The sequence below is a fragment of the Loktanella sp. S4079 genome, assembly GCF_000967725.1.
Lineage (GTDB): Bacteria > Pseudomonadota > Alphaproteobacteria > Rhodobacterales > Rhodobacteraceae > Yoonia.
Genome location: NZ_JXYE01000002.1, coordinates 1,416,992 through 1,529,782, shown reverse-complemented (window position 1 = coordinate 1,529,782; position 112,791 = coordinate 1,416,992). Strand labels below are relative to the sequence as shown.

Genomic DNA, 112,791 nt, shown 5'->3' with positions numbered 1-112,791 from the left:
TGGTTGTCAAAATCCTGAAACGATGCGCCAGCTTTCTCCGCGTGAGATTGAGGCGTTAACCTATCTTGGGATGGGCCATGTACGTGCGCAGGTCGCGGAGCTTTTGAATATCTCAGAGCACACGCTTCGTGCGTATATCGAAAGCGCCCGGTTCAAGCTTGGTGCGTCCAATACGACCCACGCAGTTGCGCGCGCGGTCGCCGAAGGGCTGATCGTCTTGGGGGGAACTGCACGGCCGACGCGTTCGCGGCTCCCGCTCGCGCCACTACGCAGCGTTTAGTGAGGACGTGGTTAGCCCGTCGACCCGATGATTAACCCATAGGCGTGTCGTTTAATTACCTCTAACGCAAACACCAGTGCGCAAGTCTCAACAATAGCAAGTGGGATTTCTGCAATCGATTTCCATAGGACGCGTCAAATAGCGCAGGGGTGATCCATTCAACAGTGACGAAAGGTGATCTGATATACTGGCGCAGCCGCGATGGTAGGGGTACTGTCGCGGCATGAATGCTCCTGTAATTACTTTCTCTGACGATCAGGCCGAAGCATGGGATAGCGTCGCATCCGCGTTGCTGCAGGCTGGCGTTGATATTGATGATGGCCTTTTGATGGGGCCGCCGTCTGACGTGTCGTCGGTGATGGCCGTGATCGGCAAGGCCGGTTCTGGCAAAACGATGCTGCTTGCCAAGCTGTACAAAGCGCTGGAAGAGGCCGAAGTCGACGTCATTTCTGGCGATTGGGAGGGGCGCAAACGCAAAGATCGCCGGACCTTGGCGATTTTGGCACCGACGAATAAGGCCGCGAGCGTCTTGCGGAGCCGAGGTGTTCCTGCGACGACGATCCACCGCATTCTATATACGCCAGTCTACGACCCTGAATATGAAAAAGTGGCCGAGTGGCTGGCCGGGCAGGGGGACCGCCCTGAAATCGAGGGGCTGACAGATTTGGCACTGGATCGCGCGCATGCGTCTTTCCAAGTGAACAAATCAATTCCGGCCGCGCTCGCTGCGGCGGGGTTGCGCGGCAGTGATTTCATCACGGGTTGGAAGCGCCGAGAAGAACCTTTGGACATTGGGTTTGTCGACGAAAGCTCCATGCTTGATAGTAAGCAGTTCGAGGACCTCAAAGAAATTTTCCCGACGCTCATCTTATTTGGTGATCCCGCTCAGCTACCGCCCGTGCAATCATCGGGTGGCATGGTTTTTGAAACGCTCCCTGAAAAACGTGTGCATTCGCTTAATCGCATCCACAGGCAGGATGCGGGCAACCCGATTTTGGATTTGGCGCATGCGCTTGCTGATCCTCAGCTAGATTTCTATGCCTTTGAACGCATGGTCCAAGAGGCCGCAAAAGCAGACGAACGTGTTGTTTTTGCCCAAAGGGTCGAAGCCGACTTGATGGCTCGTTCTCCTTGTCTTGTGTGGCGTAATGCGACCCGGATCAGGTTGATCCATGCATTTCGAGCAGCGTTTTCAGCGCCGGGCGACGAATTGCTCTCGGGTGAGCCATTGATTTGCGATGGTATCGAATTGCCGATGAAGCACCGCAAGAAACGGTTGGACCTAGAGGCGCGCGGCCTGATTAAGGGGGCGCAGGTGATTTATCTTGGGCCAGGACGCAAGCCGGGGTTTTCGCGGCTTCATGTTATGGGGGCCGAAGACCCTCAGGTCAGTGCCGCGAGCATCGTAAAGATCGAGCAAGAAGGCGACGAAGAGCCGTTTATTCCGTTTGCCGCGCGGATGGGGGCGACGTTTTTGCATGGCGCTGCAGTCACGATTCACAAGGCGCAAGGGTCCCAATGGGACACGGCGCAAGTCTTTGCCCCTGATATCGAAGTGGCAAGCCGCATGGGCCGTGTTGAGGCGGGCCAACCGCTCTGGAAACGGCTCGCCTATGTGGCCATCACGCGGGCAGAAACGCAGTTGCGCTGGGTGGTGCGAAACCGTTTAGCCCGCCCAAGCGGCGTGCTGCGGATTGACGACCTCGAGGTGCCAGCCGCGCCCCTGACATTGACGAGCGAGGAACAATGAAAAGCATTATGATCACAGGTGCCAGCAGTGGCATTGGCCGCGTAACGGCCAAGCATTTTGTCGCTCAGGGGTGGCGTGTTGGCTTGATCGCGCGTCGGGGCGAAGTGCTGAACGAATTGGCTGGGCCAAATGTGGAAATCTACCCGTGTGACGTGACCGATGAGGTTGCTGTTGCTGCCGCCTTTACCACGTTTGGGCATCTGGATGTGCTGTTCAATAACGCGGGCATGTTCGGGCCACAGACAACGATTGATCAGATCGAACTTGCCGATTGGAAACAAGTCATAGACCTAAACCTGACGGGAATGTTCCTATGCGCGCGGGCTGCGTTTCGGCAAATGCGTCAGCAGTCACCGCAAGGTGGACGGATCATCAACAATGGCTCTATTTCGGCATTCACCCCGCGCGAGGGGTCGGTCTGTTACACCACAACGAAACATGGTGTGTCTGGGCTGACCAAGACGCTTAGTCTTGATGGTCGTGCGTTCAACATTGCTTGCGGGCAAATCGATATCGGAAATGCGCGCACCGATATGGTGAAAAATCTGGAAAAGGCGCGTGCAGAGCAAGGTCTAGAACCTTTGCCAACCATGGCGGTCGAGGATGTCGCGCGCTCGGTCTTTCATATGGCGTCATTGCCAGCAGAGGCGAACGTGCAGTCGATGATGGTGATGGCGACCAAGATGCCACATATCGGGCGTGGTTAGCGTCGCAGCATGCCAAAGATTGCCGACGCGCCCCAGCCAGCGCTAATCGCGAGGATCAGCGACATAATCCCGTAGAGCAATGCATGTTCGTGGGCGAGGTTGTATAGCCAGCGTTCCAGACCAACTTTGCGCACCGGGATTTCGGTTGTGTATTCGTCGATAACCCGACCATTCCGCGTCAGGAAAATACGCGCTTCATAGGTGCCTTCGGTCAGGTTCGCAGGCAGCGTGATCGCCGTACGAAAAAGCGTATCTTCCTCAAGGTCAATTGCCCCTTCGAGCCGTTGATAAAGCCCGGCATCGGTGCGGATGCGGATCAGCGCATTCATGAACGCAAGGCTATCGCTGACCTGCCCGCCGATCGCCTTGATCGTGCGTGGGGTCGTGATCCGATAGTTTAGATCTTCGACATGGTTCAGGACATCCCGCATGGGGGCAGATGTCGCCACGGCATAAAAGGAAGGCGCGGCATCAACCTCGACGTCTTGGGTGTTGACCCAAATGCCAGCAACGCGATCCTTGCGCCAAATATCAACGGGGCGATCTGGCCCGGCAATGGTGACGATGACGCCCAGATGGCTTTGATCGGGGATGGGGACCTCGCGTTTGATTGCCCCGAAAACCAGAATGTCAGAGCCTTCAAACGTCGCCGTAATCGCAACTTGGTCATGGGAAAGACCGAGAACGATTTCTTCTTCGGCGAGGGCTGGAAGCGCAAGAAAGATCAGGGAGAGGATGAGGCGGATCATTGCAGCCCCATCGTCAAAGAATAGAGCTCGGTCGGTTTGATCAGCAGGTCAATGGCTAGTTTTGTGCAGACACCCAAGACGAGACTGGCAAGGAGGATGCGTAGCTGCTCTGCCTTCATCCTAACGCCAAGCCGGGTGCCGAATTGCGCGCCAACAACACCGCCAATCAGCAATAGCAGTGCCAAAACCACATCAACTGTGTGATTGGTTGTGGCGTGTAGGACAGTTGTGAACCCTGCGACAAAGATGATCTGAAACAACGATGTGCCAATCACCACCTTTGTGGGCATACCCAAGAGATAAATCATCGCGGGCACCATGATAAAACCGCCGCCAACGCCCATAATCGCAGCGAGGATTCCAACAAAGGTTCCGACCATCAATGGTGGGATCACCGAAATATACAGCCCAGAGACCCGGAACTTCATCTTTATCGGCAGGTTATGGACCCAATTGTGTTTGCGGCGAACAACCCGTGCGGCCGGGTTTTTGGCTCGCCGGATCGCGTTCAGGCTTTCGATGAACATCAGCGCACCAATCACGCCAAGGAATAGCACATAGCATAGTTGAACAAGCAGATCGACCTGACCTAGCGATCTAAGGTAGTTGAATAACAATACCCCTAAGGCGGAGCCAATAAGCCCGCCGATCAACAGCACCGTCCCCATCACCATATCAACAGTGCGACGTTTGAGATGCGCTAATAGGGCCGAAAAGGAAGAGGCGACAACTTGGTTCGTGCTGGTGGCAACCGCCACGGCGGGCGGGATGCCGATAAAGAACAGCATGGGCGTAATGAGAAATCCGCCACCGACGCCAAACATGCCGGATAACACGCCCACTAATCCGCCGATCCCCAAAAGAAGAAAAGCGTTCACCGATACTTCGGCGATGGGAAGATAAACTTGCATGAACCGTTCCGGGCGCTAGTGCCTGTTTCTTCACCAAAACCGTTTCGCGCCAGAGTGTCAAACACTCGCATCAAATTTATGCGGGCGCGGTGCAGTATTGCCGGTGATTAGGTCGCCAAGGCTTTCAGGTAGCCGCGCAGCACCGTTTCCAATTTCGCAGCTCCGATGGGTGCCATGGCTTTGGTGTGCTCGTGGCTGATTGCCTCGTCGCTCATCCCGGCGGCCATGTTGGTGATCGTCGAAATCGCTGCCGCCTTGAGCCCCAAGAAACGGGCAAGGATGACTTCGGGAACTGTGGACATGCCAACAGCGTCTGCGCCTAGCATCTTGATTGCGCGAATTTCAGCGGGTGTTTCGAATGATGGGCCAGAGTACCAAGCATAGATGCCATCCGCCATTTCGACATCTGCCGTATCCGCCGTCTTGCGTAGCGCCGCACGGATTTCAGGGTCGTAGGCGTCTTTCATCGGGACAAAACGCGCATCCGTTGGTTCGCCAATCAGCGGGTTCAGACCCGAGAAATTGATATGATCGCTCAAGCACATGATTGACCCGGTTGGCATATCGGCTTGCATTGATCCGGCGGCATTGGTCGCAATCACGCGGTCAGCACCCAGTTCGCGCAGAACCTCAAGCGGGACCCGCATCGCGGCAGGATTGCCGTTTTCATAGTAATGCGCTCGACCGCCAAAGACGGCGACGCGCACGCCCTCAAGATCACCGATTACGAGGTTTGGGTTGTGGCCTGAAACGCCCGCGTGCGGAAAGCCGGGCAGATCACCATAAGGGATCGCGACCCCATCGACGGTATCGGCGATATGCCCCAGCCCAGAACCAAGGATCAGGCCAATTTGCACAGGCGCGTCGCCCGCTGCAGCCTGAATTTGCGTGGCGAGCTCTCTAGCGTTCTTTGACATAGGCTTCGCCTCCTGCTTTTGGACCTGCGGCTTTGCCGACAAAACCGGTCAGCACAACAACTAGGATAAAGGGCAGAACATCCAAAAGCTGGTTGTTCAGCGCAAAGCCAATCACGTTTTCAACAACGTCAGACCGCAGCGCCATCGCCTGCAAAAAGCCAAACAGCAGGCACGAATAGAGCGCATACCAAGGGCGCCATTTCGCGAAAATCAGCGCAGCCAAGGCGATGTAGCCGCGACCGGCGCTCATGTCTTTGGTAAATCCAGCCTGAAGCGCTGTCGCCAAATAGGCACCTGCAATCCCGCATAGCACGCCGCAGATTGCAACCGCCGCAAAGCGCAGGCCAATGACTGATACGCCCGCAGTATCAACGGCGGCAGGGTTTTCACCCACAGCACGCAGTCGCAGACCAAAACGTGTCCGGTACAGCACCCACCATGTGATTGGCACCATCAGCAGCGCCACATAAACAAGGATCGTGTGCCCAGAGATGAGTTCGTAGTAGATCGTCCCGATGATCGGAACCTCGCGTAGCTGTTCGGCAAACGGCAGGTCGATTGGATTAAACCGAGCATCACCAGCGAGTTGCGGCGTGCGACCGCCCTGTCTGAACCAGCTTTGGGCGACCACAACCGTCAGACCTGCTGCTAAAAAGTTAATCGCAACCCCAGAGATCAACTGGTTCCCACGGAATGTGATTGATGCCAATCCGTGAATTGCCGCCAGAATCATAGACGCGCCGATACCGGCGCATAGTCCTAGCCATACATTCCCCGAAACCGATGCGACCGCCGCCGACAAAAACGCCGCGGCGAGCATCTTGCCCTCTAGCCCGATGTCAAAAATTCCGGCCCGCTCGGAATATAGGCCAGCCAAACAGGCCAGCAAAAGCGGTGTCGCTAGACGCAGGGTTGCGTCCAGCATTTGCAAGAGGGTCGCGAAGTCCATTTAGGCAACTTTCTCCATCAAGAAGGGGAACAGAGAGAAGAAGCGGTCAGCTACTTCTGGGTGGCGGCGCAGGGCGTCTTCTGCCTCGGCCTGTGTGATATCGACAGCTTGTGTGCGGTCGCGGCGCAAAAAGAATTGCAGGCCCAGCATCGCGTCAAACCGGTCGTCAGTGATGAATGGATCGTGGGGAATGCGGCGCATGACGGCCTCATTCGGGCGGAAGACGCTTGCAGGTTTTTGTAGTGCAAGCAGTGCCACCAGATGCGGCGGCACGTCACCACCAGGTGTCTGTGCGATCACATGATGGATCCACATGTGAAGTTCTTTCATGGTAATCATACCAAGCGCAAGACAGCTGAGCACAAAGCCCAGATCTGCGCCGGTGTCATCATCGACACCGATTTTAAAGGGTCCTGCCATCATTTTATGCTCTCCTCATTGCCAGGAATAGCCGCTCGAGCGGCATGCGCACCATGTGGTCCAGTGCGCCCGTGAACAGGATCACCAATGCCTGTATTACGATGATCAGTTCACGTGGGATCGACGTCCATAGGGCGAGTTCTGCGCCGCCTTGATATAGAAAGCCGAAAAGAAGGGCCGCCAATAGAACCCCAAAGGGGTGGTTGCGACCCATGAGTGCGACGGCGATGCCAATAAAGCCAGCGCCCTCGGCTGCGTTCAGGACCAGCCGTTCGGCCTCGCCCTGTACGTTGTTGATGGCCATCATACCGGCAAGTGCGCCGGAAATAAGCATGGTGACCATGATGATCTTTGTCGGGCTGATTCCGGCGTATTTCGCAGCGGATTCAGATTCACCGAATGACCGAATTTCAAACCCCAGACGTGTCCGCCAGACCAATGCCCACACCAGCACACAAGCGGCCAGTGCAACAAAGAAGGTGACATTGGCAGGAGCCCCACGGAAAAACGTGGTGTCGCCAAAGTTAAACATGTCTTGGAAAGACGGCAGGTGGGTGGCCTCGGGGAATTTTGATGTGGCTGGTTCCATGCCGGGCGCCTTGAGCGCGCCAATCAGTAGGAAGTTCAGCAGGGCAGCGGCGATAAAGTTGAACATGATCGTCGTGATCACGATGTGGCTGCCGCGTTTGGCCTGCAAAAATGCAGGCAATGCAGCCCAAGCCGCGCCAAACAAGGCCGCCCCCACAGCCGCGCCAATCAGCGCGAGCGTCCAATGTGGCCAAGGAATAAACAGACAAATGACAGCAACACCCAAACCACCCAAGAGCGCCTGACCTTCACCGCCGATGTTAAACAGCTTCGCCTGCGATGCGATCGCGACAGCCAAGCCGGTAAAGATAAAGTTGGTGGCGTAGTAGATCGTATAGCCCCAGCCATAGGTCGACCCTAACGCGCCGCTCACCATGAGTTTTAGGGCTTCCCACGGGTTTTCACCGATGGCGAGAATAACAAACGCAGACAGAATCGCAGCCAGCACAATCGAGATGACCGGAATCAGAATTACATCGGCCCATTTTGGCATCGCATCCATCAGGAATCGCCTCCGCTCATCCCGGCCATAAGTAGCCCGAGTTCTTTTTCGTCTGTATTTTGAGGCATCCGCTCGCCCATTATTTTTCCGTCAAACATAACAGCGATCCGGTCTGAGAGCGACAAAATCTCTTCCAACTCAACGGAAACCAGCAAGATTGCCTTGCCCTGATCCCTTAGTGCAACAATTTGTTGGTGGATGAATTCAATCGCGCCGATGTCGACACCGCGTGTTGGCTGGCCGATTAGCAGCAAATCGGGGTTGCGTTCAATCTCGCGGGCGAGAACAATTTTCTGCTGGTTCCCCCCAGAGAAATTCTTGGCTGCAAGGTGCGGGTCCGGCGGGCGAACGTCGAAACGCGCCATTTTTTCTTCGGTATCGCGCTTGAGCGCCGCGTTATCCATGAATAACGCGTTCTTTTGGTAGCGTGCGTCGTGGTGATAGCCGAACCCTGTATTTTCCCAGGCGTGGAATTCCATGATCAGACCTTCGCGCTGCCGATCCTCTGGAACATGGGCGATGCCGCGTGCGCGGCGGCTTTGGCCATCGGACTTTGCTCCGGTTAGGTCGATTTCTTCGCCGTTCATCTTGATGCTGCCGGTGGCCTTTTCGTAGCCACCGAGCACCTCAAGCAGTTCGGATTGGCCGTTGCCGGCGACACCTGCAATCCCCAGAATTTCACCTGCGTGGACGTCAAGGTTGATACCTTTCAAACGGTGCACGCCTTTGGCGTCAGTGACGTTTAGGTCTTTTACCTCGAGGATCTTGCGGCCGATCTGAGCAGGGGCTTTGTCAACGCGCAGCAAGACCTTACGCCCGACCATCAACTCTGCCAGTTCTGCTGGGTTTGTCTCAGACGTCTTGACCGTTGCGGTCATTTCGCCACGGCGCATGACGCTGACCGTGTCGGTGATATCCATGATTTCGCGCAATTTGTGCGTGATCAGGATGATTGTTTTGCCCTCGCGGCGCAGGTTCTCCAAAATACGGAACAGGTGGTCAGCCTCGGCCGGGGTCAACACGCCTGTTGGCTCATCAAGGATCAGGATGTCTGCCTTGCGGTAGAGCGCCTTTAGGATTTCAACACGCTGCTGCATGCCGACGCCGACATCTTGGATCACTGCGTCTGGATCGACGTTTAGTTCATACTCTTCCGCGAGGCTTTTTAGCTCGCGGCGGGCACGGGCCAGCGACGGTTTTAGCAGGCCAGAATCTTCAGCCCCGAGCACCACATTTTCCAGAACAGTAAAGTTTTCAACTAGCTTGAAGTGTTGAAATACCATGCCAATACCTGCGGCAATGGCGGTTTGGCTGTCGGTGATATTCTTCTTTTCGCCACCAATGAAAATCTCGCCCGCATCGGCCTTGTAAAACCCGTAGAGGATCGACATCAGGGTTGATTTCCCTGCACCGTTTTCGCCGATGATCCCGTGGATGGTTCCGGGCATGACGCGAATGGAGATGTCTTTGTTGGCCTGTACTGGTCCAAAGGCTTTGGAGATGCCTTTGAGTTCGATAGCGGGGGCTTGAGTCATTGGTGGGCCTTTATTGATGCGATTGGCCGCGATCGGGCCAATCAAAGGTCGTTCTTAGTGTTGTTCAGCGGGGGTTTCGCCGACAAAGCCAGCGATTGCAATAATCCGACCCGCGTCGTCAAGGTCAGTAAAATAAGTTCCGAATTGCGCCATCTCTTGTCCATCCGGGCCTTTGCCGCTGAATTTCACGATAGCGCGAGTGTAGTTGTTGATGCTGTCGCTTTTGGTGACAGTTGCCGTCCAGCCTGGGGCGTTGGTGCTAAAGATCCTGATATATCTTGCAATTTCTTGCGCGCCAGACAGGCGCCCGCCCGACCGTGGGTCTGAATATATCCCGTTCTCGGCCATGCAATCAGTGATGGCTTTTGATTGTTCCGTGGGGTCTTGCAATGCCCACGCCGCAAAGAAATTCTCTATCGCTTGTGTCAATTGTTTCGCCTCCGGTTAAATGGGAAGGCCGCGCAAATTTCTTCGCGCGGCTTTTTTCGCTCTCGTTATGAGAACAGCTTAGAAGTCAAGCGCAGGGCATGTTTCGTCGCTGGTGTAATCGTGAACGACAAGTTCACCTGCTTCGATCTGTGCAGCAGCCGCGTAAGCAGCGGACAGTGCTTCAAAGCTAACGATGCTTTCGTTGTTTGCGTCCATCGCAAAACCGACGCCGTGGTTTGCAACGCTCATCACGTTAAAGCCAGTTTCCATGTCTGGACCATCGGACATCGCGTCATAGACTGCGGAATCAACGCGCTTGAGCATCGAAGTCAGAACGGAACCTGGGTGCAGGTGGTTTTGGTTCGCATCAACACCAATCGAGAAGATGCCTTCGTCAGCTGCGGTTTGCAGAACGCCAACGCCTGTGCCGCCAGCAGCAGCGAAGACGACGTCAGAACCTTGGCTGATTTGCGCTAGTGTCAGCTCAGAGCCTTTTACCGGGTCGTTCCAAGCAGCCGGTGTTGTACCTGTCATGTTTGAAACAACTGTTGCATCTGCATTTGCTGCTTTGACACCTTGGGCATAGCCGCAAGCAAATTTACGGATCAGTGGGATGTCCATGCCGCCAACAAATGAAACTGTGTTTGTTTCAGTGGTCATGCCTGCGAGAACACCAACGAGGTAAGAACCTTCGTGCTCGTTAAATACAACAGAGCGTACGTTTGGCGCATCTACAACCATATCAATGATTGTGAATTTTGTGTCTGGATAGTCGGCTGCAACCTCTGCCAGTGGTGTTCCCCAAGAGAAACCAGCCATGACGATTGGGTTTGCGCCGGATTCAGCAAAGCGGCGGATCGCCTGCTCGCGCTGAGCATCGGATTGAATTTCAACTTCTGCGTAAGAGCCACCAGTTTCAGCTGCCCAACGCTCTGCGCCGTTATATGCGCTTTCGTTAAAGGATTTGTCGAATTTGCCACCCAAGTCAAACAGGATTGCTGGGTCAGCGGATGCAGCGCCCGCTGTCAGGGCCAGCGCAGCAGATGCGCCGAGAAATTTCTGCATAAGGGTCATGTGTGTCTCCCACGTCATTAAACGAGGCTAGTATAGCGCGCCGCGCCGCCTCTCTCAAAAGCCGAGCCGATCTTAGCGTCGGTTCATCACAAGATAAGGCCCTGACTGGCTGGGAAGATCAACTGCTTTTTAATGAGGCAACTGCCCAGAACCTAAGTTTTGACCTTTAGATCAAAAACTGACGTAAGGTTACGCGCGTACAAGTTGTTTTTGCAAAACCAATGCAGCGACAGCTGCCCCTTCTTTGAGCAGATAATAATTTGGACGTCGGCCTACTTGGGTGTAACCTGCTCGTGCATATAGCGCTTTTGCTGGCTCGTTATCCTCAGCAACCTCGAGGAAAACCTGTGTTGCGCCCGATTTTTGGGCAGTTTCTTCTGCTTTTTCGAGCGCGGCGGCGGCGAGCCCGTTTCTGCGAAAGCTGGGCGCAGTTGCGACGGTCAAAACCTCGGCTTCGTCCAATGTGACACGTAGCAACACAAAGCTGCGGTCATCACCAGAAAGAATCGCCCCCTGTTGCGCAAGCAGTTTCGAGAATTCTTGTGCAGACCATGACCGTGTGTCTGGAAACGCCGCGGCATGAATTTCAGCGAGCGTTTCAGGCGTCATGTCAAAATTGTTGGTGCTTGGTCACGTGGTGGCGCAGCATCTGCTGGTCGCACATACATGGGCGTTGGGGGCGAGGGAGTATCAGAAATGCGTGATGCCGCGATTTGCACCGATGCGGCAATCAATTGCGTGGCAGTTTTTTCCTCGGCCTGACGCCACGAGGCGTCATTTCGCAAAGTATCAGCATCGCGGATCAATTCCGGTACTGATGCGTCGCCAGTTTCAGAAAAATGCTGGATATAGGCTTGTCCGCGCGGGGCAGGGATTAGCGCGCTAGTGGGTAGATCGCTTCTAAATGCACGTGCTTCAAACCCCGTGACGCCAATGGCGGGTTTGGCTAACCCAAGCGCGAGCCCACGTGCTGCAGCGACCGCAATTCGTATGCCTGTGAAGTTTCCGGGGCCAGTACCAACGCCGATCGCATCCAAGTCTGACCAAGTAAGTCCCTGTTCGCGCAGCATTTCCTCGAGCATTGGTACGAGATGTTCTGCTTGGCCCTTGGACATTTCGTCAACGCGGGTGAAGACAGTACCTTTCAACAGCAAAGCGGCGGCGCAATGCGCCGCCGATGTATCAAATGCGATGACCGTTGGGTTAGGCTGCAACGGGCCGTACCTCAACCACTTCGGGAATGTAGTGGCGTAGCAGGTTTTCGATACCCATTTTCAAGGTCAGCGTGGATGATGGGCAACCTGCACAGGCGCCTTGCATGTGCAGATATACGATCCCACGTTCAAAGCCGTGAAAGGTGATGTCGCCGCCGTCTTGGGCGACGGCCGGGCGCACGCGCGTGTCCAGTAGCTCTTTGATTTGGTTTACGATTTCCGCATCTTCACCCGTATGCTCTGCGTGACCGCTTGCTGGGGCTTGATTGTCAGCCATAACAGGCTGGCCCGATTGATAATGCTCCATGATCGCGCCCAGGATGCCGGGTTTGATATGGTCCCATTCCACGTCGTCAGATTTGGTCACCGTGACGAAATCGTTGCCGAAGAACACACCAGTAACAGAACCTGCCGCAAAAATGCGCTGCGCCAGAGGTGAATTTTGTGCAGCCTCAAGGCTTGGGAAATCGGCAGTGCCAATTTCGAGCACGGTCTGGCCGGGCAGGAATTTCAGGGTCGCCGGGTTCGGCGTGGATTCCGTCTGAATAAACATGGTGCAAACCTTTTTTGTCAGGGTTCTGATATGCGCTGCAGGAAGCCATATGTCAAGGTTTGGAATGATTCTAAACTAGGTAATCGCCTCAAGCCGCTCTTTGGATAGATCACCGGGGACAATGGTAATCGGGATCGGCAGGCTGCCTGACTGGCGCGAAAGCTGCGTGACAAGCGGGCCGGGGCCTTTGCTATCGGTACCTGCGCCCAAGACTAACACGCCGATATCGCTGTCTTCGTTTACGTGGTTGATGATCTCTGTGATCGGCTCGCCTTCGCGGATAACCAGTTCGGGGTGCACATTTTGCCGGTCGCGCATCCATTTTGCGAAAACCTCGAAATGTACTTCAATCCTTTCACGGGCCTCGGCGCGCATGATTTCACCAACACCGATCCAGTGATTAAATTCATCGGGCGGGATTACAGACAAAATCGCAACGCCCCCGCCCGTGTGCGCAGCCCGCATCGCCGCGAACCGCATCGCATTCAAGCATTCGCGGCTATCATCCAGTACGACCAAGAACTTACGCATTGTCGGATATCTCCTGTTCGGATCGATATTGGAGCATTGTTTTGCTGCTGGCAATGAATTTGAAGGTTACCCAAAGAGTTGGCGTTCGGTGCCGGGGGACACCGAACGCCTCTTATACCGGGGCGTCCTGCTAGGCGGGACGGCGACGCCCGGGTGGGGCGTGCAGAGCGAATCGATACGACGCAAGGCTATTGTTCATTGCGTCGCGTTTCAGTTTTGTGACGTCCTTTATCCGCGCAAAAGTCCTACGATGTCGTAGGTTTGCTTAAGGATCGGTTCCGCGATTGCGCGGGCTTTCTCTGAACCTTCGGCCAGAATTCGGTCGATTTCAGCAGGATCATCCATCAAGCGCGCCATTTCGGTCGAGATCGGCGAGAGTTTCGCAACCGCCAAATCAGCGAGGGCGGGTTTGAATTTGCCCCATCCGGCGCCAGCGTATTCGATGATTACGGCCTCGGGCGTTTTATCATCAAGGGCTGCATAGATTTCGACAAGGTTTCGTGCCTCTGGGCGGTCGCTCAGGCCGTCGATGGTTTCTGGCAAAGGCTCTGGGTCGGTTTTTGCCTTTTTGAATTTCTTGGCGATTTTGTCGGCATCGTCGGTCATATTGATGCGTTCCATGTCGCTTTCGCCGGATTTTGACATCTTTTTCGTCCCGTCGCGCAAGTTCATAATGCGCATGGCTGGGCCTTCGATGACTGGGGTTGTCATCGGGAAAAACTCTGTCTTGTAGTCGTGATTGAACTTTGCAGCGATGTCGCGGGTCAATTCGACGTGTTGCTTTTGGTCATCGCCCACAGGCACATGTGTCGCGTGATAGAGCAAAATATCCGCCGCCATCAGCGAAGGATAGGCGTACAGCCCCAAGGATACCTTTTCAGCGTTACTGCCCGCCTTGTCTTTGAACTGGGTCATGCGGTTCATCCAGCCGACGCGGGCGACACAGTTAAAGATCCAGCCCAATTCAGCATGGGCCGCGACTTGGCTTTGGTTGAAAAGGATCGATTGCGCAGGATCAAGCCCCGCCGCCAGATAGCCAGCGGCCACTTCGCGGGTCATGTTTGCGAGTTCTTTGGGGTCCTGCCAGACAGTGATCGCATGCATGTCGACCACGCAGTAGATGGTTTCCATCTGTCCTTGCATGCCGACAAATCGTTTGATTGCACCAAGGTAGTTACCAAGCGTCAATCCGCCAGAGGGTTTAATCCCAGAGAAAACGCGGGGCGTGAATGTCGTATCTGTCATTATAAAATGTCCGGGCTGGATTTCGTAGCAGGGGTCGCATACCCATGCCAGACAGACCCGTCAATTTCAACAGTCCAAGGCACCGCCATGAAACCCGAAAGCCCGATCAACGCAATTCCGCCCGTGATCATCGCCCTGACCTTGGTCATCGTTGGGGTGGAGTGCGTATTGCAGCTTGCTGGGGTTGGCTTGATTGGGGGCGATCGTGGGATCGGTTGGCGTGTCGGCAGCATTCAGCAATACGGGTTCTCGGGCGCTGTGTTGGATCGTATCTGGGTGAATGGGGACTATTCGTTTGATATGCTCAAACGGTTCCTGACCTATCCATTTATAAACGGGAACCTAACGCAGGCTGCCTTTTGCGCGGCGCTGACGCTTGCATTGGGGAAATTCACTGCCGAGTTTTATGGCGGGGTAAAGATATTCGCTCTTTATGTAGCGACTGCGATTGCAGGGGCGCTGGTCTTTGGCATGCTTGCGCCCAATAACTACCCGCTGATTGGTGGCTTTCCTTCGGTTTACGGGCTTATTGGGGCGTATACCTACGCGCTTTGGCTGAATTTGGGGGCAATGGGGCAAAACCAGTTAAAGGCGTTTCAGTTGATTGCGGTGCTATTGGGGATTCAGCTGGTCTTTGGGCTATTGTTCGAAACAGGATATAGCTGGATCGCCGAATTGACCGGCTTTGTGGTTGGTTTTGCTTTCTCACTGCTGCTTGCGCCCGGCGGCTGGGCCGCATTTTTGGGGCGGATGCGGGAACGATCCTAGCGACGCAAGTTGCGTTTGAACTCGCTGAGTTTGAACGCGCCGATGATCTGACCGATCCCAAAATAGCTGGTGATCCCAATGATCACCAATGCCAAAAGAGCAAGATAGCGCAACTGACCCATCTCAAGAGCAGGGGCTAGGATGTCGGCACTGATCCAAAGCACGACACCCATGGCTAGCGAAGCAAGAACGATCCGGGGCAGGCGGCGTTGAAACCGGCTGTCGAATTTTGCCGCGTCCCCCATGTTTCGTGCGCCCCACCAGAGCAACAGCACGGTCGCCCAACCTGTGAGTGACGTCCCCACCGCCGCCGCGATATAGCCGATAAGGGGCGATAGCCCAATGGCGAGCGCCGCGTTCAGCGCCAGTGCAACAAGAGCAAAATAGAACGGGCGTTTGGTGTCTTCGCGGGCGAAATAGAGCGGCTGCAGGGTCTTTTGCATCACAAAGGCGGGCAACCCTAGCCCATAGACAGCGACCGCTAGCGCGGTTGCGTTCGTATCGTCCTGATCAAACGCACCCCGTTCATACAAAACGCTGACCAAAGGAAAGGCGATGACCACCAATGCCACCGCTGCCGGAATCGTAAGGGCCAGACTAATTTCGCTGGCGCGGTTAAACGCGTTTTGGCCGCCTTCGGTGTCGCCTGCACGTAATCGGCGTGACAGGTCGGGCAAGAGCACAACACCAATTGCGATACCAACCACGCCAAGGGGCAATTGATACAGCCGGTCCGCATAATTGAGCCAGGCAACCGCTCCGTCAAAGAAGCTGGCGACCTGTCGCCCGACCAAAAGGTTGATCTGTACGACACCACCAGCCAGTGCGGCAGGGGCTGCGATGATGGCCAGCCGTTTTAGCTCTGGGGTCATCTTTGGGCGTCCCAATCGCATCGGATAGCCCGCGCGCTTGGCGGCCGTCCAAACAAGTGCGACCTGCGCAATGCCCGCGATTGGCACCGCATAGGCAAGCGCCGAACCCATCAGCGTCTGATTTTCTGATCCGCCGCAGCCACATGCCAGTCCGGTCAAGACCAGCGCCCCAATGAAGATGATATTAAGCAGAACCGGTGCCGCGGCCGCTGCGGTGAAACGCCCGGTCGCATTGAGCACGCCTGACAAGAGTGCCGACAGCGAAATAAACAGGATGTAAGGAAAGGCGATCCGCCCATAATAGACGGCGAGGTCAAATCGCTCTGTCCCGATAAAGCCGCTCGCCATCATAGCGACCAGCGCGGGCATCAGGACAATTGCGATCGTGGAAAAGACAATCAAGATCGCCGCAAGTCCAATAAATGCGTCTTGGGCAAAGCGTTTCGCGTCCTCACCACCTTCCAGTTTTTTCGAAAACATGGGCACAAATGCCATGTTAAATGCGCCTTCGGCAAAGAAGCGGCGAAAGAGGTTTGGAAGCGAGAAAGCAATCAAGAATGCCTCTGCCACGGGACCAGTACCCAAGTAGGCCGCGATCATGACATCGCGCACAAACCCCAACAGGCGACTAGCAAGTGTCCATATGCCGACGGTGAAAAAACCGGCCATTAGGCGAATTGGTTTCATGGAATGGTGACCTCGATCATGCAGCCGTTTCGGGCCACACTATGTAAGCGTCAGGCGCGCAGCAATGACCCATTTGTGCAAGGTTTATGCAGTGCAACCGAAGGGGCACGTTAGTTACGTGCCCGCTCTGACCCTTGTTCGATTGCGTCGCGTAGCTTGCGTTCCAGGGCGGCGCGTTTGGAATCTGAATAGTATTTCAGCCCAACCATGTCTTTGACGTAAAAGGTATCGACCACTTGCTCACCATAAGTCGCAATCACGGCCGAGGCGATATTCACGTAGTTATCCGCCAAAGTGCGCGTGAGATCGTACAACAGACCGGGGCGGTCGCGTGATTCAATCTCGATAATCGTATAGATCGCGGAGCCATCATTATCGAATGTGATATTGGTAGGCACACGGAACGCACGCTCACGCTTTTTGATCTTGTCTTTGCTGACCAAGGCATCGCGGGCGACTACCTCGCCCTTCAGCGTTTTGCTGATCATTGTGCGCAGACGTGGCAGACGGCTTTCCTCGTAGGGGCTGCCATCATTGTCTTGGATCCAGAAAACTGCGGTAACGTAGCCGTCCTTTGAGGTGTAGGTCCGTGCATCCACGATATTCGCACCGACCAAGGCGAGCGCTCCGGTCATGCGGCTAAACAGACCGGGGTGATCCACCATAGCAAAACATGCGCGCGTCGCGTCGCGGTCTTCGTCTAGCATCAGGTCGATCCGAAGTTCGTCATTCGCGATGTCACGCAGAAGGTTCGCAAAGACGACATGGGCGGCCGACGGAAGCCCCTGCCAATACGGACCATAATGGCGCGCGGCCTCGACCTTGAGATCCTTGGGGGGCCAATCCGACAGTTCGGCACGCAGGACGCGCTTGGCTTCGGTCTCGCGGGTTTCGCGGTTAAGATCCTCGAGCCCGTTTTCTAGCGCGTCTTTGGTAGCGGCATAGAGATTCCGCAAAAGAACGGCCTTCCAGTTATTCCAGGTGTCGGGGCCGACGCCGCGAATATCACAGACGGTTAGAACGGTGAGCAGGTCAAGCCGTTCAACGGATTTCACCGCCTTTGCAAAGCCTTGCACGGTGCGTGGCTCTGAAATATCGCGCTTTTGCGCCACGTCTGACATCAGCAGGTGATACCGGATAAGCCACTCAACGGTTTCGCAATCCTTTTTGCTGAGCCCAAGGCGCGGGGCGACCTTGCGCGCAATCTGAGCACCCAAAATAGAATGGTCTTCGTCGCGGCCTTTGCCGATGTCGTGCAAAAGAAGCGCAATGTATAGAACTTTGCGATTAACGCCGCGCTTCAGAATTCCGGACGCGACAGGCAGCTCTTCGATCAGTTCCTTGCGTTCGATCTGGGCAAGGTTACTGATGCACTGGATCGTGTGTTCGTCCACTGTGTAGTGATGATACATATTGAATTGCATCATCGCGACGATTGGTGCGAACTCTGGGATAAAGGCGTCTAATACACCCAGTTCGTTCATCCTTCGCAGGCCGCGTTCCGGATTGCCGTGTTTCAATAGCAGATCAATAAAGATACGTCGCGCTTCTTTGTTCTGGCGCATGTCCTCGTCGATGAGATCTAGGTTCGATGCAATCAACCGCATTGCGTCAGGGTGCAGCAATGTACCGGTGCGCAAGGCCTCTTCGAAGATACGCAGCATGTTTACGCTATCGGCGAGGAACGCATTTTCATCCGCGACCGTTAAGCGGTTTTGTTTGATCGCATAGGGGGCTTTTGCCTTTTTGCGGCGCGTCAATAGACGCACGAGCATTGGTTCTGCTTTTGTGTGGGTTGCCTCAAGTGCCGTCAAAAAGATGCGGGTCAGTTCCCCAACTTTGTTCGCCTGCCGAAAATAGGCTTGCATAAAGTGCTCGACCGCACGACGCCCGCCGTGATCGGTATAGCCCATTGCCGCCGCGACCTCGACCTGAAGGTCGAAAGTGAGCTGATCAGTTGCGCGCGCCGTAATCAGGTGCAGGTGACAGCGTACAGCCCACAAAAAATCCTCTGCGGTGACAAAGGTTTCAAATTCCTCTGGGGTAAAGACGCCCAAACCAACCAAGTCAGCCGCGTCTTTAACATCGTTGATGTATTTACTGATCCAAAACAGCGATTGTAGATCGCGTAGGCCGCCTTTGCCTTCTTTGACATTGGGTTCGACAACATAACGCTGCCCACCTTGTTTACGATGGCGCTCTGCGCGCTCGTCAAGCTTGGCTTCAATGAATTCAGCGGCGGTGCCTTTGAATAGATCGGACCACAACCGTGCGCCCAGACGTTGGGCTAATTCCGCGTCACCAGCAAGGTAGCGACATTCAACAAGCGAGGTGCGGATCGTATAGTCTTCGCGGGCGAGGCGGACGCATTCTTTGACGGTTCTGCTGGCGTGCCCGACCTTCAGCTTGAGATCCCAGAGCATGTAAAGCATGGATTCAATCACGCTTTCAGCCCAAGGGGTCATTTTATAGGGCGTCAGGAACAGTAGATCGACATCAGATTCTGGTGCCATTTCGCCGCGGCCATAACCACCCACCGCGATCAGCGACAGCTTTTCGCCCTCGGTTGGGTTGGCAAGCGGATGCAGACGACGCATCGCGACATCGAGCACAATTCCGACGATCTGATCGGTTAGCCAGCAATAAGATTGGGTTGTCGGACGCGCGGCAAAGGGTTGCTCTTGGAACGCGGCGGCGATGGTGTTTCGCCCAGCGGTACGTGCCTTGGACAGGATGGCGACCGTTGCTGCGCGAATGTCCTTTTCTGCGCTCAAATCAGCGAGCGCTGCATCCATTTCTTTTGCGATCGCGTCGCGGTCAAAAATCTCATACGCCGGACAAATCAGACTGTCCGGCGCGTTTGGGTCTAGTTCTGCGGCTAGGTCAGAGACCTGCACCGCCGAAGCTGCGAGGGGCTTGTTCAAGGATAACCACCTGATTTTCACGTATTGTAGCAACAGCCAGCGCACGCTGGTTCAACCCGTTCGGCAATAAACGGAATGCGCCCGAAGTACCACGGAAACCTTGCGGAGTCGTCAACGCTGATTTTGTCAGTGCATCCGATTTACCCGCGGCAACCAGTGCGCCAATTGCTGCGATACCGTCATAGGCAAGCCCAGCAAGCGGGTGAGGATTCTCGCCATATGTCGCAGCATAGCGGTTTGCAAATAGCGATGCAGTTGATTGATCAGGCATTGCGAACAGGCCACCTTGGACACCGGGCAACGCGAATAGCTGTGGTACGGTATCCCAACGGGTCAGTCCGATAAACTTTGTCGCGCCTGTATTCATCCCCGCATCTGGCAATGCGGTCGCAAGCAATGGCAGGTCAGCAGCCGCGCTCGCGGTCGTGAACACGGCCTGGGCGCCAGAGCTGCGCGCGCTCGATACAATGCGGCGGGTAGAGGTAAAGATGCCCTGCTGCGACAGCGGATAGGTTTCAACACCGACAAGCTGTCCGCCATTCGCTTGAATCGCAGATGCGATAGCTTGACCGCCCACTTGGCCCGGCGTGTCGTCTCCATGCGCAACGAGGTAGCGGCTAATACCATTTCGTGTCCCATATTGGACAAGGCGGTTGGCGGTGTTGTCAAATGTCGCGCCTAGAATAAAGACGTTACCGCCAGCGATACTTGCCGTGTTGGAAAAGGACAGGACGTTGACGTTACGACCCGCAACCGCGACGCCAACCGCGTTTGCGGCCTCGCTGTAGAGAGGCCCCAGAATAATCTTGGCTCCGTCGTTAACTGCGGTGACAGCCGCGTTTGCCGCCGTTGTTGGGTCGCCTGCGGTGCTGTAAACGCGCAGCTCAACTTTTGCCCCTTCGAGGTCTGCAATGGCAAGCCGCGCTGCGTTTTCGAGGTTTTTGGCAAGGAATTCGTCACTGCCAACGCCAGAGCCGCTTGGGACAAGCAGGGCAACCGGAACAGGATCACTGACGTCAATCTGTTGGCCAACATCCGCGTCAGGTGACAATGTGACATCACAAGCAGCGAGCCAAAGAAATGCAGTTAAAGTAAAAAATTTTGCGAGTACGCTGCGCGCACTGCTGTATCGGGCAAACATATAAGCTATCCTCCAGGATCGGGCGACGTGCCACAAGAGCGGCGGCGTCAGTTACGTCTATCATAAAGCAGGGGGCAAGCGGGTCCAGATATGAATTTTGTAAACAGGCCACTCTCTGCCGGGTTGTACTTTGTGGCGACACCCATTGGGTCTGCGCGCGATATTACTTTGCGTGCGCTCGATATTCTTGCCTCTGCGGATGTGATCGCAGCCGAAGATACGCGAACTGCGCGTAAACTAATGGAAATCCACGGTGTGCCGCTTGAGGGGCGTAAACTGGTTGCATTTCACGACCATAGCGGGGAGGGCGCAATCAACCGATTGTTGCGCGACATTCAAGACGGTAAATCAGTCGCTTACGTCTCCGAGGCAGGCACCCCGCTAGTTGCTGATCCCGGTTATGAACTGGGCAAAGCTGCAATCGCCGAGGGGATTTTTGTGACCTCTGCACCGGGTCCATCGGCGGTTCTATCGGCGCTGACGGTTTCTGGGTTGCCGACGGATCGCTTTGCATTTGTTGGGTTCTTGCCAGCAGCAAAACAGCAGCGCGAAACTGAAATTGCGGCACTGCGCGACATTCCATTCACGTTGGTTTTTTATGAAAGCCCGAAACGTGTTGGGGAAATGTTAGGGAATCTGCGCGATGTTCTGGGAGAAGACCGGCAGGCGGTTGTCTGTCGCGAGTTGACCAAGAAATTTGAGGAAGTGACCCGTGGCACATTAAATGACCTCGCAACGCAGTTTGATGGTCGCGCCGTTAAGGGTGAGGTTGTCGTGCTCGTTGGTCGTGCAGGCGCAACCGAAGTGGCCGAAGATGATGTTGAGGCGGCCTTACATGAGGCGATGAAAACCATGCGTGTCAAAGATGCGGCCACCGTTGTTGCTGGTGCATTAGGGTTGCCGCGCAGACAGGTCTATCAGACCGCGCTGAATATGAAGGATGATGAATGACAGGGACAACTGGCTATCACGCGGGCTACGCCGCCGAAGACATCGTCGCCCGAGATTATGAACGCCGAAACCATGCTGTGGCTGCGCGCCGCTGGCGCGGCACAAGCGGCGAAGTAGATTTGGTCATGCGTGACGGGCCAACAGTTGTTTTTGTCGAGGTCAAGAAAAGCCGGAGCTTTGGGCGCGCGGCAACGCGACTTGGTCGCAAACAGATGGATCGGATCTGCGGGGCTGCAACAGAGTTCATTGCCAATGAACCCAAAGGGCAATTGACTGATGTGCGCTTTGATCTTGCTGTGGTAAATGAGCAAGGGGCCGTTCAAGTGATCGAGAACGCTTTTATGGAATTCTGAACCGGCCATTGCACAACGCGGGATGCTACGCCATGTATCAGGGCAACACAGCATGCAAAGAGGTTGCCACATGTCGCTGAAAATTGCTTTCCAGATGGACCCGATTGGCCCAATTGATATCAACGCGGATAGCACATTTCGCATCGCCGAAGAGGCGCAGGCGCGTGGTCATTCCCTGTTTTATTACACCCCGGATCGGCTTGCATTTGATCAAGGGCGCGTCACGGCACGTGGCTGGCCACTGACAGTTCAGCGGGTCAAGGGTGATCACTTTACTCTGGGAGAAGAGCAGACTGTTGATCTTTCGGACTTTGACGTTGTGTGGCTGCGTCAGGATCCACCATTCGACATGGGATATATTACCACCACCCATATTCTGGATATGGTTCACCCGGAAACGCTGGTTGTGAATGACCCGTTTTGGGTGCGTAACTATCCCGAGAAACTGTTGGTTCTGAATTTCCCTGAACTCACACCGCCGACCATGATCGCGCGTGATTTGGATACGCTCCGCGCGTTCCGTGAAGAGCATGGTGATGTCATTCTTAAACCTCTCTACGGCAATGGCGGCGCAGGCGTCTTTAAGCTAGCCCACGCAGACAGTAACCTCGCCTCATTGCACGAGCTGTTTAGCGGCATTAACCGTGAGCCGCTGATTATGCAGAAATACCTGCCAGCGGTATCCAAGGGCGATAAGCGTGTGATCCTCGTGAATGGGGAACCAGTTGGCGCGATCAACCGTGTTCCTGCTGCGGGTGAAACACGATCAAATATGCATGTGGGTGGCCGTCCGGAAAAGGTCGCATTGACAGATCGGGATCGCGAGATTTGTGCCAAGATTGGGCCACTGCTGCGCGAAAAGGGGCAGATTTTTGTGGGTATCGATGTGATTGGCGATTGGCTGACCGAAATTAACGTGACCTCGCCAACGGGCATTCAAGAGCTTGAGCGTTTTGACGGCACCAATGTCGCTGAAAAGATTTGGCAAGCGATTGAGGCAAAGCGCGCGGTTTAGCCATCTGTCGCGAGGGTCAGTCGATAGCTGACTGCTTCGGCGACATGGGGTTTGCGCACGTCTGGCGAATCGTCGAGATCAGCAATCGTGCGCGCAACGCGCAGCACGCGGTGATAGCCGCGTGCGGATAGGCCAAAACGTTCTGCGACTTTGACCAGTAGATCGCGCCCTTCTGCATCCGGGGTCGCGATTTCATCAAGTATCCGCCCCTCGGCATCAGCGTTCACCCGCATCTTATCCTGTCCAGCGAACCGTTCGGTCTGTAGCTGGCGAGCTTGGGCCACACGCGCGGCCACCGTCGCAGAGCTTTCGCCATCGGCCGGAAGATCAAGATCGGTAAAGGCAACCGGGGGCACCTCGATCCTAAGATCAAATCGATCCATCAAAGGACCAGAAATACGTCCCATATAGTCGGTTCCGCATTGCGGGGCGCGCGTGCAGGCCCGGCTGGCGTCCGATAGGTAACCGCATTTGCAGGGGTTCGCCGCCGCAACCAGCATAAATCGACAGGGATAGCGGACATGTGCGTTTGCACGGGCGACGACGACTTCACCAGTTTCGATAGGCTGGCGTAATGTCTCCAGTACGGTGCGGGCAAATTCTGGAAACTCATCCATGAAAAGAACGCCATTATGCGCGAGACTAATTTCGCCCGGTTTTGCCCCGCGACCGCCGCCCACGATGGCAGGCATAGAGGCCGTGTGGTGTGGTTCCCTGAATGGTCGTTCGCGATTGATGCCGCCCTCATCCAACAGGCCCGACAAAGAATGGATCATCGACGTTTCTAATGCTTCCGCAGGTGTGAGTGGCGGTAGTATTCCGGGAATGCGTGCCGCTAGCATGGATTTGCCGGATCCTGGGCTGCCGACCATCATCACATGATGTCGCCCCGCGGCGGCGATTTCGAGCGCACGTTTCGCACGCTCTTGGCCCTTTACCTCTGATAAGTCGCGGTTGCCGGTGGTATTGTGGACCTCGCCGGGTTCTGACGGAGACAGGACAGATTGCCCAGTAAAATGCCGAACAACGTCGGATAGATTGCGCGGTGCAATGACGTTCGCAGCGCCGACCCAAGCCGCCTCTGCTCCGCAAGCCTTGGGACATAAAAGCGTGCGATCATCGTTTGCGGCGGCCATTGCGGCGGGTAGGGCACCGACAACGGGAACCAACGTGCCCTCTAGTGACAGCTCTCCCAAAGCAACTGTTTGTGCGGCATCATCGGATGGCACGATTTCAAGCGCCGCAAGCAGGGCAAGCGCAATTGGAAGGTCGAAATGCGAACCTTCTTTGGGCAGGTCGGCGGGGGACAGGTTGACGGTAATCCGTTTCGAGGGCAGCGCGATTGCCATCGCGGTGAGCGCCGCACGCACACGTTCGCGCGCTTCAGAAACTGCCTTGTCCGGTAGACCGACGATGGAAAACGCAGGTATGCCCGGCGTCACGGCGCATTGCACCTCGACAAGCCGGGCTTCGATTCCTTCAAATGCCACTGTGTAGGCTACCGCGACCATCTGCACGCTCCGCTTTTGGTTAACGGTTACGTGGTCGTGGTTTACGAATGGTTAAGATACATCTCCGGGCCAAGGTTTCCGCCCTAGGTCCATGGGATATGGCCATGGATCATAAGTCTCTGATTTGGATTCTTTGCGCCACGTCAGGAACGCAGGATCTGCGAGGTGGGCATCAACATATCTTTGGGCTTCATCGCTAACGGGCAAGTCGAACGCAGTGATCCGCAAGGCGACCGGGGCATAGAAAACATCCGCGAGGGAATACTCTCCGAACAGCCATGGTCCATTTTGACCATGCCGTGCGCGTGCCAGCGCCCACAACTCTTGGATACGAGCCAAATCTGCGCGCACCGCATCGGATGGTTCAAACCCTTCCCAGACATGTGTGATCATATTGGGACAAGCTTCGCGCAGGGGCATAAAACTTGCGTGCATTTCATGTGTGATCGTCCGGGCAAGCGCGCGCGCCGCACCATCACGCGGATAGAGGTTGAGATCGGGGTGCCGCTCGACCAGTGTTTCTGCCATGGCAAGGCTATCGCTTAATACATAGCCTTCTGGCGTTTGCATGGCGGGCACGGTGCGCGCGGGCGCAAGATGCGCCAGCTCTTGTCGATAGGTGCCAGAATACAGCCCGACCATGTGGGTTTCATAATCCAGCCCGAATTTTTCGAGCATGAGCCAGCCACGCAAGGACCAGCTGCTAAAGGTGCGATCACCGATATAAAGTTTGTATGTCATGGGCAAACCTTAGCGGCGGCCAAGGTTTCGGGCTAACGATAAAATGTGAGCACGCCCATCACGGAAGGTGATTGACCTTACCTAATTGCCAGCCGTCGCCATCAAAGGTCATGTCAGTGACTGATAGGTTGTCAATCTGGTGGCCCATGGCTTCGTAGGCGGTGCTGCGCGTTGCCCGTTGGATTTGCGTCATAATGACACCGAAATGGGCGGCGACGATGATATTTTGCCCGGCAAAATCGGTGCAAAGCGTATCGACCACCGCGCCAACCCTGTGTGCGACGGCGTTCCAGCTTTCGCCATTGGGTGCGGCCAAATCCCCGGGGCGTTCCCAAAAATCGCGGCTCAGCTTTGGATCGCGTGCAGAGACTTCTTTGAAATGCAGTCCATCCCAATCGCCAAAGTTAAATTCGCGCAGGTCTTGATGATCCGCCAGTCTGTGCCTGTCACCGCCAATCGCATCCGCAGTTGTCGAGGCGCGGATCAAATCAGACGAAATGACCACAGCATTGGCGGGTAGATAGTCGGCCACGCGTCTAATGAGCGCGGTATCGGATAGATCGGCAGGCACGTCACGCCAGCCGACAAAGTTGTTTTCATGGGTTGGCCCATGTCTGACCCACCAGAACCGAGTCATGGCACTTGTCCTTTGAGCGCCATAGGCAGCCCCGCCATAATCGCCACGACAAATTCCGCTCGCGAAGCGATTTGCTGGTTCAACGTACCCTGCGCATTGCGAAATTTCCTTGCGAGCGCATTTTCAGGAACAATCCCCTGTCCGGTTTCGTTTGACACGACGACGACCGGGGCTTTGCAGCGGCCAAGAGCTGCAAGCAGATCGTTGGTCTCTTGTGCAAGGTCGCGGTCATCCAGAATGATGTTCGTTAACCAAAGCGTCGCACAGTCAATCAGAACCGCTGATTCAGCGTCAAATTGATCCAATGTGTCGGCGACATTGTAGGGTACTTCGTAGGTTTGCCACAGGTTCCCGCGCTGCAGTTGATGGCGTGTGACTTTCTGGGCCATCTCATCGTCAAACACTTGGGCTGTCGCGATGTAGACCGGTTTGCGCCCGGACTGCAGCACCAGATTTTCCGCGTAGGCGGACTTGCCTGAGGCCGCACCGCCCAGAACAAGAGAGAGTTGAGGCAGCATCTGGGTGAAACCTTTTATTGATCCAAAGCGTTGGTTGCGTGCGTACACCAATTACACAGCAAAGTTAATGCTGCCCAACCACCGGAGGAGCGGTATAATGAGCAACACCGAAGGGACGGACTTTAAATTCTCGCGCAATGCCATGAAGGCCGAGATGTTGGACGCCGAAACCGAATTGGCACTGGCCTATGCATGGCGAGACAATCGGGATGAGCAAGCGCTGCATCGTTTGACGACCGCATACATGCGGCTCGCGATATCAATGGCGGCCAAGTTCAAACGTTATGGTGCCCCCATGAACGACCTGATCCAAGAGGCGTCGGTAGGACTGATGAAAGCCGCCGATAAATTTGACCCCGACCGCGGTGTACGCTTTTCGACCTACGCTGTCTGGTGGATTAAGGCGTCAGTCCAAGAATACGTCATGCGAAACTGGTCGCTGGTACGGACCGGTTCGACATCGTCGCAAAAATCGCTGTTTTTTAATATGCGACGCGTACAGGCCGGGATCGAGCGCGAGGCCGCAGCCCAAGGACGGCGCATTCCAACGCATGAATTGCATGCTTTAGTCGCGTCCGAGTTAGGCGTACCTGTGCATGATGTTGAGATGATGGATGGGCGTTTGTCGGGCGCCGATTATTCGCTGAACGCCACGCAATCGACCGAGGACGAAGGTCGAGAATGGATCGACGCACTCGAAGATGACAGCCCGCAAGCGGCCGAGACGGTCGCGAACAACCACGATGTTGAGACGCTTAAACAATGGCTAACAACTGCGCTAAGCGGGCTGAACGATCGCGAACAGTTCATCGTGCAAGAACGTAAAATGCGTGACGACCCACGCACATTAGAAAGCTTAGGGGCTGAAATGGGCCTTTCAAAAGAAAGGGTCCGTCAGCTTGAGGCAGCAGCATTTGGCAAAATGCGCAAAAGCCTGGAAAGCCAGAATGCGGATGTGCAGTCTTTCTTTGCTTGATGGGTGTTGTTGTCTTTCCGGTGTGAACTGACCTAAGTTCACGACAACGAAATACCGGAGACAGCAAATGCTGGCGAACAAACATATTCTGCTCATCGTGGGCGGCGGGGTGGCCGCGTTTAAATCGTTGGACCTGCTGCGGCGATTGCGTGAACAAGGTGTACAGGTGACCCCCGTGCTGACCAAAGCAGGGGCAGAGTTCGTGACGCCACTAAGCCTTTCGGCGCTTGCTGCTAGCAAAGTGTATCAGGATCTCTTTGACCTCACAGACGAGGCCGAAATGGGCCATATCGAATTGTCGCGCGCGGCTGATCTGATTGTTGTCGCGCCCGCGACGGCAGATTTGATGGCGAAAATGGCGCAGGGCTTGGCGAATGATCTGGCGTCTACTTTGTTGCTCGCGACAGACAAGCCCGTGCTTGTTGCGCCATCGATGAATGTCCGGATGTGGGAACATCCGGCCACCCAGCGCAACCTAGCGACCCTAAAGAAAGACGGCATTTTCGTAGTCGGTCCTGATGACGGTGCCATGGCCTGCGGAGAGTTTGGTCCGGGCCGCTTGGCGGAAACGCCTGATATTATTGCTGCGATTGATCGGGTGTTGGGCGATGGGCCGCTGAAGGGAAAGCATATCTTGGTGACCTCTGGCCCAACCCACGAACCGATTGACCCGGTGCGTTATATTGCGAACCGATCATCTGGTGCACAGGGCACTGCAATTGCGCAGGCGCTTGCTGCGTTGGGTGCTGATGTGACCTTTGTCACTGGTCCGGCTGATGTGCCGCCGCCTGCGGGCGTGCGTGTCCTGCCCGTGACCACGGCCAAGCAAATGCTTGACGCCGTTCTCGACGCGCCGCCTGCTGACGCGGCTGTGTTTGCTGCGGCTGTTGCGGATTGGCACGTGGCCAACGCAGGTGATAGCAAAATCAAAAAGGATAAAGCGGGCCTGCCCAGGCTCGAATTTGCAGAGAACCCCGACATATTGGCGACGATTTCGCAGCTTGGCGCTGGGCGTCCGGCGCTGGTAGTGGGATTTGCTGCTGAAACGGACGACGTGATCGCAAACGCCACGGCGAAACGGTTGCGCAAAGGTTGCGATTGGATCGTCGCGAACGATGTTTCCCCATCCACTGGGATCATGGGGGGCACTGAAAACGACGTGACCTTGATTACCGATAGCGGGGCCGAGGACTGGCCGCGCATGTCAAAATACGAAACCGCAAAAGAACTTGCGCAGCGCATTGCAAAGGCGATCACGTGACACCAGAAATTGCGATCCAATGGGATGAAGGGGCCGATGTGGGCCTTGGTTTGCCGCGCTATGAAACCTCTGGCGCTGCGGGCGCTGATTTGCGTGCAAATCTACCGGATAAACGCGCGATTGAATTGCCGCCCGGGCGACGCGTCTTGGTGCCTACGGGGCTACGAATGGCAATTCCGCAAGGTTTCGAAGTGCAAATCCGCCCGCGTTCGGGGCTCGCGCTTAAGCAGGGGATCGGGCTTGTGAATAGTCCGGGCACCATCGATAGCGACTATCGCGGGCCGATAGGGATTATCATGATCAATTGGGGGCAGGATTATTTCACGATTGAGCATGGCATGCGAATTGCGCAGATGGTGATTGCGCCAGTTGTCCAAGCACAGTTTCGACCAGTTGGGTCGCTGGATAGCACAACGCGTGGTGCGGGTGGATTTGGGTCGACCGGCCTATGATTATGGTTGGCGCGATGGCGGCCGCCCTTTGGGGGATTGGGTTGATCATGGGCGCACCGTCGCGGGCGCGGTGGACAATGCTGGCGCTGCTAATCGGGGCAGTCATTTTAGGGCATCTTGTTCTGCCCGATGGGCACGCATTACGCATGGCAACTGGTGGTGATGCCCGCTTTTGGGTCATGCTTGTAGTTTTTGGCGGGTTAGTCGCGGGCTATCGCAATGTTCTTGGGCGTATGCGCCAGCGTGCCCATGCCGTTGATGCGGCGCGACAGCCCTCAACCAATTTTTCCGAGACCGAGATAAACCGCTATGCACGTCATATCATTTTGCGTGAAATCGGCGGGCCGGGACAAAAAGCGCTACGCGACGCCTCTGTCTTGGTGATTGGAGCAGGGGGATTGGGTGCGCCCGCGCTGCAATATCTTGCTGCTGCGGGTGTCGGCACGATTGGGGTCATTGATGATGATGTGGTTGAAAACACAAACCTACAGCGTCAGGTGATTCATCGCGATCAGAGCATCGGTGATGCCAAAGTCCATTCCGCAGCCGAGGCGATGCGTGCCCAGAACCCATTTATCACAGTGAAACCTTATCAACGTCGCCTCACGGCCGACATCGCGACGGATCTATTCGCTGAATATGATCTGGTCTTGGACGGCACTGACAATTTTGAAACCCGGTACCTTGTGAATGAGACAGCCATCGCGACGCAAAAACCACTTATCGCAGCGGCTTTGACACAGTGGGAAGGGCAGATTTCGATCTATGACCCGGCGCATGGGGGACCTTGTTATGCTTGTGTTTTCCCAACAGCGCCGGACGCTGAACTGGTGCCAAGTTGTGCCGAAGCTGGCGTTGTCGGCCCGCTGCCCGGCGTGATCGGTTCAATGATGGCCGTTGAGGCGGTTAAGCTGATCACCGGCGCGGGCGAAGGGCTGCGCGGGCGGATGCTAATTTATGATGCGCTTTATGCGCAGACGCGGACGATAACCCTAAAGCCAAGGCAAGATTGTACGGTTTGTGGCGGCCGGGGCTTGCAGTCTTAGCGATGCGAGACTTAGGCTCTGGGGATAGTTCAATTTGAGGGGATTATCATGAAAGCCTTTGTCTTTATTGCCGCCGCGTTTTGCGCCACCGCTGCGACCGCCCAAAGCACCCTGCCTGACCTAGAAGGTCGCGAAATCGTTGTCGTGACCGAGAACGCCTATCCGCCGCTCCAGTTCATTGATGCGCAAGGGCAGGCCGTTGGTTGGGAATATGATGCGATGGCCGAAATTGCGACCCGTCTGAATGCCACTGTCACCTATGAGAACATCAGTTGGGACGCGATGATACCTGCGGTGTCAGAGGCGCAGTTCGATATGGGCATGACAGGAATTACCATCCGCGAAGATCGCGCTGAAATCGTTGATTTTTCAGACAGCTACATGACCTCTGAGATGGTGATGCTGGTACGCGGTGACGAAGATCGCTTTGCGACCGCGCAAGAATTTGCCGCAAACGAAGATTTGCTGATGGCCGCCCAGCCCGGCACAACCCCGTTCTATGTGGGGGTGTATGATGTGCTAGATGGAAACGAGGCAAACCCACGTATCCAACTAATGGAGACTTTTGGCGCGACTGTGCAGGCCTTGCGCGTTGGTGATGTCGATCTGGTTTTGACCGATGGCACCGCCGGTAACGGCTATGTCGAAGCTTCTGATGGTGCGCTCAAGGTTGTGGGAGAAAAGCTCGGGACCGAGGATTTCGGCTTCATCTTTCCCAAAGGCTCTGATCTGGTGGCACCAATCAATGCGGCGATTGCTGAGATGCGTTCCGACGGTACAATAGATGCACTGAACACACGGTGGTTTCTTGAATATAAACTGGGTGAATAGAACCAAGGCGGAACGGCTTGCATCCTAACCAATCTTCAAAACCTGATTTTCCATATTGGCTGGTCGCGGTTGTCGCGATTGGCCTCTATCTTTTTGGGTTGGTGATCACCAACGGCACCTACGCTAAGGTTCTGACGACGCTGAGTAAGGGGATCTGGGTCACGCTTTACGTTACTGTGATCGCGTATAGTATGGCGTGCCTATTGGGGCTTGGGCTTGCTTTGGCAGGGTTGTCGCGTTCTATCATTTTGCGGCAATGCGCGCGGTTTTACATCGAAGTGATGCGCGGGATACCGATCATCGTTTTGTTGCTGTATGTCGCATTTGTATTGGCCCCGGCGTTGGTCTCGTTGTGGAATTGGTTTGCTGCGCTTGTCGGGTTTGACGGCATACGGACACGCGACTTTTCTTTGTTGTGGCGCGCAATTATCGCGCTCACCTTTGCCTATGCAGCATTCTTGGCCGAGGTTTTTCGTGCAGGTCTACAGTCTGTCGATCCCGGACAGATCGAGGCAGCGCAGGCCCTTGGACTTAGTCGTTGGCAGGTGTTTCGCCTGATCGTATTTCCACAGGCATTGCGGATGATCTTGCCGCCGCTCGGCAACGATTTCGTTGCTATGCTCAAGGATTCGAGCCTTGTTTCGGTGCTTGGCGTGACGGATGTAACCCAACTGGGCAAGGTTACCGCCGCGGGCAACTTTCGCTATTTCGAAACCTATAATGTGGTTGCGCTGGTTTATCTAACCATGACGATCAGTCTTTCGATTGCGCTGCGTAGGTTTGAACAGCGCATGCGTAGCCGATCAGCCCGATGATAGGATAATTCCGACAGGTGGTTCTGGCAAATCAGATCAATGCACCATAGCTGTAGACCAAAGGAGAATAACAATGACCAATCCATTGCTTGCGGTGTGGGATACCCCGTTTGGCCTGCCGCCATTTGATTTGATTTCAGACGATGATTTCGCACCAGCGGTGGATGCCGCCCTCGCAGAGGCGCGCGCAAATATTGCCGCCATCGCAGCAAATTCAGAACCTGCAAGTTTTGCCAACACGATCGAAGCATTGGAGCGGGCAGATGCAACGCTAGGTCGCGTTTTAGGTGCATTCTATAGCCTTGCCGGGGCGGACAGTAACCCCGCGCGCGAAGCGTTGCAGCGTGATTTTGCACCCAAGCTGAGCGCATATTCCTCTGAAGTGGCAGAAAATAAGGAACTTTTCGCGCGTGTCGAGGAGCTGTGGCAGATGCGTGAGGCGTTGGATCTAACGGATGAACAGCAGCGTGTTCTGATGCTGAGCCGCCGTCAGTTTGTCCGTTCTGGGGCATTGCTTGAAGGCGAGGCAGCGATCGCATTGCGCGAAGCGAAATCACGTTTGTCAGTTTTGGGAACCGAGTTCACCCAAAATCTGCTTGCTGATGAGCGCGAGTGGTTCATGCCCTTGGCCGAGGGGGATTTGGATGGTCTGCCCGATTTTGTCATCGCTACCGCCCGTGCTGCTGGTACTGAAAAGGGTGCTGACGGTCCCGTTGTGACCTTGTCGCGCTCTTTGATTGTTCCGTTCCTACAGTTTTCTCAACGGCGCGATCTGCGCGAGCGTGCCTATCAGGCGTGGGCTGCACGCGGCGCGAACGGCGGTAAAACGGATAACCGAGGTATCGCAGCAGAGACACTGGCGCTGCGCGAAAAACGGGCCAAGCTGCTGGGCTATGAAACCTTTGCCGATTTCAAGCTCGAGACAGAAATGGCGGGCACGCCAGATGCCGTTCGTGATTTGCTGATGCGGGTTTGGAAACCGGCAAAGGCTGCTGCTGAAACTGACGCGCAGGTGTTGCAGCGTATGCTCCATGCGGACGGCTGGGATGGGCCACTTGAACCGTGGGATTGGCGCTATTATTCCGAAAAGCGCCGTAAAGAATTGCATGATTTGGATGAGGCAGAACTTAAGCCCTATCTGCAACTCGATCGCATGATCGAAGCGGCTTTCGATTGCGCAAGCAAGCTCTTTGGTTTGGCGTTCGCGCCAATTGAGGGCCCAAAGTATCACCCCGATGTCCGCATGTGGGAGGTCACGCGCGACGGTGAACATATCGCCGTCTTTATCGGTGACTACTTTGCACGTGGTTCTAAACGGTCAGGTGCATGGTGTTCTGCTATGCGGTCACAGCAGCGCCTAGATGGTGAAATTCGCCCGCATGTCATTAACGTCTGTAACTTTGCAAAACCGGCAGAGGGTCAAGCTGCGTTGCTCTCTTACGATGATGCGCGGACTTTGTTCCACGAATTTGGCCATGCGTTGCACCAGATGCTGTCAGATGTAACCTACGAAAGCATCAGTGGTACTTCGGTTGCTCGCGATTTCGTGGAGCTGCCCAGCCAACTTTATGAGCATTGGTTAGAGGTGCCACAGGTTCTGGCACAGTTTGCGACCCATGCCGAAACCTCAGAGCCGATGCCCAAAGAGCTGTTGGATCGCATGCTGGGTGCTGCGACCTATGACATGGGTTTCCAAACGGTCGAATATGTCGCCTCCGCGTTGGTTGATTTGGCGTTCCATACCGGGGCTGCCCCGGCTGATCCGATGCAAAAACAAGCCGAAGTGCTTGCGGACATTGGCATGCCGCATGCGATTGGGATGCGCCACGCGACACCGCATTTTGCGCATGTCTTTGCTGGTGACGGCTATTCATGCGGCTACTACAGTTACATGTGGTCCGAAGTGATGGATGCAGACGCATTCGAAGCCTTTGAAGAGGCCGGCGATCCGTTCGATGCCGAAACAGCAAAACGCCTAGAGGAAACGGTGCTTTCGTCTGGCGGTTCTGTCGATGCGGCTGAGCTTTACACAGCGTTTCGTGGGCGATTGCCAGGCGTTGATGCCTTGCTCAAGGGGCGCGGGCTGGCAGCTGCTGGGTAGGGTGGATTTAAATCCACCCTACGGGCGCGGGTCATCGGGGTGTTTTTCAACGCCAATGGGATCCTTGTGGATCAACACATCTGCCTGCGGATAGGCCTCGACGATGGCCCGCCGAAGAGCAGCACCTGTTGCATGGGCGGCGTCAAGGCTTTGCGCGCCGTCCAATTCGATGTGAAGGTTTACAAAAACTTTGCTCCCGGCGACACGTGTCTTGAGATCGTGAAAGCCGTGTACATCGGGGAAATCCGCGACAATTTGTGAAATACCCGCGATCATATCGGGGTCTGCCTGCCGATCCATAAGCGCATCCCATGCGGCCTTGCCGATGCGCGCTGCGCCAAAGGCAAGAAACCCCGCCGCCGCAAGCGCAACAACGCTGTCGATATGTCGAATCCCAAAGCTGCCGGATGCCCATAGTGCAATGATCGCGCCGATATTGGGGACAAGGTCGCCGATGTAATGCAGGCTATCTGCAGCGACGACTTTGTTCCCGGTGACCCGCGCAACATGTCTTTGCCACGCGACCAGCCCAAGCGTTACCACCGTCGCAAAGATCATCACCGAAATGCCCAGCGTCTCGCGCTCGGGTAGCTTGACGGCCTCGTCCATCAGCCGGCGCAGCGCCGCAAAGGCAATGACCCCGGCGGAAATAAAGATAAACAGGGATTGCCCTAGCGCAGCGAGGTCTTCGGCAGACGTATGGCCAAAGTTGTGGTCATCATCCGCAGGCTTTGCCGCATAGGCAATTGCCGCCAAGCCACCGATCGACATCATCAAATCCATTGCGCTATCAGCGAGCGTTGCGGCGACCGCCAGTGAGCCAGTCTGCGACAATGCCCAAAGTTTGGCGATCACCAGAACAAAGGCGACCGTCACCGACAGTATCCCCGCCGATAGATTTAAATTGGTGTTTTTCTTTTGGCTCATATTTGGGTGCTAGGTGGTTTTGCGCCCCCAAGCAAGTCGGGCCTATTCACGAATCTCGGCGTCGCTGACACCCCAGAGTACCGTTTTGGGGGCCCAGCCCTTGTATCCGCCCGCGCTGAGTTCGCACCATGAGGGCGTGCAATCGCCAAGCCGCGCGATGACCCCATGTTCGAGTACCGCGTTCTCGATTGCGTCTTCGGATGGGCGCGATCTGATTGGTGTGTCGTCACCGTCGATCAAAACGGTTCGCACACCAGAAAGCATTGTATAATGGATCCAGCCGCCTTGGCCGTCACGGTCGATGACGCGCCGCCAGTGTCCGTATTCTGCGATGACTTGCAGGGGCATGCTACGTCGTTGGAACACCCAGTCGATCCGATGTGACAAGGATGGGCCACGCCGCACATTAGCCTCGGACGCTTTGAGCGAAACAAAACGGGGCAAAGGTAGGTTTGTCTCGGGGCCAAGGGCAGGGGCATCATTGATGTCCTGCGCAAGGGCCATGCCCGCACAAATACTGCTGGCGAGAAACGCCAGTTTCACGATGCGAAACCAATGCACCAATTGACCCATTGTCTGTCCTTAACTGCTCAAAATTGGCGCGCGGTTCTTGTGCTGCGCGTCCCTTTGGCGCAACCTGACACGGAATGGGGAATTTGGAAAGCCACGGGAGATGAGACCATGCCTGGGAAGCAGTTAAGTGTTGTTGTGACGCGACGGTTGCCAGAGGCGGTCGAAGCCCGCATGCAAGAGTTATTCGACGTGACATTGCGAAACGATGATACCCCGATGACGCGCGAAGAACTGGCCGCGGCTGTTGCAGATGCGGATGTGCTGGTTTCGACAATCACGGATCACATCGATGCATCGCTGCTCGCACGGGCGGGTGATCGGCTTAAATTGATTGCCAATTACGGGGCCGGGGTTGATCACATTGATGTCGCCACTGCACGCGAGCGCGGAATTCATGTGTCCAATACGCCGGGCGTTACAACCGAAGACACAGCTGACGTTGTCATGGCGTTGATCTTAGGGGTGACCCGACGGCTTGCCGAAGGGTTACGGATTGCGCAATCCAGTGATTGGCAGGGGTGGTCCCCGACTGCGATGATGGGTGGGCGGATACGTGGCCGTCGTCTTGGTATCTTGGGGATGGGGCGCATCGGCCAAGCAGTCGCCCGCCGGGCCAGCGTATTTGGCATGGAGGTGAACTATCACAACCGTAAACGCCTACGGCCTGAAATCGAAGAACAGCTGAACGCAACCTACTGGGAGAGCCTTGATCAGATGGTGGCGCATATGGATGTGATTTCGGTCAACTGCCCGCATACGCCTTCGACCTATCACCTGATGAACGCCCGCCGTCTAAAGCTCATGAAACCTGAAGCGGTGATCGTGAATACATCGCGTGGCGAGGTAATCGACGAAAATGCGCTAACGCGTATGTTGCGGGCCAATGAAATTGCGGGCGCGGGATTGGATGTGTTCGAGCATGGCAATCAAATCAACCCGCGTTTGAAACAACTGTCGAACGCAATCCTGTTGCCGCATATGAGCTCAGCGACGGTCGAAGGGCGCGTCGAAATGGGTGAAAAAGTCATCCTCAACATTCAGACCTACGCTGACGGCCATCGCCCGCCTGACTTGGTTGTACCCGCGATGCTATGAGGTTAGCCTGAGATCGTTAACGCGGTTGTCATCCGCTTTTTGTGATTTCAGTAAACAATAAGGAAAAGTTCGCTATGCGACTGATGATGCTCGCTATTGGTGTCGCCATGGTAGCTGTTGCTGCCGCCATTGTCTTTACCTTCAAGATAGTCTGGGACGACTACGTCTATAACCAGCAATTGGTCAGTGTTGAGGTGTCAGCCCCGGCAGGTTGGCAAGTCGTGCCCTATGAAACCAGACATGGTGAGGCAATTGTCGTAGAAACCCTTGCGCCACGCGACCAGCCCGCCAGCACGACCCAGCGCTATTTGCGCCAGTTTGCTGATTTGAGCGCAGACCCTCATAAGGGCGCAGCTTGGACCTTTGCACAAGGTGAAGAATTGGTTGCGTTGACGATGTCGTTTGGTCCGCAAGCGCGAAAAGCCGGCGGCAGTGTCTTTGATCAATTGCGTGCAGCGAATGCAACGCCAGCACCTGTTGTCGATGTTAGCGTAGCGACGATTGCAGGCCAGACGCTGAAGGTGAAACCGCGTTTGTCGGATATTCCGGGCGAAGAGTTTCCGCAGCCTGTCCTCTACCGCAGATTCGCATACCAAATTGGCGATCCTGAAGTTGATAAGGTGCTCAATCTGTCTGTTTTGACTAATTCAAGTGATGCCGCTGTCGCGCAAGCAATTGCCTCTGTCGATTTGACGCGCGCAAATGCGCTTTTGCCAACGCCTGACCCAGACCTAGATCAAAGTGCCGGAATTGTTTCTGCAATGGATGGCGGGCTGCTGACAGTCGCCCCGGAACCCACAGTCGCCTATCGGGCGTTGATGTTGTTGCAAGGTGGGCGCGACTTTGGAGAACCGTGGACTGAAGCAATTCTAAAGGTTCAAAACGGCCAGATCACCAACTGGGATGAATTCGCGGCTGCCTACCCCGACAGTCTGGATGATGCACCATACGAGTTGCTAAACCTTGTCACTGGGGGCTCTGAAGAAGTTTCGGCGCGTTATTTTGCTGGTGCCATGCTTGGTAGCGGGCGCCAGTGGAACGATCACGAGCACTACATTTTGACCAAAGTTTCGCAGCTTGAATCCGCTCAGAGCGATTTTTGGGAATATATGTCCGGCGATTACGATGTCGCGCCAGAGGTGCTTGCGTTGATAATGCGCCTGCCAGAAGAGCGGACTGAGCCAGAGGCGGACGCGCCAGAAGTCCGGTCGCGTCCGGCTGTGTCAAACGGATTTGGGCAGTCATCGCAGTGCCGCATGGAAGGCGGCGTGCGCCGCTGCACGGTCGGGTCGAGCAACTAACGCCCCGCCCAGTGGCTCGGAAGGACACCGGCGGATTGGCCTGCCTCAACAATTGCGCGGTATTGGCTCATTTTGTGGGCGCGAAAATGTTGCATGACAGTGGGTTTCAACGCGGTGACCTTGCCGACGTGCTGAAAGGTTTTTGGCATATTAGGCACAGGGTCGTCGCGTCTGTTGATCAGCAGGCACTGTTTATTGCTGGTAATTGGGCCCCGCGTGAACAATGGGCGGGGCGCCGCAAATCCAACACCGGGTACGCCATAGCTTTTGGCGAGAATCTGGGTCGCTGCCGCACCTAGCGAATGCCCGATAATGTAGCTGGGTGTCACCCGCAGTTTGATCAGCCAATCCGCAACAACAGAGGCGTATGCCAGAAACCCTTGGTGCCATAGCGTGCCGGATTTTCCAGGTGCAACTGAATTATCTTTTAGCGTTAGCCTCTTATGGCCCAGCAACAATGGGCGCAGATTGTAGCGCAGATAATCGCTGACGGAATTTGAACCGGGTAGCAATAGAATGTTCCCCTCTAGCAAATGGGCCTGCACATCTTTGTGGGGGCACGAATGCATGACCCTTGGGCTTGTGATCCGCTTGCTTGAATAACTTGCTTCGGCCAGTTTGGCCGCGTCTTCTAAAGAAATATGAACCATTAAATCTATCCATTTTTGACGTAAAAATTTGATCGTCTTTGGAAACCATAACATAAAATCTGTCGGTTTTCGCCTGACTGTCGTTATTGTGCGATGAGGCGTCGGCTAGTTCTTTCGTTATTTTTCAGTTTGTCGCAAGCTGTGCACAATAAGGCTAAAGGGAGTCGCGCAAATGAAAACACATGTTAAGGCACTGGTCGTCGGTGGTGGTGCCGTGGGCACATCAATCGCTTACCACTTGGCAAAGCTTGGCTGGAACGATGTGGTGCTGCTTGAGCGTGACGAACTGACGTCTGGTTCAACGTGGCATGCGGCGGGTCTACTACCCTATTTTAACATGTCCTATGCCTCGAGCCATATCCACGACTATTCGATCAAGTTCTATAAGACTCTTGAAGAAGAAACCGGGTTGAACCCCGGATTTTCGGTTGTCGGCAACCTGCGTATGGCCCAATCGCAAGAACGCATGGAAGAATACATGCTCTACGCGACGACAGCCGAGACTGTTGATATCCCCTACGAATGGATGACACCGGATCAAATCCGTGAACGGTGGCCACTGGTGCGTACCGAAGATCTGGTTGGCGCGATTTTCCACCCGACCGACGGCTATATCAACCCCGCGGACGTCACGATGGCGATGGCCAAAGGTGCCCGCCAACGTGGTGTTGTCATCGAACGCAAGTGGCAGGTCGACGGCTACGAATGGACCGGATCAGAGTGGAAGGTCAGCCTGACCAAGATGGTCGAAAAGGGCGGCAATTTGATCGCCTCTGAGGAAAAGACTGTCATCACCGCCGAGCATGTGGTTACAGCAACCGGGAACCACGCACAGCGCACTTCGAAACTGTTGGGGATCAAAACCCCGGCTATCCCAGTTGAACACCAGTTCATTGTGACTGAACCTGATCCGACCTTGGTGGATTGGCGTAAGAACAACCCAGAGCACCCCGTCTTGCGCGATGTTGATGCGCGTTGGTACGTACGCGAAGAACGCGGCGGCTGGATTTTGGGCCCATACGAAGACAATGCGCCCGCGCGTTTCCGCTATGGCGTGCCTGATAGTTTCCGCGCGGATCTGTTCCCGCTGGATCTAGAGCGGATCGAACAGGAATATATGGACTTTATCCACCGGATTCCATCAACCGAAGAGGTCGGCCTAAAAGACGATTTCAACGGTCCAATTTGCTATACGCCTGACGGTAACCCGCTGATCGGGCCTGCGCCGGGCCTGCGTAACATGTGGCTTGCTGAAGGGTTCTCGTTCGGGATTACGGCTGCCGGCGGTGCGGGGTACTATTTGGCGCAGATGATGGTCGAAGGCGAAGCCGATATCGACATGGCGTCGCTTGATCCCAAGCGTTACGGCGATTGGATGACCTCTGAATATGCGACGGTCAAAAACGAAGAAACCTATCCGTTCCTGCTGAAACTGCATTGGCCAGACGAGGAACGCCCTGCCGCGCGTCCGCTGCGGACATCGCCGGCCTATGATCGCCAGGCCAAGCGCGGTGCGCAATTTGGTCAGGTGAATGGATGGGAGCGCCCCAACTATTACGGTCCTTTGGATGCACCTGCGAATTTCGACGAAGAAACCAATTCCTTCCGCCGTGGTGGCTGGTGGCAATACGCCGTCGAAGAAGCCAAGGCGATCCGCGAAGGTGTTGGCCTGATCGACGCGACGGCCTTTACCAAGCACATCGTCAAAGGACCCGGCGCAGAGGCTTTCCTCGATTGGTTCACCACCAACAAACTGCCAAAGGTCGGTCGTATCAACCTCACCTATGCCCTGACCGTTGCGGGCACAACACGCACTGAATACACGATCGTGCGTTTGAAAGATGATGAATTCTATCTGGTCTCGGCTGGTGCGTGGACAGAGTATGACTCTGACTTCTTGCGCAAGGCGATTGAGGACAAAGAGCCAGATTTCGGTCGCATTGAGGTGCAGAATGTCACGACGCAATGGGGTGTATTTGCAATCGCCGGGCCAAAGTCGCGCGATGTGCTGAAGGACATCATCTGTGACGCTGACCCAGATACGGCACTGTCTAACAAACGGTTCCCGTGGCTGTCGGCCCGTCAAATTGAATTGGGGATGTGTCCGGTCAACGCCATCCGTGTGGCCTATACCGGTGAACTGGGTTGGGAATTGCACCACCCGATTGAAATGCAGAACTACCTGTTCGATTTGCTGGAAAAGGCGGGTGAAAAACACGGGATGAAGCTGGTCGGTACGCGTGCGCAAAACTGGCTCCGTCAGGAAAAATCCTATCGCGCATTTGGGACCGAACTGGGCCGTGATGCGACCCCGCTTGAGGCTGATTTGCCGCGCTTTGTTGATCTGTCCAAAAATTTCCACGGTAAAGCTGAGATGGAGGCCAAAGGCATCCGTTCGACATGTGTGACCGTGTTGATTGACGGACCCGATGACGCTGATCCGTGGGGTCGCGAGGCGTTGTATGACATGGACGGTAATCGCATTGGCCGTTTGACGTCAGGCGGGTATTCCGTTGCGTTCGAAAAATCTATTGGCATGGGCTACGTCAAGCCAGAGATCGCGACTGTCGGCACGAAGCTACAAGTGAAGATGTTCGATAAACTCTGGCCCGCAGAGATTACTGAGGACAGCCCCTATGATCCGAAAAACGCGACAATCCGCGTTGATGGATAAAACAAAGCGCCGACCTTCTTGGTCGGCGTTTTTATTTGTAGGGCTGGTTGAGCGAGCCTACAGCCTGCGCAGCTATTTTTTCCACCGCCGCCACCAGTGACGCCCCTTAACAAATACAGTCGCGAGCGGCCCTTGGAGTGCGGGGATATCAATCGCAAGAAGCAAGAGCCCCAGTGGGATCATCCACAGCCCAAAGACGGGTAGGATCGCAAGAAACCCGCCCAGTATAAAGAAGACCCCAACAACGATCCGCCCGATCATCCATCCCGGTCTGCGTAGACGTTGAATAAAGGGCGCTATCCGCGCGATCCTATCGAATTCGCGGTCAAATCGGCGTCGCCCGTTTTGTGGGATGTGCTGTGTCATGCGTTGTTAAATGGGGTGCCATATTCACAGAGTCAAACAGGTGGATTGAATGTCGGTTGCGGCATAAATTTAGACAGCGGCGCGCGCTGGGTGCCCTGCGCATCAAAGTTATCGGGCGAGAGCCATTTGGACATCGCCGCGTCGACACCGGGCCAATCTTGGTCGACGATCGAAAACCAAGCAGTGTCGCGATTACGACCTTTGTAGACGACAGCTTGCCGAAAGAGCCCATCGTAGCTGAACCCAAGTCGGGCCGCTGCACGCCGTGACGGAGCGTTCAACGCATCGCATTTCCATTCGTAACGGCGATACCCAAGGTCCGTCATAGCGCGACGCATCATGAGATACATTGCTTCGGTTGCGGCTGGGGTCCGCTGTAAACATGGGGCAAAGGTGATGAAGCCAACCTCAACGACACCATTGGCCGGATCAATGCGCAAGAAGCTGGCGACGCCTGCGGGCTTGCCCGTATTTTTGTCGATGATCGTAAAATAGAGTGGATCGCGGCTCTGGCAGGCGTTTGCGACCCATTCTGCATAGGCAGATTGATCAGTAAATGGACCGACAGGCATGTAGGTCCACAGAGTCCCGGTCGTGTCAGCATCAAAGGCTGCATGCAGGTCGGCGGCATGTGCAGGCACGAGAGGTTCGAGATCGCAAAAGGTGCCGTGCATCGGCGTGTGCGGAATTGGTTGGCATCCTTGCCAGTTGGTCACGACCTCGCCAATTGGCTGGCCCTGCGGGTTTGTGCGTTGTGTCATTAGTTACCTAAAACGGGCTGGGGAAAGTGCGCCAACAATGTCGCTATCAATTTCGGGCTGACGGTCGCCAATCAGATCGCCCAAGAGCTGGCTGGCCGCTGGTGCTGACTGCATGCCGTATCCTCCTTGGCCCGCGCACCAGATAAAGCTGGGCTCTGACGGGTCACGTCCGATGACCAACTGTCGATCAGGCGCAAAGGTGCGCATCCCCGCCCAAGACGAGATCAAACGGGTGACTGGCATTGTGACATTGTCTTCGAACCGTGCGAGCCCTTCGGCTAGTGTCAGGTCTTCGGCATAGACGTCATGGGGGGCGACAGGGTCTTCGTCTGCGGGTGAAACGATCAATGCTCCGGCATCGGGTTTTGCGTACCAAGCTTCGCCCGCCCCAAACACCATGGGCCAGCGGGATACATCAGCGCCATCTGGGGCGGGAATTCGCGCCATTGACCGTCGCATCGGGGTAAAGCCGATAGGGGAAATCCCGGCAAGTTCTGCGATATGATCAACCCAGCCACCTGCGGCGTTAACGATGTTACGTGCATCGAATGTGTCACTGCCTGCCAATACGTTCCAGCCCGTCTCAGTCCGGTTGATCTTGGTCACCGGGGACCGCGTGAGAATTTGCGCGCCGTTGGCCTTGGCCATCCGTACAAAGGTTTGCACTAACCTGTCGGTGTCGATGTCTTGCGCCCGGTCATCAAAAGCCGCGTGGGTGATTTTTGCCGGGTCGAGGATTGGCAGCTTTTCAAAAGCCTCGGTTAGCGTGATGGGCGGGATCTGCATCTGCGCCATATCGGCCGCGAACCTGTCGTGTTCCTCTGCTTGCCCGACCAGCATGATCCCACGTGGGCTTAGGACATTTGCATCACAGTGAAAGGCATAAGAGGCCGTGTTCAGCGCAACAGTCGAGGGTCTGCCGTAGTTTTGCTCAAAGAGAGCCGCTGATCTGCCCGATGCATGATAGGCGAGCGATTCTTCTGCCTCGAGCACTGTAACGCTGCCCAAATCAGACAACCGTGCAGCTGCGGACGCGCCAGCGATACCGCCGCCGATGATAAGAAAATCAATCATGCTTCTTCGAGCCTATCTGTGGCAGGTGGTGGTGTCAGACTAAGCGCCGAGATTTGTTGGTATAGCTGATCTGTCATCTCAAAGTCAGCCGCAGCCAGAGATGGTTCCAATTGCGCAGCGGACCGCGCAGAGATGATGGGGTGCAGCCCAGCGGGGTGCGCCATAACCCAAGCAACGGCGAGGGTGGCAGGATCGGTGCCAATCTGTTTTGCTAAATCCGATAGACCACGCGCGGCTTCGTGCATCCACGCTTGATCGTATCGCATGCGATAGTTTTCGTCGGTGGTTAGCCGTCCTGTCCCGCCACTCGCATATTTGCCAGTGAGCAGGCCGCCGCCTAGCGGGGAATAGGGAAAGACGCTGATCCCTTGATCAGTCGCCATTGGGATAATTTCGACCTCGGCCTGCCGTTTCACGAGGCTATGCATTGGCTGGATCGCATCGATGCGCGTACCGAATGTTTTAGCGATAGTTTGGGCTTTCATCACCTGCCAAGCGGCGTAATTAGACACGCCAATGTGGCGGATTTTTCCGCTGTTTTGGAGTGCGGCCATCGTTTCAAAGGTCTGCGCGAGCGGCGTGTTGTCGTCAAAACGATGCAAATAGAGCAAATCGACCGCATCCTGGTTTAACTGACGGCGGCTCTGGTCAAATTGCGTCAGAATATTTTCAGACGAGGCACCGCCTTTGTAACCTACTTTGGTCGCAAGAAAGATATTGTCGCGATCTTGGGCGATCATCGGACCCAGAATGCGTTCAGATGCACCGCCGGTATAACCGACGGCGGTGTCAAAGTGATTGATGCCCGCTGCGCGGGCCGCCTCGTACATGGCACGGCTTTCGCGTTCGTCGGCCGTGCCGCCAAATTGCATGGTGCCAAAAGTCAGCGTCGAAAGGGGTGCGCCATTGCGCGTTTTGAGATGTGCCATGCAGGGACATTTGCACGGGCAACCCGTAATGAAAAGCACAGAACGACGGTGGATTAAAATCCACCCTACGGGCGCATAAGGCGTGAATAATCTATCGGCTGGTTGACATGTGCGATTGGACGTGGTGGCTTGCTACGTAAACGTTATAGGGAGGATAGCGCATGACTTATATTCCAGCCGAAGATCGCTATGAAAAAATGGTGTATCGCCGCTGTGGCAATTCAGGCGTTAAGCTGCCTGCTGTGTCACTGGGGCTATGGCATAATTTCGGGCATGACACGCGTCACGACACAAAGCGCGCGATTTGCCGGACGGCGTTTGATAATGGGATTACCCATTTTGATTTGGCAAATAACTATGGTCCGCCACCTGGATCGGCAGAGCATGCCTTTGGGTCGATCCTTGCCGAAGATTTCAAAGGATATCGTGACGAGCTGATCATCAGTTCCAAAGCGGGATATGACATGTGGCCCGGCCCATATGGCGAATGGGGCAGCCGCAAGTACCTCGTTGCGTCATGCGATCAATCGCTCAAGCGGATGGGATTGGACTATGTTGATATTTTCTATTCGCACCGGTTTGATCCTGACACCCCGCTTGAGGAAACGATGGGTGCTCTAGACTATATCGTGCGGTCGGGACGCGCGCTCTATGCTGGTATTTCGTCGTATAATACGCAGCGCACGCGCGAGGCTGTTGCGATTTTGAATGATCTTGGGACGCCCTGCCTGATCCATCAGCCGTCGTACAATATGCTGAACAGATGGGTCGAGCGTGATGGGCTTAAGGATTGTTTAAAGGACCTTGGTGTTGGCTCGATCGCCTTTACGCCGTTGGCCCAAGGCATGCTTACCAAAAAGTATCTGGGTGGTATTCCTGAGAATAGTCGCGCCAGTCAGGGTAAATCGCTCGCCCCGACGATGCTGACCGAACGCGCGATCGAGAATATTCGCAAGCTCAATGAGATCGCAGAAGCGCGTGGACAAACATTGGCACAAATGGCAATTGCGTGGGTCTTGCGCGGCGAAGGGATTACGACTGCCTTGATCGGTGCCTCAAAGCCAAGTCAGGTTGAAGACTGTGTTGGTGCCGTGAACAACCTTGAATTCACAGATGAAGAATTGGCGCTGATTGATCAATACGCGGATGAAGAGCAGATCAATCTTTGGGCGAAATCGGCTGAGCAAACGCAGGGTGCAGCGGAGCGCAAAAAATGATCCAGAACCCGATCCTGCCCGGCTTTAATGCCGACCCGTCTTTTTGCCGCGTGGGCGAAGATTACTACATCGCAGTGTCCACGTTTGAGTGGTATCCCGGTGTGCAGATCTACCATTCGCGTGATTTGGTAAACTGGGAGTTGGTTGCCCGACCTCTTAACCGCGCAGCGCTACTGGATATGCGTGGTAACGGTGACAGTTGCGGTATTTGGGCACCGTGTTTGTCATACGCAGATGGCAAGTTTTGGCTGGTCTATACCGACGTGAAACGCTTGGATGGGGCGTTCAAAGACGCGCCAAACTACATCACCACATGCGAAACTATTGATGGGGAGTGGTCTGACCCTTGGTATGTGAATTCAAGCGGGTTTGATCCGTCATTGTTTCATGACGATGATGGCCGCAAGTATTTCATGAATATGCAGTGGAACCATCGGGGTCCCGGAACAGGTGGTAACCCGGCACATGCTTCTTTTGATGGCATATTGTTGCAGGAATGGTCCCCCGATAAGGGTCTGTTCGGTCCAGTCCGGAACATCTATGCGGGGACAGAGCGGGGCCTGACCGAGGCACCGCATATCTTTAAGCGGAATGGCTATTACTATTTGACCACAGCCGAGGGCGGCACAGGATATAATCATGCCGTTTCTTTGGCCCGATCCAAAGATATTTGGGGGCCATATGAGAACCATCCTGAAATGCATGTCATTTGTGCAGAAGGGTCAGACGGTCCTATTCAACGCACCGGGCACGGCCAATATGTCGAAACCCATTGGGGCGGGCATTATCATACGTTTTTGATGGGGCGTCCTTTGCAGGGGCCGGATGGTCCGTTTTGTGCTTTGGGGCGTGAGACCGGGATTGAAGAGGTCGTTTGGCGTGATGATTGGCTGTATCTGAAATCGGGCGGAATGGTACCTCGGGAAATGGTGCCTGCGCCAACAGATGCAACGCCACGCCTGCCTACCCCCGTGTTGCGCAAATTGGGCGGGGCCCTGCCGCCAGAGTTTCAATGGCTCCGCACCCCTGAGACCGCGCGTATTTTCCGCGAAGAGGAAAACGCGCTTGTTTTGATTGGGCGCGAAAGCATTGGCAGCTGGTTTGAACAATCACTTGTCGCGCGTAGGCAAGAACATCACGCTTATATCGCTGAAACCACAGTGGAATTTTCACCTGATACCTATCAGCAGGCGGCGGGTTTAACGACCTATTACAACCGTCACAAATTTCATGCGGCCCTTGTGACCCATAAGTCCGGGGTGGGGCGTGTCTTGAGCTTGATGTCATGTCCGGGTGATTGGCCTGATGCCGCGCTGACCTATCCGGCAGAGGATGTTGCCTTGCAGGATGGCCCAATTGAACTGCGGGTTGACGTTAATGGTGCGACGCAGCAGTTCTATTTCAAACAGGCCGGTGATTGGGTCGCCTTTGGCCCTGGGTTGGATGCCTCTGTGATATCAGACGAAGGTGGGCGTGGGGAGCATGGTTCTTTTACCGGAGCCTTTGTTGGCATGGTCGCTTTTGACATTACCGGGCAGGGCAAAGAGGCGCGCTTTGACCGGTTTGACTATCTACCGGGAGAGGTGGGTTGAAACCCACCCTACGAAGCCAGCTGTGCATCTACCGGATGCAAGCCAATGAGGTCGAGGTGGTCCTAGATCACCACGGTCATATTGAGGCACCCAATTGGCATCCCGATGGATATTTGATCGTTAATGGCGGGGGGCTGCTCTACCGGGTGACGCTGGATAGCCCTCGCCTGATCCCAATCGATACAGGGCACGCAACGGCATGCAATAATGACCATGGGATATCACCGGATGGGAAAACGCTTGTGATTAGCGACCAGAGCCAAACCGAGGGGAGCTGTATTTATACACTCCCGGTGACAGGTGGCTGGCCAAGGCGTATCAGCAAAGAGACCCCATCATATTGGCATGGGTGGTCGCCAGATGGGGAAACGCTCGCCTATGTTGCAAAGCGCGGGGCAGTTTTCGGGCTCTATACATGTCCGGTCGCCGGTGGTGAGGAGACTTGCGTGACGGTTGGTTTTGATCACGTTGATGCGCCTGACTATACACCGGATGGGGAATGGATTTGGTTCAACGGAGAGCGAGACGGTCAGGTTAACCTGTGGCGGGTTCGGCCGGATGGCACAGATTTAACCCAAATGACGGACGATGATGAAGTGAACTGGTTCCCGCATCCGTCGCCTGATGGGCAATATATTCTATATCTCGCCTATCCGCCGGGCACGCGGGGGCACCCCGGCGAACTGGATGTTTCCTTGCGGATCATGCATAGCAAAGGCGGCGCGTCGCATGAAGTCACACGCCTATGGGGTGGCCAAGGGACAATCAATGTACCCTGTTGGTCGCCGGACGCGACCGCGTTTGCGTTTATGCGTTATCAGCGGGCTTAATTCATGATCTGCTCTTGCGGGGAAAGCGCATTTACCCAGATTTCGAACTGACCATTCGGAACATAAGAACCTAGACGGCTGAAGTCGCGTACCGAAATTGGCGTGTCAGGGCTAAGTGCATAGAGCGTTTCGGCCAAAGCAATAGCTGCGTCACTGTCTTGTGGGTGAAAATAGCGCACCTCGTTCCTTTGGGGCGTGTTTTCAACCTGTTCTCCGCGTGCGTTGCCGTCTGGAATGCGCCAATCAAGCGCGATGAGGTTGTCGGCCAAGGTTTCAATATCTTTCTGAGCAACGTTATCGCCAAAATGCACAAAGATTTGGGTATCCGAGACCAACGCGGGATCAGCCTTCTTGTAGTTAGGGGCTGGGGTGGCCTGAGCGAACCAGAGGCGTTCTGGGCTTCCTTGCAGGGATGGTAAGCGCTGCGCCTCTTGTTGTTCAGTGCCAAATTCTGCGACGGTCGGGGCCAATTGCGCCAAGCATTCATCGGGATGGGTGACAGGTAGCCTGATATAGCATGGCAAGGCTGGAAGCCGGCCCGAGATTTGTAGTGCGGAATCAAATAGACCAATGGTCCAGCCGCCGAATGCTGTGATGCAAATCCAGCAAATTGTTGCCCGCATGAGACCGTCATTCAAAATAAACGCGACAACCGTGGCGACGGCTGCAAGCACAAGGATATAGATGGCGACAACCTGTAGGTCAGCAATATTGCTACCAAAACTAAGCACAATAGCTGCAGCAGCAAAGACCGCGAGGCCCGCCAGAATAAACGCTGCGATTTTTGGAGATACCTTAAATAGGCGAGAAAGAATTTGGATGGGTGACATTGACATGATCCCTAATGAAATGGCTATTAATGGTCTTGTTAAATGCGGACATAATACCTGAATTTACGTCAGTTTTCAAATGTTCGTGCTGCAGCGTTTCGTGGTCGAAGGGACAATCAAAAGTGGATGGGCTTCCGGTCGCGAAATCAGGTCAGGTCATTGGCCTGCTCGGTGGATCGTTTGATCCGCCTCACTTAGGGCATGTTCACATCACACGTGCGGCGCTGCGTCGCTTTGGGCTTGATGGCGTGTGGTGGTTGGTGTCACCGGGCAACCCGCTCAAACCTGTGGGGCCCGCGCCACTTGCTGATCGTATGGCAGCGAGCGGGGCGATTATGCGTCATCCGCGTGTGCAGATTACCGATGTCGAAGCGCGGCTTGGTACCCGCTACACTGCACAAACCTTGCGCGCGCTTCAAAAGCGTTATCCGCAGATTAATTTTGTCTGGCTGATGGGCGCGGATAATCTGGCGCAATTTCATCTATGGCAGGACTGGCAGTGGATCATGGACAATGTGGCGATCGGAGTAATTGCAAGACCCGGTGACCGGATCGCCGCGCGCATGTCCAAAGCTGCCCGTGTATACCGCCACAGCAAGCTATCTAGTCGATCAAGCCATTTGCTAGGGCGCAAAACCGCGCCCGTTTGGTCGTTCGTGAATGTGCCAATGTCAGATCAATCATCGACGGCGATCCGCGCCAGAGGAGAGTGGAAATGAAGCTGACCCGGCGAGGTCTATTGGGGGGTGCTGCCTCGGTGATGGCGACTGGCGCTTTGGCAGAGGCGCCGATGCGATCACTACGCCCTGTTTTACGGCCCAGTTACCCCGACCGCATCGCGCGCCTGATCGCGCGCGCTGGCGTAACTGGGGATGTTTCTGTCATTCTGACTGATGCACACACCAAAGAAATCGTCGAAGAGCACCGCTCTGATACTTTGCTGCCGCCTGCCAGCGTTACCAAGGCGGTTACCGCGCTTTATGCGATCGAGAATTTAGGTGCGGATCATCAGTTTCAAACCATTGTCTACGCTGACGGAGAGATCGTGGACGGAGTGCTGGACGGCAACTTAATCCTCGCGGGTGGGGGGGATCCAAACCTTGTTACGGATGATTTGGCCGAATTGGCCCAACGCCTGAAAAATACAGGCCTCCGAGAGGTGCGCGGGGCGTTCTTTGTATGGGATGAGGCGCTTGTCAATTTGGACGAGATTGATAGCACGCAGTTGGATTATCTGGGGTATAATCCGACCGTGACTGGTTTGAACCTGAATTTTAACAGGGTCCACTTTGAATGGAAGCTTGAGGGCGGGAATTACACCACCGCCATGGATGCGCGCAGCGAAAACTATCGGCCTGCGGTGACCAGTTCGCGTATCCGTATCGAGGATCGGAATACGCCTGTCTTTACGTATCGTGACTTGGGTGAGGTCGATCAGTGGACTGTCGCGCGTCGCGCGTTGAATAACGGTGGTTCGCGTTGGTTGCCAGTGCGTCATCCCGCACTCTACGCTGGTGAGGTCTTTGCCACCTTTGCGCGGGCGCAGGGGATCGTTTTATCACCGCCGAAAGAGATTGCAGCGTTGCCAGCGACACGTGTCGCGCTTGCGCATTTTGCGGGAAAACCGCTGACCGATGTCATGCGTGCGATGATGCGATATTCGACGAATATCACCGCCGAGGCTGCCGGGCTTGCCGCGACCAAGATCGATACCGGACAGAAGTGGGGTTTGCGTGCCTCTGCTGCGCGGATGTCGCGCTGGGCGCGGGATCGCGGCCAGGGCATTCGCGCGGATTTTGCTGATCACTCTGGCCTAGGCGATCAGTCTCGGGTGGGGGCAAGTGATATGGTGCAGTTTTTGACCGCACCCAATGTGCTGCAGACGTTGCGTCCTATTATGAAGGACATTCCCGTTGTCGATAGCGCCGATAATCGTGTCGCATCCGCTGCTGGCGCTGTGCAGGCAAAAACTGGAACGCTAAATTTCGTTTCCAATTTGGCGGGTTATCTGCGCGGTTCTGATGGGCGTGATCTGGCCTTTGCGATCTTTGTGGCGGACATGGACGCACGCGAGCGCGGCAAACTGGAAGGCGGCGAAGCCCCGCGTGGCTCCCGGCAGTGGAACCGCCGGGCTAAGTCGCTTCAGGAAAGTCTGATCTATCAATGGACAACTGCGCTATAGCGTCATGTGACGCGCACGCGATCCGCGTTCAATCGCCGCTGCATGGAGCCTGTCGAGCGCGAGTTCTTCGCGGATTTCCTCGAGCATGCGCCCCTCTTGTTCGTCGATCAATCCGTCTGCCGCCGCAACATCACAAGACAGTGCATAAGCGGTTTCAAACAGGTGCTCGGGCAGGGCATCGCGGATCAGGCCAAACAGCGCCTCCAGCCCGTCTTCGGGTTCAAGCAGATCAAAGACGATCTTGGACATGCGTGGCAGGCGCTCTGCGTCATAGTCGGCAAAGACGGGCAGCATGTTGATCGCGTTGCTGATTTCCACCAGCTCAGAGGTGCGGATATTTTCATCCGCCGCCGAAACAGCGATCATTAGTGCAACAAGCGCGTCCTGCGCAGTGAGCGGGGCGTCTTCGGTCATGGTGTTTCCTTTACTTTAGTTACCCATTTATTGACCCTGCGCCCTTGTCGCAATAGGGAGAGCGTCAGGTATGGCACCAATGGGGGTGCCCCAATATGCGAGATAAACCATGACCAATTTGCGCGACGCGGCGATGACATCCAAGGCTTGGCCTTTTGAAGAGGCGCGCCGGGTGCTCAAACGTTACGAAAAGAAGGACCCTGAAAAGGGGTACGTCTTGTTTGAGACTGGTTATGGCCCATCAGGTCTGCCACACATCGGCACCTTCGGAGAGGTCGGCAGAACCACCATGGTGCGCCGCGCATTCGAAGTGATTTCTGACATTCCGACCAAGCTGCTTTGTTTTTCCGATGACATGGATGGCATGCGCAAAATTCCGGGCAACGTGCCTGATCCTGCGGCGCTCGAGCCATTCTTGCAAAAACCGCTGACCGCCGTGCCTGATCCGTTTGGCACCCACGGCAGCTTTGGCGAGCATATGAATGGGCGTCTTAAGACGTTTTTGGATACCTTTGGTTTTGAATATGATTTCGCCTCTTCGACCGAGTATTACACCTCGGGCAAGATGGACGAAATTCTGCTAAAGGCTGCGGATAAATACGACGATGTGATGAAGATCATGCTGAAGTCTCTGCGCGAAGAGCGTCGTCAGACTTATTCGATCTTTTTGCCGATCAGCCCGACCACTGGCCGGGTTCTTTATGTGCCAATGAAAGAAGTCACCAAAGACGGCATGATCACCTTTACCGATGAGGATGGCACTGACGTGACTGTCCCGGTGACGGGTGGGAACTGCAAACTTCAATGGAAGCCTGACTTTGGCGCGCGTTGGGCAGCGCTTGGCGTTGATTTTGAGATGTACGGAAAAGATCACGCGACCAATACGGCGATTTACGGCGGCATTTGTCGCGCGCTGGGTGGGCGTCCGCCCGAGAACTTTACCTACGAATTGTTCCTTGATTCCGAAGGTCACAAAATTTCCAAGACTTCAGGCAATGGTCTGACTATCGACGAATGGCTGACCTATGCGGCAACTGATAGCTTGTCTTACTTTATGTATCTCAAGCCCAAGACCGCAAAGCGCATGCATTTTGATGTGATTCCAAAGGCTGTTGATGAATACCACCAACAGCTGCGTGCCTATCCTGATCAAGACGACAAGGGTAAATTGAACAACCCTGTGTTTCATATCCACGGCCACAATGTGCCCGCGTCTGATATGGTTGTGCCATTCGCGATGTTGCTGAACCTTGCATCAGTTTCGGGTGCCGAGGACAAAGAAACGCTATGGGGCTTTATTCAGCGTTATGCACCCGAGGCCTCTGCTGAAAAGAACCCGCAGATGGATCAAGCCGCAGGTTTCGCGGTGCGCTACTACAATGACTTTGTGAAACCGACCAAGGTTTATCGCGCCCCAACCGACCAAGAACGCACTGCGCTCGAAGATTTGGCTGCGCGGCTCAAGGAATGGGATGGCGGATTGGATGCAGAAGCATTGCAATCAATGGTCTTTGCGGTCGGGAAAGAGCATAATTTCGATCCTTTGCGGAACTGGTTCACCGCACTTTATGAAGTGTTGCTGGGTGCATCCCAAGGGCCACGCTTCGGCGGCTTTATCGCGCTATACGGTGTCGAAGAAACCATCGCATTGATTGAAAATCAGCTAAACAGCTAACTGTCATAAAATGTTGTAGAGAGGCCGGGTTATGCCCGGCCTTTTGCGTTGCGTCCCCCACCGTGACGGTGGTGTCAGGGCGGGTTTAGTAGTTTCACGTACCTCTTTTGCAGCGGCCAAGCGGAATGCGCGGCCAGACAAGACGCTGCCAGAGAAGGTATTTCCATGAACAAAGCGATTACAGACGGGATTGTATTTCAGCCGCTGCCATTCTCGGCAGGGTTAGGCATTTGGTCGAGCGGGGATGGAACGCCCGGCTCTGATACCTATGCCATCAGCGGGTCAGGTGTTTATGTTGCGGCTGATGCCGACTTTGCCGGATGCCTTGAGGTGCTCAAGGTCGATCCGACGGCGCGCGTGCGCTACATGGGCGAGACCCCCATTTTGCCGGGATGCTATTTGCGCGTGACAGCGCGGGTGAAGGCTATTTCTGGTCCATTCCCCGCAGTTCGTGTTTCAGGTTGGGCAGGGCTTGCTGGCGGTGCACCAGCGAGCGGACTACCCGCATTTGGTCCGGCGACCCAACTGACCAGCTATGGCCAGGTTGTCGAGGTTTCGGCGATTATCGGTACGGGTAACCGCACTGGTGTTGATATGGTCTGGAACGGCGCGGACTATGGCCACTTTGGGGTTGATCTAACCGGACCGACAGGCGGTGTCATACGCATTGACGACATCACAATCGAAGATGTCAGCAGCGTTTTTACCCGCGATCTGTTGGCGATTGTCGACGTCCGTGACTTTGGCGCAATGGGTGATGGTGTAACTGACGACAGTGCCGCGTTCGAGGCCGCAGATGCCGCCGCTGATGGGCGCACTGTCGTGGTTCCCGCCGGGAGCTATCTGTTGCAAAGCAATGTGACGATGGAAAACCACGTCAAGTTTGAGGGGCGGATCGTTCAAGCCGCCGAGCATCGGTTCATTTTACAGCGTGGCTATGATTTTGACGCCTACCTTGATGCGTTCAAGGATGAAGAGACCGCATTCAAAAAAGCCTATCAGGCGTTGATTAACTTTGCTGACCACGAGTCTTTGGATTTGTGTGGTCGGCGTATCCTGTTGACCGAGCCAGTTGACATGCAAGCCTGTGATCCGACGCGGACACGGTTCGAGACACGTCGCGTTGTACGCAATGGACATTTCGAACCAAACGATAGTGCCGCGTGGGATACGGAACTGGTGACATCGCAAGCGACCTATTCTGCGAGTGACGATTTAGTTTTGACGGATGTGGTAAACGTCGAAAACATCCCGATGGGGGCTTTGGTCGAAGGGAATGGGGTTGGTCGCGAAATCTATGTCACTTCGGTTGATGTCGATGCGCAAACCCTACAGCTCAGCGCCCCCCTATATGATGCTGAGGGCAGTCAAGTTTTCACCTTTACCCGGTTCAAATACATGTTGGATTTCTCGGGGTATGAAAAATTCAGCCGCTTCAATCTGGATGACATCGAATTTCAGGGGCGCGGTGTAGCCAGCGGTATCATTCTGGCCCCGGCTGGTAGCACCTTCCATGTCCGAGATTGTTTTATCACCAAGCCAAAGGATCGCGGCATTACCTCGCCCGGAAATGGTTGTCAGGGGATGATGATTGATCGCTGCCAATTCGTGTCGAACGAGCAATCATTGCCTGTCACCGACCGTGTCAGCATCGCGTTCAATGCCAACGCAAACGACGTGAAAATCCGTAACAATCGGGCAAGCCGGTTTAAGCATTACTGTATCCTGTCTGGGACGGGTTCATTGATCGCGGGCAATCACTGGTTCAACGGTGACAATGAAACATTGGGGGTGCGCAAGGGCGGCATTATCCTGACTACACCCAATCCCAAGACGATCTTTACGGGCAATTACTGCGATAACAATTTCATCGAATGGACGAATGAACACAGCAGCGACCCGGCCTTTGATTCGCAATTTTCCTTTGGTGGGCTAACGATCACGGGTAATATTTTCACGATCAATGATGTCGCTCCTTGGTCGCGGTTTATTGTGATCAAACCTTATGGTCCGGGGCATTTCATCAACGGCTTTGCTGTGCAGGGGAATGTGTTCCGATCCCTGAACGGCAAGATCGACAGGGTCGAGCAAGTCGATACAACATTTGCAGAGTTGGATTTTAGTCGGACACGCGGGTTCGAATTTTACGGTAACACCTTTAGCAACGTGTCAGAACCGGCGTCCAATCCGGTGATACTCGAGCATGAGCAGGAAACAGCGGCCGTAACATGGGTCATGGATACCACTGTTTCATTGCCGTTCTTGGGGCATGCCCGGTTCGTAGATAATGTGATGCCTGACGGTCCGATTACCAATAATTCTGGCACACGCATTCACGAACTGCCTTGGGCCGAGGGCGACAAAGGGTCAGACCAGCGTAGTGTGCACCTCAATTGGGGGAGCGCCGTCAAAGGGCGGGTTCGCTACCAGGTTCGGATGGACGACACATATTGATGCAGCCAATCATCCGAGAAGAGCGCCTTTGGCGCTCTTTTTGCGTTTTAGGGTAGGCGTGCTTGCTGAATTTTTGGGCGTTTTGCCGGGGTGGTGTGAAAACTTGAGCAAATTTCCGGGTGATTGCTGGCCTTGCTGCGCCATTTCTTGGCAACTTGCACAGCGAAACACCATCGCTGGGGGCACAGCATCACCTACGCTGCCAACATTCAAATGACACAAGCTGCTCCTATCGTGCCACGGGCCAAGGGGGCGTTACGGCTAAGCGCGAAACGACGGGGTGACGAATCCGTCATCGCAGATTTGCGCCAAGAGGGATCGCTCAAGGCACTGTTTCCACAGGTGCGTGGGGCTGCGTTGGATGCCGTGTTCTTGAATACTGCGGGCGGTCTGACGGGTGGTGACAAAATGACGATCGATGTCGACGCTCAGCCGGGCGCGCATGTTGTACTGTCATCGCAAGCCGCAGAACGCGCGTACCGCGCCCAGCCCGGCCAAATTGCGCAATCGTCTGTGACGCTGAACATCGCCGATAAAGGGCGCATCGATTGGCTACCGCAGGAAACCATTTTGTTTGATCAAGCCTCTCTTGCGCGGCGCATGCATGTCCATATGACGGGCACGGCAAGCGCACTAGTTGTTGAGCCGATCATCTTTGGTCGTGTGGCAATGGGCGAAACTGTCGAGACCGTCCATTTTACGGACCAATGGCGTATTTGGCGCGATGAAAAATTGGTATTCGCTGACGCCATCCGCTTGATCGGAAATGCGAAAAATATCCTTGCCCGCAGGGCAATCGCACATGGTGCGGGTGCGATGGCGACTGTCTTGTTTGTTGGTGATCAGGCAGAAAGCCTTGCGCGTCTCGGTGCGCTAGACGCGAAGAGTGGTGCCAGTTTGATCGCTGATGATGTTTTGCTGGTGCGGCTATTAGCCAAAGACGGGTTTGCGTTGCGCTGCCAGCTTATTCCTATTGTTGAGGCGCTCTCGACTGCGCCAATCCCACGTGTCTGGAGACTATGACCCATGCAACTCACCCCTCGTGAAAAAGACAAATTATTGGTTGCTATGGCGGCCGAGGTAGCGCGCAAGCGTTTGGCGCGTGGCGTAAAGCTGAATTATCCAGAGGCAATTGCGTTGATCACAGATGCCGTGGTTGAGGGCGCGCGCGATGGTCGGTCCGTTGCTGACATGATGCAGGCTGGTGCGCAGGTGATCACACGTGAACAGGTGATGGATGGCATTGCTGAGATGATCCACGAAGTGCAGGTCGAGGCAACTTTTCCCGACGGGACCAAATTGGTCACGGTCCACGATCCGATCCGTTGATTTTTGAGTATTTGGAACAAAGCGAGGTAGGGCAATGAAACCCGGAGAAATTATCCCCGCAGCAGGCGAATTGACGTTGAATGCTGGCGCGACGGCTTTGACCGTTGAAGTCGCGAATACAGGTGATCGCCCCGTTCAGGTGGGGTCGCATTTTCATTTTGCTGAAACCAACCCGGCCCTTGATTTTGATCGGGACGCGGCGCGCGGGATGCGCTTGGATATCGCGGCGGGCACCGCTGTACGTTTTGAGCCTGGTCAACGTCGCGAGGTGCAGTTGATCCCGCTGTCGGGCGCGCGTCGCGTGTTCGGATTTAATGCAAAAGTCATGGGGGATCTTTGAGATGCCAGCAACTATTTCCCGCCGCGATTACGCTGCAATGTTTGGCCCAACCGTTGGCGATAAGGTCCGGTTGGCCGATACGGATTTGATTATTGAGGTAGAGCGCGACCTGATCGCAGAAGCCGCAGGTGCGGCGATGACGGGTGGTTCGGGGGATAACGCGCTGGCGTATGGAGAAGAGGTCAAATTTGGTGGTGGTAAGGTCATCCGCGACGGTATGGGCCAAAGCCAAGCGGCCCGTGCTGAGGGCGCTGTTGATACCGTTATTACCAATGCTCTGATCGTGGATTGGAAGGGCATCATTAAGGCTGATGTCGGTCTAAAGGACGGTGTAATTGTTGCCATCGGAAAGGCAGGTAACCCAGATACACAGCCCGGCGTTAATATTATTGTTGGCCCAGGCACCGAGGCGATTGCTGGCGAAGGTCGCATTCTCACAGCGGGTGGGATTGATAGCCATATCCACTTTATCTGTCCGCAGCAGATCGAAGATGCGCTGCATTCTGGCCTGACCACGATGATTGGTGGCGGCACTGGCCCTGCGCATGGAACGCTGGCGACGACATGTACGCCGGGGACATGGCATATTGGACGAATGATGCAGGCGGCGGATGCGTTTCCGATGAACCTCGCCTTTGCGGGCAAGGGAAATGCGTCACTGCCCGCGGCATTGGAAGAGCAGGTGTTGGGCGGCGCGTCCTGTTTGAAGCTGCACGAAGATTGGGGCACTACTCCGGCTGCGATTGATACCTGTCTGTCTGTGGCTGATGCGATGGATGTGCAGGTGATGATCCATACGGATACGCTGAATGAATCAGGCTTTGTGGAAAACACAGTCGGCGCAATGAAGGGGCGTACCATCCACGCATTCCACACCGAAGGTGCAGGTGGCGGTCATGCGCCTGACATTATTAAGATCTGCGGCGAAGAACATGTGTTGCCGTCTTCGACGAACCCGACGCGGCCATTTACGGTGAATACAGTTGATGAGCATCTCGATATGCTGATGGTATGTCACCACCTTGATAAATCGATCCCCGAAGACGTAGCCTTTGCAGAAAGCCGCATTCGTCGGGAAACGATTGCCGCCGAGGATATTTTGCACGACATGGGCGCGTTTTCGATCATTGCCTCTGACAGTCAGGCGATGGGTCGTGTAGGCGAAGTGATCATCCGTACATGGCAGACCGCTGACAAGATGAAGAAGCAGCGCGGCGGGTTGCCCGAGGAAACCGGCGACAACGATAACATGCGTGTACGTCGTTATATCGCAAAATATACCATCAACCCTGCAATCGCGCATGGCATATCAAAGCATGTTGGATCAATCGAAGTCGGCAAACGCGCCGATCTGGTCATGTGGAACCCGGCGTTCTTTGGCGTGAAGCCAGAGATGATCCTGATGGGTGGCACAATTGTTGCCGCGCAGATGGGCGATCCGAACGCCTCAATTCCCACGCCGCAGCCAGTCTATTCGCGTCCGATGTTTGGGGCTTACGGGCGTTCTGTTGAAAATTCTGCGGTGACCTTTGTCAGTGCAGCCGCATTTGATGCGGGTCTTGGTGATCGTCTTGGCCTAGCCAAGCAAACGCTGCCTGTCACAAATACACGCGGTATTGGTAAACGCGATCTAAAGCTGAATGACGCGATGCCGCATATGGAGGTAAACCCAGAAACCTACGAGGTGCGCGCCGACGGGGAGTTGTTGACCTGTGAGCCGGCCCAAGAATTGCCAATGGCACAAAGGTATTTTCTGTTCTGATGGCCGTAACGTCATTTATAAAACACTTGATTGCTGCGATGCAGCATCCTACGTTGAGGTCAGGGAGGAAAGACATCGCTTTTGACGAGGCTCAATATGACTTTCCAGACGAACAACACACTGATCTCCAACCGCGAAATGTTTCTCGAGCTTGCTCGGGTCGCAGTGGTCGCGACCGTCAAATCGCCAATGACGCTCAGCAAATGGGCGCTGCGCAAGGCGACACATCGCTAAACCGTGTTTCCCCTTTGATGAAAATCAAAGGGGGCATGATGAAACAGACGTCGGTTGTGCTGGGGTTGCTGATGGCTCCGGCATCAGCTTGGGCTGCCTGCCCTAATTCTGCGGATCTGAACAACGGAATTCAATTGGTCCAGTCCGACGGTTTGGTCGAGGTTTTTCGGTCTGCAGCGGACGATTATGTTCAGGTTGATGTAGTTCTTCCGGATGGCGAACAGACGCAGTACGTATTGGCACGCGGCGTGTATTTGGTCGAGCGCGCCGCATTCGACGACGGCGAAGTGGATCCGACCAGCCGCGTTACCAATGAATTTGAGACGCCTGCAGCTCGTTTGCCCTTGCCGCAGGCAGGCACTGAATTTCGTGGCAACCAACGCGTCCATGAAATTTATCAAACCTATGATGAAAAGGTTCATGTGCAGTGGCAGGACGCTGTGTCGATGAACTTTGGTCGTTGCTCTTACACGGTTATTCCGGGGCACGTCGAATATGTGAACAGCAGAACCTCTTATACTGAAGGTCTGCATTATCTACCGCAACTCGGGTTGGCCTATGTCAGTTCCTACCAAGGGGCAGCGATGGACGCGCCGTCCACGTTTCGGGTTGTGCGGATCGAAAAGGCAAAGGGGTGATCACATGACGGCCGTTGCATATCAGATTCACGAACACGCACATGGGCAAGTTTTTGGCGAGGTGCGGTTGACCTATGACGCGCGTCTTTTGCGACGTAAACGGCTCATTACCGAAGCAGGAGATGCGTTTTTGGTGGACTTGCCGCAAACCACTTCGGTCGAGGCGGGGCATGTCTTTGTGCTCGATGATGGTCGCCAGATCGCGGTCGTCGCGGCTGATGAGCCGCTCATGCGGGTTACGGGTGATCTGGTGCGTCTTGCGTGGCACATTGGCAACCGTCACGCGCCTTGCGCAATCACGCCTGATGCACTGTTCGTGCAGCGCGAAAAGGTGATGCGCGGCATGCTGGAACAGCTTGGTGCGACGGTCACGGATGTTGATGGTCCGTTTACCCCAGAGGGTGGTGCCTATGGTCATGGGCGCACGATGGGGCATGATCACGGTCATTCACATGCACACTGAACATTTGCTGACATTGACGCAATGGCTGTCGCCTGCCTATCCGATTGGCGCATTCGCTTGGTCCCATGGGTTAGAGCGGGCCATTCAACGTGGTGACGTCAATGATGCCGCTGAGTTAGCGGATTGGCTGGATGCGGTTCTGACACTCGGGGCGGGGCGTTCGGATGCGATTTTGCTCTGTTCTGCACATGCGGCAGATGATGTTGGCCCAATCGCAGAGCTGGCCGCTGCGCTCTCACCCTCGATGGAGCGGCGGATGGAGACGATGCAGCAAGGCGCAGCCTTTGCCGCGACGACGCGGGCTGTCTGGGGGATTGAACTGCCCGATATGGCCTATCCTGTAGCTGTTGGTCGGGCCGCGCGTTTGATGGATATTCCCGCATTGCCGACCGCGCAAATCTGGTTGCAGGCATTTGCGAGCAACCTCGTGCAGGCCGCGCAGCGTCTTATGCCACTGGGGCAAACCGAAGCGCAGCGCATCTTGGCGGGGCTGTCAAAGACTTGCGCCACTGTCGCAGCAGAGGCGATAGAGGCTGAACTGGATGACATCGGAACAGCGAGTTTTGCGATTGATATCGCATCCATGCAACATGCCGCTCAGCAGCCCCGAATTTTCCGATCATAAACGAATGGAGCAAAAATGACGTCACCAAATGGGCCTTTGCGCGTTGGGATCGGTGGACCCGTTGGCGCCGGCAAGACAACGTTGACCGCAAATTTGGCAAAGGCGCTAAAGGATCATCATAGTCTGGGGGTCATCACCAATGACATCTACACCCAAGAAGACGCCGAGGCCTTGATGCGGATGCAAATCCTGCCTGCTGACCGCGTAATGGGTGTCGAAACAGGTGGATGCCCACATACTGCCATCCGCGAGGATGCCTCGATTAACCTTGCGGCGATTGCGGAAATGCGCGCGCGCCATGATGATCTTGAGCTCGTTTTTGTCGAGAGCGGCGGGGACAATCTGTCAGCGACGTTTAGCCCAGAACTGGCAGATGTCACGATCTATGTCATCGACGTTGCTGCGGGCGAAGAAATCCCACGCAAAGGTGGCCCGGCCATCTGCCGATCCGATATTTTGGTGATTAACAAAACCGATCTTGCCCCACATGTCGGTGCGTCGCTCGAGGTTATGGAGCGCGATGCAGCGCGGATGCGTGGCGATCTGCCCACGGTATTTGCGAGCCTGCGCAACGGGCAGGGCGTTGACGCGGTGATTACTCTGCTGCGCGAGGTCGGCGGATTGTAGAGGTGGACCACAGATCCAGCTTAAGCGCCGATCCTCGATCGCCCGTAACGGCCTGAACAGCCCCAAGGCTGATGGCATATTTGTCGTTTATCCGCCAAACAATGGATGGGTTCAGTTTGGCGTAGGTATCATCGTCATAGCCTTGCCCGGTTTGGATCTGTCCAATCACCATCCAATGATCACCAAGGTTCCGCCCCCATGTGAAATCGGCTTTGGCGCGCCAGATACGGTCGATGTCCCCGACGGTAGCGCTTGCGTCCATAGCGAGCCAACCATTTGACAGCCCACGCCCCCAAGAAATGCCACCGCGGGTGAGTTGCTCGACCGGGTTGATTGCGTCCGCACGTGCGCCAAGCCCGATATGCGCCGACCAAGTATTCGGTGCGACGGCCTGCCCAATGGGGAAGCTGGCAAAAACCACTGCTGCCTGAATGCGCCCTTGGTCGGCTGTATGATAATCGAGCCCCATCGTTACCGTGCCATTCAGCCCATATTCGGCATAGAACGTGGGATCATAGTTTACCGGTAGCTGCGCACCTTCGGACAATAGGAAATTTGCACCGCTCGATGTGAATAGCTGGTGATTCTCGCGCGTCCACGGTCCGGCCTGCGCGGGCGCGCAAAGCCACAAGACGAGCATGAAAAAGAGAGTGAAACGCATATGAGCCCCAGTTTGTCTTGGGGCAGTTTGCGTTAAACATTCTTAACTTGCGGTTAACCTTGTCGCGAATGTCGCCAAAGTTTGATTGCATAGGCGAGCCGCGCAATGATTTCGCGTGTATGCTGTTTTAGATGAAAATGCGTTGGGGCAGGACAAGAACATATCGGCAGAAACCCAAAATGCCGCGCGACCATCGCCGCGCGTTGTGCGTGATAGGTGTCGGTTACGATGATGATTGTTCTGTCCGCAATGATTTTTCGCGCGTTTTGAATATTTTCAAACGTCGTTTTGGATGTGCTTTCGCAAATGATCGCCTCGGCTGGTACGTCGTTTTCAGTCAATATTTCGCGCATGGCGAATGACTCTGCTGGTGTGTGTGCGCCGATGCCGCCACAGGGTACGATTACTGGGGCTGCGCCATCTTTCCATAGTTTTACGGCGTGCAGGGTGCGGCGGCGCATTGCAGGCGACGGGCCATCTTGATGTACGGCGGCACCTAGGACAAGAATGGCGTCAGCTTTCATGTTCGTGTTGGCCTCTTGGTAGGGGGATGTAAATTACTTAACAGATTTCTCGCCCTGCGGGTGTTAAGATTGACAAATTGCATATCGGTGTAGCGCAACAGCTTGGATTCTGGATCATTCTGATCATGATAGCCTCCGGAGGAGGTCGCCAGTTCTTTAGCTGGGCCTAAAATACACGTCAAAGGGGGGAGAGACCATGACAGATCAAACATCCAAGCTGTATCCGCCATCTGCCGAAGCTGCCGCGGCTGCGCACGCTGATAAGGCGACATATGATGCGATGTATGCACAGTCGATTTCTGACCCCGAGGCATTCTGGGGTGAACACGGCAAGCGCGTCGATTGGATCAAGCCATTTACAAAGGTTAAGAACACTAGCTTTGCACCCGGCAACGTCGATATCCGTTGGTTCGAAGATGGCACATTGAACGTCACGGCCAACTGTATTGACCGTCACCTTGCCGAGCGCGGCGATCAGACCGCGATCATCTGGGAACCTGACAGCGTCGACGACGAAGCCCAGCACATCACCTACAAACAGCTGCACGAACGCACCTGCAAGATGGCGAATGTTCTGAAAGAAATGGGCGTCAGCAAAGGCGACCGGGTTGTGTTGTACCTGCCAATGATTCCCGAGGCCGCCTATGCGATGCTTGCCTGTGCGCGTATTGGCGCGATCCATTCAATTGTTTTTGCTGGTTTTTCCGCCGAGGCGCTTGGCGCGCGGATCAATGCCTGTGATGCAAAGGTCGTGATCACCGCAGATGGTGCGCCGCGCGGTGGACGTGTGACAAACCTAAAGGACAGCGTGAACCAGGCGCTGCTGAATGATTTTGACGAAGTAAAATGCCTCGTTGTTAAGCGCACAGGTCAGCAGATCGCTTGGCGTCCGACAGGCGATTACTGGCTGCACGAAATGGAAGAAAAGGTTGGTGCAGACTGCCCGCCCGAAGAAATGAACGCCGAAGATCCGCTGTTCATTCTTTACACATCCGGTTCGACTGGTCAGCCAAAGGGTGTTGTGCACTCGACGGGTGGCTACATCGTCTATGCGTCGATGACCCATCAATACACCTTTGACTATCACGACGGTGACATCTTCTGGTGTACTGCCGACGTGGGCTGGGTCACTGGGCACAGCTATATCGTCTATGGCCCGCTCGCCAACGGTGCGACAACTGTGATGTTCGAAGGTGTGCCAACCTATCCAGACGCAGGTCGTTTCTGGGCCGTTTGCGAAAAGCACAAGGTCAATCAATTCTACACCGCGCCAACTGCTATTCGTGCTCTGATGGGGCAGGGGACTGAGTTTGTTGAGAAATATGATCTCTCTGACCTTAAGGTTCTGGGCACAGTCGGCGAACCGATCAACCCTGAGGCTTGGAATTGGTACAACGATGTTGTCGGTAAAGGTATTGTGCCAATCGTCGATACATGGTGGCAGACTGAAACAGGTGGTCACCTGTTGACGCCATTACCGGGCGCAACTGCGACCAAGCCGGGATCGGCTACATTGCCGTTCTTTGGTGTCCAGCCGGTGATCCTCGAGCCAACCTCTGGCGAAGAAATCCATGATACCGCTGCCGAAGGCGTGCTGTGCATCAAAGATAGCTGGCCTGCACAGATGCGCACTGTTTGGGGTGATCACGAACGCTTCGAAAAGACCTACTTTAGCGACTATAAAGGCTACTACTTTACAGGTGATGGCTGCCGCCGTGACGATGACGGGTATTACTGGATCACGGGCCGCGTAGACGACGTGATCAACGTATCTGGTCACCGCATGGGTACAGCCGAAGTCGAAAGCGCGTTGGTTGCTCATGCTAAGGTCGCCGAGGCTGCCGTTGTCGGCTATCCGCATGACATCAAAGGGCAGGGGATCTATGCCTATGTGACCTTGATGGGTGGCGAAGAGCCATCTGACGCATTGCGCAAAGAGCTGGAAACTTGGGTCCGGTCCGAGATTGGCCCGATCGCAAAGCCCGATCTGATCCAATGGGCGCCCGGTCTGCCCAAGACCCGCTCTGGCAAGATTATGCGTCGCATCCTGCGCAAAATCGCAGAGGATGACTTTGGCTCCTTGGGGGATACATCGACGCTTGCTGATCCATCCGTTGTCGATGATTTGATCGAGAACCGGATGAATAAGGGCTAACCTGACCCACTCAGCCCGAAGGCCAGAGCATCCGCTCTGGCCTTTCTTGTTTTTGAGCTAGTGCAGTAATTTACCGCTGCTTTGACGGTGAAGCGCCTCATCCACCGCCTTCAATAAGTCCGCGCGACTAATTGGTTTGCTCAGGCGAATATCATCTGGGTGTACACCGTTACCGCGCACGAGCGCTTCGTTAGCGTAGCCCGACATAAAGATCACCGGCAGATCGTCACGAATATTGCGGATGGATTGCGCAAGATGCGTTCCCATCAAAGAACCGGGCATCACGATGTCTGTCAGTAGCAAATCAAAGTGCGGGTTGGTTTGAAATATGGACAAAGCTTCGTCGCCATTCATCGCAGACGTGACCAAACATCCTTGCTTTTCCAATGTCTTCGCGATGATCTTGGCCACTTCGGTTTCGTCTTCAGCGAGCAAAACACGAACCCCTTGAAAGGGGAGTGCGCGTATCGTGACATCCTCTGGTGCAGTTAGCGCGTCTTGCTTGGTTGCCGCGCGGAAGTAGATGTTGAAGGTGGTTCCAATATTCTCTTCGGAGTAAACATGAACGGTGCCGCCTGATTGCTTGATAAAGCCTTGGATCATCGACAACCCTAGCCCAGACCCGGTGCCGACAGGTTTGGTAGTGAAAAAGGGTTCAAAGATACGATCAAGGATTTCATCCGGGATACCATGCCCAGTATCTGTCACCGACAACAGTACATATTGCCCCTGCTGTAGGGTTTCATTGGGCGCCTCAAGAAGATCGGCACCGATCACCTTGTTTGTTGTCTCGATGGTCAAACGACCGCCTTGGGGCATCGCGTCACGCGCATTCAGCAACAGATTCAAAATGAGGCTCTCGGTTGAACCGGCGTCGACTTCGATCTTCCAGAGGTCCGGCGCGAGTTTAGTCCCAATTTCTATGTTTTCGGGCAATGTGCGACTAATCCAGTTTTGCACCCCTGTGATCGCGTCGTTTAGGTTAAACACCGTCGGGGCGAGCCGCGCTTGGCGTGCAAAGCTAAGCATGTTTTTGGTCAAATCTGCGCCCCGCAATGTGGCGGCAATAGCGGATTGTACGAACTCTGATGGCTGACCGTCTTCCATCTCGTCTTTTAGAATTTCTAGATTACCCAAGATGACGGCCAGTAGATTGTTGAAGTCATGCGCCACGCCACCCGTAAGTTGCCCGACCGCGTCAAGGCGTTGGCTTTGAATCAATGCTTCTTCGGCGGCATGTTTTTCGGTGACCTCAATCAAAATCCCTTCAAGTTCGACCTCGCCGGTAGCCGATAGCACCGGGCGGCCGCGTTCAAACAGCCAGATCGGAGGCTCATCTTTTGATCGCATCACTGGATATTCGAATTCATAGCTGGTGCCTTCGGCAATGGCCGTGGAAACCGCTTCTTCAATCATCTTCAGATCACGTTCTTTGAGAACGCGAACGTATGGGGATTCGCCGTCCTTGCTTTTGCTACTGTCAAAGCCAAAGAGCCGGTCAAACCCCGCGCTGGTATACACCGGCGTCCAATGCGTATCGTTCTTTACACGGTAAAGCGCGCCGGGAATGTTATCCATGAGATTAGCAAGCTGTTCGCGGCTGCGTCGCAGCTCGTCTTTGCGTTCCTCTTGCTCTGTGATGTCGACCAGCACACCAGTTGTTGCGATGAACTGCCCATCTTTGCTGAACACTGGCTCGCACAATTCGTGTAAAGTCCGAACAGTTCCATCGTCGCGAATGATGCGCGTGACGATCTCATAGCCCGTCTCGTCCTCGTGGGCATCGGTGATGACTTTACGATACGCGTCCCGGTCGTCCGGGTGAATCCAACTCAGGTCTTTGACATATGCTGCCTCTTTTTCCCGAAGGATTGTATCGTCTGGAAGCTTGTGTGCGGTGGTGCGTCTGATCAATTCGTCGGGTGTGACGGCATAGATATCTGCAAGTTCAGGCGAGCAATAAGTCATCCGCCCGTCAATCTCATCCCAGACCCACGAACCGACCTTCGCGAGCCGCGCCGCGTTTCTATACTTCTGTTCGCTTGAACGTAGCTCAATTTCCGCCTTTAGGCGTTCGGTGATGTTCTTTGCGACACCCCAGTATCCGCTAAACAGCCCGTCCTCGTCATAAATTGGCCGCCCGGTCAGCTCCCAGAATGACTTGTCTCCACATGGGTGCGACGTCGCAAATACGAGGTTTGTTACATCTTGTTGTTTCAAAAAGATATTCGCAACCTCATCACGCGAGCGATCCTGTGGCACGAGTGTTGGAATTTCCCAAATTTGTTCGCCTATTATTTCTGCTGGCTTCGGCGCGCCGGATGTCGCTGAGCCAACAACATCGGTTACGAAATGCTCTGGTCCGGTTGTCCACTGCCAGTCAGAGGCGAGGCTCGCGTAAAACTCGAGCCGCTTTGTCTGGAGTGTCACCTGCTTTTCAGCCTTGGCGCGCGAATGGCTCTCGAAAACAAATGAGATCAGGCTCGCGATCGAAACGGCAAAGTCCTGTTCCTCGGTGGTCCAATCGCGCCGTGGCCCCGTGTGTTCAATGCAAAGAATGCCAATCATCGCTTCGATATTGTGAATTTGGCAATCCAGCATCGAGGTGATGCCGAGCTTTGGGAAATACGATGCCGCGAGTTCGTGGCAGCGCGGGTCGGACATTGTGTCATTGATGACAAGCTGAAGGTCACTTGTGACGCATTCAAAATAGTGCTCGGCCTGCGTGCGCGTAAAAATGTCACCAGATGACGTGACCTGTTTTGACGCGATCCATTGCAGGACCGCGTGAAGCGCAGATTGATCTGAGGTGAATTCCCAAATACTGACCCGATCAACGTCCAGCACATCAGCGACGGTCCTGCAGAAGAACTGCAAGGCGTCGTCGAAACCGAGGCTGGAAAACTGTCGTTCATTGATCAGTTTGCGCAGCGTAAGCTGGTACTTAGAGTTCGCGGTCCCCACCATTTCGTCCTTCTGACGTTGTAACAACTGTAATTTGCAAAACTTTGTGCGTGGTGATGTTAACGATATTCAAAAATATTTCACTCGATTAAAGGTTGTCCATTCAATTCCCAAATGAACAAGTGCCAAGCGTTGCTACTGTGAAGGGGGGGCACCTTCAATTGTAGGCAAGGCTTGGGCACTTGTGACTTAGGACGTCCAGCGCCGTGAGTGGTAAGCGGATGCTTGGGAACGCGGATTGCCCTTTTATGAAAGCTCGCGAGTAGAGCTCGCCTTATGTAGTTCTTTCAGTATCTTAGTGAAGCCGCGCGCAACTGATTAAAGCCATCAGGTGAGGGGGCGCGCGCGGCTTCCGGGGGAGGTCGGCCGTGTGCGTTGTGTTTTGGTCATTCTGTTATCGCTAGAGTGTTTTATTGAACCAGGCTGAGTGCTGGGCGCGATTGGATTGGGCTTGTTTGAATAGTTTGAATTTCATCAGCAATAACGCAAAGGTCTGCAGCAATACCGACCAAGGGTCTTTCGGGTGTATTTGTACGCGAAGCGTTTACCCGCATTAGATAAATTGACAGGTCTTGAAGCACTTGGCGGGCTTCTTCTAGGGCGTCTCGGCAAACTGTGTCCACTTGTAAATCCTCCACACTGTCTCGTTGGTGTAATAAAAATATGTGCCACTAGCACATAAAAGTCAACGAATGAAATTCAAACACTGGAATTTAACCGATTAGGTAATTGATTTCAGTATGTTCATTAGTTCATTTTTTCGGAAAGGTTTCTGTAAAAAGTGTACCGCGCCGCTGATTTGCCCCACAGCGTGAGTCGATTCGATTGAAAACTTGCCATCGCCGCCGGAAATCAGGACGGCTGGAACGTCAGGACGCTTTGTCGCGAGCAGATCCAGCAGGCCTGTTGCATTGTCGTAGCCAAGCCAAAAATCGACCAGCGCCACGTCAAAGTTCTCGGAGCTGTTAATGAACTCGACAGCCTCTGCTTCGTTGCTGGTGACTTTGACAGTATAGTCCGAACCGTCCATCATCTTTACGATCAAGGTCGATATGTTCGGATCGTCGTCAATTAGCAGGATTGACTTCATTGTCGCTTACATCCTCTGGAGTAGGGTACATGGCAAGTGATCGCACGAGTTTCACGAATATCTGCTGATCATCCTCAGGGAGGTTGTCAATACGGGACGCAATTCCCAGAATTGGATCTGATTCCAGCGCATCATGACCAGCTGGAGTGAGTTTTAATGTCTTGCTTCGCGCGTCTTGTAAATTCGCAATTTGTTCAACAAGCCCTCGCTTGACGAGGGTGGAAATGGCGCGAACCACTGGCCCATGTGTCAGGCCGAGAAAGCTCGCGAGCATACTCATTGTACACTGTGCATCTGGTGTCCGCTGAAGATACCGAAGGATTGACCACTGAAGCGGTTGAATCGCAGTCGATGATCTCTTCGTATATGTTTCGCGCACAATCTTTTCGATTAGAATAGCAGCGGCAAAGTTGCTTTGCATGAGTAGGTACCATCTTAAGGTTGCAATTCTGCGTCGTCAATGGCGCAGTCGCCCATCTGAATGTGCAATAAAATTACGTCTATGGCAAATGAGTGACGTCAAGGTAAACTTGGGCCAAGATTCATGAGAAACACTGAGTTGCCTCAAAACTAGACATAATTCATCTAGGGGTTGATTTACCTGATCAAGTGATACTGACTAGAATAGGTATATTCGTGATGGTGTTTCTTGATGGTCCTATACGTTCTTGAAAACGTAGCGCTGTTAATTTTGGCGGGGGTTGGAATATTTTTCATCCTCTCTGGCGACCCGACCGGCAAACCAAGATTAGGCAGGCATTTTCTGATCGGGCTTGTGATGGGCTTGATTGTTCTGATCGTGTCATCAGACGCCTATGTCACCGAGACAATGCATGCGCCGTTGGATTCGCGCATGGGGCCGCTGGTCTATGCGGGGTTTTTGGGTGGACCTGTCGCAGCAGGTGTTGCGGCGTTTATCGGATCACTTGCCGAAATTAGTGCGGACGGCACGCTGCTGTCACTTGGCTTTGTTTATGGTCTTGCGACGGCGCTGGTTGGCTGCATTGTTGCGCGTATCATCAAGCATGACCCGCGCGAGAATGTTCCTCATATCACCGTTTGCTATCTGATGTTGGGGGCTTTGTTGGTTCAGTTCACGACGCTGATGTTTGTGAACCAACGTGGCGTAATTGATGACCCACCTGGGCTATTCTCCATTTTGTTTATGTCGCTTGCAAATGTGATGACAATTCCGGTGATGCATATCATCGTTGAGTTCGCCAAGTCGGTCGCAGCATCATCGGTCGCAGCGCGCGAGAATGCGCGTCGGTTGCAGCTCGCTACGGATGTCTCGCAGATTGGAATCCTCGAGCGGACAGCGGGCAGCGAAATAGCCACATATGATGCTGGGTTTGCGCGAATTCAGGGGCTAAGTGCTGGTGGGGGGACCATATCTATTGGTCGTGCACGCTCTTTGATTCATCCATCAGATCAACCAGAAGTGGTTCGCGCCATCCGCAATGTATGGGCGGGAAATCCGCCGACGGCACCGATCGTGTTTCGGTTGATGCGTCCAAACGGCGAAATACGCCATGTTCAAGTGAGCTGGGCGATTGAACCTCAGGGTGCTGCCAAAGTCGAACGAGCGCGCGCCATCTACTTGGATGTCACCGACGTCAATCACTTGTTGCGCCAAAAAGAAGATGCCGAAAACCGGTTGAGCCAGATCATCGAAAACCTACCAGTTGCGTTTCTCAGCTTTGAAATTTCTGCAGATAAAAAGGTGAGTTTTAAGTACATCAGCCCCAATTGCGGTACGATTTGGGGATATACAGAGGCTGATCTATCGCAAAACCCCGAACTCTTTGAACAGATGGTCGAGCCTAAGGATTTGCCAAAGCTTTTGCGCGCAATCAGCTTTACCGCCGAAACCCTAGAGCCACTACGCGAACGCATCACCATCAAGACAAAATCGAACGAGATTAAACACCTTGATGCACGTGCGAATGTCACCAGCATGGTTGATGGGCGCGTCCAGATTGACAGCTTTATCTTGGATGTTACCGCAGAATTTGAAACCCAGCAAAAGCTGGAAAAGCAGATCGCGGTTTCGCAACAAGCCCAGAAAAACGAAGCCATCGGTCAGCTGACGGGTGGTGTTGCGCATGATTTCAATAACCTGCTTGCGATCATCATCGGGAATATTGAGCTGCTTTTGGACGGTCTAAGCGACCCTGAGCAACGCGAACTTGCCAATGCAGCCATGACCGCAGGTGAAAAAGGGGCTGATCTGACACGAAGCTTGCTGGCCTTCGCGCGTAAATCTGCGCTGGTCCCAAGCGTTGTTGATCTGAATAAAACTGTCTTGGAAATCCAAAAATGGACAACCCGGACTATTCCCCCAAATATTGAGATTGAAACTACCCTATTAGAAGACCTCTGGCATGTCACAGCGGATCCGGGTGCGACCGAGAGCGCTTTGTTGAATCTGATCTTGAATGCGCGCGATGCCATCTCAGAGCGCGGCAAAATTACCATCGAAACAAGTAATATCGTAATTCATAGCGGCGAGCTGGCGGCTTTTAGCGCAGAACTCGTCCCCGGGCGTTACGCATTGCTGACAGTGCGCGACGACGGTGAGGGTATCTCAAGCGAAACGATTAAAGAGATATTCGAACCATTCTTTACCACCAAAGCGGTTGGCGCGGGGTCGGGGCTTGGGCTGTCGATGGTGCAGGGCTTTATGCAACAATCGGGCGGCGCGGTTGAGATCAGTTCAAAGCTGGGGGTTGGCACGACCGTCCGTCTCTATTTCAGGGCGAGCGATAGTGAGGTGTCAGCAGAGACTGAAACCCCTGCGCCTGCGCTTAACGCCGAAAATCAAGAGCACATATTGATTGCTGAAGATGAAATTGACCTGCTGAGTGTTGTTTCAAATACCCTGCAAATGGCTGGTTATAGGGTGACTGCCGCGCACTCTGGGGACGAAGCATTGAGCCTGTTCCAAGCTGACCCAAGCTTTGACTTGCTTTTGACGGATGTGGTGATGCCGGGCAAACTGCGTGGCACTGAATTGGCCGATCAAGTCAGGCGGATCAACCCGGATTTGCCGGTCGTCTTCATGTCAGGATTTGCTGGAGATGCGACAGACCTGCATGATCGCGCTCGCCCCAGCGACATCAAATTGATGAAACCTGTGCAGCGCAGAGAGCTGCTCAGTGCCTTAGCAAAGGCGCTCGGCCGCTAGCGGTTCATTGGTCTTGGTCGAGCAGCTTCACCTCGCGTTGCGGGAACGGAATGCTGATGCCATTTTCATGAAAGGCATCCCACAGTGCCAAGAATACGTTCCCACGAATATTCGTCAGACCGCCGGTCGGGTCAGAGATCCAAAACCTAAGGATGTAATCGACCGAACTGTCGCCAAAGCCCACGATGTGGCACACGGTGGGGCGTGTCGATAAGACCCGATCAACGCTTTGGGCGGCTTCAATTGCGATCCGCCGCACGTCGTGCGGGTTGTCGCTATAGGAGGTGCCAAAATGGATGTCGAGCCGCACAAATTCATTGGAATGGGACCAATTCACCACTTGGCCGGTGATCAAATCCTCGTTCGGAATGAGGTATTCTTTGCCGTCACGCGTGACGACAGACACATAGCGCGCCCCCAATGCATTGATCCAGCCAAAAGTGTCCCCAAGACTAATGACGTCGCCCGGCTTAATGGATTTGTCCAAAAGGATGATCACGCCCGAGACTAGGTTCGATACGACTTTTTGGAGGCCAAAACCGAGACCAACACCGATGGCACCCGACAGCACGGCAAGCCCGGTTAAGTCGATTCCGATCGCTTTTACCCCAAAGTAAAAGGCGGCACCGTAAATTAAGATTTGTAGTGCTTTGATGATCAGCACCTGCATCGACGGGCTGATGTCTTGATTGCTGCGTATTTTGTTCGCAGTCGTCGTCGTAAAGAACCGCGCGAGACTAATCAGCACGCCCAAGATAACCAGTGATTGCACCACGAGCAGCAATGAAAAACGGATTTCGCCAACGGTAAATCCGGCGCTGTGCAAGAGCTGTTCTGCGGGATCAAGCAGACCCAATATGCGTAGGCTCACGTAAATCCACGCGCCATAGCGGACGGTTTTGCGCAGGAGTGGGCTCTTGATAAGTCGCGTTGCGAACACCACCGCAAGCCATGCGAATGACAGTGTTCCGATCAGACTAAGCAGATAACTGCGGCTATTCCACGTCACTTCGCGCATGATCGCGACGGTCAGCCAGATCAAAGCGACAAAGAAAATCGGGCGCAGTCTTTGGTAGATCACGACCAAAACCCGCATGCGCCATTTCGGCCAGTTGTGACGCGCAGCCATCCACGCACGAATGCGCGGGCCAAGCGTGACCTTTAGAACATGCGCAAGCGCGAACAGCCCTAGTGCAATCCCAATTTGATAGATGTTCCATGGGCGAACAAATGTATCCGCAAATTTGCTGACATAGCTAAATAGTTCGGTCCCAATAGACAGGACTTGTTCGAGTTGTGCATCGACATCAACGGCATTTGTTGGGTCGGTTTCGGGGCTATGATTTGCCATTTGCTCTGGAACTGATTGCAATTGAACCAGCTTTGCATGGGAAAACGCCGCGGGGCAAGCGCGCAGGGGCGAATTTTTGTTACCGCATGAGTAGAGCGAACAGCGGTCTTGCTAAGTTAGAAAGTGCGCGTTAACTCTCTGTTAATCGTTTAAATTGAATTGCCTTGAGGGATTTGGATGTACGTCACTTTGGCTGTGATTTTTGCCGCACTCGGAATCGCATTTATGGCGGTGCCCGAAGACGATGATGACGAAGCAACGACAGATGGGGAAATTCGTGGAAGCAAGGGTGATGACGATATTGTCGGAACTGACGGCGACGACACGATCCTAAGCTGGGCAGGTAACGACCACATCGCAGGCGGTGACGGAAACGATGAAATACGCCCGGGACCCGGCGATGACGTCGTCTATGGTGGGAACGGTCAGGACTGGATCGTAAAAAGCCCCGGCGACGATGTGCTACATGGTCAAGTTGGACGCGACCGCATCTTTGGTGGTGCGGGTGACGACTATATTGACGGTGGATATGGTTCCGACACGCTGGGTGGAAACGAGGGCAATGACACCATCCTTGGGGGCTTTGATGCTCGTTTGGAAGATGGTGCGCTAGTGCCGGCAGCAGACGCGACCGATGACATCAGCGGCGGCGATGGTGACGATACCATCTACATCTGGGGCGGTGACGGCGAAGCCCGCGGCGACGATGGTGCCGACGATCTGATCTTGGTCACTGGGTCCGCAACGCTCGAGGCGGGCGCTGGGCTTGGCGATGATTTTTATGTTCTTGCCAATGTTACCGATGCGCAGTTGTCAGAGGCGACCATCACCGACTTTGACCCATCGCGGGACACGCTGACCCTGACTGTCGATCACGTGCCCGAAGGTGGCACATTGCCTGACGTAGATGTGACCATGACCGAAACCACCGTCGATGGCGTCAGTGGCGTGCGGGTTGAGGCGGTCTATACCGGTGACGGAGATACCCCAGCAGAATCCGAAGGTGCCGTCGCGTTCTTGCAAGGTATGACCATTGAACTGTTGAGCCCCGCGAATATCGCGGTTGTGTCAACAGAAGAGGCCGATCTGTTTGACCCAGAAGCGACAATGGGGAACCTCGTCGCCTAAATTTTACGGCGTTTAAGCATCTGCATAGCAACGAGTCCCCTTGCGAGACTCGTTGGCCATGTGTATCTGGACGCTTATGAAACAGGTTTTTGATATGGATGACCGCGCCCGCCTTCCATGGCGTTTTTTTGGCGCGAGCTGCACGATCCTAGCTCGGGGCTAACCCCTCGCCAAATCCGCACGCCTGAAGACATCTGAAAATTTGACACGGGAGAGGTCCATGTCCCCCAAAACGCTCTATGATAAAATCTGGGACGCTCATGTCGCCCATGAAGCCGAAGACGGCACCTGTTTGCTGTATATCGACCGCCATCTGGTACACGAAGTGACCAGCCCACAGGCCTTTGAAGGTCTGCGTATGGCTGGCCGTAAGGTGCGCCAACCTAGCCAGACAATTGCTGTGCCCGATCACAACGTGCCGACCACGCTGGATCGCGACAATGCTGATAACATGACCGAAGACAGCCGCATTCAGGTTGCGGCACTTGACAGCAACGCCAAGGAATTTGGGATCAACTACTACCCGGTGACTGACGTGCGTCAGGGCATCGTGCACATCGTTGGCCCAGAGCAGGGTTGGACGCTGCCCGGTATGACCGTTGTTTGTGGTGATAGCCACACGGCGACCCACGGTGCCTTTGGTGCATTGGCGCATGGTATCGGTACATCCGAGGTAGAGCACGTTCTGGCCACGCAGACGCTGATCCAGAAAAAATCTAAAAACATGAAGGTCGAAGTCACAGGCAAGCTGCGCCCCGGTGTCACTGCCAAAGACATCACGCTGGCGATCATCGGCGCAACCGGCACCGCTGGTGGTACTGGCTATGTCATCGAATACTGCGGCGAAGCGATCCGTGACCTTTCCATGGAAGGCCGGATGACCGTGTGTAACATGGCAATCGAAGGTGGCGCACGCGCTGGCCTGATCGCGCCAGACGAAAAGACTTATGAGTACTGCAAAGGTCGCCCTCATGCGCCAAAAGGCGAAGATTGGGACAAAGCGGTCGCTTATTGGAAGACTCTGTTCACCGACGAAGGCGCGCATTTCGACAAGGTCGTGACACTCAAGGGCGAAGATATTGCGCCTGTCGTAACCTGGGGTACATCGCCCGAAGACGTGCTGCCAATTGATGCGCTGGTTCCATCGCCTGACCAGTTCTCGGGTGGTAAAGTTGGCGCAGCACAACGTTCTATCGAATACATGGGTTTGGAAGTTGGCCAAAAACTGACCGACATCGAAATCGACACAGTCTTTATCGGGTCTTGCACAAACGGTCGTATCGAAGATTTGCGTGCCGCCGCTGCAGTGCTGAAAGGCAAAAAGATCAAAGACGGTCTGCGGGCAATGGTTGTTCCGGGGTCCGGTCTTGTTCGTGCCCAAGCCGAAGAAGAAGGCCTTGCCGATATCTTCAAAGAGGCTGGCTTTGAATGGCGTCTCGCTGGGTGTTCCATGTGTCTTGCGATGAACCCAGACCAACTGGCACCGGGTGAGCGTTGCGCATCCACATCGAACCGCAACTTCGAAGGCCGCCAAGGCTATCAAGGTCGGACACACCTGATGTCGCCTGCAATGGCTGCGGCTGCTGCACTGACTGGTCACCTGACGGACATTCGGGAACTGATGTAGTGAAGCTGGGATCGGGTCTGATCATGATGTTTGTTGCCGTTAGTCTGTCTGCGTGCGGGTGTTACAACCCCACAGGCTATTGCGGCGATAACATCCCAGACCCCGATCGCGTTGGTGGGCCAAATTGGATGCTGGAAACCTCTGCGACAGAGCGAACAGCCTATATGCAGGCAGAGTGCGCTGAGTTGCCTGACGTCTTTCTTCAGGGTCGCTCACAGACGCAATGCGTGCGTGACAAGACCCGCGAAGGTGTCAGGGAAGCGTGTAAATCACGTTTCTTGCCAATTCAGCGTGTCGATGACGCCACCCGCCAGCAGGCCTATCAGACTATATATGAATGTGAACGCCAGGTACTCCGCCAGCACGGGCTAACGAGCCCCGGTTTGCTGGCGTGACAAGCAAAGGATAAACAAATGCAAAAATTCACCAAACTGACCGGCATCGCGGCACCGCTGCCCTTGGTCAACATCGACACCGATATGATCATCCCCAAGCAGTTCCTTAAGACCATCAAGCGGTCTGGCTTGGGCGCGAACCTCTTTGACGAAATGCGGTTCGACCGTGAAGGTAACGAAATCCCCGATTTCGTTCTGAACAAACCACAGTATCGCGAAACGCAAATCTTGGTCGCTGGCGACAACTTTGGTTGCGGATCATCGCGCGAACACGCACCTTGGGCGATCGCTGACTTTGGGATCACTTGCGTGATTTCGACTTCATTCGCCGACATCTTTTATAACAACTGCTTTAAGAACGGCATCCTGCCCATCGTTCTGCCCCAAGAGCAGGTCGACGTGTTGATGAAAGACGCGGAAAAAGGGTCGAACGCGCGGATCGAAGTTGACTTGGAAGAGCAAAAGATCACCTCGTCCGACGGTGACGTATTTACGTTCGAAGTCGACGAGTTCAAGAAACACTGCCTGCTGAACGGTCTTGATGATATTGGCCTGTCGCTTGAAAAAGTAGCCTCGATTGACAGCTTTGAAGCCAAGGCAAGCGCGGAGCGCCCCTGGGTCTAAGACTGCGTTAATTATTGCACAAAGAGCCTCGCAATCTTGCGAGGCTCTTTTGTTTTTGGATCTAGAATCGCATTGCAAGCCCTGCTGTTTGTCACCTATAGCGGGCGTGATTACAGATGCTGACTTAAGCGGATTTCAACCTATTCACGTCATCACCTTGTCGAAAGCACCTCAAAACCTGTGACGTCTTGGGGCTATTGTGTTTAAATGTTGTACAATTGGTCAAGTTATCGTTTCATTCAGAAACGCTGCTTACCTTCGGATCTATGGCTGATCTAAGTATAGGAATTGAAAAATTGTTCTCTCGGCTGCCTTCAGCAATTGTTCGGGCCATAATGGTGGTGATCCTTGTGATCATGCCGTCGTTGATTATGTATCAAAGCGGATCAAACAGTATTGAAATCGTTGGCCTATTTGCAATTTTCGCGGCTGTATTTACGGCAATAGAATACGCAAGCAAGAGCCCAAGTTTGGTCGAGTTTCGCGATGCGCCACCGTTCAACCGGGTGCGGTTCTCGACATTGTTTGCTACGGTTCTATGCCTGTCGGTGATCTTTCGCGGGTATGATGACCCTTCGCTGATTACAGAGTTTTTTCAGCAAAGTGGGTCCAGCATTGGGGAAACAATCGACTTTCCATACTCTCCTGTGCGCTTGATGGTTTTGGCGCTTCCGCAAGATGCTCCTGCGGATCTGGTCCAGCGCGTGCGAGATGGCGCTGGCCTAAGCTATCTAGTTTCGATCTTTGCGATCGTTTGGTTTGTCATAGTCTTGCGGCTACGGCAGTGGCCCCGGCGGGATGAGCCGTTTAATGTATGGGTAAATCTTCCCACGTTTGATCCATCCGCAAGTGATAATGTGGTTCATCGGCTCGAACGCGACGGTCGCATTAACGTTATATTAGGCTTCTTGCTGCCATTCTTGGTGCCGGCGGTGCTTAAGCTCCTTGCAAATCTTGGGACGCCGGTCGCACTGGACGATATGCATACGCTAGTTTGGATGATCACCGCATGGGCGTTTTTGCCAGCAAGCATCTTGATGCGCGGTGTCGCGCTCAGCCGGGTGGCCCAGATGATCCGGCGTCAACGGGAAATGGCGCATCAACGCGCTACTTCCGAAGGTGTCTTGCTGGTCTAATCCTTGTTTTCTGGCCCTTCGCCATTGTGGCCGAGAGCTATACGGTCGCGAGTTTTGCTGCGCCGCTCAGCCGCCGTGGTCCGGGTTTGTTACTGCGCGATCTTACACGTGGTGAGGACCCGCAAATTCAGGCAATCGTAAATGAAATTCTGTCGGTGCAGCCTGATATTCTGGTGCTTACGGACTTTGACTATGATCTAGATGGCGTTGCTATGAACGCCTTTGCCGCGTTGATCGGCAATTATCCCTATCAATTCGCCGCCAGACCTAATGCGGGGCTACCCACTGGATTTGATGCTGATGGCAATGGGCGCCTTGGCGAAGCGCGAGATGCGCAAGGCTATGGAGAGTTTGCAGGCGACGGTGGTATCGCGATCCTATCTCGTTTTCCAATTGGTGATGTCACAGACTTGACCGCGCTATTGTGGAAAGACATGCCCGGCGCAGTCTTGCCGCCAATGTCAGAGCTGCAACGCGATAGCCAGCGCCTGTCATCGACTAACCACTTAATTGTTCCAATCGAGTTACCAGATGGGGCGCTGAACCTGCTCGCCTTTGCGGCAACGCCGCCCGTGTTTGATGGGCCAGAGGATCGTAACGGACTACGTAATCGTGATGAATTGCGTCTCTGGACGCATGTTTTGAACGGTGCATTTGGACCGTCCCCTGCGAGTTTTGTCGTTGCTGGCAACGCAAATCTAGACCCATATGCTGGCAACGGACATCGTGATGCGATGGTACAATTCCTTGCGGATCCGCGATTGCAAGATCCACTTCCGCAACAAGCAACGGCATATTGGTCCAGCCGACCTGAACTCGGGCCGCTGCGGGTCAGCTATGTGCTGCCCGCAGCTGAATGGGTTGTCATGGATGCGGGCGTCACGCCCAGCATTGGATCACAGCATAATCACCCGATGCCCGCGGGACCGCATGCGTTGGTCTGGGTTAAGATCCGCGGGCACCCCAGCTAACAAGACCGTCTTGAGGTCGGTTGGTTGAAAATCAGGAAGGAGCTGATTGAATTTCGTTCCTGAAATCGTATGAGGCATCGAGTACAGATAGCGCATTTCTGACATTTCGCGCCCCAGTTCCCACACCAGAGACAGCAGCCGCATCACCCCCCACGGAAATCGCTTTGCGCGCAGGGCATAGCCAAGATGCTGTTCAACTTGTTTCTTGAGCGTTGCCCCTGTGAACGCATGGCCGGGGAAGGGGATGTCATTGAATTGTCCTAATGTGTGACGCCGCTCGGCCAGCATAACGGCCGCGCGTGCCCAATCGGGCATGTAGCAATACGCCTGAATCGCGGCTGGATCGCCGACATGGATGAATTGCCCCTTGCGGATATTACGCAGGCTCCCGACTGACATAAAGTCACCGTTACCGTCTGGATCAATAAAATTACCAGCGCGTAAAAGGATCACCTGCACGCCGCTCTCCGCATAGGATTTTTCCATAGCGACGCGGATTTTGCCTTTGCGGGTGTGGGGCTTTTGTTCGGTGTTTTCGTCAAAAACGCCGGGTTGATTGCCAAAATTATAGATGCTTCCCGGGACAATAACCGTTGCCCCGCTGCTGCGTGCGGCGGCGATTACTTGATTGGTGATTTCGGGAATTAGAGTTTTCCAATTGTGGTACATCGGCGGATTTAGCCCGTTTACGATGACATCGGCGCCCTCGGCGGCGTGGCTCATGTTGTCGGCATGGCGATTGAATTGTCGAACGGTCCACCCGGCGCGGGCAAAGGCCGTTGTGGCATGGCTACCGATTTTGCCGCGCCCGCCGAGGATCAAAACAGTTTTAGTCATGGTTATCTCCATTTGGGTTGATGACCAAAAGATGATCCATTCATCAATGCTGATGAATTGCCAAAGGTTGCAGGGCATGTATTCATTTCTGAATGGAGAAGAACATTTCAGAAGTGGATTGGGCCCTTGTTCAGGTCTTTTTGGCTGTCGCCGAAACGGGCAGCCTATCTGCAGCGGCACGATTTTTAGGGGCGAGCCAACCGACCGTCGGGCGTCAAATCCGGGCGCTGGAAGAGCAATTGGATGCTGATTTGTTTCACCGTCACACCCGAGGTTTTGGTTTGACTGAAACTGGTGTCGGCTTGGTTGAACCGGCCCGACAGATGCGTGCGGCGGTGCAGCAGATTGCGCTACGGGCGGCAGGTCAACAGGCCAGTCTGGCGGGCACGGTACGGATATCAGCTAGTGTGGCGATGGCGGCAGATCATTTGCCGGCGATTATCGCCGGCATTCGCATAGATGAACCCGATATCGAAATTGAATTGGTTCCGACCGATGACACGCAAAACCTGCTCTATCGCGAGGCTGATATTGCGGTGCGCATGTTCCGGCCAACGCAGTTGGATTTGGTGACAAAACACATTGGCGATCTACAAATTGGCATGTTTGCAGCGCACTCCTATTTGCAGCGGCGCGGGGTACCGCAAACCGTCGAAGAATTATTGACGCATGACTTTGTCGGTTATGACCGCAGCCGAATGATTATTGACGGTATGCGCGCGGTGGGGATCGAGGTCGACCGCACGTTTTTCCGCACACGTTGCGATCATCACGGGACCTATTGGGAATTGGTCAAATCCGGCTGCGGGATCGGATTTGCACAAGAAGTGATCGGTAATAATGATCCGAATGTTGCACCGATTAAGATTGATCTTGCGTTGCCACACCTGCCGATCTGGCTCACTGCGCACGAGGCAATGCGGCAAACGCCGCGAATTCGTCGTGTTTGGGACCTGCTAGAGCAGGGTCTGAGGCCCTTGGTATCTTGAACCTTTGGGCGTGTCAGGCTAGGCCGTTGACAACATTTTCAACCAAGGACCAGACATATGGCAAACCCCTCTCTTTTGATCCTCGCCGGTGACGGCATCGGCCCCGAAGTCATGGACGAGGTTAAGCGGATTATCGGCTGGTTCGGCGATAAGCGCGGTGTTGCTTTTGACGTGTCCGAGGACCTGGTTGGTGGCGCGGCTTATGATGCGCACGGCGTTCCTTTGCACGACGATACCATGGCCAAAGCCCAAGAGGTTGATGCCGTTCTGCTTGGCGCTGTCGGCGGCCCGAAATACGACGATCTTGATTTCAGCGTAAAGCCAGAGCGCGGCCTGCTGCGCCTTCGCAAAGAAATGGATCTGTTCGCCAACCTGCGCCCAGCCCAGTGTTTTGATGCGCTCGCTGATTTCTCGTCTCTGAAGCGTGATATCGTGTCCGGTCTAGACATTATGATCGTGCGCGAATTGACATCCGGTGTCTATTTTGGCGAGCCACGCGGCATCCACATGGAAGAAAACATGCGCGTGGGCGTGAACACGCAACGCTACACCGAGGCCGAGATCGAACGCGGCGCACGTGCTGCATTTGAACTGGCGATGAAACGCGACAAGCGCCTTTGCTCGATGGAAAAAGCAAACGTGATGGAATCTGGCATTCTGTGGCGTGATGTTGTCACCGAGGTGCATGCCGATTACCCAGAGGTGGAACTATCGCACATGTATGCTGACAACGGCGCGATGCAGCTTGTACGCGCGCCAAAGCAGTTTGACGTGATCTATACCGACAACCTGTTTGGTGACATTCTGTCTGACTGTGCGGCGATGCTGACTGGTTCGCTGGGCATGCTGCCATCGGCAAGCCTTGGCGTGCCGATGGAAAACGGCCGTCCAAAGGCAATGTACGAACCAGTTCACGGTTCTGCGCCTGACATCGCCGGCCAAGGTAAAGCGAACCCAATCGCGTGCATTCTGTCCTTTGCAATGGCGCTGCGCTATTCGTTTGACCTGGGCGCAGAGGCTGATCGCCTCGAGGCTGCCATCGAAAAAGTTCTGGCCGATGGCGCGCGTACAGGTGACCTGATGGGGCCAGAAGGCGGCACGCCGCTTTCGACAACTCAGATGGGTGACGCGATCTTGGGCGCATTGGACGCCTCTTTGTAATCCAAAACATAGTGCACCCCGCATTTGGGGTGCCTGCGCATTTTTCAGCCCGTGGGTGTCTGATCTGGTCATTTAAATGATCCGCTGATCTTGACACCTGCGGGCTATCGTTTTCTGTCAGTAAGTAATTCAACAAACGAAAGTTTCACTATGCCAGCCAATGCCAAAGGTGCGCTGCTCGCTCTGATCGCTTTTGCCGTGTTCGCGACGCATGACGTGATCATTAAGGTGCTCGGCGCGACGTATTCGCCATTTCAGATCGTGTTCTTTAGCGTATTGCTGAGCTTTCCCTTGGCAACGCTCATGATGATGCGCGATGCAAAGCCGGGTACTCTCGTACCGGTTCATCCATGGTGGATGGCGCTGCGGACAGGGGCGGCAACCGTGACAGGTGTCGCGGCCTTTTATGCGTTCTCGGTACTGCCATTGGCGCAGGTCTACGCGATTTTATTCGCGACACCTTTGTTGATTACGGTCTTGGCGATCCCTGTATTGGGAGAAACGGTCCGTTTGCGCCGCTGGATTGCCGTTCTGGTCGGCCTTGCGGGTGTTTTAGTGGTCTTGCGCCCCGGGCAGACCCCGTTGACGGCTGGGCACCTTGCCGCCTTGGCATCGGCGATTTGTGGGGCTGTGGCCTCTATTGTGGTGCGTAAAATCGGCTCCGAGGAACGCCCCATTGTCATGCTCATCTATCCGATGGTTGCAAACTTTGTCCTGATGGGGCTGGCGATGCCGTTTGTTTATGAACCCATGCCGATCACGCATTTAGGGATGCTCGGAGTGATCGCGCTATTTGCGTGGATCGCGAGTTTTCTGGTTATTTTGGCGTATCAGGCAGGCGAAGCGGCGATCATTGCCCCGATGCAATATAGCCAGATCATTTGGGCGACGATCTTTGGCTTGGTGTTTTTTGATGAAACGATGGATCTGTTCACAGGCGTCGGTGCGGCAATCATCATCGCGAGCGGCCTGTATATCGTGCTACGCGAAAGCCGGGGGCGTTCAGAGAACACGCCCGTGCTGCGGAACCGGTCCCGCACAGTGACGGGCGCGGGACCGCGTGTCAGCCTGTTCATGCGTGCCCTCGGTCAGACGCCGCCACGCCAAGACGAAAGCACAAACTGATCAGCGTTACTGTCTGGCCTCTGGCGGCGCAAAACTATCGGCAGAGGCGCGCGCCCAGCGTTCCCGATACACAATGTGATCATCCCCAGCACTGAGCAAGAAGCCTTCGGGGAGATAGTTGTAGACATCGTTTGCTTCGGTCATCTGGCCATCGCCCCGGCGTGTCATAAAGTGATAGGGCAAAAAGCCGCTTGGGTCGTGTAGACCCGCAGCCCCAGCCATTTCACCCAATGCCTTGAGGGTGTTGCGATGAAACCTTGCGACACGTTCGCTTTTGTCTCCCACATCCAATGCTTTTTGGCGCAGGGGATCTTGGGTCGCGACACCCACCGGGCAATGGTTTGTGTGACAGGCCTGTGCCTGAATGCAGCCGATCGCAAACATAAAGCCACGGGCAGAGTTGCACCAATCTGCGCCAAGCGACAGCGCGCGCGCAATGTCAAAGGCACTGACGACCTTGCCGCCTGCACCGACTTTGACCTGATCGCGAATGCCTGCACCGCGCAGCGTGTTATGCACAAAGGTCAGCCCTTCGGTCATGGGCATGCCGACGTGGTTTGCGAACTCAAGAGGTGCCGCACCTGTCCCGCCTTCGGAACCGTCCACAACGATGAAATCGGGGACGATACCAGTTTCAAGCATGGCTTTGACCATACACATGAATTCGCGGCGGTGACCGATACAGAGTTTGAAACCAACAGGCTTGCCGCCCGAAAGTTCACGCAATTGACCGATAAATGCCATCAGCTCTAGCGGGGTGGAAAATGCGCTATGACCAGCAGGTGAAATGCAGTCAACACCCATCGGAATGTCACGCGCCTCGGCGATTTCTGTTGTGATCTTCGACGCTGGCAGCATGCCACCATGTCCCGGCTTCGCGCCTTGGCTAAGCTTGATTTCGATCATCTTGACTTGATCATCAGCCGCTTGGGTCGCGAATTTTTCAGGGCTGAATGTCCCGTCATCATTGCGGCACCCAAAATAGCCGGACCCAATTTCATAAATCAAATCGCCGCCCGGCTGACGGTGGTAGCGGCTGATCCCGCCTTCACCTGTGTCGTGGGCGAAACCACCCATTTTCGCACCGGTATTCAGCGCCGTAATCGCATTTGCAGACAGTGACCCAAAGCTCATCGCCGAAATGTTATAGATCGAAGCACTATAGGGTTTTGCGCATTTGGGGCCGCCAATGTTGATCCGAAAGTCGGTATCGGAAAAATGCACCGGCTGAACCGAATGTGTGAGCCAAGAATACCCAGCTTCGTAGACTCGTTCATGTGACCCAAAGGGGCGCTTGTCCTCGACGCCCTTTGCACGCTGATACACCAGCGAACGTTGTTCGCGGCTAAAGGGCTGTTCGTCTTGGTCGCTTTCGATCAGGTATTGGCGAATCTCGGGGCGGATACCTTCAAAGAGGAAACGCATGTGCCCAATGACTGGGTAATTGCGCAAAATTGAATGCTTGTGCTGCCGCATATCGCGAATGCCAAGCCCCGTCAGCGCGAGAAAAAACAAGCACAGAAAGAACACCCAAGGATGCCAGAACGACACCACAAGCGTTATGATCGCCATCCCCGAAACAAACAAAAACGCACTATAACGTTCGAGTAAAAAATCACGCATGATGGCTCCTCTTGGCTGTCGAGGCTGATCTTACGGCGCAATTTATTGGTGCGAAAGGGGAAGTGAACCCAGTTTAGAAATTTGGGGTAACACCCGGCAATTCCAGTGCTTTGATCAGATCACGCAATTCCTGACGTGCTGCCACATTCGAGATATTCATCCCCTTGACGCCAATGTCACGCAGGTCCAGTAGGGTCAGTCCACGCGGGAATAGCTCGCGGAAGATGACGCGCTCGTTAAAGCCCGGCGCAACACGAAACCCGACCCGTTTGGCAAGTTTCGCCAAGGCGCGATGCATCTTTTCTTTGTTGACCATTGCCTGCGCACCAAGGCGGTTACGTACGACGATCCAGTCAATGGGCTTAAGTCCAGCCTGCGCCCGCAACTGACGCGCATTCCAGACCATTTCGGAATAGACAGACGGACCTGTGATCTCTTCTCCGTCGCTATCAACATGGGCAAGTAGGTCAAAGTCGATAAAACTGTCGTTGAGCGGCGTGATCAAAGTATCAGCAAGGCTATGCGCAACCTGACTAAGGCGCGTGTGCGACCCCGGACAATCAATCAAAATGAAATCATTGTCCTTTTCCATTTCGGTCACTGCCATAGACAGCCGGTGATCATAGGCATTTTCGCCCGGTTGCAGGCTTTGCTGGTCAATCTCGGGCAACTCACGATATCCGGGCGAGGGAAGCTCAAGCCCCTTTTCAGCCAAGAAATTATTCCGATTGGTAATATAACGCCCCAGCGTTTTTTGCCGTAGGTCAAGGTCCAGTGTACCAACACGATGCCCCATCCGTGCAAGCGCTGTCGCGACGTGCATTGATACGGTCGACTTGCCAGCGCCGCCTTTTTCGTTTCCCACAACAATGATATGTGCCACGCAGAGTTTCCCTACAGAATATGCTTTGCCACACTATATGATGTGGTCACGACGAGGGGAAGTGACCGACCTGCAGTTCCTGCGCATTTTCTTAGCACGGGTGCCTTGATTGATACACTGCTAAAGGTGACGCGAGGCTGTACTTGACAGTGGACGATCAAAGGCGCATGTGCAGCACAACCGATGCCACCTGCCGCGTGAGCAGAGCAAGACATAGCCGTCCTTTGCAACGCATCGTTTGATTTTAGGTTCCCACATCACGCAGGGGTCCCGCGCCACATCGGCGCCCGGACAATGCGGTTCTGGCTGTCAGCATATGGCGCAACCTTGCTTTGTGTTCGTGGCATGCTGCCACGGGCAATGCCGTATGTGCGGGTGCTGACCCGCAAAAGAAACAGGATATCCACGTTATGGATTTTGATATGCTGGGGCTCGCGCCTCGACTTGTAAAAGCGTTGAAAGAACAGGGGATCACCGATCCGACGCCTATTCAAACACAGGCCATTCCGCACGCGATGAACGGGCGCGATGTCATGGGCTTGGCGCAGACCGGTACCGGTAAAACGGCAGCCTTTGGTCTGCCAATGATCAACGCCTTGCTCAAGGCCGGGGTTAAGCCGAATGCAAAAACGGCACGCGGACTGGTACTTGCGCCCACCCGCGAACTTGCAAAACAGATCGCAGAAAACCTGACGGCCTATACCAAGGGCAGCCATCTTAAGGTTGCTTTGGTCGTTGGTGGTGCTGGCATCGTGGGGCAGACAAAGCGGCTTGCTGGTGGGGTTGATCTGCTCGTTGCGACGCCTGGACGTTTGATCGACCTGCTAGACCGTCGCGCAGTGCGTTTGGATGAAACGATTTATTTGGTCTTGGATGAGGCTGATCAGATGCTGGACATGGGCTTTATCCATGCGTTGCGTCGGATTGCGCCGCTTTTGGCTAAGGATCGCCAAACCATGATGTTTTCGGCGACCATGCCAAAACTGATGGCCGAACTGGCTGATACATATCTGACCGATGCTGTGCGCGTGCAGGTGAACCCGCCGGGCCAAGCAGCCCGCAAAATCGCGCAATCTGTGCATTTTGTGGCGCAAGCGGCCAAGACTGATCTGCTGGTTGAACTGCTCGATAAACACCGCGATGAATTGGCGCTGGTCTTTGGCCGCACCAAGCACGGCTGTGAAAAGCTTTATAAAGTGCTTGAGAAAAAAGGATTCGCCGCAGCCTCCATCCACGGCAACAAAAGCCAAGGACAGCGTGACCGCGCAATCACGGCCTTCAAAGAAGGAAAAGTCCGCGTATTGGTCGCGACAGATGTTGCCGCGCGTGGGATCGACATTCCCGGCGTGCGCCATGTCTATAACTACGATTTGCCGAATGTGGCCGACAATTATGTCCACCGGATTGGCCGGACGGCGCGTGCCGGCGCTGATGGGTCAGCCGTGGCGTTGGTCGCCCCAGACGAGATGATCGAGTTGCAAGACATCGAAAAGGTGATGAAAGAAAACATCCCCGTCGCATCTGGTCGCCCATGGGAAATCCAACCGGGCCAGAAGAAACGTCCAAACGGCGGTGGCGGTGGTCGTCGTCGCGGTGGAGGCGGCGGCGGTGGCCGTCATAACGGTGGCGGTAAGCCCGGCGGCGGCAAGCCGGGCGGTGGACGTCGCCGTGGCGGTGGTGGCCGTTCGCGCGCATCAGCATAATGACAAAGGGTCGTCGCGCGCAACTGTGCGGCGACCTATCCGTATTTACGAAACGCTTCCATTTCTAACGCCAGCTTTGTGTGCAGTTCGGAAATGACCAACATTTGATCGCGGCGCTCAGCCGGGTCCGTCAGCGATCTAAGCCGCTCTTGTGCCGCTGTAATTTGCTGTTTCAGGATGACTACTGGTGATTTGGCATCAGCTTCCGCCATCATCCGGCTCAACACCGCATCTTGTGGATTATCTACAGCGGGCAGGGGCTTTCCTGCACCCGAGAGATTATCCAGATCACCACGTTTTTCGGCGTTTTGGACGATTTGATCGATCAGACTACTTAGGGGATGATGCATCGTGTGATACCTAATCTACGCAAACTTGGGTGTCCCAATTCATGGCCTATTTGCTACGTAAATAAAACGGCGCTGTCATCATTGTTTTAAGACGTTTGACCCGTCAGCCTATCGGGCCCCATCAAATGAAAACGCCGCCCATTTTCATGAGCGGCGTTTTGAATACGTAGGGTGGATCTTGATCCACCAGCGGTCTTAGAAGCCCAGACCAGCGTATTTGTTTTTGAACTTGGAAACACGGCCACCGGCGTCCAGCAGGCGTGTCGAAGAACCGCCGTTCCATGCTGGGTGTACGGATGGGTCGATGTCCAGCGCCATTTGGTCGCCTTCTTTGCCCCAAGTGGATTTCATCTGAACCACAGTACCATCGGTCATTTTGACGTCGATGATGTGGTAATCTGGATGGATATCTTTTTTCATGACAGCAATCCTTACGCTTCAGCGCCTTTTGGCGCTTTGTAGTTGGTAACTTCTGCGATACGTGCGGATTTACCACGACGTGAACGCAAGTAGTACAGTTTCGCGCGACGCACGCGACCACGGCGAACCACGGTGATGCTGTCGATGTTGGTGGAGTGCAGAGGGAATACGCGCTCTACGCCTTCACCAAAGGAAATTTTGCGAACGGTGAATGAACCGGCGATGCCGGAACCGTTTTTACGGGCGATGCAGACGCCTTCGTAGTTTTGCACACGTGTACGTGAGCCTTCGGTCACTTTGTAACCAACGCGGATGGTGTCACCCGCTTTAAAGTCGGGGATCTCTTTCCCCAGCGCAGCAACTTGCTCCGCTTCGAGTTGTGCAATCAGATCCATCTGAGAGCTCCTTTGATGCTTGTGGTATTCCACAATGTTTCTGCGCAACCTGAGAGCTCTTGGTCTTCACCGGGTCCCTATCACTGATAAGCCCGCCAGAGATCACGTCGTCGTTCATTTATTGGTTTGGGTCTGTCTGCATTGCGTCGAAGAAGACGCGACATATGACATAGCCAAACGAATCCATAGACCATTGGTCTGCAGACTGGCGTTCTATAGGGGGCATCCCCCTTGTGATCAAGTTTCTTTTTGGGTTTTCGCGCAATGTGCGGCCCATAAATCGGGCCGCCGTTCTTGTGTGATCTTTTCGGACATCTCGCGACGCCATTCAGCGATTTTGGCGTGGTTGCCCGATAGCAAAACATCGGGAATTGCGTGCCCCTGCCATTCGGCGGGTTTTGTGTATTGCGGATGCTCGAGCAAGCCATTTGAGTGGCTTTCTTCGACGGCGCTATCGGCATTACCCAACACCCCCGGCAAGAGCCGGACGGTTGCGTCAATCATCGCTTGGGCTGCGATTTCGCCACCAGTCATGACAAAATCGCCGAGGGAAACTTCTTGGATGCCAAAATGCTGCAAGACACGTTCATCGACGCCTTCGAAACGCCCACATAGCAATGTCACCCCATCAGCGCGTGCCCAGTTGCGCGCCATTGTTTGATCAAACCGCCGCCCGCGCGGGGACAGGTAAACCAAGGGCATATGCCCACGTGCGCCAGAACGCGCTTCTTTGATTGCGGTCTCTAACACATCTGCCCGCAAAACCATGCCCGCACCACCGCCAGCAGGGGTATCATCGACATTGCGGTGTTTGCCGATGCCGTATTCGCGCAGGTCATAGGTTTGCAGCTGCCAGCGCCCGTCTTGCAGGGCCTTGCCCGTCAGACTCTCGCCCAAGACGCCGGGAAATGCCTGCGGAAAGAGCGTGATGATTTGCGCAGTCCAAGATCCGGCAAGCTCTGGCGCATCGGTCATCAATTCACGCGGCTTAAAGGTTGCCCGAATTGATTTACGGCCAATCGCTTTGCCTGAGATGGATTTTTTTATTTGATCTGACATGGGGTGGTTCTATGGGATGACTGGCCATTGCGAAAGAGGCAACATCGTGTTGGACTATACCAATGCCAACTGATTTCGACAGATATCTTGATCGCGCCGAGGAGCGCGCAAACGCAATTCAGCGATGGGAACAGGCGGCGCCACAAAGCACACCGATGCGTCAAATCATGCGCGGTGAGTTGCTGCGCGCCAAACCGCACTCTGCGGTTTTTGCGGGGACCTTTAGGGACCAGCCGATTATTGCGCGTCACGTCACCCGGCCAAATGCGGCGGAATTGGTCACCAAACTTGGCCACGAGCTGCGCGAGGTCGGACCAAAGATGAATGATGGTGACTGCCGTTTAAACCAGTTGATTGACCTTGATCCGACGGTTGGGCTGCTGATCGTGTCCAAACTACCTGGTGAGCCTTTGTTGCTGCACAGCGCTTCGGATCTGTACCGTCACGTCGGGCGCTGGCACCACAAGTATGTGGGGGGGCGTCGCGAACAGGGAAAGTTCTCTGCGCAGTATTGGCTGTCAAAGCTGGATCAGGTGCCGAATAATGGATTGGACGGCGATGATCTGGCGTTGGCTGCGCATTTCAAATCACGCCTCGATAATGACGGCTCCGCTTTGCAGGGAGGCAAGATTTGCCGTGTTGCGGGCCATGGAGACTTTGCCCCGCATAACTTTCATTTTGACGGTCAGACCCTTTATGGGTTTGATACTGGGGTCGGTGCGAAAACACCGCTCGCACGTGATCTAGCGCATTTGGTGTTTCATGTGGCGCTCAAGGCGGAGAATTCTTCGGCATCTCCATGGGGCGTAGCAGAACAGGATGTCATTGATTTGGCTCAGGCCGCTGAACTGCCATCGGACGAATTGCCATCGACACTGTGGTTCTTTTACGGGTGGTTCTTGTATCGTGGGCTTTTGAGATACGCAAAAAACGCAACGCGACGAGAGCGACTGCGGAGTCTGATTACGACTTATCTTGTGATTGATCGTCTGTAGCAAAAAGCCCTTCTGGCGGGTCAACGATGATCCGTTTCGCGCTCAGGTCAACAGTTGGCGCGTTTGCCTTTGTAAAGGGGAGCAATACCGTGTCAGACTGCGCTGGTACGGCGATTTCAAGCAAATCACCTGCACCGTGATCCATCACGTTGCGCACCGTGCCAAGTGTTGCGCCACCTGCATCAAGCACAGTGAGGCCGATCAGGTCTGCATAATAGAATTCATCGTCAGGCAGCGATGGCATTGCATCGCGATCCGCATAAAGCGGCGTATTGCGTAACGCGTCGGCCTCTTCTTTGGTGGTGATGCCGTCGATGCGCGCGGTAAACCCGTTCTTGAGTTGCCCCGTCAGAACCATCTGGGCGAATGATCGACCACTTTCTGTATAAAGCGGAGTGTAATCTGCGATGGCCTCTGGCTCTGTGCAGAAGGATTTCAGACGAACTTCGCCTTTGACGCCAAAAGAACCACCAAGTGAGCCGACAATTACACGTTCAGTCATTGGGCATTTCCGATCCTAGGCACATTCGATTGACCCATTGTCCGTTGTTATCCTGACAGAGCGTTTGCGCATTGCTGCGTTCGGTCAGAATGCCCGCGATAAATGCAAACGTCGTAAAAATTGCAAGGCGTAGCAAACGAAACATGGTATTTCCCCAAAGGGGTGTTGCCCAGCCATTCAGCCGGGCAACACATGCGTTTCTTACTCTTCTGCTGCGTCTTCAGCAGGAGCGTTTGCAGCTTCTTCAGCAGCTTTTGCTTTTTCTTCCGCGCGTGCCTGAGCAGCTTTGCCAGGTGTACCTTTCTTAGGGTTGCTGCGGTCTTTCTTAGGCAGCTCGCCTGCGGCTTCCAGCATGCGGGAAACACGGTCAGTTGGCTGTGCGCCTTCACCCAACCAGTATTTGACGCGCTCGATGTCCATTTTCACGCGGTCTTCGCTGTCTTTTGGCAGCATTGGGTTATATGTGCCCAGCTTTTCGATGAAGCGGCCGTCACGTGGCATGCGGCTGTCAGCAGCCACGATTGCGTAGTGAGGGCGCTTTTTGGAACCGCCGCGTGCGAGACGAATTTTCATAGCCATGGTGTATTCTCCTATAAATGGCAGGGGTGTGGTGGATTGAAATCCACCCTACGATTGGTGTTGTTTGTGGTGTTGGATCACTTCCTGAATGATGAAGTTCAGGAATTTCTTGGCAAACTCAGGATCAAGATCAGCCTGGCTTGCAAGTTCGGTCAACCGCGCGATCTGCTGCGTTTCGCGGGCAGGGTCGCTTGGTGGAAGGTCATGTTCGGCTTTGAGTTTGCCGACGGCTTGAGTGTGCTTGAAACGCTCGCCCAATGTGTAAACAAGGATCGCGTCCAATCTGTCGATGCTCTCGCGGTGGTTCTTAAGCAGCTCAGCTGCACGAGTGACGGCGTCAGACATGTGGCGTTCCTTTAACAGTTTCATCGTTAAGCGTAGGTGTCGTGCCCGCAGCATCCGGTGACGGGTGCCGCCAGATATGCATCAGTCCAAGTGTATTGTGCTGAAATGTTTCCCCATCGGTACAGCCCAACCGTTTGGCCAAGGCAACCGAGCGGGTGTTAGCTGGATCGATCAGGCTGATTGCGGTGGTCCACCCCAGCGTTTGATAGGCATAATTGCGGGCAGTCACTGCCGCCTCTTGCGCGATCCCGCGCCCTTCGGCATTGGCAAACAGCGACCATGCGATTTCGGGTTCTGGCCAGCCTTCGGGGTAGTAAAGACCGACAACACCCAATGCCGCGTCGGTTTCACGATCCGCGACGATCCAGCGCCCAAAGCCACGCAGTGCCCAATGGCCCGCAATTTCAGCAAGCTGTGTAAAGGCCCGCTCGCGGGTAAAGGGCCCGCCAAGCAGCTTGGTCCGATCGGACGCGCGGAATGCAGCATAGGCGTCGAAATCGTCCCAGCGCGGCGCACGCATCGTCAGCCGTTTGGTTTGCAGCGTCGGGATCATGAAATTGCCCCCGCTGCTTGGGCTGTGGCGCGTGGATCATCATGGGCAAGGTGCCGCATCACGATCACCTTTTCACCGTCGATGACATCCCGACGTTCCTCGGCAGCACCCAAACGGGTGGCCAGGGCGAGTGAGCGTGTATTGCTGGGCGCAATCAGTGAAATCAGCGGTTCAAGACCGAGCGTCCGGCCCGCCCATTCACGTACGGCGCAGGCAGCCTCAAAAGCGTAGGAGCGCCCTTCGAAACCGTCAAACATATGCCACGCCATTTCAGGCTGAGGCCATTCGATGTGGTTCAGGACACCAACGCGGCCAGTCGCAACCCCAGAGGATTTTTCGGTGACGGTAAAGAGCCCGTAGCCATGCCAGTTCCAATGACCAACACCTGCCAAAAAACCACGCCAAGCGTCGCGCTCTGAAACTTTGCCGCCGACGCTTTCCATGCGGGCAGAACGCGTTGCCCATGCGGTAAAGGCCGCAAGGTCGCGTTTCTCTGGGCCGCGCAGGACCAGACGTGCCGTGGAAAGGGTGGGGGCGGGTGTCATGGCTTACTTTTTCTTTCCGAAACCAGAGAGACCGGGGGGAAGACCCATGCCGCCACCCAGACCGGGCAGACCACCGGGCATTTTGCCCTTCAGTGCTTTGGCCGCTTCTTCCATGGCTTTGGGATCGTTCATGTCGGGCATGCCGGCTGGCATTCCGCCGCCTTTGCCGAACATGCCTTTCATGGCTTGTTTTAGCATGCCGCCTTTTCCCAGCTTTTTCATCATGTCAGCCATCTGGCGCTGTTGCTTGAGCAGCTTGTTCAGCTCTGACACCTCAAGACCGGCACCTTTGGCGATACGTTTCTTGCGTGATGCGGCCAAAATGTCAGGGTTGGCGCGCTCTTTTTTCGTCATAGAGTTGATCAGGGCGATCTGGCGCTTAAGGATGCTGTCGTCGATACCAGCAGCGGCCATTTGTTTGCCCATCTTGCCCATGCCGGGCATCATGCCCATCATACCTTCCATGCCGCCCATCTTGATCATTTGCTCAAGCTGCATTTTCAGGTCGTTCATGTTGAAGCGACCCTTTTGGAAGCGCTTCATCATGCGTTCGGCTTGTTCAGCCTCGATGGTTTCTTGGGCTTTTTCGACAAGCGCAACAATGTCACCCATGCCCAGAATGCGGCCAGCGATCCGGTCTGGTTCAAAGGTTTCAATCGCGTCCATCTTCTCGCCGAGACCGACGAAACGGATGGGCTTGCCCGTAATCGCGCGCATCGAAAGCGCGGCACCGCCGCGGCCGTCACCGTCCATACGGGTCAGGACAACGCCGGAAACACCGATCTTATCGTCGAATTCTTGGGCAACATTGACCGCGTCCTGACCTGTCAGGCCGTCAACGACCAACAGTGTCTCGCGCGGGTTTACGGCGTCACGTACTGCAGCCGCCTGCGCGATCAGTTCCTGATCAATATGCAAACGGCCCGCAGTGTCGAGCATATACACGTCATAGCCGCCGAGGCTGGCTTGGGTCTTGGCACGTTTCGCAATGGCGACAGGATCTTCGCCCTTAACAATGGGCAGCGTATCGACACCAATCTGCCCGCCAAGGATTTGCAGCTGCTCCATCGCGGCAGGGCGGTTCACGTCAAGTGATGCCATCAAAACGCGTTTGCCATCGCGCTCTTTCAAACGCTTTGCCAATTTCGCGGTTGTTGTCGTCTTACCCGAACCTTGCAGACCGACCATTAGGATCGGGGCGGGTGGGTTGTCGATCTTCAGATCACCGGGTTCTGCATCGCCTGTCAAAACATGCTTCAGCTCGTCATGGACGATCTTAACAACTTGCTGGCCGGGGGTGATGGATTTGGTGACCGCTTGGCCTGTTGCCTTGGTTTGGACCGCTTTGATGAAATCACGCGCGACAGGCAGCGAGACGTCAGCCTCTAGCAGGGCCACGCGGACCTCGCGCAGGGCGGTTTTGACGTCATCATCAGACAACGCACCTTGTTTGGTTAGCTTGTCAAAGACCCCGGAAAGGCGGTCGGATAGATTCTCAAACATAGGCCTTGGCCCCTCGCGTCGTTTCGGTTGCCTTGCGTATATAGGAACGCGCGGCGTAAAGCAGTAGCGCCCCCGTGGGCGCAACGCGCTGACGGAGGGCGATCCCCTAGATTTCGGGGACCGGAAAGCTGGCGCTATCCGGGTGTTGGACCGCGTTTACGCCCGCCGGGCTTCTGAGTCAACATCCTGCGCAAGCCAGTCATTGATTGTGGTCGCGACAGAATTGGCGGTGCGCTCTGCGCGGTGCCCGTGTGCGTATCCGTCCGTCAATGGGTGCGCCCCTTCGTCCATCCCACCATCGAGGATCAGCGCGATGCGATGGTAACGTCTCCTTGGGTGTCGCGGGTCTGCATAGGTTTCAACCTCGGCACGGGCGAGGTGGTTCAGCGCGTGTTGAATACGCGTACGTCGAAACACGGTGCTACGCCGAATTTCAAATAGATTGCGCCCACGATCCAATATGATGTCGATCCGCCGCACTGCAAAGCAGGCAATCACACCGACACCGATGGCAACCAAGGTCAACATCAGGCCCTTGGCGGTATCTCCGGCTGAGAATGCAAACATCGCCCAGCCGATCAGGCCGACAATCCAACCGCATATTGCAATGCCAATCGCCCACGGCACATCACTGATAATGAGCTGCGCGTCAGTGTGTCGTTCAATCTTCATCGCATTAATATGGTGCGCGTTATTGCGCATTTCTAGTCTTTTTAATTTGCGCTCTTGAACAATCGACGTGATTTTCTATCTTCGATGTTAATCAGCGCACAGGGGTAGGTCATGGACAATTGGGACGAAATTCGAACGGCTTATCAGGTCGCGCGCAAAGGTACAGTGAGTGGGGCTGCGGATGCACTAGGTGTTCACCATGCCACCGTCATTCGCCACATTGATGCGCTAGAGCAGCGTTTGGGCGTGAAGCTGTTTCAACGACATGCGCGTGGCTATACCGCAACCGAAGCGGGGCAGGACCTGTTACAGGTGGCGCAAGCGACCGATGATCAATTCACCCAATTGGCCGGGCGGATCAAAGGGCAGGGCGAGGGCGTTTCCGGCGATCTGGTCGTCACATCACTCGAAATGGTGTCTGATCTGCTCACCCCGATTTTGACGCGCTTTCAGGCGAACCACCCAGAGGTGCGCGTGCGTTATCGTACCGGCGAACGCGTGTTTCGGCTCGAATATGGTGAGGCCCATGTCGCTGTGCGTGCGGGTCGCATGCCCGAAGAGCCCGACAATGTCGTGCAGCCATTCATGTCGCAGCGCATGTCGCTCGTCGCGGCGGCGCCCTATGTCGAAAAATATGGTATCCCAAGCGGGGTCGAAGATTTTGAAAACCATTTGTTCGTCGGGCACGACGATGAAAACACGCGTGCGCCCTTTGCCAAATGGATGCGCGAGAATATCCCGAGCAATCGGATCGTCTATCTGGCCAGCGAAAATCGCCATATGCGGGATGCCGTCTTGACGGGTGCGGGGATTGGGTTTGTTCAAAGCCACTTGTTGAACCGTGACCTTGGCCTGACCGAGGTGATCCCCCCGCTGGAAGAATGGGAATCAGCCCTTTGGTTGGTCACCCATGTCGATCTTCATCGCACGACCAAGGTGCAGGCGTTCCTGCGTTTCCTCAAAGATGAAGTGAAGGGCATTAGCTGCTAATGAAGCCTGCTCACGCTGGGCATCTTGCGATGCTGTCGTTTTCTGTCCTCATTGCGGGGTCTTTTTCGTTAGGCGCGTTGGCTGCGAATGAAATCACGCCACTTGCGCTGAATGCGGTCAGGTTTTGGATCGCAGGGGCAATTATCGGCACGGCAGCTTACCTAACGACGGGGATATCGCGTAATGCGCTAAAGGCACCTTGGCGCTATTTGGCGCTGGCGGCGTTCTTTACCACCTATTTTGTGCTGATGTTTGAGGGATTGAAAACTGCGGCCCCTGTGAGTGCGGCGGCTGTATTTACCTTGACGCCCATCCTTAGCGCCGGATTTGGTTGGCTGCTCTTGCGGCAGGTTCTGACCGCGCGAATGGCGTTGGCATTAGCAATTGGCGCGCTTGGGGCGCTTTTGGTGATTTTTCGTGCCGATATTGCTGCGCTACTGCGGTTTCAGATCGGCAAGGGCGAGATGATCTATTTTTGGGGCTGTGTTGCACATGCGGCCTATACCCCGATGGTACGTAAACTTAATCGCGGCGAGCCGACGCTCGTCTTTACATTTGGCACGTTGGTTGCGGGGGCGATTATCCTGACTTTCGTTGGGTGGCGCGATTTGGTGGCGACCGACTGGGCCAATCTGCCCGGCATCGTTTGGATTACCATTCTTTACACCGCCGTGATCGCAAGCGCGACGACCTTTACGTTGCTGCAATTTGCGGCGCTGCGGCTGCCAAGTTCAAAGGTGATGGCCTACACTTATCTGACCCCATCATGGGTAATCGTATGGGATATCGCGCTAGGCGGGACAGCGCCGCCTGCGATGGTGGTGCTGGGTTTGGTACTGACGGTTATCGCATTGGTGATGCTGCTACGCGACTAGGCTGGGCTACTTAAGCTCGTGTTCAAGAAATGCCTCGAACGCATCAAGGTCAACGGCATCCATCTGCCCAAAGGCCTGCATCCAGACCGATGCCTCACGCATCGCATCTGGTTCCAGCTTGCACCATTTCACGCGCCCGCGCTTTTCTTGGCTGATCAACCCCGCAGCCGTAAGTACTACCAAGTGCTTGGAAATCGCCGCGAGCGACATATCAAATGGCTCTGCTACATCGGTCACGGCCATGTCATCCTCGAGCAGCATAGCAAGGATGGCCCGGCGGGTTGGATCGGCAAGGGCGGAAAACACAAGGTCAAGCGGGTTAGTCATGCGCCGATTAAGCGGGGTTCTGAATAAACGTCAACCATTTGGTTGAATGTTGTTCTGCGGCATTTTGGGCGCGTGTTCTGGTGAATTGCGAATCTGATTTGTGGTTTTATGTATTAAATTCAGGCACTTAATTTGTTATCACGTTTGCTTGACTCTGTAAGGCGTCGCACCTAAACCATCCTCAACCTTCCGAGGGGATGATGACATGTCTGATCCGCACGACGCTGATCGCCTAAAGGCGCTAGAAGCGAAGATTGAGGCGCTCAAAGCGCCCGCGCCAGACAAGGACCACAAGGAAGAACATTATTCGCAAGCGCAGCTTGCCTGGCGGATGGTGATAGAGCTAGTGGCTGGTCTTGGGATCGGCTTTGGCATCGGATACGGGCTGGATACCCTCTTTGGGACAAAGCCGATTTTTCTGGTGCTGTTCATATTCTTTGGCCTCGCGGCTGGTGTTCAGACCATGATGCGATCCGCCAAAGAGGTACAGATGAAGCAGCAGGAAGCTGCGGAAGAAAAGGGTGACGCAAGTGGCGACTGAAACACACTCCGAAGGTGGTCTGGTATTCCATCCGCTGGATCAGTTTATTCCCAAGCCGTTGTTCGGCAATGGTGACGTACACTGGTACACACCGTCGAACCTGACCCTGTGGTTGGCAATTCTCGTACTTTGCGTCATCGGCGTATTTGTTCTGGGTAGCCGTGGCCGCGGTATCATCCCTTCACGCATCCAATCTGTTGGCGAGCTGATGTATGGCTTTGTCTACAAGATGATCGAAGATGTGACAGGCAAAGACGCGGTCAAATACTTCCCATACATCATGACAATGTTCGTATTTGTCCTGTTTGCGAACTATCTGGCGCTGCTGCCAATGTCTTATAGCCCGACCTCGATGATCGCTGTGACTGCGGTGCTTGGTTTCGGTGTCTTTATCGCGATTACTGTGCTTGGCTTTGTAAAGCATGGCGCTGCATTCCTCGGCCTTTTCTGGATGAAGGATGCGCCCGGCTTCTTGCGCCCAATCATCGCGATCATCGAAGTGATCTCTTACTTCGTTCGTCCTGTTAGCCTGTCCATTCGTTTGGCTGGCAACATCACTGCGGGTCACGTCGTGATCAAGGTTTTCGCAGGCTTTGCAGCCCTGACGCTGGCAAGCCCTGCTGCGATCCTTGGGATCACCGCGATCTACGGTCTTGAAATCTTGGTGGCTGGTATTCAGGCCTATGTTTTCACGATCCTGACGTGTGTCTACCTAAAAGACGCGCTTCACCCCGCTCACTAATCACCACAAGGGTGGGCAATTCCACCCTTTACTAAACTTCCAATCGTAAGGAGAATTCTCATGGAAGGCGATATCGCAAGCATCGGTGCCGGTCTGGCAGCAATCGGTTCAGGCATTGCAGCCATCGGCGTTGGTAACGTTGCTGGCAACTACCTGGCAGGCGCACTGCGCAACCCATCTGCTGCTGCTTCGCAGACAGCAACACTCTTCATCGGCCTGGCGTTCGCCGAAGCTCTGGGGATCTTCTCGTTCCTCGTCGCGCTTCTGCTGAAGTTCGCCTAAGACGAAGCCGTTATCCTTACGTCTGGCTGGTGCAGTAACCTGCGCCAGCCAGTAAAATCACAAGGTATTCGGGGGCCACTATGGCGACAGAAACACACGAATCCGCAGCAAGCGCTTGCCTCGACGCAAGTGGCGGTGCCATCGGCATGCCGCAGCTTTGCGCGGACTGGATTCCACACCAGATTTTCTGGCTACTCGTTGCGCTTGCCGCGACTTTCTTTGTGATGTCTCGCATCGCACTGCCCCGCATCGCTGCGGTTCTAGCAGAGCGGTCTGGCACAATCACAAATGATCTTGCTGCTGCCGAAGAGCTCAAGAACAAAGCTGCCGAAGCAGAAGCTGCTTACGACAAGGCCCTTGTTGATGCACGTGCACAGGCCCAGCAGATCGTTGCTGAAGCCAAAGCAGAAATTCAGGCCGAACTGGACGCCGAGCTTGCCAAAGCAGACGAACAGATCGCGGCCAAGACAGCCGAAAGCGAAGCAGCAATTGCTGAAATTCGCGAGGGTGCTGTCAAGTCAGTCACTGACGTTGCTAAGGCGACAACCAAAGAACTGGTTGCTGCTATGGGTGGCACAGCTGACGCAAAAACCATCACCGCTGCGGTGACGGCACGGATGAAAGGCTAAGTCATGCGTTTGATTTTCTCCGCACTCTTCGCCCTGAGCGCGTCACCTGCATTCGCAGCCAGCGGTCCATTCTTTTCGCTCAAGAACACTGACTTTGTTGTTCTGATCGCGTTTTTGATCCTGGTCGGCATTATGCTGTACCTCAAGGTCCCAAAGACCATCGGTGAAATGCTTGATAAGCGTGCCGATAGCATCAAGGCGGAACTCGACGAAGCCAAAGCGCTGCGCGAAGAAGCACAAGCTGTTCTGGCCTCTTACGAGCGCAAGCAAAAAGAAGTTCAAGAGCAAGCTGAGCGTATCGTTGCATCTGCGAAAGACGAAGCAACCAAAGCTGCGGCAACAGCCAAAGAAGAAATCGCTGCTTCGATTACACGCCGTCTGGCTGCTGCAGAAGATCAGATCGCAAGTGCTCAAGCCGCTGCTGTCAAAGACGTTCGCGACCAAGCTATTGTTGTAGCTGTTGGCGCTGCCAAAGACGTCATTGCTAAGCAGATGGATGCGAAATCTGCTGGTGCATTGATCGACGATTCAATCGCGACAGTTGCTGACAAGCTGCACTAAGCAACGCAGATCACTAAGCAATTCAAAGCCCGGATGTTACGCATCCGGGCTTTTTCGTTGACATAGGGGCGCACACGCCAAAGACTGATCGCATGCCCTCGATGAGCTCACCGTCATGATCAAAATCCGCTCTGCACTTGGGCTGTTGATTTTATATTTGATGATACTGTTTTGCGCAGCAGTCGTGACCTTTCGATTGTCCGAACCGCCAACCGATACGATTGCGGTCATGTGGCGCTTGCTTCCGGTAAAATTGCTGCTGCTTGCGCTCTGTCTCGGTTACGTTCGCTATTTCAGCGATTGGTACAGCATCGGATTTCGTCGGCCTCATTGGCCTTCATTGCTCTGGCTATTGCCATCTATCGCATTGATGGCAGTCATGGCGTCAGACGTTGCGGGAACCGAAGATCAGCGCTTGATAGGGCTGGCCGCTGAAACTTGGGGGCTACTGGTTGTCGTGCCTTTGCTTATCGGAATTACCGAAGAAATCGTTTTTCGTGGGGTGTTGCTGCGCGCGCTAAACGACCGATTACCCGTGTTTTGGGCGATGCTGATATCAGCGGCGCTGTTTGCGTTGATGCATTTCATCAACGACCTGAATGGGCAACCGTGGATGGCGACGCTCCAGCAGGTGGGTTTTGCATTTTTGGTGGGCGTCTTCTTGGCCGCTGTCGCATTGCGCACTGGCAATCTATGGGGCGTGATTATCTGGCACGCGCTTTGGGACTTTCTAGTCTATCTGAGCCGGATTGCCGAGGTCCTGCACCCCTACGCATTGATCGGGATTATGATCCAAACCTTGGTTTCTTTATGGCTCTGGGCACAGTTGATTCAGGATGATCATCAGCGCGAGGTTTCGTGATCTAACCGTTTTTGAGCGAAAGTTTCGTTGCGATCAATCTTTTGCTGTTCTGCCAATGACGTTTCGACAAAGCTCAAATGTGCCTCGACCGCGGCACGGGCGGCCTCTGGATCACGGGCCTGCAATGCGTCGTTGATCGCACGGTGTTGATCTAGCAGGGTATCGCGAGTCGTTCGCTGTTTGAACATGATTGAACGGTTGTAGAACACGCCTTCGCGCAGCAGTTCATACATCGACCGCATCATGTGTAGCATGATGATGTTGTGGCTTGCTTCGATAATGGACAGATGAAAATCCGCGTCGAGATAGGCTTCGTCTGCCGGATTGCGTTTGTCATGGGCGGCCTCCATCTTTTCAAAGATGGTGTTGATCAGCGCAAGGTCTGTTGCACTTGCAAGGCGGGCGGCGCGTTCTGCGGCCAGCCCCTCCATGTCACGACGAAAGGCAATGTAGTCAAAGACCGCTTCGTCATGTGTCGCAAATAGGGTGATCAGCGCGGGGGCAAATGCTGACCCCAAAACGTCAGCGACAAAGACCCCAGCACCCGCCCGAGAGCTGAGTAAGCCGCGCGTTTGGAGATCAGCGAGCGCCTCGCGCAGCGAAGGACGAGAAACGCCCATCCGTTCGCTTAGCTCGCGTTCAGACGGGAGCCGTTCGCCGGGGCGCAAAATGCCACGTAGGATAAGCCCTTCGATCTGGCGGATTACGCCATGCGATAGCTTTTCTTGTTGAACTGGTTCAAAGGGCATTGCGATCATTCCGTTAGATTGGTCAATTTATATGACCGGCCCACGCCCATCACAACGAAAAAGGGGCCGCGATATCGCAGCCCCCTCTCACATCGTCCTGAGATGGATAGGTTAACCGTTTGGCGTGATGATAATTTCTACGCGGCGGTTCTGCGCGCGACCCGCAGCATTCAGGTTGGACGCGATAGGTTGGTTCTCACCGGCACCAATTGCGCGGATACGAGATGGGGCAACCCCACCGCTGCGCAATACGGAAGCCACCGCCTGTGCGCGACGCTGCGACAGGTCAAAGTTGTAGCTTGCTTCGCCGGTGTTGTCGGTGTGACCGACGACGTTCACGGTGGTGTTCGGGTAGTTGTTCAACGACCGCGCCACGATCAGCAGTTCGTTTTGTGAAACGCCAGAAACTGCGGTGCTATCGGTTGCGAACAGCAGGTCTTGTGACAACACGACACGTAGATCAGTGCCGTTGTTAGACACGCCTACATCGCTACGCAATTGACGACGCAGTTCTTCGGCCTGCTTGTCGAGGTTGTTCCCAATGGCTGCGCCAGCGCCTGCGCCCAATGCAGCACCGATCAGAGCGGCTTGGTTCCGTTCACGGACAGAGCCGTCGTTGTTTGTCAGGGCGCCGACTGCCGCCCCACCAAGGGCACCGATCAAGGCACCTTGTTGCGTCTTTTGATAATCGTTCGGACCACCAGGTTCACATGCGGCTACAAGAGTGAGCGACGCAGCCGCCGCAACAAGAGGGAATTTTGAAAATTTCATGTTTTCGTTCCATTCGATATGGGTGCGCAAAATGCGCGTTATGGATACTGCAGCTTATGATCTGAAAGCCACTGTTATCCAATAACGCATTCGTCATAGGAATGGTTCCGCCTAAAATTAAGGGGCCGCGTCGGCACGCGCGGATTCCCACGCGAGAATCGCGCGCTTGACCGGCAGCCCCCAATGATAGCCCCCAAGCGCACCAGATTTGCGTAATGCGCGGTGGCACGGGATGAGCAGGCTAATTGGATTCCGACCGACAGCTGTGCCGACGGCACGTACAGCTTTGGGGCTGCCGATGGATTGCGCGATTTCGGAATAGGTCGTCACGTGCCCTGTTGGTATTCGCAATAGGGCTTCCCATACTTTGATCTGAAAGGGCGCGCCCATCAGGTGCAGTTGCGTTGCCCCCTTTTGGCCCAGCGCAGCCATCGCCCAATGCGCGATCACGCCCGGTGCCTCGACAAACTGCGCCTTGGGCCATCTATTTGTCATGTCGATCATGGCCGCCTCTTCGCCGGTTTCTGCGGCAAAAGCGATGCCACATATCCCGCGCGTTGTGCCCATGACGAGGGCAGGGCCAAATGCGCTTGGGAACCAGCCCCAGTGAATTGTCAGCGGTTCACCATCATTTGCATAGTCGCCCGGTGTCATGGCCTCCCATCGGATGAATAGGTCATGCAACCGACCGCTTCCTGATAGACCCACGGATTGTGCGGTTTCGAGTGTGGTGAAACGGTCGCGCAACAGCGACTTGGCGTGCCCAAGTGTGAGGTATTGCTGATACCGTTTTGGCGACACCCCGACCCACTGTGAAAATGTTCGCTGAAAATGGGCTGGGCTCATTTGCATCTGTTCGGCCAAATCACCAAGGCTGACTTGGTTGTCTGCGGCCGCGTCTATGGCGTCGATTGCCCGCCGCATGACGTGATAATGATATGTTTCGTTTTGATCCATGCGCCTAATCTAGGGATAAGACCGCACGTTAGCGACCCGATTATTGCGCATCTGTGGCTTGCCCCAAACGCCCCAAAAAGGCATACCCGCCGGATGGTTAAACAGCTTGATTATCATACGATCCGCGAGATCTTTACGCGCTTTCACGCGGCAGAGCCCGAACCCAAAGGCGAGCTAGAGCATGTGAATGTCTATACGCTCGTTGTTGCGGTCGCCCTTTCGGCGCAGGCCACGGATGCGGGCGTGAACAAAGCCACGCGCGAATTGTTCAAAATTGCTGATACTCCGCAAAAGATGTTGGACCTTGGGCTTGAGGGTGTAACTGATCACATCAAGACAATCGGCCTGTTTCGTCAAAAGGCGAAAAACGTCATTAAAATGAGCCAGATACTCGTTGATGAATTCGGTGGTGAAGTCCCAAATTCACGTGCGGCGCTTCAGTCCTTGCCCGGTGTGGGGCGCAAAACAGCGAATGTCGTTTTGAATATGTGGTGGCACCAACCTGCCCAGGCGGTCGATACGCATATTTTCCGCTTCGGTAATCGCAGCGGCGTTGCCGTTGGTAAAGACGTTGATGCGGTTGAACGCGCCGTCGAAGACCATATTCCCGCTGACTTCCAGCAGCATGCCCATCACTGGATGATTCTACACGGGCGCTACACTTGTGTTGCCCGGAAACCCAAATGCGCGGCCTGTCTGATCCGCGATCTCTGTCTATTTGAGGATAAAAACCTATGAAAAAGTTTCAGGTTGTCGGTATCGGCAATGCGATGGTGGACGTTTTGGCGCGCGCGGACGACGCGTTCTTGGCGAGTGCTGGCATCGAAAAAGGGATCATGCAGCTGATCGACATGGATCGTGCCGTGTCACTGTATGCGAGCGTTGGTCCAGCCAAAGAGGTCAGCGGCGGTTCCGCTGCGAACACGATTGCGGGTATTGCACAGCTTGGTGGGCGTACTGCCTATGTGGGTAAGGTAAAAGACGATCAGCTTGGCGCGATTTTTGCCCATGACCTGCGCGCACAGGGTGCGACCTATGAAACGGCTCTCGCCCCGAAAACCGAAGAGGCCGAAACAGGCCGCTGCATCGTGATTGTGACGCCTGATGGCGAACGCTCGATGAACACATATTTGGGCGTGACAGAGTTCTTGTCGCCTGATGACATCGACACAGCACAAATGGCAGATGCTGAGTGGATTTACCTCGAAGGGTATCGTTTTGACGGACCAGAGAGCCATGCCGCGTTTGCAAAGGCGATTGACGCCTGCAAAGGGGCAGGGGGGCAGGTCTCAATCACCCTGTCCGATCCGTTCTGCATTGATCGGCACCGCGACGCATTCCGCGTTATGATCAAAGATCATGTTGATTTGCTGTTCTGTAACCGCGCAGAAATGCTGTCCATGTATCAGACCGACGATTTTGATGCTGCGCTGTCCCAAGCAGCTTCCGAGGTCGCGACTGTCGCCTGCACAGATAGCGAGAATGGTGTTCACATCCTTTCGGGCAGTGATCGTTGGCACGTCCCAGCTGTTCCCACCAAAATCGTTGATGCAACGGGTGCTGGCGATTTGTTTGCCGGGGCCTTCTTGTGGGGCATCACCAACGGATACGATCTGCCGACTTGTGGCAAGATGGGGAATATCGCTGCGTCAGAAGTCATCAGCCATATTGGCGCGCGCCCCGAGGCGGACCTGCAAACGCTGTTTAAAGAGCACGGCCTGATTCCCTGATCCACGGCACGGTCGGGTTTATCGGCAATCCGTAATCTTAAACGGCCCACCCCAGATTTGCGCTGGGGTGGGCCGTTTTCGTTTGGGTTGTGGTGCGAGTCGGTAGGTCCCGAAAAACGAGCAACCCTTGAATACCTTAGTAAAACTATCTAGTTTGCGACCCTGCACGGCCCAACGTCCGCGTTTGGTCGTTGCACTCTTCGCGTCAGCGCAAACCAGCTGCCAGCATGATTTTTGCAAACCTAGCCAGATAGGATCACTCCCTTGGGATTCATGCATTCTATGATCTGTCAGACCGACGGCATTCGGAGCACCTCTCCGGTGCGATGGCGGTCGTTTCAAGGGATGTGTGCGGTTCATTGGGAAGCCCACGGAGAGGCCGGAGCAACGGGTTACTATCGATCACCTGATCCGCGCGTGATGCTTTTCTTTAATGACGTCTCGCGGAATATCATCCTGTCCGAACAGGTTTCAGATAATTCGCAACAATGGCGCCCGATGTTGCGTGCGCTTTATGTCCCGGCGGGCGTGCCGATGTGGACGCAGTTCAATGCGGGGCATGTTTTTTCACATCTTGATTTACATCTTGATAGCAAATGGCTGCTGTCTCGCTTGTCCCCGATCATGAGCGAAGCCACTGCACGCGAAGCGTTACGCAAGCCGGTCGAACTACAGGATGTCGGTGCCTTGTCTATGGTGGCGCAGGCGCTTGCTAACGAGATCGCCGAACCAAGCCGTAGCCCTTATTTCGCTGAAAGCTTGGCAATTACGATGATCACCGGACTGATTGATCCGGTAACGCCAGAGATACCAGACGAAACGGTTCAAGGTGGTCTTACTCCCCGCCAAATTCGCAGGCTGCGCCAACTGCTTAGCGAAGGGCGTCGGCGTCTTTCGAATGCAGAACTCAGCCGCGCGGTGGGACTGTCCGAAGGCTGGTTCTATCATGCCTTCAAAAAGACGACGGGAAAAACGCCGCTACAGTGGCAGCAAGAACAGTTGATCGTGATGGTCAAAGACTGTTTGCATCAGACGGATATGACAATTGCCGAAATTGCGTTGCGTCATGATTTTTCGGATCAAGGGCACCTGACCCGTGTATTTCGTCGTCACGAAGGAACGACACCTTCTGCTTGGCGCAGGGAACTACGGTCGCGATAGCTTGCCCGCGCTATGAACGCGGACAAGCCTATGATTTACCAGCTATGGTTCAGCGTCAGCTGTACTTCGCGACCGGCGTTGTAATAGTCGGTCGAGAAACCACCCTGCGCGATGTGCTTTTCATCAAACAGGTTCGTAACATTGAGGCGCATGTCGGTGGTGTCCGAGATGGCATAGCCAACCGCTGCGTCAAAGATCCATGCGGATTCCGTCTTGGAGCTGTTGGCCGTGTTGCGCCAGTAAGCGTCTGTAAAGCGCGCGCCCAAGCCGAGGTCGATATCGCCCAGTTGTGCAGATCCGGGCACGACATAGTTCACCCAAAGAGACGCTGCATGTTCAGGCGTATGCGGCAGTTCGTTGCCATCGTTTGTCCCGTTGCTGGATTTCACGATTTCGCTTTGAAGGTAGGTGTAAGCAGCCGTAAGCGAGAGCTGGTCGTTCACCTCGGCCTTTGCCTCAACCTCAAAACCGCGAACACGTGATTCACCAATTGGTTCGTCCAATAGCGTATCAGGGTTCGTGATGGTTTCGTTGAATTTGCTCAGTTCAAAGGCCGAAGCAGTCACCAGTGCAGCAATTTGCGTTGGGCGATATTTCACACCGATTTCGTATTGTTCGCCGCGTTCTGGCTCTAGGCTAAAACCGCCTCCGGCTGGAACGACTGATTCCGCGTAGCTTGCAAATGCGGATAGGTCCGGAGTGATCTTATACGTCAGGCCCGCACGCATGGTCGTTTCGTCAAACTTGCCAGCGGTTTCGACATCGCCACTGTCCAAATGTGTGATGCGCGTTTGGTCGATCCAGTCATGACGCACACCAAATTGTGCGATGAGTTGGTTCAAGACGAATTCTTGCTGTAGGTAGATCGAGCTGGCGGTCACCTCGTCGGTGGTGTCTCGATACGGTGCAGTGCTGGTTAGGTCGAGCCCACCTGTATAGACCGGATCGGTCCAGTCGATGTCCGGGGCCTGTGTGTACCACATCGTGTTTTCGCGGTGGTTATCACGATATTCGGTCCCGAACACAGTGCGGCTTTCGATTCCACCGAAATCAGCTTCATAGAGCAGATGGGCATCGGCGACAAAGTTCTCAAATTCTGCGATGTTCGCGAAGTAGTAACGCGACACAGTGCTTTCGCCAGTCACGCCACCCAAGAAGACGTAACCGAAACCGCCTGTCCCTTCGGTATAACGCGCAGTGGACCCAAAGCTAAGCCCGCCACCAAAGTCATGCTCCAGCTTCAGCGTGTAAGTGTCGCGGTCGGTTGCCAGGTAGTTAAAATCTGGTTCCCCCAAGAATAGGCTACGGTCGAAATCTTCGCCAGTCGCTGGGTAGCCAGAGCTGTTCGGATAGCCGTCACGATAAAGGTGATCATAGGTCAAGCTGACGGTTGTCGCATCCGTCGGACGCCATGCCAGACCAGCAAGCAGGAATGTTTCGTCGTCGTTTGAGTAATCAGTTTCCGCCTCGGCATCTTGCATCTTGCCCGTCAGGCGCCATGACAACGTGCTGTCGGGGGCAAAGCGATCACCCAGATCAAAACCCAGTTCTTTGTGATTAAAAGACCCGACAGTGCCATAGAACGATCGCAGGCGTTCACCTGTCGGGCTCTTGGTGATGTAATTGACGGCTCCGCCGGGGTCCGACAGGCCGAACGCGGTAGAGTTCGCCCCCTTCAGTACTTCGACACGATCAAATGCAAATGGCTCTTCGCGGACGCCGCCAAAGGCGTCACCGATCAGCATGCCGTCACGGTAGCTGTAGGCATCGAAGCCGCGAATTTTAAAGAAATCATAGCGGTCGTCGCGTCCGTAAAAATCGGTCGTGACCCCAGATGAATATTGAAGAACTTGTTCAGTGCTTGTCGCGCCACGTTGGGCGATCTCTGCCGACGTTACTACCGAAATGCTAGCCGAGCTATCCAGCACGTCCGAGGGCAGGCCCGAGCCGCTGGTAATCGTGTTGGCGACAATGCTTTCGTCATCCGCATCAGAAGCATCCAAAAAGATTGTCCCGAGGCTATAGGAACCATCGGTTTCTTGCGCGGTTGCTGGCATCGCACAGAGCATGGCGTTCGCCGAGGTGGTCAGCAACAGCGCAAAGGTCGCGGATCTCGCCGCTTTGGTGGGAGGAGGTGTATACATATCGGAGCATTTCCTATGTCGGCCGGGGCCTTTGGGGGTCTTGTGTTGATGCGTGTGGCGCATCGTGTTCTTGGCTGTTTGGCTAACGCGAAATGCACGCGTGACCCGGGTCAGGCGTCTAGCGTGGGCTGAACTGAGGCGTGAATTAGCGATACAAAACTGGGTCGTCTTGAACGATTCTGTTGTTTTGGGCATTTCCTGATGAAAAGAGTCGGATCAAGGGGCTGATACTGTTGCGTGGCCGCTTGACGCACGACTGGCGGCGCTCTTTATGTCCGGGCAAGACTTCGCAATAGGATGATAATCAGATGCAGTTTTGGCGCGTCGGTAAGATGATTTTAGCAACAGTGGCTGGCGTGTGGGTTGGTTCCGCAGCGACAGCGCAGTCGGAATACCCAATTGAGATCCCACATGCCTATGGCACCACCACGATCACCGCACCCCCAGAACGTGTCGCGACTGTCAATTGGGCAAACCATGAGGTGCCGCTCGCGCTTGGCGTGGTTCCCGTTGGGATGGCAGCCGCAAATTTTGGCGATGACGATGGTGACGGTGTCTTGCCTTGGGTGAACGCAAAGCTCGACGCGCTTGGGGCAGAAATTCCTGTGCTCTTCGACGAAGGAGATGGGATTGATTTTGAGGCTGTCGCTGCCTCTGATCCCGATGTCATCCTCGCCGCTTATTCGGGTTTGTCGCAGCAAGACTACGAAATCCTAAGCCAAATTGCCCCAACCGTTGCCTTTCCGCAAACGCCTTGGACAACGGACTGGCGCACGACCATTCGCATGAATAGCGCCGGTATGGGGATGGCCGCAGAGGGCGAGGCGCTGATCGCCGATTTGGAACAACAGATCAGCGAAACAGTTGCAGCCCATCCGGTGCTTGAGGGCAAGAGCGCACTGTTTGTCACGCATTTGGACCCAACAGACCTTAGCCGCATACCGTTCTATACCAGCAAGGACACGCGTGTCGCATTCCTAGAGGATTTGGGCATCGCTTCGCCGCAGGCAGTGATTGAATTGTCCCGATCCGGTTTGTTTGTGGGCGAAGTCAGCGCAGAGCAAATCGATCTGCTGAGCGACGTTGATATCATCGTGACCTATGGAACAGACAGTCTATTGAGCGAACTCGAAGGCTACGTTCTGACACAAAAGATGCCAGCGATTGCGCGTGGATCAATTGTGTTGCTGCAAAATGATCCGATTGGGACGGCTGCAAATCCGACGCCTCTGTCGATTCCATATGTGTTGCAAGATTATGTCTCGATGCTGGCCGAGGCCGCAGCACAGGCGGAGTAGCCTGAATTGCCTTCCCAGATGAAAACCGGGGCGCGGCTTGGTCGCGGCGCACCACTTGTGTTGCTGATGTTTTTGCTGTTGCTCGCGGTGGCGGCGTCGCTGGCATTTGGCGCGCGGGTCACCAGCCTGTCAGAGCTACGCGATGGGTTGAGCGGTGATCTTGCCACGATGGGGGCGGCCGCCGTGGCCAGCCGCATCCCGCGCACCTTTCTCGCGCTTTTGGCGGGGGCTGCTCTGGGGTTGGCAGGGGCTGTCATGCAGGGCGTTACGCGCAATCCACTGGCCGATCCCGGGATTCTGGGGGTAAATGCAGGGGCTGCCTTGGCAGTCGTTGTTGGTATGGCGACGATCGGGCTGGATTCAACATATATGTATGTTTGGGCCGCGATCATCGGCGCGAGCCTCGCCGCTGTTGGCGGTTACACAATTGCATGTCTCGGCGCGGGAGGCGCGACCCCGCTTAAACTGGCGCTTGCGGGCGCTGCATTGACCGCAGCGCTCAGTTCCTTGACGACGGCCGTTGTGTTGCCGCGCGGCGATATTGCTGGGCTCGTGCAGTCATGGCTTGTCGGCGGGGTCGGAGGAGCCACGCAAGCACGTATCATGCCGATTGTGCCCTTCATTGCTGTTGGGACCATGCTGTCGCTCATTTCCGCGCGAAAGCTAAACCTGCTTGCTTTGGGTGATGAGACCGCGACGGGCCTTGGCGAAACTGTTTGGGTGGCACGCATTGTTGCAGCGCTTGGTGCGGTTATCCTATGCGGAGCCGTCACAGCGGCCTGCGGACCGATTGGTTTTGTCGGTTTGGTTGTCCCACACCTAAGCCGCCTGATGTTTGGCGTAGATTATCGCTGGATTTTACCTACTTCAGCGGCAGGTGGCGCAATACTCTTGGTTTTGGCAGATGTCGTAGGGCGGGTTGTGGCCCGCCCGGCAGAGCTTGACGTTGGTATCGTGACTGCCTTTATCGGGGCGCCTGTGTTCATCTGGATCGTCCGGCGCAAGAGGGTCGCTGCCCTATGAGTATGACGCGTAACTTCATGCAGCTACGACTGCGCGCAGATCGGAAAAGACGGCTGGGGCTGTGCATCATCGCAGCGGTTTTTCTGGGCGGCGTTTTAGTCAGCCTGATGATCGGGCGGTCGTTTATCTCGCCTATCACGATTGGCCAATATCTCTTGGGTGCTGATGTCGGCGGCGACGCGTTTACCTTGGGCGTTTTGCGCTTTCCACGGGTCATCGTCGCTGGATTGGCTGGCATGTGTTTCGGTATGGGCGGTGTTACCTTTCAGACATTGCTACGCAATCCACTGGCAAGTCCAGACATCATCGGGATCAGTTCTGGTGCCAGTGCCGCGGCAGTGTTCTGCATCGTCATGCTTGGTCTGTCCGGTGCCGTTGTATCAGTCGTCGCAGTCGCGGCCGGCTTGGGGGTGGCGCTAGCGATTTATTTGCTGGCGTGGAAAGGCGGAGCGGCAGGGGCGCGATTGATCTTGGTCGGTATCGGTATTTCCGCAATGCTTCAGAGCTTTACCGCCTATTTACTGACGCAAGCGCCAAGTTGGTCGCTACAGCAGTCACTACGCTGGATGACAGGTTCTACCAATGGTGCACAGTTGGAATTGGCGCTGCCCCTCGTGCTGGCGCTGGCTTTGTTTGGTGGCGCTCTTATTGTGATCAGGCGTGATCTTGAGGTGTTGCGCATGGGCGATGATTTGGCCGCTGGTCTGGGTGTGCGCATAGGGCACGTGCAAATCGTGGCGATCTGCGCAGCGGTGGGATTGGTGGCGTTTGCGACTGCAGCAACTGGACCAATCGCATTCGTCGCATTCCTTGCCGGGCCAATCGCAGCGCGATTGATCAAAGGCGGTGGATCACTGTTGTTGCCTGCCGCTTTGACCGGTGCGGCCCTCGTGGTTCTGGCCGATTTTGTGGGCCAAGTTTTGCTACCCGCGCGTTACCCTGTCGGGATCGTCACGGGCGTTTTGGGCGCGCCCTATCTTGTTTTGCTCATTATCAAAGACAATCGAAACGGAGGCGCATTGTGACTAATGCAGCGATTGAGGTCAGCGGCCTCGTTACCGGATATAATGACGGCACCGTTTTGGATCAGCTTGATCTGACAATCATGTCAGGCGAGGTGACCGCGATTATTGGGGCGAACGCCTGCGGGAAATCCACTTTGCTTAGATCCATGTCACGGTTGTTGAAACCGCGCACGGGTAGGGTGCAGATATTTGGTCAAGACCTACATAAAATGCCACCGCGCAAATTGGCGCAAAAGCTTGGCTTTCTGCCGCAGTCGCCAATCGCCCCAGAGGGGATCACGGTCCTTGATTTGGTCAGTCGCGGGCGGCATCCGCATCAAGGTGTTTTTGGGCGCTGGACCCCCGACGACCAAGCCGCCGTCGACGCCGCACTTGATATGACAGGCACACATGACTTGGCCGAAAGGTTGGTCGAGGACCTTTCGGGCGGCCAACGTCAAAGGGTCTGGATTGCGATGGCGCTGGCGCAGGGTACCGAGATACTGCTGCTGGACGAGCCGACAACCTATCTGGATATCAATCATCAAATTGATGTGCTGGATCTTTTGACAGATTT

116 protein-coding genes (2 of these 116 only partly in view) are annotated in these 112,791 nt (G+C 54.9%); 61 read left to right on the top strand and 55 right to left on the bottom strand.

What is annotated here, in order from left to right; all coding sequences use genetic code 11:
* The 3 genes from TW80_RS08780 to TW80_RS08770 all read left to right on the top strand — a co-directional run.
* On the top strand, nt 1-280 hold the 3' end of the coding sequence (locus tag TW80_RS08780) for a helix-turn-helix transcriptional regulator (protein ID WP_045996845.1). Its footprint begins 458 nt before the window's first position; only the last 280 of its 738 coding nucleotides appear in the window; its start codon lies beyond the left edge, outside the window; it ends in the stop codon at nt 278-280.
* Between the two features lie 223 nt (nt 281-503).
* The gene (locus tag TW80_RS08775) at nt 504-2,030 is read left to right on the top strand and encodes an ATP-dependent DNA helicase (protein WP_045996844.1); all 1,527 of its coding nucleotides are present in this window, start codon (nt 504-506) and stop codon (nt 2,028-2,030) included.
* On the top strand, nt 2,027-2,737 hold the full coding sequence (locus tag TW80_RS08770) for an SDR family oxidoreductase (RefSeq protein ID WP_045996843.1): 711 nt from the start codon (nt 2,027-2,029) through the stop codon (nt 2,735-2,737). Before TW80_RS08775 ends, TW80_RS08770 begins: the two co-directional genes overlap by 4 nt.
* Here TW80_RS08770 and TW80_RS08765 read toward each other — a convergent pair.
* The 14 genes from TW80_RS08765 to trpS all read right to left on the bottom strand — a co-directional run bounded on the left by TW80_RS08765 (nt 2,734) and on the right by trpS (nt 14,354).
* The gene (locus TW80_RS08765; RefSeq protein ID WP_045996842.1) at nt 2,734-3,486 is read right to left on the bottom strand and encodes a TIGR02186 family protein; all 753 of its coding nucleotides are present in this window, start codon (nt 3,484-3,486) and stop codon (nt 2,734-2,736) included. The two genes, TW80_RS08770 and TW80_RS08765, sit on opposite strands and share 4 nt — an antisense overlap.
* Nucleotides 3,483-4,397 (bottom strand): sulfite exporter TauE/SafE family protein, encoded by a 915-nt coding sequence (locus tag TW80_RS08760; protein WP_045996841.1) that lies wholly within the window; start codon nt 4,395-4,397, stop codon nt 3,483-3,485. Before TW80_RS08760 ends, TW80_RS08765 begins: the two co-directional genes overlap by 4 nt.
* Nucleotides 4,398-4,504: 107 nt before the next feature.
* Nucleotides 4,505-5,314: a purine-nucleoside phosphorylase gene (locus tag TW80_RS08755; protein WP_045996840.1), complete on the bottom strand. Its 810-nt coding sequence runs from the start codon at nt 5,312-5,314 to the stop codon at nt 4,505-4,507.
* Nucleotides 5,298-6,263, bottom strand: coding sequence for an ABC transporter permease (locus TW80_RS08750; protein WP_045996839.1), 966 nt, complete (start codon nt 6,261-6,263; stop codon nt 5,298-5,300). The genes TW80_RS08755 and TW80_RS08750 overlap by 17 nt, the downstream gene beginning before the upstream one ends.
* Nucleotides 6,264-6,686, bottom strand: coding sequence for a hypothetical protein (locus TW80_RS08745; protein ID WP_045996838.1), 423 nt, complete (start codon nt 6,684-6,686; stop codon nt 6,264-6,266).
* 1 nt (nt 6,687) lies between these two features.
* A complete protein-coding gene (locus tag TW80_RS08740) occupies nt 6,688-7,773 on the bottom strand; it encodes an ABC transporter permease (protein WP_045996837.1) in 1,086 nt (361 codons plus the stop codon).
* On the bottom strand, nt 7,773-9,308 hold the full coding sequence (locus TW80_RS08735) for an ABC transporter ATP-binding protein (RefSeq protein ID WP_045997123.1): 1,536 nt from the start codon (nt 9,306-9,308) through the stop codon (nt 7,773-7,775). Before TW80_RS08735 ends, TW80_RS08740 begins: the two co-directional genes overlap by 1 nt.
* A gap of 54 nt (nt 9,309-9,362) precedes the next feature.
* Entirely contained in the window at nt 9,363-9,737 is a 375-nt protein-coding gene (locus tag TW80_RS08730) for a nuclear transport factor 2 family protein (protein ID WP_052700921.1), read from the bottom strand.
* Nucleotides 9,738-9,815: 78 nt separating this feature from the next.
* Nucleotides 9,816-10,811, bottom strand: coding sequence for a BMP family ABC transporter substrate-binding protein (locus tag TW80_RS08725; protein WP_045996836.1), 996 nt, complete (start codon nt 10,809-10,811; stop codon nt 9,816-9,818).
* A 189-nt stretch (nt 10,812-11,000) separates the two neighbouring features.
* Nucleotides 11,001-11,420, bottom strand: coding sequence for a GNAT family N-acetyltransferase (locus TW80_RS08720; protein WP_045996835.1), 420 nt, complete (start codon nt 11,418-11,420; stop codon nt 11,001-11,003).
* A complete protein-coding gene (gene tsaB, locus TW80_RS08715; protein WP_045996834.1) occupies nt 11,417-12,025 on the bottom strand; it encodes a tRNA (adenosine(37)-N6)-threonylcarbamoyltransferase complex dimerization subunit type 1 TsaB in 609 nt (202 codons plus the stop codon). The genes TW80_RS08720 and tsaB overlap by 4 nt, the downstream gene beginning before the upstream one ends.
* On the bottom strand, nt 12,015-12,578 hold the full coding sequence (locus tag TW80_RS08710; RefSeq protein WP_045996833.1) for a NifU family protein: 564 nt from the start codon (nt 12,576-12,578) through the stop codon (nt 12,015-12,017). Before TW80_RS08710 ends, tsaB begins: the two co-directional genes overlap by 11 nt.
* A gap of 75 nt (nt 12,579-12,653) precedes the next feature.
* A complete protein-coding gene (locus tag TW80_RS08705; protein ID WP_045996832.1) occupies nt 12,654-13,109 on the bottom strand; it encodes a universal stress protein in 456 nt (151 codons plus the stop codon).
* A gap of 228 nt (nt 13,110-13,337) precedes the next feature.
* Nucleotides 13,338-14,354 carry a tryptophan--tRNA ligase gene (gene trpS / locus TW80_RS08700; protein WP_045996831.1) on the bottom strand — a complete coding sequence of 339 codons (1,017 nt, stop codon included), beginning with the start codon at nt 14,352-14,354 and terminating at the stop codon, nt 13,338-13,340.
* Between the two features lie 87 nt (nt 14,355-14,441).
* Here trpS and TW80_RS08695 point away from each other — a divergent pair, with 87 nt between their 5' ends.
* The gene (locus tag TW80_RS08695; RefSeq protein ID WP_045996830.1) at nt 14,442-15,122 is read left to right on the top strand and encodes a rhomboid family intramembrane serine protease; all 681 of its coding nucleotides are present in this window, start codon (nt 14,442-14,444) and stop codon (nt 15,120-15,122) included.
* Here the strand turns inward: TW80_RS08695 and murJ are convergent.
* From murJ to TW80_RS08680, 3 genes are all read right to left on the bottom strand, one after another.
* Nucleotides 15,119-16,681: a murein biosynthesis integral membrane protein MurJ gene (murJ, locus tag TW80_RS08690; protein WP_045996829.1), complete on the bottom strand. Its 1,563-nt coding sequence runs from the start codon at nt 16,679-16,681 to the stop codon at nt 15,119-15,121. The genes TW80_RS08695 and murJ overlap by 4 nt on opposite strands.
* A gap of 110 nt (nt 16,682-16,791) precedes the next feature.
* Nucleotides 16,792-19,578 carry a [protein-PII] uridylyltransferase gene (locus tag TW80_RS08685; RefSeq protein ID WP_045997121.1) on the bottom strand — a complete coding sequence of 929 codons (2,787 nt, stop codon included), beginning with the start codon at nt 19,576-19,578 and terminating at the stop codon, nt 16,792-16,794.
* Nucleotides 19,565-20,746, bottom strand: coding sequence for a penicillin-binding protein activator (locus TW80_RS08680; RefSeq protein WP_045996828.1), 1,182 nt, complete (start codon nt 20,744-20,746; stop codon nt 19,565-19,567). Before TW80_RS08680 ends, TW80_RS08685 begins: the two co-directional genes overlap by 14 nt.
* A 90-nt stretch (nt 20,747-20,836) precedes the next feature.
* Between TW80_RS08680 and rsmI the strand changes: the two genes are divergently transcribed.
* From rsmI to gshB, 3 genes are all read left to right on the top strand, one after another.
* The gene (rsmI, locus tag TW80_RS08675; RefSeq protein ID WP_045996827.1) at nt 20,837-21,697 is read left to right on the top strand and encodes a 16S rRNA (cytidine(1402)-2'-O)-methyltransferase; all 861 of its coding nucleotides are present in this window, start codon (nt 20,837-20,839) and stop codon (nt 21,695-21,697) included.
* The gene (locus tag TW80_RS08670; RefSeq protein ID WP_045996826.1) at nt 21,694-22,050 is read left to right on the top strand and encodes a YraN family protein; all 357 of its coding nucleotides are present in this window, start codon (nt 21,694-21,696) and stop codon (nt 22,048-22,050) included. Before rsmI ends, TW80_RS08670 begins: the two co-directional genes overlap by 4 nt.
* Before the next feature lie 70 nt (nt 22,051-22,120).
* Nucleotides 22,121-23,065 carry a glutathione synthase gene (gene gshB, locus TW80_RS08665; RefSeq protein WP_045996825.1) on the top strand — a complete coding sequence of 315 codons (945 nt, stop codon included), beginning with the start codon at nt 22,121-22,123 and terminating at the stop codon, nt 23,063-23,065.
* Here gshB and TW80_RS08660 read toward each other — a convergent pair.
* Genes TW80_RS08660 through cobU form a run of 4 tightly spaced genes read right to left on the bottom strand, consistent with a single transcriptional unit; the run spans nt 23,062 to nt 26,472 of the window.
* Nucleotides 23,062-24,576, bottom strand: coding sequence for a YifB family Mg chelatase-like AAA ATPase (locus TW80_RS08660; protein ID WP_045996824.1), 1,515 nt, complete (start codon nt 24,574-24,576; stop codon nt 23,062-23,064). The genes gshB and TW80_RS08660 overlap by 4 nt on opposite strands.
* A 51-nt stretch (nt 24,577-24,627) precedes the next feature.
* Nucleotides 24,628-25,317, bottom strand: a complete 690-nt coding sequence (locus tag TW80_RS08655; protein ID WP_045996823.1) for a glutathione S-transferase — start codon at nt 25,315-25,317, stop codon at nt 24,628-24,630.
* A 58-nt stretch (nt 25,318-25,375) separates the two neighbouring features.
* Nucleotides 25,376-25,954 (bottom strand): histidine phosphatase family protein, encoded by a 579-nt coding sequence (locus TW80_RS08650; RefSeq protein ID WP_045996822.1) that lies wholly within the window; start codon nt 25,952-25,954, stop codon nt 25,376-25,378.
* The gene (cobU, locus tag TW80_RS08645; protein ID WP_045996821.1) at nt 25,951-26,472 is read right to left on the bottom strand and encodes a bifunctional adenosylcobinamide kinase/adenosylcobinamide-phosphate guanylyltransferase; all 522 of its coding nucleotides are present in this window, start codon (nt 26,470-26,472) and stop codon (nt 25,951-25,953) included. The genes TW80_RS08650 and cobU overlap by 4 nt, the downstream gene beginning before the upstream one ends.
* 97 nt (nt 26,473-26,569) lie before the next feature.
* Here cobU and TW80_RS08640 point away from each other — a divergent pair, with 97 nt between their 5' ends.
* From TW80_RS08640 to TW80_RS08610, 7 genes are all read left to right on the top strand, one after another.
* Nucleotides 26,570-27,448 (top strand): RNA polymerase factor sigma-32, encoded by an 879-nt coding sequence (locus TW80_RS08640; protein ID WP_071210176.1) that lies wholly within the window; start codon nt 26,570-26,572, stop codon nt 27,446-27,448.
* A 67-nt stretch (nt 27,449-27,515) separates the two neighbouring features.
* On the top strand, nt 27,516-28,709 hold the full coding sequence (coaBC, locus tag TW80_RS08635) for a bifunctional phosphopantothenoylcysteine decarboxylase/phosphopantothenate--cysteine ligase CoaBC (RefSeq protein ID WP_045996820.1): 1,194 nt from the start codon (nt 27,516-27,518) through the stop codon (nt 28,707-28,709).
* On the top strand, nt 28,706-29,161 hold the full coding sequence (dut, locus tag TW80_RS08630) for a dUTP diphosphatase (protein WP_045996819.1): 456 nt from the start codon (nt 28,706-28,708) through the stop codon (nt 29,159-29,161). Before coaBC ends, dut begins: the two co-directional genes overlap by 4 nt.
* Complete coding sequence (locus tag TW80_RS08625) at nt 29,158-30,207, top strand: HesA/MoeB/ThiF family protein (RefSeq protein ID WP_045996818.1); 1,050 nt, start codon at nt 29,158-29,160, stop codon at nt 30,205-30,207. The genes dut and TW80_RS08625 overlap by 4 nt, the downstream gene beginning before the upstream one ends.
* Before the next feature lie 48 nt (nt 30,208-30,255).
* Nucleotides 30,256-31,038 (top strand): transporter substrate-binding domain-containing protein, encoded by a 783-nt coding sequence (locus TW80_RS08620; protein WP_045996817.1) that lies wholly within the window; start codon nt 30,256-30,258, stop codon nt 31,036-31,038.
* A 17-nt stretch (nt 31,039-31,055) separates the two neighbouring features.
* The gene (locus TW80_RS08615; RefSeq protein WP_204218476.1) at nt 31,056-31,853 is read left to right on the top strand and encodes an amino acid ABC transporter permease; all 798 of its coding nucleotides are present in this window, start codon (nt 31,056-31,058) and stop codon (nt 31,851-31,853) included.
* Between the two features lie 73 nt (nt 31,854-31,926).
* A complete protein-coding gene (locus TW80_RS08610) occupies nt 31,927-33,954 on the top strand; it encodes a M3 family metallopeptidase (RefSeq protein ID WP_045996815.1) in 2,028 nt (675 codons plus the stop codon).
* Nucleotides 33,955-33,972: 18 nt separating this feature from the next.
* Here TW80_RS08610 and TW80_RS08605 read toward each other — a convergent pair whose 3' ends face one another.
* The gene (locus TW80_RS08605) at nt 33,973-34,881 is read right to left on the bottom strand and encodes a cation diffusion facilitator family transporter (RefSeq protein WP_045996814.1); all 909 of its coding nucleotides are present in this window, start codon (nt 34,879-34,881) and stop codon (nt 33,973-33,975) included.
* A gap of 42 nt (nt 34,882-34,923) precedes the next feature.
* Nucleotides 34,924-35,454, bottom strand: a complete 531-nt coding sequence (locus TW80_RS08600; protein ID WP_045996813.1) for an SH3 domain-containing protein — start codon at nt 35,452-35,454, stop codon at nt 34,924-34,926.
* A 108-nt stretch (nt 35,455-35,562) separates the two neighbouring features.
* On the opposite strand from TW80_RS08600, the gene TW80_RS08595 reads away from it, so the two are divergent.
* The gene (locus TW80_RS08595; protein ID WP_045996812.1) at nt 35,563-36,549 is read left to right on the top strand and encodes a 2-hydroxyacid dehydrogenase; all 987 of its coding nucleotides are present in this window, start codon (nt 35,563-35,565) and stop codon (nt 36,547-36,549) included.
* Nucleotides 36,550-36,623: 74 nt separating this feature from the next.
* Entirely contained in the window at nt 36,624-37,850 is a 1,227-nt protein-coding gene (locus TW80_RS08590) for a hypothetical protein (protein ID WP_045996811.1), read from the top strand.
* Here the strand turns inward: TW80_RS08590 and TW80_RS08585 are convergent.
* Nucleotides 37,847-38,500 (bottom strand): alpha/beta hydrolase, encoded by a 654-nt coding sequence (locus TW80_RS08585; RefSeq protein WP_157033225.1) that lies wholly within the window; start codon nt 38,498-38,500, stop codon nt 37,847-37,849. The two genes, TW80_RS08590 and TW80_RS08585, sit on opposite strands and share 4 nt — an antisense overlap.
* 172 nt (nt 38,501-38,672) lie before the next feature.
* Between TW80_RS08585 and TW80_RS08580 the strand changes: the two genes are divergently transcribed.
* Nucleotides 38,673-41,174 (top strand): GcvT family protein, encoded by a 2,502-nt coding sequence (locus TW80_RS08580; RefSeq protein WP_045996810.1) that lies wholly within the window; start codon nt 38,673-38,675, stop codon nt 41,172-41,174.
* Between the two features lie 72 nt (nt 41,175-41,246).
* On the opposite strand, the gene TW80_RS08575 is transcribed toward TW80_RS08580, so the two are convergent.
* The 4 genes from TW80_RS08575 to TW80_RS08560 are packed head-to-tail and all read right to left on the bottom strand — an operon-like array spanning nt 41,247 to nt 44,304.
* Nucleotides 41,247-41,540, bottom strand: a complete 294-nt coding sequence (locus TW80_RS08575) for a hypothetical protein (protein ID WP_045996809.1) — start codon at nt 41,538-41,540, stop codon at nt 41,247-41,249.
* A gap of 32 nt (nt 41,541-41,572) precedes the next feature.
* Nucleotides 41,573-42,301, bottom strand: coding sequence for a GNAT family N-acetyltransferase (locus TW80_RS08570; protein ID WP_045996808.1), 729 nt, complete (start codon nt 42,299-42,301; stop codon nt 41,573-41,575).
* A 3-nt stretch (nt 42,302-42,304) separates the two neighbouring features.
* Entirely contained in the window at nt 42,305-43,375 is a 1,071-nt protein-coding gene (locus tag TW80_RS08565) for an NAD(P)/FAD-dependent oxidoreductase (RefSeq protein ID WP_045996807.1), read from the bottom strand.
* Nucleotides 43,372-44,304, bottom strand: a complete 933-nt coding sequence (locus TW80_RS08560) for an aldo/keto reductase (protein WP_045996806.1) — start codon at nt 44,302-44,304, stop codon at nt 43,372-43,374. Before TW80_RS08560 ends, TW80_RS08565 begins: the two co-directional genes overlap by 4 nt.
* Nucleotides 44,305-44,465: 161 nt before the next feature.
* On the opposite strand from TW80_RS08560, the gene mgrA reads away from it, so the two are divergent.
* Genes mgrA through TW80_RS08545 form a run of 3 tightly spaced genes read left to right on the top strand, consistent with a single transcriptional unit; the run spans nt 44,466 to nt 47,943 of the window.
* On the top strand, nt 44,466-45,521 hold the full coding sequence (gene mgrA, locus TW80_RS08555) for an L-glyceraldehyde 3-phosphate reductase (protein ID WP_045996805.1): 1,056 nt from the start codon (nt 44,466-44,468) through the stop codon (nt 45,519-45,521).
* Entirely contained in the window at nt 45,518-47,113 is a 1,596-nt protein-coding gene (locus TW80_RS08550; RefSeq protein WP_045996804.1) for a glycoside hydrolase family 43 protein, read from the top strand. Before mgrA ends, TW80_RS08550 begins: the two co-directional genes overlap by 4 nt.
* Nucleotides 47,110-47,943, top strand: a complete 834-nt coding sequence (locus tag TW80_RS08545) for a hypothetical protein (RefSeq protein ID WP_239450503.1) — start codon at nt 47,110-47,112, stop codon at nt 47,941-47,943. The genes TW80_RS08550 and TW80_RS08545 overlap by 4 nt, the downstream gene beginning before the upstream one ends.
* Here TW80_RS08545 and TW80_RS08540 read toward each other — a convergent pair.
* Complete coding sequence (locus TW80_RS08540; RefSeq protein ID WP_157033224.1) at nt 47,940-48,773, bottom strand: hypothetical protein; 834 nt, start codon at nt 48,771-48,773, stop codon at nt 47,940-47,942. The genes TW80_RS08545 and TW80_RS08540 overlap by 4 nt on opposite strands.
* 122 nt (nt 48,774-48,895) lie before the next feature.
* Between TW80_RS08540 and TW80_RS08535 the strand changes: the two genes are divergently transcribed.
* Together TW80_RS08535 and dacB are read left to right on the top strand one after the other, a co-directional pair.
* Nucleotides 48,896-49,492 (top strand): nicotinate-nucleotide adenylyltransferase, encoded by a 597-nt coding sequence (locus tag TW80_RS08535; RefSeq protein ID WP_045996801.1) that lies wholly within the window; start codon nt 48,896-48,898, stop codon nt 49,490-49,492.
* Entirely contained in the window at nt 49,489-50,955 is a 1,467-nt protein-coding gene (gene dacB, locus TW80_RS08530) for a D-alanyl-D-alanine carboxypeptidase/D-alanyl-D-alanine endopeptidase (RefSeq protein WP_045996800.1), read from the top strand. The genes TW80_RS08535 and dacB overlap by 4 nt, the downstream gene beginning before the upstream one ends.
* Here dacB and TW80_RS08525 read toward each other — a convergent pair.
* Entirely contained in the window at nt 50,950-51,369 is a 420-nt protein-coding gene (locus TW80_RS08525; protein WP_045996799.1) for a tellurite resistance TerB family protein, read from the bottom strand. The two genes, dacB and TW80_RS08525, sit on opposite strands and share 6 nt — an antisense overlap.
* A 109-nt stretch (nt 51,370-51,478) precedes the next feature.
* On the opposite strand from TW80_RS08525, the gene TW80_RS08520 reads away from it, so the two are divergent.
* The 11 genes from TW80_RS08520 (at nt 51,479) to ureG (ending at nt 61,516) form a co-directional block, all read left to right on the top strand.
* Entirely contained in the window at nt 51,479-53,044 is a 1,566-nt protein-coding gene (locus TW80_RS08520) for a lysine--tRNA ligase (protein ID WP_045996798.1), read from the top strand.
* A 165-nt stretch (nt 53,045-53,209) separates the two neighbouring features.
* On the top strand, nt 53,210-55,498 hold the full coding sequence (locus tag TW80_RS08515; RefSeq protein ID WP_045996797.1) for a glycosyl hydrolase family 28-related protein: 2,289 nt from the start codon (nt 53,210-53,212) through the stop codon (nt 55,496-55,498).
* 147 nt (nt 55,499-55,645) lie between these two features.
* Nucleotides 55,646-56,521 (top strand): urease accessory protein UreD, encoded by an 876-nt coding sequence (locus TW80_RS08510; protein ID WP_239450502.1) that lies wholly within the window; start codon nt 55,646-55,648, stop codon nt 56,519-56,521.
* Nucleotides 56,522-56,524: 3 nt separating this feature from the next.
* Nucleotides 56,525-56,827: an urease subunit gamma gene (locus TW80_RS08505; RefSeq protein ID WP_045996796.1), complete on the top strand. Its 303-nt coding sequence runs from the start codon at nt 56,525-56,527 to the stop codon at nt 56,825-56,827.
* Nucleotides 56,828-56,861: 34 nt separating this feature from the next.
* Nucleotides 56,862-57,167 (top strand): urease subunit beta, encoded by a 306-nt coding sequence (locus TW80_RS08500; RefSeq protein WP_045996795.1) that lies wholly within the window; start codon nt 56,862-56,864, stop codon nt 57,165-57,167.
* Nucleotide 57,168: 1 nt separating this feature from the next.
* Nucleotides 57,169-58,929 carry an urease subunit alpha gene (gene ureC / locus TW80_RS08495; protein ID WP_045996794.1) on the top strand — a complete coding sequence of 587 codons (1,761 nt, stop codon included), beginning with the start codon at nt 57,169-57,171 and terminating at the stop codon, nt 58,927-58,929.
* A 96-nt stretch (nt 58,930-59,025) separates the two neighbouring features.
* Nucleotides 59,026-59,163 carry a hypothetical protein gene (locus TW80_RS18060; RefSeq protein ID WP_157033223.1) on the top strand — a complete coding sequence of 46 codons (138 nt, stop codon included), beginning with the start codon at nt 59,026-59,028 and terminating at the stop codon, nt 59,161-59,163.
* A gap of 38 nt (nt 59,164-59,201) precedes the next feature.
* Nucleotides 59,202-59,801, top strand: a complete 600-nt coding sequence (locus tag TW80_RS08490; protein WP_157033222.1) for a hypothetical protein — start codon at nt 59,202-59,204, stop codon at nt 59,799-59,801.
* A 4-nt stretch (nt 59,802-59,805) separates the two neighbouring features.
* Nucleotides 59,806-60,264 (top strand): urease accessory protein UreE, encoded by a 459-nt coding sequence (locus TW80_RS08485; RefSeq protein WP_045996792.1) that lies wholly within the window; start codon nt 59,806-59,808, stop codon nt 60,262-60,264.
* On the top strand, nt 60,254-60,889 hold the full coding sequence (locus tag TW80_RS08480; RefSeq protein WP_045996791.1) for an urease accessory protein UreF: 636 nt from the start codon (nt 60,254-60,256) through the stop codon (nt 60,887-60,889). Before TW80_RS08485 ends, TW80_RS08480 begins: the two co-directional genes overlap by 11 nt.
* Nucleotides 60,890-60,904: 15 nt before the next feature.
* Nucleotides 60,905-61,516 (top strand): urease accessory protein UreG, encoded by a 612-nt coding sequence (ureG, locus tag TW80_RS08475; RefSeq protein ID WP_045996790.1) that lies wholly within the window; start codon nt 60,905-60,907, stop codon nt 61,514-61,516.
* Here the strand turns inward: ureG and TW80_RS08470 are convergent.
* Together TW80_RS08470 and TW80_RS08465 are read right to left on the bottom strand one after the other, a co-directional pair.
* Nucleotides 61,485-62,177: a hypothetical protein gene (locus TW80_RS08470; protein WP_045996789.1), complete on the bottom strand. Its 693-nt coding sequence runs from the start codon at nt 62,175-62,177 to the stop codon at nt 61,485-61,487. The genes ureG and TW80_RS08470 overlap by 32 nt on opposite strands.
* Nucleotides 62,178-62,230: 53 nt before the next feature.
* Nucleotides 62,231-62,701 (bottom strand): YdcF family protein, encoded by a 471-nt coding sequence (locus tag TW80_RS08465; protein ID WP_045996788.1) that lies wholly within the window; start codon nt 62,699-62,701, stop codon nt 62,231-62,233.
* Nucleotides 62,702-62,897: 196 nt separating this feature from the next.
* On the opposite strand from TW80_RS08465, the gene acs reads away from it, so the two are divergent.
* Nucleotides 62,898-64,856, top strand: coding sequence for an acetate--CoA ligase (gene acs / locus TW80_RS08460; RefSeq protein ID WP_045996787.1), 1,959 nt, complete (start codon nt 62,898-62,900; stop codon nt 64,854-64,856).
* 57 nt (nt 64,857-64,913) lie between these two features.
* On the opposite strand, the gene TW80_RS17625 is transcribed toward acs, so the two are convergent.
* From TW80_RS17625 to TW80_RS08440, 3 genes are all read right to left on the bottom strand, one after another.
* Nucleotides 64,914-67,823 carry a PAS domain S-box protein gene (locus TW80_RS17625; RefSeq protein WP_052700918.1) on the bottom strand — a complete coding sequence of 970 codons (2,910 nt, stop codon included), beginning with the start codon at nt 67,821-67,823 and terminating at the stop codon, nt 64,914-64,916.
* A 718-nt stretch (nt 67,824-68,541) separates the two neighbouring features.
* On the bottom strand, nt 68,542-68,910 hold the full coding sequence (locus TW80_RS08445) for a response regulator (protein ID WP_045996785.1): 369 nt from the start codon (nt 68,908-68,910) through the stop codon (nt 68,542-68,544).
* Nucleotides 68,888-69,331 carry a MarR family winged helix-turn-helix transcriptional regulator gene (locus TW80_RS08440; protein ID WP_052700917.1) on the bottom strand — a complete coding sequence of 148 codons (444 nt, stop codon included), beginning with the start codon at nt 69,329-69,331 and terminating at the stop codon, nt 68,888-68,890. The genes TW80_RS08445 and TW80_RS08440 overlap by 23 nt, the downstream gene beginning before the upstream one ends.
* A 231-nt stretch (nt 69,332-69,562) precedes the next feature.
* Between TW80_RS08440 and TW80_RS17620 the strand changes: the two genes are divergently transcribed.
* A complete protein-coding gene (locus tag TW80_RS17620; protein ID WP_052700916.1) occupies nt 69,563-72,097 on the top strand; it encodes an ATP-binding protein in 2,535 nt (844 codons plus the stop codon).
* 4 nt (nt 72,098-72,101) lie between these two features.
* Here the strand turns inward: TW80_RS17620 and TW80_RS08430 are convergent, their stop codons facing one another.
* Nucleotides 72,102-73,448, bottom strand: coding sequence for a mechanosensitive ion channel family protein (locus tag TW80_RS08430; RefSeq protein WP_045996784.1), 1,347 nt, complete (start codon nt 73,446-73,448; stop codon nt 72,102-72,104).
* 177 nt (nt 73,449-73,625) lie between these two features.
* On the opposite strand from TW80_RS08430, the gene TW80_RS17615 reads away from it, so the two are divergent.
* The 6 genes from TW80_RS17615 (at nt 73,626) to TW80_RS08400 (ending at nt 79,329) form a co-directional block, all read left to right on the top strand.
* Nucleotides 73,626-74,576: a calcium-binding protein gene (locus TW80_RS17615; RefSeq protein ID WP_052700915.1), complete on the top strand. Its 951-nt coding sequence runs from the start codon at nt 73,626-73,628 to the stop codon at nt 74,574-74,576.
* A 220-nt stretch (nt 74,577-74,796) separates the two neighbouring features.
* A complete protein-coding gene (gene leuC / locus TW80_RS08420) occupies nt 74,797-76,203 on the top strand; it encodes a 3-isopropylmalate dehydratase large subunit (protein WP_045996783.1) in 1,407 nt (468 codons plus the stop codon).
* Nucleotides 76,203-76,598: a hypothetical protein gene (locus TW80_RS08415; protein ID WP_045996782.1), complete on the top strand. Its 396-nt coding sequence runs from the start codon at nt 76,203-76,205 to the stop codon at nt 76,596-76,598. The genes leuC and TW80_RS08415 overlap by 1 nt, the downstream gene beginning before the upstream one ends.
* A gap of 18 nt (nt 76,599-76,616) precedes the next feature.
* Nucleotides 76,617-77,222, top strand: coding sequence for a 3-isopropylmalate dehydratase small subunit (gene leuD / locus TW80_RS08410; protein ID WP_045996781.1), 606 nt, complete (start codon nt 76,617-76,619; stop codon nt 77,220-77,222).
* A 335-nt stretch (nt 77,223-77,557) separates the two neighbouring features.
* Nucleotides 77,558-78,358, top strand: coding sequence for a membrane protein (locus tag TW80_RS08405; protein WP_045996780.1), 801 nt, complete (start codon nt 77,558-77,560; stop codon nt 78,356-78,358).
* A 26-nt stretch (nt 78,359-78,384) separates the two neighbouring features.
* The gene (locus TW80_RS08400) at nt 78,385-79,329 is read left to right on the top strand and encodes an endonuclease/exonuclease/phosphatase family protein (RefSeq protein WP_239450519.1); all 945 of its coding nucleotides are present in this window, start codon (nt 78,385-78,387) and stop codon (nt 79,327-79,329) included.
* Here TW80_RS08400 and TW80_RS08395 read toward each other — a convergent pair.
* On the bottom strand, nt 79,255-80,166 hold the full coding sequence (locus TW80_RS08395; protein WP_045997112.1) for an epimerase: 912 nt from the start codon (nt 80,164-80,166) through the stop codon (nt 79,255-79,257). The genes TW80_RS08400 and TW80_RS08395 overlap by 75 nt on opposite strands.
* A gap of 92 nt (nt 80,167-80,258) precedes the next feature.
* Between TW80_RS08395 and TW80_RS08390 the strand changes: the two genes are divergently transcribed.
* The 3 genes from TW80_RS08390 (at nt 80,259) to TW80_RS08380 (ending at nt 83,441) form a co-directional block, all read left to right on the top strand.
* On the top strand, nt 80,259-81,155 hold the full coding sequence (locus tag TW80_RS08390) for a LysR family transcriptional regulator (RefSeq protein WP_045996779.1): 897 nt from the start codon (nt 80,259-80,261) through the stop codon (nt 81,153-81,155).
* Nucleotides 81,156-81,212: 57 nt separating this feature from the next.
* On the top strand, nt 81,213-82,316 hold the full coding sequence (gene leuB, locus TW80_RS08385) for a 3-isopropylmalate dehydrogenase (protein ID WP_045996778.1): 1,104 nt from the start codon (nt 81,213-81,215) through the stop codon (nt 82,314-82,316).
* Between the two features lie 150 nt (nt 82,317-82,466).
* Nucleotides 82,467-83,441, top strand: a complete 975-nt coding sequence (locus TW80_RS08380; RefSeq protein ID WP_045996777.1) for a DMT family transporter — start codon at nt 82,467-82,469, stop codon at nt 83,439-83,441.
* Between the two features lie 6 nt (nt 83,442-83,447).
* On the opposite strand, the gene TW80_RS08375 is transcribed toward TW80_RS08380, so the two are convergent.
* Nucleotides 83,448-85,013 carry an FMN-binding glutamate synthase family protein gene (locus TW80_RS08375; RefSeq protein WP_446720134.1) on the bottom strand — a complete coding sequence of 522 codons (1,566 nt, stop codon included), beginning with the start codon at nt 85,011-85,013 and terminating at the stop codon, nt 83,448-83,450.
* A gap of 124 nt (nt 85,014-85,137) precedes the next feature.
* Nucleotides 85,138-85,947, bottom strand: a complete 810-nt coding sequence (locus TW80_RS08370; RefSeq protein ID WP_045996775.1) for a division plane positioning ATPase MipZ — start codon at nt 85,945-85,947, stop codon at nt 85,138-85,140.
* 410 nt (nt 85,948-86,357) lie between these two features.
* Between TW80_RS08370 and TW80_RS08365 the strand changes: the two genes are divergently transcribed.
* Nucleotides 86,358-87,650 carry a DEAD/DEAH box helicase gene (locus TW80_RS08365; protein ID WP_045996774.1) on the top strand — a complete coding sequence of 431 codons (1,293 nt, stop codon included), beginning with the start codon at nt 86,358-86,360 and terminating at the stop codon, nt 87,648-87,650.
* A gap of 35 nt (nt 87,651-87,685) precedes the next feature.
* Here the strand turns inward: TW80_RS08365 and TW80_RS08360 are convergent, their stop codons facing one another.
* The 4 genes from TW80_RS08360 to trmD form a co-directional block, all read right to left on the bottom strand.
* Nucleotides 87,686-88,000, bottom strand: coding sequence for a DnaJ family domain-containing protein (locus TW80_RS08360; protein WP_045996773.1), 315 nt, complete (start codon nt 87,998-88,000; stop codon nt 87,686-87,688).
* Nucleotides 88,001-88,195: 195 nt separating this feature from the next.
* The gene (gene rpmE / locus TW80_RS08355) at nt 88,196-88,420 is read right to left on the bottom strand and encodes a 50S ribosomal protein L31 (RefSeq protein WP_045996772.1); all 225 of its coding nucleotides are present in this window, start codon (nt 88,418-88,420) and stop codon (nt 88,196-88,198) included.
* Nucleotides 88,421-88,431: 11 nt separating this feature from the next.
* Nucleotides 88,432-88,815 carry a 50S ribosomal protein L19 gene (gene rplS / locus TW80_RS08350; RefSeq protein ID WP_045996771.1) on the bottom strand — a complete coding sequence of 128 codons (384 nt, stop codon included), beginning with the start codon at nt 88,813-88,815 and terminating at the stop codon, nt 88,432-88,434.
* A 237-nt stretch (nt 88,816-89,052) separates the two neighbouring features.
* Nucleotides 89,053-89,874 carry a tRNA (guanosine(37)-N1)-methyltransferase TrmD gene (gene trmD, locus TW80_RS08345; RefSeq protein WP_045996770.1) on the bottom strand — a complete coding sequence of 274 codons (822 nt, stop codon included), beginning with the start codon at nt 89,872-89,874 and terminating at the stop codon, nt 89,053-89,055.
* Between the two features lie 62 nt (nt 89,875-89,936).
* Here trmD and TW80_RS08340 point away from each other — a divergent pair, with 62 nt between their 5' ends.
* Entirely contained in the window at nt 89,937-90,869 is a 933-nt protein-coding gene (locus tag TW80_RS08340; protein ID WP_045996769.1) for a hypothetical protein, read from the top strand.
* Here TW80_RS08340 and rimM read toward each other — a convergent pair.
* The 7 genes from rimM to TW80_RS08305 all read right to left on the bottom strand — a co-directional run bounded on the left by rimM (nt 90,838) and on the right by TW80_RS08305 (nt 95,598).
* Nucleotides 90,838-91,371, bottom strand: a complete 534-nt coding sequence (gene rimM / locus TW80_RS08335) for a ribosome maturation factor RimM (RefSeq protein ID WP_045996768.1) — start codon at nt 91,369-91,371, stop codon at nt 90,838-90,840. The genes TW80_RS08340 and rimM overlap by 32 nt on opposite strands.
* 201 nt (nt 91,372-91,572) lie before the next feature.
* Nucleotides 91,573-91,950 (bottom strand): 30S ribosomal protein S16, encoded by a 378-nt coding sequence (gene rpsP, locus TW80_RS08330; RefSeq protein ID WP_204218475.1) that lies wholly within the window; start codon nt 91,948-91,950, stop codon nt 91,573-91,575.
* Nucleotides 91,951-91,998: 48 nt separating this feature from the next.
* The gene (locus TW80_RS08325) at nt 91,999-92,295 is read right to left on the bottom strand and encodes a chorismate mutase (protein ID WP_045996766.1); all 297 of its coding nucleotides are present in this window, start codon (nt 92,293-92,295) and stop codon (nt 91,999-92,001) included.
* The gene (locus TW80_RS08320) at nt 92,288-92,848 is read right to left on the bottom strand and encodes a GNAT family N-acetyltransferase (RefSeq protein ID WP_045996765.1); all 561 of its coding nucleotides are present in this window, start codon (nt 92,846-92,848) and stop codon (nt 92,288-92,290) included. Before TW80_RS08320 ends, TW80_RS08325 begins: the two co-directional genes overlap by 8 nt.
* Nucleotides 92,845-93,393 (bottom strand): GNAT family N-acetyltransferase, encoded by a 549-nt coding sequence (locus TW80_RS08315; protein WP_045996764.1) that lies wholly within the window; start codon nt 93,391-93,393, stop codon nt 92,845-92,847. The genes TW80_RS08320 and TW80_RS08315 overlap by 4 nt, the downstream gene beginning before the upstream one ends.
* Before the next feature lie 3 nt (nt 93,394-93,396).
* Nucleotides 93,397-94,896 carry a signal recognition particle protein gene (gene ffh, locus TW80_RS08310; protein ID WP_045996763.1) on the bottom strand — a complete coding sequence of 500 codons (1,500 nt, stop codon included), beginning with the start codon at nt 94,894-94,896 and terminating at the stop codon, nt 93,397-93,399.
* Nucleotides 94,897-95,052: 156 nt separating this feature from the next.
* Entirely contained in the window at nt 95,053-95,598 is a 546-nt protein-coding gene (locus TW80_RS08305) for a hypothetical protein (protein WP_052700914.1), read from the bottom strand.
* A gap of 81 nt (nt 95,599-95,679) precedes the next feature.
* On the opposite strand from TW80_RS08305, the gene TW80_RS08300 reads away from it, so the two are divergent.
* The gene (locus TW80_RS08300; RefSeq protein WP_045996762.1) at nt 95,680-96,558 is read left to right on the top strand and encodes a LysR family transcriptional regulator; all 879 of its coding nucleotides are present in this window, start codon (nt 95,680-95,682) and stop codon (nt 96,556-96,558) included.
* Nucleotides 96,558-97,433 carry a DMT family transporter gene (locus TW80_RS08295; protein WP_045996761.1) on the top strand — a complete coding sequence of 292 codons (876 nt, stop codon included), beginning with the start codon at nt 96,558-96,560 and terminating at the stop codon, nt 97,431-97,433. Before TW80_RS08300 ends, TW80_RS08295 begins: the two co-directional genes overlap by 1 nt.
* Before the next feature lie 6 nt (nt 97,434-97,439).
* On the opposite strand, the gene TW80_RS08290 is transcribed toward TW80_RS08295, so the two are convergent.
* On the bottom strand, nt 97,440-97,760 hold the full coding sequence (locus TW80_RS08290) for an ArsR/SmtB family transcription factor (protein WP_045996760.1): 321 nt from the start codon (nt 97,758-97,760) through the stop codon (nt 97,440-97,442).
* Between the two features lie 205 nt (nt 97,761-97,965).
* On the opposite strand from TW80_RS08290, the gene TW80_RS08285 reads away from it, so the two are divergent.
* The 6 genes from TW80_RS08285 (at nt 97,966) to TW80_RS08260 (ending at nt 101,377) form a co-directional block, all read left to right on the top strand.
* Nucleotides 97,966-98,301 (top strand): AtpZ/AtpI family protein, encoded by a 336-nt coding sequence (locus TW80_RS08285; RefSeq protein WP_045996759.1) that lies wholly within the window; start codon nt 97,966-97,968, stop codon nt 98,299-98,301.
* Nucleotides 98,291-99,043, top strand: a complete 753-nt coding sequence (locus TW80_RS08280) for a F0F1 ATP synthase subunit A (protein ID WP_045996758.1) — start codon at nt 98,291-98,293, stop codon at nt 99,041-99,043. The genes TW80_RS08285 and TW80_RS08280 overlap by 11 nt, the downstream gene beginning before the upstream one ends.
* A 60-nt stretch (nt 99,044-99,103) precedes the next feature.
* The gene (locus TW80_RS08275; protein ID WP_045996757.1) at nt 99,104-99,325 is read left to right on the top strand and encodes a F0F1 ATP synthase subunit C; all 222 of its coding nucleotides are present in this window, start codon (nt 99,104-99,106) and stop codon (nt 99,323-99,325) included.
* A gap of 80 nt (nt 99,326-99,405) precedes the next feature.
* Nucleotides 99,406-99,954 (top strand): F0F1 ATP synthase subunit B', encoded by a 549-nt coding sequence (locus TW80_RS08270; protein WP_045996756.1) that lies wholly within the window; start codon nt 99,406-99,408, stop codon nt 99,952-99,954.
* A gap of 3 nt (nt 99,955-99,957) precedes the next feature.
* The gene (locus TW80_RS08265) at nt 99,958-100,515 is read left to right on the top strand and encodes a F0F1 ATP synthase subunit B (RefSeq protein WP_045996755.1); all 558 of its coding nucleotides are present in this window, start codon (nt 99,958-99,960) and stop codon (nt 100,513-100,515) included.
* 115 nt (nt 100,516-100,630) lie between these two features.
* On the top strand, nt 100,631-101,377 hold the full coding sequence (locus tag TW80_RS08260; RefSeq protein WP_045996754.1) for a CPBP family intramembrane glutamic endopeptidase: 747 nt from the start codon (nt 100,631-100,633) through the stop codon (nt 101,375-101,377).
* On the opposite strand, the gene TW80_RS08255 is transcribed toward TW80_RS08260, so the two are convergent.
* The 3 genes from TW80_RS08255 to TW80_RS08245 all read right to left on the bottom strand — a co-directional run bounded on the left by TW80_RS08255 (nt 101,359) and on the right by TW80_RS08245 (nt 103,854).
* Nucleotides 101,359-102,126, bottom strand: coding sequence for a FadR/GntR family transcriptional regulator (locus TW80_RS08255; protein ID WP_045997110.1), 768 nt, complete (start codon nt 102,124-102,126; stop codon nt 101,359-101,361). The two genes, TW80_RS08260 and TW80_RS08255, sit on opposite strands and share 19 nt — an antisense overlap.
* Before the next feature lie 111 nt (nt 102,127-102,237).
* Nucleotides 102,238-102,897, bottom strand: coding sequence for an OmpA family protein (locus tag TW80_RS08250; RefSeq protein ID WP_045996753.1), 660 nt, complete (start codon nt 102,895-102,897; stop codon nt 102,238-102,240).
* Between the two features lie 117 nt (nt 102,898-103,014).
* The gene (locus TW80_RS08245; RefSeq protein WP_045996752.1) at nt 103,015-103,854 is read right to left on the bottom strand and encodes a methylated-DNA--[protein]-cysteine S-methyltransferase; all 840 of its coding nucleotides are present in this window, start codon (nt 103,852-103,854) and stop codon (nt 103,015-103,017) included.
* A gap of 93 nt (nt 103,855-103,947) precedes the next feature.
* Between TW80_RS08245 and nth the strand changes: the two genes are divergently transcribed.
* From nth to TW80_RS08230, 3 genes are all read left to right on the top strand, one after another.
* Nucleotides 103,948-104,592: an endonuclease III gene (gene nth / locus TW80_RS08240; protein ID WP_045996751.1), complete on the top strand. Its 645-nt coding sequence runs from the start codon at nt 103,948-103,950 to the stop codon at nt 104,590-104,592.
* Nucleotides 104,589-105,584, top strand: a complete 996-nt coding sequence (locus TW80_RS08235) for an adenosine kinase (protein ID WP_045996750.1) — start codon at nt 104,589-104,591, stop codon at nt 105,582-105,584. Before nth ends, TW80_RS08235 begins: the two co-directional genes overlap by 4 nt.
* A 282-nt stretch (nt 105,585-105,866) precedes the next feature.
* Nucleotides 105,867-106,745, top strand: coding sequence for a helix-turn-helix domain-containing protein (locus TW80_RS08230; protein ID WP_045997109.1), 879 nt, complete (start codon nt 105,867-105,869; stop codon nt 106,743-106,745).
* Nucleotides 106,746-106,780: 35 nt separating this feature from the next.
* Here the strand turns inward: TW80_RS08230 and TW80_RS08225 are convergent, their stop codons facing one another.
* A complete protein-coding gene (locus tag TW80_RS08225; RefSeq protein ID WP_045996749.1) occupies nt 106,781-108,889 on the bottom strand; it encodes a TonB-dependent receptor in 2,109 nt (702 codons plus the stop codon).
* 308 nt (nt 108,890-109,197) lie between these two features.
* Here TW80_RS08225 and TW80_RS08220 point away from each other — a divergent pair, with 308 nt between their 5' ends.
* The 4 genes from TW80_RS08220 to TW80_RS08205 all read left to right on the top strand — a co-directional run.
* Nucleotides 109,198-110,187, top strand: coding sequence for an iron-siderophore ABC transporter substrate-binding protein (locus tag TW80_RS08220; RefSeq protein WP_052700912.1), 990 nt, complete (start codon nt 109,198-109,200; stop codon nt 110,185-110,187).
* Nucleotides 110,188-110,253: 66 nt separating this feature from the next.
* Nucleotides 110,254-111,210, top strand: a complete 957-nt coding sequence (locus tag TW80_RS08215) for a FecCD family ABC transporter permease (RefSeq protein ID WP_446720133.1) — start codon at nt 110,254-110,256, stop codon at nt 111,208-111,210.
* On the top strand, nt 111,207-112,235 hold the full coding sequence (locus TW80_RS08210; protein WP_045996747.1) for an iron ABC transporter permease: 1,029 nt from the start codon (nt 111,207-111,209) through the stop codon (nt 112,233-112,235). The genes TW80_RS08215 and TW80_RS08210 overlap by 4 nt, the downstream gene beginning before the upstream one ends.
* On the top strand, nt 112,232-112,791 hold the 5' portion of the coding sequence (locus TW80_RS08205; protein WP_045996746.1) for an ABC transporter ATP-binding protein. Its footprint extends 271 nt past the window's final position; only the first 560 of its 831 coding nucleotides appear in the window; the start codon lies at nt 112,232-112,234; the stop codon falls past the right edge of the window. Before TW80_RS08210 ends, TW80_RS08205 begins: the two co-directional genes overlap by 4 nt.

Excerpts from the sequence above, each read along its gene's own strand:
- TW80_RS08375 (WP_446720134.1), bottom strand. The coding sequence starts at position 85,013 with ATGGCGATCATAACGCTTGTGGTGTCGTTCTGGCATCCTTGGGTGTTC.
- TW80_RS08225 (WP_045996749.1), bottom strand. The coding sequence starts at position 108,889 with ATGTATACACCTCCTCCCACCAAAGCGGCGAGATCCGCGACCTTTGCG.
- TW80_RS08680 (WP_045996828.1), bottom strand. The coding sequence starts at position 20,746 with ATGTTTGCCCGATACAGCAGTGCGCGCAGCGTACTCGCAAAATTTTTT.
- TW80_RS08480 (WP_045996791.1), top strand. The coding sequence starts at position 60,254 with ATGCACACTGAACATTTGCTGACATTGACGCAATGGCTGTCGCCTGCC.
- TW80_RS08600 (WP_045996813.1), bottom strand. The coding sequence starts at position 35,454 with ATGGGTCAATTGGTGCATTGGTTTCGCATCGTGAAACTGGCGTTTCTC.
- rpsP (WP_204218475.1), bottom strand. The coding sequence starts at position 91,950 with ATGGCTATGAAAATTCGTCTCGCACGCGGCGGTTCCAAAAAGCGCCCT.
- TW80_RS08230 (WP_045997109.1), top strand. The coding sequence starts at position 105,867 with ATGATCTGTCAGACCGACGGCATTCGGAGCACCTCTCCGGTGCGATGG.
- TW80_RS08440 (WP_052700917.1), bottom strand. The coding sequence starts at position 69,331 with ATGCAAAGCAACTTTGCCGCTGCTATTCTAATCGAAAAGATTGTGCGC.
- TW80_RS08755 (WP_045996840.1), bottom strand. The coding sequence starts at position 5,314 with ATGTCAAAGAACGCTAGAGAGCTCGCCACGCAAATTCAGGCTGCAGCG.
- TW80_RS08395 (WP_045997112.1), bottom strand. The coding sequence starts at position 80,166 with ATGACTAAAACTGTTTTGATCCTCGGCGGGCGCGGCAAAATCGGTAGC.
- TW80_RS08430 (WP_045996784.1), bottom strand. The coding sequence starts at position 73,448 with ATGGCAAATCATAGCCCCGAAACCGACCCAACAAATGCCGTTGATGTC.
- TW80_RS08265 (WP_045996755.1), top strand. The coding sequence starts at position 99,958 with ATGCGTTTGATTTTCTCCGCACTCTTCGCCCTGAGCGCGTCACCTGCA.
- acs (WP_045996787.1), top strand. The coding sequence starts at position 62,898 with ATGACAGATCAAACATCCAAGCTGTATCCGCCATCTGCCGAAGCTGCC.
- TW80_RS08570 (WP_045996808.1), bottom strand. The coding sequence starts at position 42,301 with ATGACACAACGCACAAACCCGCAGGGCCAGCCAATTGGCGAGGTCGTG.
- TW80_RS08725 (WP_045996836.1), bottom strand. The coding sequence starts at position 10,811 with ATGACCCTTATGCAGAAATTTCTCGGCGCATCTGCTGCGCTGGCCCTG.
- TW80_RS08595 (WP_045996812.1), top strand. The coding sequence starts at position 35,563 with ATGCCTGGGAAGCAGTTAAGTGTTGTTGTGACGCGACGGTTGCCAGAG.
- TW80_RS08740 (WP_045996837.1), bottom strand. The coding sequence starts at position 7,773 with ATGGATGCGATGCCAAAATGGGCCGATGTAATTCTGATTCCGGTCATC.
- TW80_RS08590 (WP_045996811.1), top strand. The coding sequence starts at position 36,624 with ATGCGACTGATGATGCTCGCTATTGGTGTCGCCATGGTAGCTGTTGCT.
- TW80_RS08660 (WP_045996824.1), bottom strand. The coding sequence starts at position 24,576 with ATGGTCGCGGTAGCCTACACAGTGGCATTTGAAGGAATCGAAGCCCGG.
- TW80_RS08300 (WP_045996762.1), top strand. The coding sequence starts at position 95,680 with ATGGACAATTGGGACGAAATTCGAACGGCTTATCAGGTCGCGCGCAAA.
- TW80_RS08565 (WP_045996807.1), bottom strand. The coding sequence starts at position 43,375 with ATGATTGATTTTCTTATCATCGGCGGCGGTATCGCTGGCGCGTCCGCA.
- TW80_RS08305 (WP_052700914.1), bottom strand. The coding sequence starts at position 95,598 with ATGCGCAATAACGCGCACCATATTAATGCGATGAAGATTGAACGACAC.
- TW80_RS08380 (WP_045996777.1), top strand. The coding sequence starts at position 82,467 with ATGCCAGCCAATGCCAAAGGTGCGCTGCTCGCTCTGATCGCTTTTGCC.
- TW80_RS08235 (WP_045996750.1), top strand. The coding sequence starts at position 104,589 with ATGAAAAAGTTTCAGGTTGTCGGTATCGGCAATGCGATGGTGGACGTT.
- TW80_RS08610 (WP_045996815.1), top strand. The coding sequence starts at position 31,927 with ATGACCAATCCATTGCTTGCGGTGTGGGATACCCCGTTTGGCCTGCCG.
- TW80_RS17620 (WP_052700916.1), top strand. The coding sequence starts at position 69,563 with ATGGTCCTATACGTTCTTGAAAACGTAGCGCTGTTAATTTTGGCGGGG.
- TW80_RS17625 (WP_052700918.1), bottom strand. The coding sequence starts at position 67,823 with ATGGTGGGGACCGCGAACTCTAAGTACCAGCTTACGCTGCGCAAACTG.
- TW80_RS08720 (WP_045996835.1), bottom strand. The coding sequence starts at position 11,420 with ATGACGCCTGAAACGCTCGCTGAAATTCATGCCGCGGCGTTTCCAGAC.
- TW80_RS08250 (WP_045996753.1), bottom strand. The coding sequence starts at position 102,897 with ATGAAATTTTCAAAATTCCCTCTTGTTGCGGCGGCTGCGTCGCTCACT.
- ffh (WP_045996763.1), bottom strand. The coding sequence starts at position 94,896 with ATGTTTGAGAATCTATCCGACCGCCTTTCCGGGGTCTTTGACAAGCTA.
- TW80_RS08670 (WP_045996826.1), top strand. The coding sequence starts at position 21,694 with ATGACAGGGACAACTGGCTATCACGCGGGCTACGCCGCCGAAGACATC.
- TW80_RS08485 (WP_045996792.1), top strand. The coding sequence starts at position 59,806 with ATGACGGCCGTTGCATATCAGATTCACGAACACGCACATGGGCAAGTT.
- dacB (WP_045996800.1), top strand. The coding sequence starts at position 49,489 with ATGAAGCTGACCCGGCGAGGTCTATTGGGGGGTGCTGCCTCGGTGATG.
- TW80_RS08550 (WP_045996804.1), top strand. The coding sequence starts at position 45,518 with ATGATCCAGAACCCGATCCTGCCCGGCTTTAATGCCGACCCGTCTTTT.
- ureC (WP_045996794.1), top strand. The coding sequence starts at position 57,169 with ATGCCAGCAACTATTTCCCGCCGCGATTACGCTGCAATGTTTGGCCCA.
- TW80_RS08760 (WP_045996841.1), bottom strand. The coding sequence starts at position 4,397 with ATGCAAGTTTATCTTCCCATCGCCGAAGTATCGGTGAACGCTTTTCTT.
- leuB (WP_045996778.1), top strand. The coding sequence starts at position 81,213 with ATGGCAAACCCCTCTCTTTTGATCCTCGCCGGTGACGGCATCGGCCCC.
- TW80_RS08490 (WP_157033222.1), top strand. The coding sequence starts at position 59,202 with ATGAAACAGACGTCGGTTGTGCTGGGGTTGCTGATGGCTCCGGCATCA.
- TW80_RS08735 (WP_045997123.1), bottom strand. The coding sequence starts at position 9,308 with ATGACTCAAGCCCCCGCTATCGAACTCAAAGGCATCTCCAAAGCCTTT.
- TW80_RS08650 (WP_045996822.1), bottom strand. The coding sequence starts at position 25,954 with ATGACTCGGTTCTGGTGGGTCAGACATGGGCCAACCCATGAAAACAAC.
- TW80_RS08210 (WP_045996747.1), top strand. The coding sequence starts at position 111,207 with ATGAGTATGACGCGTAACTTCATGCAGCTACGACTGCGCGCAGATCGG.
- TW80_RS08290 (WP_045996760.1), bottom strand. The coding sequence starts at position 97,760 with ATGACTAACCCGCTTGACCTTGTGTTTTCCGCCCTTGCCGATCCAACC.
- TW80_RS08640 (WP_071210176.1), top strand. The coding sequence starts at position 26,570 with ATGAGCAACACCGAAGGGACGGACTTTAAATTCTCGCGCAATGCCATG.
- TW80_RS08360 (WP_045996773.1), bottom strand. The coding sequence starts at position 88,000 with ATGCATCATCCCCTAAGTAGTCTGATCGATCAAATCGTCCAAAACGCC.
- TW80_RS08295 (WP_045996761.1), top strand. The coding sequence starts at position 96,558 with ATGAAGCCTGCTCACGCTGGGCATCTTGCGATGCTGTCGTTTTCTGTC.
- TW80_RS08560 (WP_045996806.1), bottom strand. The coding sequence starts at position 44,304 with ATGGCACATCTCAAAACGCGCAATGGCGCACCCCTTTCGACGCTGACT.
- TW80_RS08215 (WP_446720133.1), top strand. The coding sequence starts at position 110,254 with ATGTTTTTGCTGTTGCTCGCGGTGGCGGCGTCGCTGGCATTTGGCGCG.
- TW80_RS18060 (WP_157033223.1), top strand. The coding sequence starts at position 59,026 with ATGACTTTCCAGACGAACAACACACTGATCTCCAACCGCGAAATGTTT.
- TW80_RS08520 (WP_045996798.1), top strand. The coding sequence starts at position 51,479 with ATGACCAATTTGCGCGACGCGGCGATGACATCCAAGGCTTGGCCTTTT.
- leuC (WP_045996783.1), top strand. The coding sequence starts at position 74,797 with ATGTCCCCCAAAACGCTCTATGATAAAATCTGGGACGCTCATGTCGCC.
- TW80_RS08325 (WP_045996766.1), bottom strand. The coding sequence starts at position 92,295 with ATGTCTGACGCCGTCACTCGTGCAGCTGAGCTGCTTAAGAACCACCGC.
- TW80_RS08245 (WP_045996752.1), bottom strand. The coding sequence starts at position 103,854 with ATGGATCAAAACGAAACATATCATTATCACGTCATGCGGCGGGCAATC.
- TW80_RS08710 (WP_045996833.1), bottom strand. The coding sequence starts at position 12,578 with ATGTTTATTCAGACGGAATCCACGCCGAACCCGGCGACCCTGAAATTC.
- TW80_RS08620 (WP_045996817.1), top strand. The coding sequence starts at position 30,256 with ATGAAAGCCTTTGTCTTTATTGCCGCCGCGTTTTGCGCCACCGCTGCG.
- TW80_RS08255 (WP_045997110.1), bottom strand. The coding sequence starts at position 102,126 with ATGCCCTTTGAACCAGTTCAACAAGAAAAGCTATCGCATGGCGTAATC.
- TW80_RS08390 (WP_045996779.1), top strand. The coding sequence starts at position 80,259 with ATGGAGAAGAACATTTCAGAAGTGGATTGGGCCCTTGTTCAGGTCTTT.
- TW80_RS08515 (WP_045996797.1), top strand. The coding sequence starts at position 53,210 with ATGAACAAAGCGATTACAGACGGGATTGTATTTCAGCCGCTGCCATTC.
- TW80_RS08575 (WP_045996809.1), bottom strand. The coding sequence starts at position 41,540 with ATGACACAGCACATCCCACAAAACGGGCGACGCCGATTTGACCGCGAA.
- TW80_RS08705 (WP_045996832.1), bottom strand. The coding sequence starts at position 13,109 with ATGCGTAAGTTCTTGGTCGTACTGGATGATAGCCGCGAATGCTTGAAT.
- TW80_RS08445 (WP_045996785.1), bottom strand. The coding sequence starts at position 68,910 with ATGAAGTCAATCCTGCTAATTGACGACGATCCGAACATATCGACCTTG.
- TW80_RS08270 (WP_045996756.1), top strand. The coding sequence starts at position 99,406 with ATGGCGACAGAAACACACGAATCCGCAGCAAGCGCTTGCCTCGACGCA.
- TW80_RS08525 (WP_045996799.1), bottom strand. The coding sequence starts at position 51,369 with ATGACCGAAGACGCCCCGCTCACTGCGCAGGACGCGCTTGTTGCACTA.
- coaBC (WP_045996820.1), top strand. The coding sequence starts at position 27,516 with ATGCTGGCGAACAAACATATTCTGCTCATCGTGGGCGGCGGGGTGGCC.
- TW80_RS08775 (WP_045996844.1), top strand. The coding sequence starts at position 504 with ATGAATGCTCCTGTAATTACTTTCTCTGACGATCAGGCCGAAGCATGG.
- TW80_RS08745 (WP_045996838.1), bottom strand. The coding sequence starts at position 6,686 with ATGATGGCAGGACCCTTTAAAATCGGTGTCGATGATGACACCGGCGCA.
- TW80_RS08315 (WP_045996764.1), bottom strand. The coding sequence starts at position 93,393 with ATGACACCCGCCCCCACCCTTTCCACGGCACGTCTGGTCCTGCGCGGC.
- TW80_RS17615 (WP_052700915.1), top strand. The coding sequence starts at position 73,626 with ATGTACGTCACTTTGGCTGTGATTTTTGCCGCACTCGGAATCGCATTT.
- TW80_RS08605 (WP_045996814.1), bottom strand. The coding sequence starts at position 34,881 with ATGAGCCAAAAGAAAAACACCAATTTAAATCTATCGGCGGGGATACTG.
- TW80_RS08470 (WP_045996789.1), bottom strand. The coding sequence starts at position 62,177 with ATGCGTTTCACTCTCTTTTTCATGCTCGTCTTGTGGCTTTGCGCGCCC.
- TW80_RS08505 (WP_045996796.1), top strand. The coding sequence starts at position 56,525 with ATGCAACTCACCCCTCGTGAAAAAGACAAATTATTGGTTGCTATGGCG.
- rimM (WP_045996768.1), bottom strand. The coding sequence starts at position 91,371 with ATGACTGAACGTGTAATTGTCGGCTCACTTGGTGGTTCTTTTGGCGTC.
- TW80_RS08260 (WP_045996754.1), top strand. The coding sequence starts at position 100,631 with ATGATCAAAATCCGCTCTGCACTTGGGCTGTTGATTTTATATTTGATG.
- TW80_RS08465 (WP_045996788.1), bottom strand. The coding sequence starts at position 62,701 with ATGAAAGCTGACGCCATTCTTGTCCTAGGTGCCGCCGTACATCAAGAT.
- leuD (WP_045996781.1), top strand. The coding sequence starts at position 76,617 with ATGCAAAAATTCACCAAACTGACCGGCATCGCGGCACCGCTGCCCTTG.
- rplS (WP_045996771.1), bottom strand. The coding sequence starts at position 88,815 with ATGGATCTGATTGCACAACTCGAAGCGGAGCAAGTTGCTGCGCTGGGG.
- nth (WP_045996751.1), top strand. The coding sequence starts at position 103,948 with ATGGTTAAACAGCTTGATTATCATACGATCCGCGAGATCTTTACGCGC.
- TW80_RS08655 (WP_045996823.1), bottom strand. The coding sequence starts at position 25,317 with ATGACATACAAACTTTATATCGGTGATCGCACCTTTAGCAGCTGGTCC.
- cobU (WP_045996821.1), bottom strand. The coding sequence starts at position 26,472 with ATGCTGCCTCAACTCTCTCTTGTTCTGGGCGGTGCGGCCTCAGGCAAG.
- ureG (WP_045996790.1), top strand. The coding sequence starts at position 60,905 with ATGACGTCACCAAATGGGCCTTTGCGCGTTGGGATCGGTGGACCCGTT.
- TW80_RS08750 (WP_045996839.1), bottom strand. The coding sequence starts at position 6,263 with ATGGACTTCGCGACCCTCTTGCAAATGCTGGACGCAACCCTGCGTCTA.
- gshB (WP_045996825.1), top strand. The coding sequence starts at position 22,121 with ATGTCGCTGAAAATTGCTTTCCAGATGGACCCGATTGGCCCAATTGAT.
- TW80_RS08540 (WP_157033224.1), bottom strand. The coding sequence starts at position 48,773 with ATGTCACCCATCCAAATTCTTTCTCGCCTATTTAAGGTATCTCCAAAA.
- TW80_RS08220 (WP_052700912.1), top strand. The coding sequence starts at position 109,198 with ATGCAGTTTTGGCGCGTCGGTAAGATGATTTTAGCAACAGTGGCTGGC.
- TW80_RS08695 (WP_045996830.1), top strand. The coding sequence starts at position 14,442 with ATGAAACCCGAAAGCCCGATCAACGCAATTCCGCCCGTGATCATCGCC.
- mgrA (WP_045996805.1), top strand. The coding sequence starts at position 44,466 with ATGACTTATATTCCAGCCGAAGATCGCTATGAAAAAATGGTGTATCGC.
- TW80_RS08500 (WP_045996795.1), top strand. The coding sequence starts at position 56,862 with ATGAAACCCGGAGAAATTATCCCCGCAGCAGGCGAATTGACGTTGAAT.
- TW80_RS08320 (WP_045996765.1), bottom strand. The coding sequence starts at position 92,848 with ATGATCCCGACGCTGCAAACCAAACGGCTGACGATGCGTGCGCCGCGC.
- rpmE (WP_045996772.1), bottom strand. The coding sequence starts at position 88,420 with ATGAAAAAAGATATCCATCCAGATTACCACATCATCGACGTCAAAATG.
- TW80_RS08275 (WP_045996757.1), top strand. The coding sequence starts at position 99,104 with ATGGAAGGCGATATCGCAAGCATCGGTGCCGGTCTGGCAGCAATCGGT.
- TW80_RS08340 (WP_045996769.1), top strand. The coding sequence starts at position 89,937 with ATGCCAACTGATTTCGACAGATATCTTGATCGCGCCGAGGAGCGCGCA.
- TW80_RS08770 (WP_045996843.1), top strand. The coding sequence starts at position 2,027 with ATGAAAAGCATTATGATCACAGGTGCCAGCAGTGGCATTGGCCGCGTA.
- TW80_RS08585 (WP_157033225.1), bottom strand. The coding sequence starts at position 38,500 with ATGGTTCATATTTCTTTAGAAGACGCGGCCAAACTGGCCGAAGCAAGT.
- TW80_RS08580 (WP_045996810.1), top strand. The coding sequence starts at position 38,673 with ATGAAAACACATGTTAAGGCACTGGTCGTCGGTGGTGGTGCCGTGGGC.
- TW80_RS08405 (WP_045996780.1), top strand. The coding sequence starts at position 77,558 with ATGGTGGTGATCCTTGTGATCATGCCGTCGTTGATTATGTATCAAAGC.
- rsmI (WP_045996827.1), top strand. The coding sequence starts at position 20,837 with ATGAATTTTGTAAACAGGCCACTCTCTGCCGGGTTGTACTTTGTGGCG.
- TW80_RS08285 (WP_045996759.1), top strand. The coding sequence starts at position 97,966 with ATGTCTGATCCGCACGACGCTGATCGCCTAAAGGCGCTAGAAGCGAAG.
- trmD (WP_045996770.1), bottom strand. The coding sequence starts at position 89,874 with ATGTCAGATCAAATAAAAAAATCCATCTCAGGCAAAGCGATTGGCCGT.
- TW80_RS08365 (WP_045996774.1), top strand. The coding sequence starts at position 86,358 with ATGGATTTTGATATGCTGGGGCTCGCGCCTCGACTTGTAAAAGCGTTG.
- TW80_RS08765 (WP_045996842.1), bottom strand. The coding sequence starts at position 3,486 with ATGATCCGCCTCATCCTCTCCCTGATCTTTCTTGCGCTTCCAGCCCTC.
- trpS (WP_045996831.1), bottom strand. The coding sequence starts at position 14,354 with ATGACAGATACGACATTCACGCCCCGCGTTTTCTCTGGGATTAAACCC.
- murJ (WP_045996829.1), bottom strand. The coding sequence starts at position 16,681 with ATGAAACCAATTCGCCTAATGGCCGGTTTTTTCACCGTCGGCATATGG.
- TW80_RS08625 (WP_045996818.1), top strand. The coding sequence starts at position 29,158 with ATGATTATGGTTGGCGCGATGGCGGCCGCCCTTTGGGGGATTGGGTTG.